This window comes from Streptomyces sp. NPDC057424 (assembly GCF_042803315.1).
GTDB lineage: Bacteria > Actinomycetota > Actinomycetes > Streptomycetales > Streptomycetaceae > Streptomyces.
On sequence record NZ_JBHVCP010000006.1, the window covers coordinates 1 to 109,176 of the forward strand.

A 109,176-nucleotide genomic window follows, 5' to 3' on the forward strand; every position below is an offset into this window, starting at 1 on the left:
ACACCGAGCCAAGAAGACACGCACCACCACAACCGACCTGACCAAGCACTACTAGTGGGCGGGGGCTGCCCTCCCCGGCCGGGTGGCGAGCCTTAAACCGACCTCCACGAGGGTCCAGCCGACGAGCGTACGGAGGTCTCGTCGGCGCCCGGTGGCGGGATGGGCGTCGACCTCGGCACGGAGTTCGGCGGCGCGGGCGTGGTGCAGGGCGAGGTGGATGTCGGGGTGCATCTCAGTCCGTCCTGATCGGGAAGGCGTGGGTGTGGAGGCGGACCTGCTCGGCGCCGGGGGTGTCCTCGGCCGCCGCGCGGTCGCGGTAGGTCTCGATCAGCGCGTGCATCTTCTCGACGAGCTCCTGCGTCAGTTCGGGCGTCAGTCGCAGGGTCGCGCTGCTCATGTCTCCGACGTGGCGCCACTCCTCGGTCCATGAGCCGCGGTTGCCCAGCCACGTCGACAGATCCCGGGTCTGTGTGGTGGCGACCTCGTGGAGGTACATGTCCGCAGCGCCGCGTACCGCCGGGTCCGAGTTGTCGAGCAGGTCGGTGTCGAAACGCAGGCCGCGGTAGGCCGCCTTCCACCACCGCTCGCGCCCCTTGCCCCGCTCGGGAGCGTCCTCGACGAAGCCGTACTCCGCGAGTTGGCGCAGGTGGTAGCTCGTGGCCCCGCTGGACTCGCTCAGCTTCGCGGCCAATTGCGAGGCGGTGGCCGGGCCGCCGAAGCGCAGGGCGTCCAGCAACTGCATCCGCAGGGGGTGCGCGAGTCCGCGCAGGGATCGGGCATCGAGCTGCCGTACTTGTGGGTTCTGGGGTTCGGTCACGGTGCAAAGCTCTCCTTGCAAAGAAACCCTTGCAAGGGATTCTTTGTAACTTGGCCGTGGCTACCCCTCCCTGACGAACCCCTCCTCCACCAGCCAGTCCAGCGCCACCTGGTGCGGATCCTCCCCCTCCACATCCACCTTCGCGTTCAGCGTCTGCGCCACGGAGTTGTTCAGCTTCGCCGTCACCGGGTTCAGGACCTCCGCGATCTCCGGCCACTCCTTCAACGTCTTCGCGTTGATCATCGGCGCGGCGTTGTAGTTGGGGAAGAACTTCCTGTCGTCTTCCATCACCGCCAGGTTCATGGACTTGATGCGCCCGTCGGTGGTGAACACCTCCCCGTACGTGCAGTTGCCCTGCGCGGTCTGCGTGTAGATGATCCCGGTGTCCATCTGCGTGATGTTCCGCGCCGGGACGTTCATGCCGTAGGCCTTCTGCATGCCCGGCAACCCGTCCGCCCGGTTCGCGAACTCGACCTCCACGCACAGCTTCACGGCCCCCGGGTCGGTCTTCGCCAGCTTCGCCACGTCCGACATGGTCTTCGTGCCGTACTTCTTCGCGTTCTCCTGGTTCATCGCCAGCGCGTACGTGTTGTCGAGTGCCGACGGCGGCAGCCAGGCCAGCCCGTTCTTCGCGTCCTCCTTCTTCACCGCCTCCCACTGCTGCTGCGGATCGGTGATCGGCTCGCTGTGCCCGAGGTACGTGATCCAGGCCGTGCCCGTGTACTCGTACCCGGCGTCCGCGTCGCCCTTGCGGACCGCCTCCCGGCTGCCGATGGAACCCTGGATGCCGGTGCGGTCGATCACGTCCGCGCCGGCCGCCTCGAACGCGATGCCCATGATCGCGCCGAGGATCAGCTGCTCGGTGAACGACTTCGACGTCACCGTCAGATGCGCGCCCTTCAGCGGCTCACCCCGGCCGATCGAGCCCGGCTTCACGTCATCGGTCAGGGGGGAGCCGCTGGTCAGGCCGCAGCCGGCCGCCGCCAACAGCAGGCCCGCCGCCGGCAGGCACGTACGCCGCCTCATGGCTGCAACCCCCGCGGCCGCAGCATCAGTTCGGCGATCGACGCCAGCCAGTCGACCAGCAGCGCCAGCACCACCGTGAGGATCGACCCCAGCACCAGCACCGGCATCCGCTGGTTGGTGATGCCGGTCGTGATCAGCACGCCGAGACCGCCGCCCCCGCCGAAGACCGCCAGGGTCGCCGTACCGACGTTCAGGACGAGGGCCGTGCGCACGCCCGCCAGGATCAGCGGGACCGCGAGGGGGAGTTCCACCCGGGTCAGCACCCCCATCGGGGACATGCCGATGCCGCGGGCCGCCTCCAGCAGGGTCGGGTCGTTCGCCTTCAGGCCGGCGATCGTGTTGGCGAGCACGGGCAGGATGGCGTAGATGATGATGCCGATCAGGGCGGCCCTGCGGCCGATGCCCAGCCAGATCACCAGGAGGGCCAGCAGTCCGATCGCCGGGGTCGCCTGGCCCATGTTGGCGAACGCCATGGCCACCGGGGCGGCCCTGCTCATCACCCCGCGGGTCAGCAGGATGCCCAGCGGGATCGCGATGATCAGCACGAAGAACGTGGAGATCACGGTCAGCTGGATGTGCTGCCACAGCGCCTTGGTCACCTGGCCGCCCGACAGGGCGTTGCGGGTGAGCGCGTCCAGGTCGGCCTGCTGGAACCAGAGCCAGGTGGCGAGCAGTACGGCGATCAGGGTGACCGGCAGGAGCGTCAGCTTCTGCCAGGTCAGACGGGCGGGCGGGCGCTCCGGTGGGGGCGCCTCGTCTAGAGGCTCGGAGGTCTCCTCGACCTCCGTGGCCGTCACCGTTCCCCTCCCGGGCCGCTCACGCCCGCCGGGCCTGTGGCCCCCTCCTGCTCCGCGTGCGTCTGCGCGGCCCGCAGCGACTCCAGCTCGTGCTGGTGCTCCATCGCGTCGAGCCGGTCGGCCTCCAGCATCTCGTGCACGGAGTTCATGAGCGTCTCCATGTCGACGACGCCCGTGTACTCCCCGCGCCGCCCGGTCACCGCCACCCGCCCGGCGTTGTCGGTGAGCACCGCCTCCAGCGCGTCCCGCAGGGTGGCGTCCCGGGTGACCGTGTCGTGCACCAGGGTTCCGGCCCGGGCCAGTGAGCCCCGGGCCCGCATCAGGTCGCCGCGCCGCAGCCACTTGTAGGGGCGGCCGCGCCGGTCGAGCAGCAGGATCTCGCTGGTGCCGCTCGCCCGCAGCCGGTTGAAGATCTGCTGCAGGGGGTCGTCGACCATGACCGTCGGATAGTCGGTGATCTCCACGTCCCGTACGCGGGTCAGGTTCAGCCGCTTCAGCGCCGCACCGGCGCCCACGAAGCCGGACACGAAGTCGTCGGCCGGGTTGGTCAGGATCGCCTCGGGGCTGTCGAACTGCGCGATGTGCGACCGCTCGCGCAGCACCGCGATCCGGTCGCCGATCTTGATCGCCTCGTCGAAGTCGTGGGTGACGAAGACGATCGTCTTGTGCAGCTCGTGCTGCAGCCGGATCAGCTCGTCCTGGAGGTGGTCCCGGGTGATCGGGTCCACCGCCCCGAACGGCTCGTCCATCAGCAGCACCGGGGGATCGGCGGCCAGCGCCCGGGCCACGCCCACGCGCTGCTGCTGCCCGCCGGAGAGCTGGCGCGGGTAGCGGCCGAGGAACTCCGCGGGGTCGAGGCCGACGAGGTCGAGCAGTTCCTCCGTCCGCTCCTTGATCCGGGTCTTCGGCCAGCCGATCATCTTCGGGACGATCCCGATGTTCTGCGCGACCGTCATGTGCGGGAAGAGCCCGGCGGACTGGATGGCGTAGCCGACCTTGCGGCGCAGCTTGACCGGGTCCATGTCGGTGACGTCCTCGCCGCCGATGCGGATGCGGCCGCCGGTCGGCTCGATCAGCCGGTTGATCATCTTGAGCGTGGTCGACTTCCCGCAGCCCGACGGGCCGACGAAGACGACGACCTCGCCCGCCTTGATCTCCATGCTCACGTTGTCCACGGCCGGCTGCGCACTGCCGGGGTAGCGCTTGGTCAGGCTCTCCAGCTCGATGGAGGCGCCGTGGTCGCCGGTCTCAGGCACGAATCCCCCTGGGAATGGTCAGCCGTCCGATCAGGACGTACGCGGCGTCGAACAGCAGCGCCAGGACGATGATGCCGAGCGTGCCCGCGAGGACCTGGTTGAGCGCGTTGGCGCTGCCCAGGGAGGCGAGGCCGCGGAAGATGACGTTGCCGAGACCGGGGCCGGAGGCGTACGCGGCGATGGCCGCGATGCCCATCAGCATCTGGGTGGAGACGCGGATCCCGGTCAGGATCGGCGGCCAGGCCAGCGGCAGCTCGACCCGCAGCAGCCGGGCCGGCCGGGACATCCCGATGCCCGTGGCCGCGTCCACCAGCGTCGGGTCGACCCCGCGCAGTCCGACGATCGCGTTGCGCACGACCGGCAGCAGCCCGTACAGCGTCAGCGCGATCACGGTGGGCGGCACGCCGAGGCCCACGATGGGGATGAGCAGACCGATCAGGGCGAGCGCCGGCACGGTCAGGATGGTGGCGGTGGTCGTGGTCGCGAGGTTCCCGGCCCACTCGCTGCGGTAGGTGGCGACGCCGATCAGCACCCCGAGCAGGGTCGCCACAACCATGCACTGGAAGACGGCGCTCGCGTGCTGGTAGGCGTCCGCGAGCAGCTGCTGGTGCCGGCTGACCAGGTACTCCCAGAAGTTCACACGCGCTCACCCCAGACGTCAGGTCTCCTCCGCGGCCTGCTCCACGAGCGGGATGATCCGCAGCGGAACGGGGTTCTCCATGACGATCGCCGTGGAGGCCCGGACGATGCCATCAAAACCGACGACCCGGTCGATCACACGCTGGAGATCGGCGTTGGAGCGGGCCACGAGACGGCACAGCATGTCCCCGGTGCCGGTGGTCGTGTGCAGCTCCAGCACCTCCGGCACGGTCGCCAAGTGGGCCCGTACGTCGGCGCCTTGACCCTGCCGGATCTGCAGCGTGGCGAACGCCGTGACGGGGTAGCCGAGCGCGGCCGGATCCACCTCCGGACCAAATCCGCGGATGACTCCGTTCGACTGAAGCCGGTCCAGCCGCGCCTGCGCGGTGCCTCGGGCCACCCCCAGCCGCCGGGACATCTCCAGCACCCCGATCCGCGGCTCCCGCGCCAGCAGCAGGATGATCCGGCCGTCCAGATGATCGATCGCCACAGCAGCCTCCCGGCATGGTCATCCTGTACAGAAGGGCCGTCGCATCGGCCGTATTACTGAACAGATTGCCCAGCCGAAACGCAAACTATTGCGCACCTTGCCGAGTGGGGAGACCCTGCGGCTATGACGCAGACCACACACCACACTCCCGACACCGCCCGGCAGGCCGACCCCTTCCCGGTCAAGGGAATGGACGCGGTCGTCTTCGCCGTGGGCAACGCCAAGCAGGCGGCGCACTACTACTCCACCGCCTTCGGAATGAAGCTGGTCGCGTACTCCGGACCGGAGAACGGCAACCGCGAGACCGCTGCGTACGTCCTGGAGAACGGCTCGGCCCGCTTCGTCCTCACCTCGGTCATCAAGCCCACCACCGACTGGGGCCACTTCCTCGCGCAGCACGTGGCCGAGCACGGCGACGGTGTCGTCGACCTCGCCATCGAGGTCCCGGACGCGCGCGCCGCCTATGCCTACGCCCTGGAGCACGGCGCCCGCTCGGTCGCCGAGCCGTACGAGCGCAAGGACGAGCACGGCACGGTCGTCCTGGCCGCCATCGCCACCTACGGCGAGACCCGCCACACCCTGGTCGAGCGCTCCGGCTACGACGGCCCCTACCTGCCCGGCTTCGTCGCGGCCCGGCCGATGGTCGAGCCGCCCGCCCAGCGCACCTTCCAGGCGATCGACCACTGCGTCGGCAACGTCGAGCTCGGCCGCATGAACGAGTGGGTCGCCTTCTACAACAAGGTGATGGGCTTCACGAACATGAAGGAGTTCGTGGGCGACGACATCGCCACCGAGTACAGCGCGCTGATGTCGAAGGTCGTCGCCGACGGCACGCTCAAGGTCAAGTTCCCGATCAACGAGCCGGCCATCGCCAAGAAGAAGTCCCAGATCGACGAGTACCTGGAGTTCTACGGCGGCGCGGGCGTGCAGCACATCGCGCTCAACACCAACGACATCGTGCAGACGGTCCGTACGATGCGGGCGGCCGGCGTCGAGTTCCTCAACACGCCGGACTCCTACTACGACACGCTGGGGGAGTGGGTCGGCGAGACCCGCGTCCCCATCGACACCCTGCGCGAACTGAAGATCCTCGCCGACCGCGACGAGGACGGCTACCTGCTGCAGATCTTCACCAAGCCGGTCCAGGACCGTCCGACCGTCTTCTTCGAGATCATCGAGCGCCACGGCTCGATGGGCTTCGGCAAGGGCAACTTCAAGGCCCTGTTCGAGGCGATCGAGCGCGAGCAGGCCCGCCGCGGCAACCTGTGACCCGATCGCCCCACCGAGCCCGTGCGGGTGCCACGGGGCACCCGCACGAGCTCAGTGCCCGTCCATCTCCGGAACCTCCACGTCCGGTGGCTCTCCCAGGGCCTGCGACGCCTCCCGGGCCGCCTGCGCGTGCAGAGGAGAGAAGTGCGGGTTGATCCGCAGTGCCTCCGCGAGGTGCCGGCGGGCGGCGCCGTAGCGCTCCAGCTCCCGTTCGATCGCGCCCAGGTGGTACATGGACAGCGCGTCACGCACCCCGCCCCCGCGTTCGGGGTGCGTCGCCCGCAGCGCGAACCGCAAGGCCTCCCCGGGCTCCCCGGCCCGGTACAGCGCCCACCCCAGCGCGTCGGCGACATCCGTCCCGGGCTGGCGCTTCCACTGCGCCCGTAGCCGCCGTACCGCCGCCGTCGGATCGCCGTGGTCGGCCTCGAACCGCCCCAGCACCAGCTCTTCGTCGGCCCCGCCCGCGGCGGCGCGCCGCACCCGTTCCCGCAGCAGGCCGTACTGCACCCGGGCCGCCTCCGGCATGCCCAGCGACTCGTACAACTCGCCCAGCTCCAGGGCGTACCGCGGGCAGGGCTGTTTCGCGAGGGCAGCCCGGTAGGCGTGCAGGGCCTCCGTCGTCCGCCCGAGGGCCGCCAGGACCCGGCCCTGCCCGGCCTGCGCGGCACGCTGGTCGGGGTCGAGGCGGACCGCCTCCCGGAAGTGCCGCAGCGCGACATCGAAGTCCCCGCGTTCCCAAGCCAGTTGCCCGGCCCGCTCCAGGTAGGCGGCCCGCTCGGCCGGCGCCCGCGCGCCCGCCGCCGCGTCCGCCAGCGCGGCCGCGGCGTCCTCCCGCCAGCCCCGGTCCCGGTACACGGCCGCGGCCCGCGCGAGCACGGCCGGGCCGGAGCGCAGTTCCGTCAGCCGGTCCAGCGTCCGCTTGGCCGCCTTGTGCTCGCCGAGCCCGGTGTAGGCGTCGATGAGCAGCGGATACGTCGTCCACCGCCGCGGCTCCAGCTTCAGCGCGGCCTCGCCCCACCGGCGCGCGGCGCGGAAGTCCCGGCGGGCGTTCGACAGCGCGGCAAGCCCCGCCAGGGCCCGGGTGTTGCGCTGCGGCCGCACCTTCAGCGACATCCGCAGCGCCTTCTCCGCCCGCGGGTAGTACGCCGGGTCGGCGAGGCGCCGCCCCCGCTCCGTATAGGCCGCCCCGAGCACCGCCCAGGACGTCGCGTCCCCGGGCCGCGTCCGTACGGCCTTCTCCCGCTCGTCGACCAGCTCCGCCAGGCCGGGCAGCGAGGCCGGCACCCCGCTGCCGACCGCCGCCAGGGCCAGCGCCCCCGGCGACGGCGGAACGGGCGCGGCGGGCGGCTCCCTCGGCAGCAGCACCAGCACCCCGCCCAGCACGGCACACCCCGCGACGGACGCGAGCAGCACCGGTCGGCTGCGCACGCGGCGCTTCGAACCGCTCTCCCGCCGTACCGGACCCTCCTGCTGGTTCTCCATGGCGCTCACTGTGCGTCAGCACGACGACCACACCCGGGCAGGTGAAGGGTGCAGCCGACGGGGTTCACACCGATGGCCCCGGGTGCGAACCTGTGATCATGAGCCGTATCGAAGCGCCCCGCTCCGAGGACACCGCAGCGACCGGCAACCTCGTGGACCTGCTGCTCAACGGCCTCCCCGCCGAAGCGGTCCTCACCGATCCCGACGTCACGGCGTCCTACGCCAACGACATGGCGAGCTTCTGCCCGGCCGGCACCCCGGCCGTGGTCGTGCTGCCCCGCACGACCGAACAGGTCCAGCACGTGATGCGCACCGCCACCGCCCTGCGCGTCCCCGTCGTCCCGCAGGGCGCCCGCACCGGCCTGTCCGGCGCCGCCAACGCCTCCGACGGCTGCATCGTGCTGTCCCTGACGAAGATGGACCGGATCCTGGAGATCAACCCGGTCGACCGCATCGCCGTCGCCGAACCGGGCGTCATCAACGCCGCCCTGTCCCGGGCCGTCGGCGAACACGGCCTGTACTACCCGCCGGACCCCTCCAGCTGGGAGATGTGCACCATCGGCGGCAACATCGGCACCGCCTCCGGCGGCCTGTGCTGCGTGAAGTACGGGGTGACCGCCGAGTACGTCCTCGGTCTCGACGTCGTCCTCGCCGACGGCCGCCTGATGTCCACCGGCCGCCGCACCGCCAAGGGCGTCGCCGGCTACGACCTCACCCGGCTGTTCGTCGGCTCCGAGGGCTCGCTCGGCATCGTCGTACGGGCCGTCCTCGGGCTGCGCCCCAAGCCGCCCGAGCAGCTGGTGCTGGCCGCCGAGTTCGCCTCGGCCGCCGAGGCCTGCGACGCCGTGTGCCGGATCATGGAGGGCGGCCACGTCCCGTCACTCCTCGAACTCATGGACCGTACGACGGTCAAGGCCGTCAACGACATGGCGCAGATGGGACTCCCCGAGAGCACCGAGGCCCTGCTCCTGGCCGCGTTCGACACCCCCGCCCCGGCCGCCGACCTCACCGCCGTCGGCGCCCTGTGCGAGGCGGCCGGCGCCACCCGGGTCGTCCCCGCCGACGACCTGGCCGAGTCCGAACTGCTGCTCCAGGCGCGGCGGTTGTCGCTCACCGCGCTGGAGGCGGTCAAGGGCGTGACGATGATCGACGACGTGTGCGTGCCGCGCTCCCGGCTCGCCGAGATGCTCGACGGGGTCGACCGGATCGCTGAGAAGTACCAGCTCACCATCGGTGTCGTCGCCCACGCGGGTGACGGCAACACCCACCCGACGGTCTGCTTCGACCCGGCGGACCCCGACGAGTCCCGGCGCGCCCGCGAGTCCTTCGACGAGATCATGGCCCTCGGCCTGGAGCTCGGCGGCACCATCACCGGCGAACACGGCGTCGGAGTCCTGAAGAAGGAGTGGCTGGCCCGCGAGATCGGCCCCGTGGGCATGGAGATGCAGCGGGCCGTCAAACAGGCCTTCGACCCGCTGAACATCCTGAACCCGGGCAAGCTCTTCTGACGGACGCCGCCCGCCGGCTGCACCGGTCTCACTGGGCGAGCAACTGGGCCAGCTCGTCGTCCAGCCCCAGCTGTTCACCCTCCGTCCCCGGCGGGACCACCCGCAACGTGCGCTCCAGCCAGGCCGACACCGCCGCCGCCGGGGCCTCCAACAGGGCCTCCCCGTCGGGTGAACTCAGCGCCATCAGCACGACGCTGCGCCCCTCGGTCTTCGTCGGCCACACCCGCACGTCCCCCTGCCCGCACGGCCGGAACACGCCCTCCACCAGCAGTTCCCGGGCGAACGTCCAGTACACGGGATGCCCGGTGTCGATGTGGAAGGTGACGTGGACGGCGTAGGGGTCGTCGGTCAGATACCCGAGCCGGGCCGGCACCGGGATCCTGCGCTCCGGCGACAGGACGAGATTCAGCTCCAGTTCCCGCTCCACCACGGTGTGCATGGCGGTGTTCCCTTCTCCTGACGGCTGCCCGCGAGGGCCGGTCAGGAGGAGAGAGCGGGCAGGGGCCGCGGCATTACGCGCCTTGCCGGAAGTTTTTTCGCACGGGGAGCCGCCGGAGCGGCGCGGTGCGTAGCACATCGGTGCTCGAAAGGGGCGGGTCCCGTGGGAGCGGCGGTGGGGCTTGCGCACGTCTGATAGATGTGGAGCCCCATTTGGCCCCCGAGCAGATACGGGACGACGGACATGAGCGCCCCAACCCCGGCCCCCGGTGACGACAGGCCCCGCGAAGGGTATTACCCGGACCCGTCCATTCCTGGATATGTCCGGTACTGGAACGGTGCCTCCTGGGTGCCCGGCACCAGCCGTCCGGCGCCCAAGGAGGGCGAGTCGCTCGCGCCGCCGCCCGGAGCGGGGGCGGCGCAGCCCGCCTCGGTCGAGGAGACCGGCCCGCACTTCTTCGACGAGGACCCGGTCGGGGAGCCGTCCCCCGCCGACGCCCAGCACGGCAGCCGTCCCGAACCGGCCTCCGCCTGGGGTGCCGACCGCTCCCGGCAGTCCGGCTTCGGCGGCGACCAGGACCGCCGCGTCTCGTGGGGCGCGCCGCAGGGAGCGCAGGGCGCGACCCCGCAGGGCGCGCCGAGCGGCGACCCGAGGGTGGCGCACGCCGGCCGGCGTTCCGACGGGGACCCCGCCCGCACCGACGGCACGGCGAACACCCCTCCGGCCGACCAGGAGGTGAACGCCGCGGCGGGGGGAGGCACGTTCGTGTTCCGCCGTCCCACGGGGCAGCCCGGGGGAGGAGCCTCCACCGACGCCCCCGACGACGGCACGATGACGTTCCGCGCGGTGGCCCCGCGCACGGGCCAGGCCGGCGGCGGCTCGAAACCCGCCGGGGGACAGGGCGGTCCGGACCGTGGTCCGGCGGGGGCCGGATCCGCTGCGCAGGGCGGGGCGGCGGGCTCCGGCTTCGGGCCGGCCGGCTCGGGCAGTGGTGCGGCGGCGTCCGGTTTCGGCGGGAGCCCGTCCGGACCCGCGTTCGGGGCGCAGGCCGGGCCGGCCGACTCCGGGAGCGGCTCCGCAGGGCCCGGCTTCGGCGCCGGCAAGGCGGCCGCCGCCCGGGCCTCCGCCGCCCACGCAGGGGCCGGGGGCGTCGCCGCGCAGGCCGCCGGGGCCGCACCGACGGCGCTGTCCGGGCCCCAGGCGGCCCCCACCGTCCCTCCGCAGTCCGGCGGGCCCGGCAGCGCCCAGCCCGGCGCCGCCGCCTCCTCCGGCACTCCCCTCGGCGCGGGCCCCGGCGGCGGTCAGACCTCCTGGGCGCAGCAGGTGCACCGGCTCGCCGGAGCCGGCGGCGGTGACGAGCAGCCCGTCGCGCCCTGGAAGCCGCCGGTCGATGACGTGTTCCAGGCGGCCGCCCGGCGCCAGGCGGAGGCCCGCCCGGCCGGGCTCGGCAAACGGCTGGCCGCCCGGCTGCTGGACACCGTCGTCCTGGCCGCGCTCACCGCCGGGGCCGCCGTACCGCTCGGCACCAAGGCGGTCGACCACGTCAACGAGAAGATCGACGCGGCCAGGCTCTCCGGCGAGACCGTCACGGTCTGGCTGCTCGACGGCACCACCTCGATCTACCTCGGCATCATCCTGGCCGTCCTGCTGCTCGCCGGCGTGCTCTGCGAGGTGCTGCCCACCGCCAAGTGGGGCCGCACCCTCGGCAAGAAGCTGATGGGCCTCGACGTCCGGGACATCGAGGGCCACGACACCCCCGAGTTCGGCGCGGCCCTGCGCCGCTGGCTGGTCTACAGCGTGCCGGGGCTCCTCGTCGTCGGGGTCGTCGGCGTCGCCTGGTGCCTCTTCGACCGGCCCTGGCGCCAGTGCTGGCACGACAAGGCCGCGCACACGTTCGTGGCGGGCTGAGCTCCCTCGGACGGCCGTCTGCCGGATGCGGAGCCCGGGAGTTCGCGGTCGACTCGGGCCATGAGCAGTGAACCGCCCCCCGGCTCCGGTCAGCAGCCCCCGGACGACGACCCGTTCAGGAAGCGCCCCCCGAGCGAGCCGCCCGGCGAGGGCACGGGCTCGCCCTACGGCAGCGAACCCCCGCCGTACGAGGGTGGCGGCCCGGGCGGTCCCGGTGGCGGCTCACCCGGCGCCGGGGGCCCCTACGGCGGTGATCCGTACGGCGGCGGCTCCTACCCGACCGACCCCCTCGCCGGCATGCCCCCGCTCGCCGACAGCGGCAAGCGCACGCTCGCCCGCATCATCGACATGATCCTGGTGGGTGTCGTCGTCTGGCTGCTCACGTGGGGCTTCAACGTCAACGAGTACGACGTGGACAGCGACCGCATCGAGATCAGCAAGTCGTTCTGGCAGTCGGCGGTCGCCGCCGTCCTCTACATCGCCTACGACACCGTCCTGACCGCGAGGACCGGCCAGACCCTCGGCAAGAAGCTGCTGCACATGCGAGTCGCCAACCTGGACAACGGCGCGACGCCCTCCGTGCAGAACGCGCTGATGCGGGCCGCGGTGCTGTGGATCCCGTTCGCCTTCTGCTGCGCCTGCGTCTGGACCGCGATCTCGGGCGGCTGGAGCTTCTTCGACCGGCCCTACAAGCAGGGCCTGCACGACAAGGCAGCGAAAACGGTCGTGGTCAGCACTGATTGAGGCAGGTGGGGAACGCCGAGCGGTACAAGAACAGGCAACGGACGGTCAGGAGGCCGCCCGTTCGCGCACCGGCTCCGGGGCCGGCGCCGGGACCGAGGCCCGTACCGGTTCCCTGGGTGCGGGCTGTTCCACCGCTGCCGTGCGCTTCCCGGGCAGCGGCACCGTCATGGCGACCAGCAGTCCGAGGGCGAGCGCCGCGACGGAGATGACCGCGATCCCCGCGCCCGAACTCGTCCGAGACAGCAGCAGCATGGCGAGGGTCGAGAAGATCACGGTGCACGAACCGTAGGCGAGCTGTGCGGCAGTCGGACGGGGCATGGCCATCATGTCCTCGAAAGTGGGGGTCCACGGGGGTGTCGGCCTGGCATTGCGCCGGCTTCCGGGCGTTGCGCCGTCCGACATTCTCACCGGCAGGGTGCCCGACCGGAACCGGCGGTAAGCGTGACCTAATCAACAAGGGCGGTGCACAGGGGGCGCACGGAGTCATGACGTCCACGTAGTGGACATATGCACGCGCCCGCACGGCCGGTGGGGAGGGCCGTGGGGCAACCGTCTGGTTGTCCGTAAAACGAACGTCGCCTCCGCATAGTGCACTTGACCTGTCCAAGTCAAGGTCTGTCTTTTCTTCTAAACCTCTAGTCAAATGTCGTCACTTGACTACACGCGTTGATCACGCGCGCGCGGATTTCCATGACCGGGACCCTGCCTGCCGCGCGCCCGAACGCGGGGGAGGATCTCAAGTGACCAGTAGAACCTGGACGTTCAGAGCGGCCGCCATAAGCGTGGCGCTCGCGGCGGCCACCGCCACCGCCTCGACGTACGCGGTGGCGGACGACGCCTCGGCTCCCCGGTCCACCACCGTGGACCGGCACGACCCGGCGGATCGTCACCACGACGAGCACGACCTCGAAGGCCCGCTGAGCAAGACGCGGGACGCGCAGCGCCAGGAGGCCCTGAATCAGGTCCTGTCGGGCAAGAGCAAGGTCAAGAACCGCGAGGGCTCGAAGGTCGTCCAGCTCAAGAGCAAGAAGGGCGACGCCAAGTACGTCGAGCTCGGCCGCGAGAAGACCGACAAGATCTTCACGATCCTGGTCGAGTTCGGCGACCAGATCGACAGCCGCTACGGCGGCACCCCGGGCCCGCTGCACAACCGGATAGCCAAGCCCGACCGCAAGAAGGACAACTCCACGGCCTGGCGCGCCGACTACGACCGGGACTACTTCCAGGACCTGTACTTCGGTTCCGGCAAGGGCGTCCACTCGGTCAAGACCTACTACGAGAAGCAGTCCTCGGGCCGCTACTCGGTCGACGGCGAGGTCTCCGACTGGGTCAAGGTCCCCTACAACGAGGCCCGTTACGGCAACAACGCCTGCGGTGACACCAACTGCCCGAGTGTGTGGAACGTCGTCAGCGACGGTCTGAACGCCTGGGTCTCCCAGCAGAAGGCAGCGGGGAGGACCGACGCGCAGATCAAGGCCGACGTCGCGCGCTTCGACGAGTGGGACCGCTACGACTTCGACGGCGACGGCGACTTCAACGAGCCCGACGGTTACATCGACCACTTCCAGATCGTGCACGCCGGCGAGGACGAGTCCGCGGGCGGCGGCGCCCAGGGCACCGACGCGATCTGGGCCCACCGCTGGTACGCCTTCGGCACCGACGCCGGCGCCACCGGCCCCGAGAACAACAGGCTCGGCGGCGCGAAGATCGGCGACACCGGCATCTGGGTCGGTGACTACACCGTCCAGCCGGAGAACGGCGGACTCGGCGTCTACGCCCACGAGTACGGCCACGACCTCGGTCTGCCGGACCACTACGACACCGCGGGCGGCGAGAACTCCACCGGCTTCTGGACGCTGATGTCGTCCGGCTCCTGGCTGGGCACCGGCAAGAAGGAGATCGGTGACCTGCCCGGCGACATGACCGCCTGGGACAAGCTGCAGCTGGGCTGGCTGAACTACGACACGGCCAAGGCCGGCGTCAACTCCTGGCACAAGCTGGGCGTCGCCGAGTACAACACCAAGCACAAGCAGGCGCTGGTCGTCGACCTCCCCAAGAAGGCGGTCACCACCGAGGTCGTCACCCCCGCCGAGGGCAAGACTCAGTGGTGGAGCGGCAGCGGCGACAACCTCAAGAACACGCTGACGCGTTCGGTCGACCTCACGGGCACGTCGAAGGCCGGGCTGGCCCTCGACGGCTGGTACGACATCGAGGCCAACTACGACTACCTCTACACCGAGGTCTCGACCGACGGCGGCGCCAACTGGACCGCTCTCGACGGCACGGTGGACGGCCAGCCGATCCCGCGCGACGGCAGCGACAAGCCGGCCCTGCACGGCACGGTCGACGGCTACAAGAAGCTGGCGTACTCCCTGGACGCCTACGCGGGCAAGAAGATCGACCTGCGCTTCCGCTACCAGACCGACGGCGGCGTGGCCCAGAAGGGCTTCGCGGCCGACGCGATCACGGTGACGGCCGACGGCGCGCCCGTCTTCTCCGACAACGCCGAGAGCGCGGACGAGGCGTGGAAGGCGACCGGCTTCTCCCGCATCGGCGCATCCTTCACCAAGGACTACGCGCAGTACTACATCGCCGAGAACCGGCAGTACGTGTCGTACGACAAGACGCTGAAGAACGGCCCGTACAACTTCGGCTTCACGGCGCGCCCGGACTGGGTGGAGCACTACGCGTACCAGAACGGCCTGCTGATCTGGAAGTGGGACACCTCTCAGGCGGACAACAACACCAGCCAGCACCAGGGCACCGGTCTGGTCCTGCCGATCGACTCGCACCCGGACGCGCTGAAGTGGGCCGACGGCACGCTGATGCGCAACCGCATCCAGTCCTACGACTCGCCCTTCAGCCGCTACCGCACCGACGGCATGACGCTGCACAAGGCGGACGTGGCGAAGTACATCCCGGGGTCGAAGGGCGTCTCGGTCTTCAACGACCGGAAGAACGACTACTACGACGAGTCGAACCCCACCGCGGGTGTCAAGATCACTGACACCAACACGAAGATCAAGATCCTCAAGGAGGCCAGGAACGGCTCGACGATCGAGCTGGAGGTCGGCCCCGCGGGTAGGTAATCCGCATCCTTGCAGGTCAGAGCATGATCGGCGGTGACCCACTGGCGGGTCACCGCCGATCCGTGTTTAGGTGCGTCCTGTGACTCTCTTATTGACACCGACCGACACGGGGGGATGAGCGCATGGCCGCAGGAGGCTTCTGCAAGCTGCCGAACGGCACGGTGGTGGTGGCACTGAACCTGCCCAGCCCCGCCGCCGACGGCCCCGGCGCCGTCCGCGTCCTCGTCCACTCCGTGAACCGCGCGCGGGCCCTGACCAGGCTCCGTAACCTCGGTATGCGGTCGGTCTACCTGCGCGGCAACGCCGCCCCTCCGACCCCCGACGAGATCACCGCGGTCCTCCACCACCCCGACGGCCTCATATGGCGCACGGCCCCCGACAACGGTGTCGTCGGCAGCCCGGACCTGGTCCAGGAGCTGTGGCGCCCGATCAGAGCTCTCCTCAGGCGCCCGACGGCCCAGACCTGACCCGCGGGGGTCCGCCGGAGCCGCCGGAGGACGGGGTCACTGCACGACGGGCTTGCCCGACAGCTCCACGCCGGCCCGGCGCAGCTCCTCCAGGGCCCGCTCGGTGCTCTCCTGGGCGACACCGGCCGTCAGGTCCAGCAGGACCCGCGTACGGAAGCCCTCACGGGCGGCGTCCAGGGCCGTGGCCCGTACGCAGTGGTCCGTGGCGATGCCGACCACGTCGACCTCGGTGACCTCGCGGGTGCGGAGCCAGTCGGCCAGCGGGGTGCCGTTCTCGTCGGTGCCCTCGAAGCCGCTGTAGGCCGCCGAGTACGCCCCCTTGTCGAACACGGCGTCGATCGACCCGGAGGCGACCGCGGGGGCGAAGTTGGGGTGGAAGCCGACGCCCTCCGTGCCGGCGACGCAGTGCGCGGGCCAGGAGCGGGCGTAGTCCGGGTTCGCGGAGAAGTGGCCGCCGGGGGCGATGTGGTGGTCGCGGGTGGCCACGACGTGCTGGTAGCCGGACCCGGCCGCCTGCCCGATCAGCTCCGTGACGGCGGCGGCCACATCGGCACCGCCGGACACCGCGAGGCTGCCCCCCTCGCAGAAGTCGTTCTGCACATCGACGACGATCAAGGCGCGGCGCATGGTCGGTGTCCTTCGGCTATGAGGTCGGCAAGCCCGGCCGGTGGACCACCGAGCCTATGCACTGAGGGGAGCGGACGGGAGGGGTCACGGGTCGGCGCGTCACGGCACATCCCCTAGCTACCCGAGGTCTCGTGCAGGTACTCCGTCGGAAGGACGGGCTCCCCGCGCGAGAGCTGGGTCGCCGACATCGGAAGCCCCGCCCGCGCCGCCGCGTGCCGGTCCCGCGCCGCGTCCAGCGGCTCGCGCGCCGCCACCTCGCCCCCCTTGACCAGCTCCACCAGCAGCTGCCGGTCCGCGAGCCCGGCCGGCACCGGCCCGGTGCCGATCACCTCGGCCTCGGCGACCCCGTGGGAGTCCAGCCGCCGCGCGGCCCACTTGCGTCCGCCGACCGACGTCTTGCCGCCGCTGGACTTCTTCGCCACCGGCACCAGCGGTGCGTTCGGGTCGGCGGACTCGGCCCGCGCGACCAGCTTGTAGACCATCGAGGAGGTCGGGTGGCCGGAGCCGGTGACTAGCTGCGTGCCGACGCCGTAGGCGTCCACCGGCGCCGCGGCCAGCGAGGCGATGGCGTACTCGTCCAGGTCGGAGGTCACGACGATCTTCGTGCCGGTCGCGCCCAGCTCGTCCAGCTGCCGGCGCACCCGGTGCGCGACCAGGAGCAGGTCGCCGGAGTCGATCCGCACCGCGCCCAGCTCGGTCCCGGCGACCTCGACGGCCGTGCGGACCGCCTCGGCGACGTCGTAGGTGTCCACCAGCAGCGTGGTGCCCCGGCCCAGCGTGTTCACCTGGGCCTGGAAGGCGTCCCGCTCGCTGTCGTGCAGCAGGGTGAAGGCGTGCGCGGAGGTGCCGACGGTGGGGATGCCGTAGCGGAAGCCGGCCGCCAGGTCGGAGGTGGTCGCGAAGCCCCCGACGTACGCGGCCCGGGAGGCCGCCACCGCCGCCAGCTCGTGGGTGCGCCGGGCGCCCATCTCGATCAGCGGCCGGTCGCCCGCGGCGGCCGACATGCGTGAGGCGGCCGCCGCGATCGCCGAGTCGTGGTTGAGGATCGAAAGGATCACGGTCTCCAGCAGCACGCACTCGGCGAAGGTGCCCTCGATCCGCATGATCGGCGAGCCCGGGAAGTACACCTCGCCCTCGGGGTAGCCCCAGATGTCCCCGCTGAACCGGTAGCCGGCCAGCCAGTCCAGGGTCTCCTCGCCGACGATCTCCCGCTCGCGCAGGAAGTTCAGCACGGCCGAGTCGAAGCGGAAGTTCTCCACCGCGTCCAGCACCCGGCCGGTGCCGCCCACGACGCCGTAGCGGCGTCCGTCCGGCAGCCGCCGGGTGAAGACCTCGAACACGCTCCGCCGCTCGGCCGTGCCCGACGCGAGGGCGGCCCGCAGCATCGTCAGCTCGTACTGGTCCGTGAAGAGCGCCGTCGAGGGAACGCCCACCCGGCGCCCGCCACCGTCCTTCCGCGGCAGCGCTTCGCGCCCTTCTTCTTCCGGCAGCCCAAGGTCCGCTGTGTTCATGAAGAGGAGCGTACCCCCATTTCGTCAATCTGACGATTGCTGTCCCGCGGGACGCGATCGCCTTGCGGCCAGGCCCGTTTGTGCGACTACCCCCCTCGGGTGGCAGCATGGGCAGTGTGACGTCACCCGCGCCCCTGGAGATCGAACGCACCGAGTCGGCGGAGGAGGTCTTCGCCGTACCCGAGCCGGACGTCCCGTGGGTCACCATCGTCCACAACGACCCGGTCAACCTCATGAGCTATGTGACGTACGTCTTCCAGTCGTACTTCGGCTACTCCAAGGAGAAGGCCACCAAGCTCATGCTCGACGTCCACCACAAGGGCCGGGCGGTCGTCTCCAGCGGCAGCCGCGAGGAGATGGAACGCGACGTGCAGGCCATGCACGGCTACGGCCTGTGGGCCACCCTCCAGCAGGACCGCAAGTAGCCAACTCCCCGCCCAGCAGCGAAAAGGCTTTCATGCCCGGAACCTTCGAACCGCTCCCCGGCGGCGGCGCGGCCGTCGCCCTCGACGACGTCGAGATCTCCATCATCCGGTCGCTGGCCGTCCAGCTCCTGGAGCTCATCGGCCCCGGCCCCGCCGAGGACGCCACCGGCGACCCGCTCGCCGAGCTGTTCGCCGAGGGCCCGAGCGAGCCGCCCTCCGACCCGGTGCTGAGGCGGCTCTTCCCCGACGCCTACAGCGATCCCGAGCAGCCCGCCTCGGCCCGGGACGCCGAGGAGCAGCGGGCGTACTCCGCGGAGTTCCGCCGCTACACCGAGAACGACCTGCGGGCCGGCAAGCGCGACAGCGCCCTCGCGGTGATCCGCTCCCTCGACGCGCTCTCCTCGGCCTCGGCCGGCGAGGGCGGTGCCGTGCTGAAGCTGTCGCCGGCGGAGTCCCAGCAGTGGCTGGGAGCCCTGAACGACCTGCGGCTCGCGATCGGCTCCCGGCTGGAGATCACCGACGACGAGGACACCGACCTCCTCTACCGCCTCCCGGACGAGGACCCGCGCAAGCCGATGGTGATGGCCTACCTGTGGCTGGGCGGACTCCAGGAGACGCTGGTCGGAACCCTTATGCCCTGATCTGTGCAGGTTCTGTGGCCACCGGATGACCACGTCGTGTTCGCTCAAAGGACACTCAAATCCGGATAACGATCACGTCACCGCACCCGCCTTCTATGGCCGATTCGGGTGCCCTTTGCCCGCTTTTCCCTGTGTGGTGCGCCACATCACGCCCCCGCGTTCCGTGTCCCGGCCGTGATAAATCTTCACGACCGCCCGGCAGAACACCACCCGAATGTTCGGCCGGGTGCGCCACCGAGCCGGCAACCGCCGACCAGGCACGAGCGGGATTCCGGGCCCGCTCAGCTCCATCATTCCGGGGGGATCGAAACCCGATCCGAGGCCGAGGCGAGGCCCGGGTCGGCATGGAGAAAGGCGCACCACACATGACCTCTGCGCAGGTCGACACGGAAGACGTGCCCGAAGAGGGGTATGAGCGCGGCCTCGGCAGCCGTCAGGTCCAGATGATCGCGATCGGCGGCGCCATCGGCGTCGGCCTGTTCATGGGTGCCGGAGCGAACATCGCGAAGGCCGGCCCCAGCATCATCCTCATGTACGCCCTCGCGGGCGTCGTGATCTTCTTCATCATGCGGGCCCTGGGCGAACTGCTCCTCTACCGGCCCGTCTCCGGCTCCTTCGCCGAGTACGCCCGCGAGTTCCTCGGCCCGTTCTTCGGGTTCGTCACGGGCTGGACGTACTGGCTCATGTGGGTGGTGACCGGCATGGCCGAACTCACCGCCGCCGCGATCTACATCCACTTCTGGTTCCCGGAGATCCCGCAGTGGGTCAGCGCCCTGGTGTTCCTCGTGGTGCTCTTCGGCGTCAACCTGATCTCCGTCAAGATCTTCGGCGAGGTCGAGTTCTGGTTCTCGATGATCAAGGTCACGGCCATCATCGGCATGATCGTCATCGGCCTCGGCGTGCTCACCCTCGGCTTCTCCGACGCCGGTGACACCGCCGCCGTCTCCAACCTCTGGTCGCACGGCGGCTTCTTCCCGAACGGCATCGGCTCCAGCCTGATGACGCTCCAGGGCGTCATGTTCGCCTACCTCGCCGTCGAGCTCGTCGGCGTCACCGCGGGCGAGTCCGAGAACCCCGAGAAGACCCTGCCCAAGGCCATCAACACCCTGCCCTGGCGCATCATCGTCTTCTACGTCGGCGCGCTGCTGGTGATCCTCTCCGTCGTCAAGTGGACCGAGTTCTCCGCCGGCGAGAGCCCGTTCGTGCACGCCTTCGGCGAGATCGGCATCCCGCTCGCCGCGGGCATCGTCAACTTCGTGGTGCTCACCGCCGCCCTGTCGTCCTGCAACTCGGGCATGTACTCGACCGGCCGGATGCTGCGCGACCTGGCCGCCAACAGCGAGGCACCGCAGGCGTTCGGCAAGCTCAACGCCCGCAAGACGCCCGCCGCCGGCGTCACCGTCTCCGTCGCGCTCATGGGTATCGGCGTCCTCCTGAACTACGTCGTCCCGGAGAAGGCGTTCCTCTACGTCACCTCCGTCGCCACCGCGGCCGGCATCTGGACCTGGATGATGATCCTCGTCAGCCACATCCGCTACCGTGCCGCGGTCGACGCGGGCCGGCTGCGCGCCTCGTCCTTCCCCGCTCCCGGCGGGGCGCTCCTCAGCTGGGTCGCGCTCCTCTTCCTCATCTGCGTGACCTGCATGATCGCGTACGACAAGGACGCACGGGTCTGCCTGTACGTCGCGGCTGTCTGGGCCGTGGCCCTGGGCGTCGGCTGGGCGGTCCTCAAGAGCCGCAACCCGCAGATCACCGAGCGCCGCGAGGCGGAGTTCGAGAAGGTCGGCTGACCACCCCACGGGACGCCCGGCCGCAGGGAGTACTCGTGGCACTCCCCGCGGCTGCCGCTCAGGGCGTCCGGCATATGGGCCGTTCCGTACCAGCCCCCGGTACGGAACGGCCCCTCTGCTTATCCTGGCCAGCATGCTGACCATCACCCAGGCCCTCGTCGACCAGATCGTCGCCCACGCGCGCAAGGACCACCCCGACGAGGCGTGCGGCGTCGTCGCCGGCCCGGCGGGCTCGGACCGCCCCGAGCGGTTCATCCCCATGCTGAACGCGGCCATGTCGCCCACGTTCTACGAGTTCGACTCCGGCGACCTGCTCAAGCTCTACCGCGAGATGGACGACCGCGACGAGGAGCCGGTGGTCATCTACCACTCCCACACCGCGACCGAGGCCTACCCCTCGCGCACCGACATCTCCTACGCCAACGAGCCCGGCGCGCACTACGTCCTCGTCTCCACCGCCGACACCGACGGGGCCGGCGAGTTCCAGTTCCGCTCCTTCCGGATCGTCGAGGGCGCGGTCACGGAGGAGGAGGTCCAGGTCGTCGAGGCCTACTGAACACGCCTGAACAGCACGGTCTCACTCACCGGCCCGAAAGCGTCCGCCATGTGGGATCACATTCCAGGACCCGAACCGGGAATCGATACGATGAGCCCATGGTTTTCCACGACGTGAGCGACAAGACGCCGGGCACACTGCTCGTGGCGCGGCTGCACGTCGATCTGTGCAGGCTCGCCAGCGCCATCTGTTGACGCCGGTCCCTGCCGCCGTACGGCCGTGAGCCGCGGCGCTGCACACACGCACCACCCCGCTGTTCCTGCGCTGCCGCGCGCCCCGACTGACTACTCCCGACAGGAGCCCTGAAGCCATGGCCATCGAGGTCCGCATCCCGACCATCCTCCGCACCTACACCGACGGTCAGAAGGCGGTGGAGGGTAAGGGAGACACCCTCGCCGAGCTCTTCAACGACCTCGAGACCCGGCACCCGGGCATCCAGGCCCGCATCGTGGACGGCGACCAGCTGCGCCGCTTCGTCAACGTCTACCTGAACGACGAGGACGTCCGCTTCCTCGACGGCATCAACACCAAGCTGACGGACGGCGACAACGTCACGATCCTGCCGGCCGTGGCCGGCGGCATGGTCTGATCACCGATGCGCTACGACTCCCCCCTGGCCGCGGTCGGCAACACCCCCCTGGTGCGCCTGCCGCGGCTGTCGCCGTCCGCCGACGTCCGCATCTGGGCGAAGCTGGAGGACCGCAACCCGACGGGGTCGGTCAAGGACCGTCCCGCCCTGCACATGATCGAGCAGGCGGAGAAGGACGGCCGGCTGACCCCGGGCTGCACCATCCTGGAGCCGACGTCGGGCAACACCGGCATCTCCCTGGCGATGGCGGCGAAACTCAAGGGCTACCGCATCGTGTGCGTGATGCCGGAGAACACCTCGCAGGAACGCCGGGACCTGCTGGGCATGTGGGGCGCGGAGATCATCTCCTCCCCGGCGGCGGGCGGCTCCAACACCGCCGTGCGCGTCGCCAAGGAGCTCTCGGCCGAGCACCCGGACTGGGTGATGCTCTACCAGTACGGCAACCCCGACAACGCCGGTGCCCACTACGCCACGACGGGCCCGGAGATCCTCGCCGACCTGCCGTCCGTCACCCACTTCGTGGCCGGCCTCGGCACCACGGGCACGCTCATGGGAGTGGGCCGCTACCTGCGCGAACACAAGCCGGACATCCAGATCGTCGCGGCCGAACCGCGCTACGACGACCTGGTCTACGGACTGCGCAACCTCGACGAGGGCTTCGTCCCCGAGCTGTACGACGAGTCCGTCCTCACCAGCCGCTTCTCGGTCGGCTCGGCGGACGCGGTCACCCGCACCCGCGAGCTGCTCCAGCAGGAGGGCATCTTCGCCGGCGTCTCCACGGGCGCCGCGCTGCACGCCGCGATCGGCGTCGGCAAGAAGGCCGTCAAGGCAGGGCAACCGGCCGACATCGCGTTCGTCGTCGCCGACGGCGGCTGGAAGTACCTCTCCACGGGCGTCTACACGGCGGCCACGACGGAGGAGGCCATCGACACGCTCCAGGGCCAGCTCTGGGCGTAGCCGTCGGAGAGACCGGCGCGACCGGCACAGAAAGGGGCTGGAGTCCAGGACTCCAGCCCTTCGTGCCGCTCAGCCCGCCAGGTACCGCACCTGGTCCCACAGCGCCGGATCCACCACGCCGACCCGCCGCCGGAAACCCCACACCGGGACCTCGCGCAACTCGTCCGTCTCCAGGAAACTCGCCCGGCCCTGGGTATCGCCGACCGACCCCGGGGGCAGCGGGATCACGCCCGTACGTCCGCCACGCAACCGCGTGGTGATCTTCGCGACCGTCGCCCGCTCCCCGCGCACCGCCAGCACCAGACAAGGCCGGTCCTTCGCCCGCCCGTCGCCCACCGCCGCCCTGCCTGACGCGCTTCGCGCGGCCCCCTCTGATTCCGCCTCGTCCTCGTAGGGCACGTCCGCCCACCAGATCTCCGCCGGCTGCGGCCGGCTCTCCGGCGCGGCGGCCGGTGCCGCCGCCCGGACCCGCCGGGCCGTCGGCCGCCGCCCCCGGCCCCAGCCGTCGACGAGCGTGGCGATGAGCGCGAGCAGTACCACCGCGGCGAGCACGAGCCACCAGGACGTGTCCATACTGAGACGTTACCGGCGCCGCACCTGCCACGCGCCCCCCTCACCAGGATCACCCCCCGGCCCTGCCAGCCGAACCGGTGACACCACAGGTGAGTTCGCCCACAACAGGCCTTGGCGGAGGAGCTACCGGAGGTTTTGCGCCTTACGCTCGACGGACCGCACGACCCCCGACGCCCCTCTCCGACATTCCCGCCAGCGGAGGTTTCTGCTTCATGAAGCTCACCGTCGTCGGCTGCTCGGGGTCGTTCCCGTCCGTGGATTCGGCCTGCTCGAGCTACCTCGTCGAGGCCGACGGCTTCCGGCTGCTTCTCGACATGGGCAACGGTGCCCTGGGCGAGCTGCAGCGCCACTGCGGTCTCTACGACCTCGACGCGATCTTCCTCAGCCACCTGCACGCCGACCACTGCATCGACATGTGCGCGTACTTCGTCGCGCGCTACTACCGCCACGACGGCGGCCGCTGCGATCCACTCCCCGTCTTCGGCCCCGAAGGCACGGAACACCGGCTGACCACCGCCTACGCGGACACCCCCTCCGCCTCCTCCATGAGCGAGGTCTTCGACTTCCACACGGTCAAGCCGTCCACCTTCGAGATCGGCCCCTTCACGGTGCACACCGAACGGGTGGCCCACCCCGTGGAGGCGTACGGCATCCGGATCGAGCACGACGGCAAGGTCCTGACGTACTCCGGTGACACCGGCGTGAGCCCCGCGCTGGACGAACTCGCCCGGGACACCGACCTGTTCCTGTGCGAGGCCGCGTTCACGCACGGCAAGGAGGACATCCCCGACCTGCACCTCAACGGCCGCGAGGCGGGTGAGACGGCGGCCCGGGCGGGTGCCCGCCGCCTGGTCCTCACCCACATCCCGCCGTGGACGGACCCGCAGGTCAACGTCGCCGACGCCCGGGAGGTGTACGACGGTCCGGTGGACCTCGCCGCACCCCGGCAGACGTACGAGATCTGAGCCCCGGCACACGAAGGCCCCGGAACCCGAGGGCGGGTTCCGGGGCCTTCGCCGTCGTGCGGACTACTTGGCCTCCGCCTTCTGCAGCTCGGCGAGTTCCTCGTCGGACTCCCGGCCCGGCGTCGGCAGGTTGAACCTGACGATCGCGAAGCGGAACACCGCGTAGTACACCGCCGCGAAGCACAGGCCCACCAGGGCCAGACCCCACGGGTTGGTCGCGATGCCCAGGTTCAGGAAGAAGTCGACCGCTCCGGCCGAGAAGCCGAAGCCGTCCTTCATGCCCAGGGCCCAGGTCAGCGCCATCGAGACACCTGTGAGCACCGCGTGGATCGCGTACAGCACCGGCGCGATGAACATGAACGTGAACTCGATGGGCTCGGTGACGCCGGTGACGAACGAGGTCAGCGCGAGGGAGAACATCATGCCGCCGACGACCTTGCGGCGCTCGGGACGGGCGCAGTGCACGATCGCCAGGCAGGCGGCCGGCAGGGCGAACATCATGATCGGGAAGAAGCCGGTCATGAACTGCCCGGCGCTCGGGTCACCCGCCAGGAACCGGGCGATGTCGCCGCTCTTGCCCTCGTAGGTGCCGGCCTGGAACCAGGGGAAGGAGTTCAGCAGGTGGTGCATGCCGATCGGGATCAGCGCGCGGTTGGCGACACCGAAGATGCCCGCGCCGACGGCCCCGGAGCCGACCAGCCACTCACCGAAGTTGTGCAGGGCCGTGCCGAGGACCGGCCAGATGTAGCCGAAGACGATGCCGATCACCAGGCCCGCGAAGGCGGACAGGATCGGGACCAGGCGTCGGCCGCCGAAGAAGCCGGCCCAGTCCGGCAGCTTGGTGCGGTAGAACCGCTGGTAGAGCAGGGCCACCACGAGACCCATGACGACACCGCCGAGCACCTTGGCGTCGACCGGTGCGTCCGTCATGACGATCTTGCCGTCGACGACCTTCGCCACCTGCGGCAGGTTCTCGTCGGTGAAGGTGGCGAGCACGTTCTTGAAGACGAGGTATCCGACCACGGCCGCCAGGGCGGTGGAGCCGTCCGACTTCTTGGCGAAGCCGATCGCGATGCCCACGGCGAACAGCAGCGCCATGTTGTCGAGGATCGCGTTGCCACCGGCCGCCATGAAACTCGCGATCTTGGTGATGAACGCGGGGAACGACTCGCGCCCGAGCATGTCGGTGTTGCCGAGGCGGACCAGCAGGGCCGCGGCGGGGAGCACCGCGACGGGCAGCATCAGGCTGCGGCCGATCCGCTGCATGACGGCCATCACGGCCGTCCCCTTCTTCGGGCTCGCGGGCGCGGCTGTGTCAGTGGACATGAACTTCCTCCAGGGGGCACGGCGCCGCCCAGGAAGAATGCGATGGGGGACGGCGGCGTCTCAAAGAAAGGGGAACGCGGTCATCACCGCGCGACCTCCACCAGTGAGTGGTGTAGACCAGTTGTAGCACGGTAGGCCGAACGAGTGGAACCCGCCAATTCCGCCCGATGTGACGATCACGCCTCGGCGCTGTCCGCCACATCCTCCCCCGGCTCACGCCCCGGAAGCCCCGGGTCGAACTCCGTGATGCGAACCGGAAGATCACGTAATGCGCCGACGGTGACCCGTCCCCTTTGTCGAGAGGTGGGCTCGTGGTGTAGACCAGTCGTTCGACGGTCGCACGAACGAGACGCCATCATTCGGCACACACGACAGGGCCGCTCGCGAGGAGGGGCCAACTGTGGGTTACTGCGACAAAGCGGTTCGGATCAGGGAGAACGAACATGGCCACCAAGGCTGAGAAGATCGTTGCCGGGCTCGGCGGCATCGACAACATCGAAGAAGTCGAAGGCTGCATCACCCGCCTCCGCACCGAGGTCGTAGACCCCGCCAAGGTCGACGAGACCGCCCTGAAAGCCGCCGGCGCACACGGCGTCGTCAAGATGGGCACCGCGATCCAGGTCGTCATCGGCACCGACGCCGACCCCATCGCAGCGGACATCGAAGACATGATGTGAAGAGCGGGGATCGTCCCGGGCTTCGCCCCCTGACATCCCGGCTCACACCGAGGCCCCTCCCACCGCGGGAGGGGCCCCCTCCGCACGTACGGATAGGCTCAGCCGCATGTCTCGAATCGACGGCCGCACCCCCCAGCAGCTCCGCCCCATCACCATCGAGCGCGGCTGGAGCAAGCACGCCGAAGGCTCCGTCCTCGTCTCCTTCGGCGACACCAAGGTCTTCTGCACCGCCTCCGTCACCGAAGGCGTCCCCCGCTGGCGCAAAGGCAGCGGCGAAGGCTGGGTCACCGCCGAATACTCCATGCTGCCCCGCTCCACCAACACCCGCGGCGACCGCGAGTCCGTCAGGGGCCGCATCGGCGGCCGCACCCACGAGATCAGCCGCCTCATCGGCCGCTCCCTGCGCGCCGTCATCGACTACAAGGCCCTCGGCGAGAACACCATCGTCCTCGACTGCGACGTCCTCCAGGCCGACGGCGGCACCCGCACCGCCGCCATCACCGGCGCCTACGTCGCCCTGGCCGACGCCGTCGCCTGGGCCCAGCGCAAAAAGCTGATCAAGGCGGGCCGCCATCCCCTGACCGGCACGGTCTCCGCCGTCTCCGTCGGCATCGTCGGCGGCGTCCCCCTCCTCGACCTCTGCTACGAGGAAGACGTCAAGGCCGACACCGACATGAACGTCGTCTGCACCGGCGACGGCCGCTTCGTCGAGGTCCAGGGCACCGCCGAAGCCGAACCCTTCGCCCGCGACGAACTCAACGCCCTCCTCGACCTCGCCGTCGCCGGCTGCGACGAACTCGCCGCCCACCAGCGCACCGCGCTCGACACCGCCCTCGAAAAGTAAAGCGCACACCAAGACAGGTACCAGGCACGGGCAACCGCGCCCAGCACACTCGCGTCTCAAGGAGTACGGGCGCACGGCTCACCCCTGTGCGCCCGGCCAGCCGCGCGGGCCCGACCGGCCCGACCGAACGAGAGGGACCGCTCCATGGCCGCGAGCCGCCGACGCCGCATCCCAGCCGTCGCCGCCACCCTGGCGGCCGTCGCGTTGACCGCCGGACTCACCACCGGCTGCGCCGCCGTCGACAAGGCGCTGGACTGCGTCCAGACCGCCGACGCCATCGCCGACAGCGTCACGGAACTCCAGCAGGCGGTCGACAGCGCGGCGAACGACCCGACACAGCTCGACGAGTCCCTCGACTCCATCGACAGGAACCTCGGCGAGATCGGCGACAAGACCGACAACGCGGATGTCAGCAAGGCCGTCGACGACCTCGACAAGGCCGTCGACAACGTCCGCACGTCCATCAAGAACGGCGACGAGACGCCCGACATCAGCCCGGTCACGGACGCGGCCGGCGAACTGACCAAGGTCTGCACGCCGTAGCGCCGCGCTCGCTGGGCCGACCCGGCTTCTCGTCTGCCGGGTCCTGTAGGCGGCCGACCGCGCGTCCGTCGTGGTCGCTCGCGCAGTTTCCCGCGCCCCTGACGGGGCGCGGCTCCCGGCTCCCGCAATACTGGGGGCCATGAGTCGCCTGATCCTCGCCACCCGTAACACCGGAAAGATCACCGAACTCCGGACGATCCTCGCCGAAGCCGGGCTGCCCCACGACCTCGTCGGCGCCGACGCCTACCCGGACATCCCCGACGTCAAGGAAACCGGCGTCACCTTCGCGGAGAACGCCCTCCTGAAGGCCCACACCCTCGCCCGGGCCACCGGCCTCCCCGCCGTCGCCGACGACTCCGGCCTCTGCGTCGACGTCCTCAACGGCGCCCCCGGCATCTTCTCCGCCCGCTGGTCCGGCCGCCACGGCGACGACAAGGCCAACCTGGACCTCCTCCTCGCCCAGCTCTCGGACATCGCCGAGGAACACCGGGGCGCCCACTTCGCCTGCGCGGCGGCACTGGCCCTGCCGGACGGCAGGGAGCGGGTGGTCGAGGGACAGTTGAGGGGTGTCCTGCGTCACAAGCCGGCGGGTTCGGGCGGCTTCGGCTACGACCCGATCCTCCAGCCGGAGGGCGAGCGACGGACCTGTGCGGAACTGACCCCCCAGGAGAAGAACGCGATCAGCCACCGGGGGAAGGCGTTCCGGGCGCTGGTGCCGGTGGTGCGGGAGCTGCTGGGCTGAGATGCGGGAGGGGGCCGCCCAGCCCGGGCGGCCCCTCTGCGCGCGTGCGGCCGGTGGGATTCGAACCCACACGGGCTCTCGCCCAAGGGCTCCTAAGGCCCTCGCGTATGCCATTTCGCCACGGCCGCGTGTGGCCGCCATGCTACCGGTCGAAGGCCACCTGCCTGCGTCGCCCTCCTCGGCACCAGGTGTCTGTTGTTGCGTGGCAGTTGGGGCACAGCAGCCGCAGGTTCTCCAGCCGATCGTCGCTCCAGTCCCCGTTGATGTGATCCACTTCCAGCGTCATGGGCCTTCCGAACCACTCTGGGCCGATCTCGCAGTCGGCGCACTCCTCGGGTACGCCCATCTCTTGGAGCGCCCGGCGAAGTACAACGGTTCGGGTCCGGCGCCTGCCCTCCTGCTTGACCAGGATGTCCTCCGGGCGCCTGGCCGAGGTCAGGCGGCGCTTCCCCCGCTGGTGGGCCTGGCCCAGAAAGTGCTCCGTAGTGAGCTGGTCCTCGGCGATCCACCGACGCAGGTGCGCGCGCTGCGTGCCGGTGTCCGGGCGTCCCAGGCGGCGCAGCACCTCGGAGAAAGAGATGGACTCGGAAACCCCGGCGCGTAGTTCCTCAGGGGAGGGCCGCGCCCGCCGGCGCCTCACGAAGCGCGCCTCTTGCCGCGCCCTCGGTAACTGTCTGTTGCCGAATGGCAGTTGGGGCAGAGGAACCGAAGGTTCCCGATCCGGTTGTCCCTCCAGTTGCCATCGACGTGATCGACCTCCAGAGGGAGCGGGCGGCCCCGCCACACCGCCTCCGTGCCGCACAGGGCACACTGCTCGGCCACTCCCGAGGACGTCATCGCCCACTTGAGGCGGTCACTCGGAAGCGTCGGGCGCGATCGGCCGGTTGCTCGACGAGGAAGGCCGCCGGTGTTCGCGGACGCCAGGGTTTCCCACGCCGGGCCGGTACCTGGAAATGCGACGTGTCGATTCCGTACGCCTTGATGCGGCGGCTGATGTGAGTGTGATGCCCGCCCACCACTTCGAGCCCGAGATTCCGCAACACCTCGCACATGTTCGTCGACACCGCGACCGCCCGCTCCAGGACGTTCCTGGTCCACTTCAGCCCCTCCCGCTCGCAGTGGGACGTGTCCACCCCCAGCTTCTTCATCCGCTCCCGGATGTAATCCCGCGTAGAACTCCCGAAATGCCGAGCGGCTCGTACCGGACCTCACCGGTACGAGCCGCTCGCGGAAGGGACAGCGGGGTCTCAGACCCCCAGGTCCTTGATGATCTTGGCGACGTGGCCCGTCGCCTTGACGTTGTACAGGGCGCGCTCGACGTTGCCCTCCTCGTCCACGACGATCGTGGAGCGGATGACGCCGACGACCGTCTTGCCGTAGAGCTTCTTCTCGCCGAAGGCGCCGTAGGACTCCAGGACCTGCTTGTCCGGGTCGGCGAGCAGGGTGACCTCGAGGGACTCCTTGTCGCGGAACTTGGCCAGCTTCTCCGGCTTGTCGGGAGAGATGCCGATGACGTCGTAGCCCGCGCCCGTCAGCAGCTCCAGGTTGTCCGTGAAGTCGCAGGCCTGCTTCGTGCAGCCGGGCGTGAGGGCGGCCGGGTAGAAGTACACGATGACCTTGCGGCCCTTGTGGTCCGACAGGGACACCTCGGTGCCGTCGGCGTCGGGCAGGGTGAAGGCGGGGGCCACGTCCCCCGGCTGGAGTCGCTCGCTCATCTGGCCAGCGTAACCGGGGGTGCTGACAGTGTGATGAGCCGTGGAGCTGACAGACTGTCCCACACAGGCTTCACACCGACTTCGGAGGCGACACGGTGGCGGACACGGCGGACCCCAGGACCCCGGCGCAGATCGAGGCGGACATCAGGCGCCGCCGCGCGACCCTGGCCGAGACCCTCGACGAGATCGGGATGCGGGTGCACCCGAAGACGATCGTCGGGGATGCCAAGGCCAAGGTCGCTTCCCATGTCGACCACACTCTCGGGCGGGCCTACGTGGAGGTCAACCGGGCCGTCACGGACGTGCGGGCCCGGTTCGTGGACGAGGACGGCGCGCCGCGGCTGGAGCGGGTCGTGCCGGTCGCGCTCGTCGTGGTGGGAGTGGTCGGGCTGCTCGCGGTCGGCACGCGGCGGCGCAAGGGCTGACCCGACTGCGTACGTTCGCGGGGAAGACAGGTAGGTTTCAGGGCGTGAGCGCCAACAGAAGCGAGCAGAGTACCCATCCGGACAAGCTGCCCATCCGGATGCTGCACGACCGCGTACTCGTGCGGCAGGACACCAGTGAGGGCGAGCGGCGTTCCGGCGGCGGCATCCTGATCCCCGCCACGGCGGCGGTCGGCCGGCGGCTGGCCTGGGCCGAGGTCGTCGCGGTGGGGCAGAACGTGCGGACCGTGGAGGCGGGTGACCGGGTGCTGTTCGACCCGGAGGACCGTGCCGAGGTCGAGGTGCGGGGGATCGCGTACGTGCTCATGCGCGAGCGTGATCTGCACGCCGTGGCCGCGGACCGGTTCGAGGGGGCCGAGGACTCGACGGGCCTGTACCTGTAGGACCGGCGGCAGCAGTGCGGAGAGGGGCCGGTGACCCTGGTCACCGGCCCCTTCGCCATGTCGTCCGGCTTTGCTACGTTGGGGGACCCCCGACGAGACGCGCCGTACCGGGTTCAAGGCGAAGACGACGCACCGACACCGTCAGCCCGTCTCCCGGAGGTGCCCGTCATGGCCTGGGTTCTGCTCGTCGTCGCCGGTCTGCTCGAGGTGGGGTGGTCCGTCGGCATGAAGTACACCGACGGCTTCACGCGTCCGCTGCCCAGTGTGCTCACGGGTGCCGGCATCGTCGCCAGCATGCTGTTGCTGTCGCAGGCCGCCAGGACCCTTCCCATCGGTACCGCCTACGGCGTGTGGGTGGGGATCGGTGCGGCCGGGGCGGCGGTGTTCGGCATGGCGGTGCTGGGTGAGCCGGCGACCGCCGCCCGGATCTTCTTCGTGTGCCTGCTGCTGGTCGCCGTCGTGGGGCTGAAGGCGACCAGCGGTCATTGATCTACTCGCGGCGCGCGCCCTGCGGGACCACGCCCCAGCCGGGGCCGGTCGGGCCGCCTGTCGCGCCGCCGTCGCTCGTGTCGCCGCCGCCGCCTCCGCCCTCCGTCGTGCCGCCGTCGGTCGTGCCGCCGTCGGTGGAGGTGCCGCCGTCGGTGGTGCCGCCGTCCGCGGTGCCGCCGCCGGTGGGGGACTGGCCGCCGGTGCCGCCGTCGGTGGTGCCGCCGTCGGTCTGGCCCTCGGTCTGCCCCTCGGGGGCGCTGGGGGTCTGGCCGGGCGTCTCGGTGCCGGTCTCCTCGCCGCCGGTGGTCGTGCCGCCGTCGGTGGTGGCGCCGGTGGTCGGGTCGGCCGTGGCGTCGCTGCTGGGTGCCTGGGAGACGTCGGAACCGGGCTGGAGCCTGAGGTCGAACTCCTTGGCGGGCTTGCCCTTGAGGGCGTCCTGGGTGAACTGCGTCCAGATCTCGGCGGGTGGGCCGCCGCCGTTGACGCGCTGCAGGCCCATGGCGCCGTACAGCGACTTGTGGGCGGCGGTGACCGGGTCCTGGCCCATGACGGCGACGACGGTGGCGAGGTCGGGGGTGTAGCCCGCGAACCAGGCCGCCGTGTCCTCCTCGGCGGTGCCGGTCTTGCCGGCGACGGGGCGGCCCGCGGCCTGCGCGGCGGAGGCCGTGCCGTTCTGGACGACGCTCTGCAGCATGGAGGTGGTGGTGTCGGCGGCCTCGCGGCTCACGGCCTGCCGGGTGCGCCGTTCGGGCAGCTCGATGGGCGTGCCCTCCTTGGTGACCTTCTCGACCATCGTGTAGGTGCCGTGCCGGCCGTGGTTGGCGAGGGTGGCGTAGGCCTCCGCCATGTCGAGGACGCTGGCGGTGGCGGTGCCGAGCGCGATGGCGGGGCCGTCGGCGAGGTCGGGGGTGGTCTCGGGGACGCCCAGGTCGATCGCGGTCTGCTTGACCTTCGCGGGGCCGACGTCGGCGGCCATCTGTGCGTACACCGAGTTCACGGAGCTGTCGGTGGCCTCGGTGACGGTGATGTCGCCGTAGGAGCGCTGGTCCTCGTTCTCGGGGGCGTACGGGTCACCGGTCCAGCCCTGTACGGGACGCTTGTTGGTGCCGTCGTAGATGGTGTTCGGGGTGATGACGCGGCCGTCCTGGGTCTCGGAGTGGTTCTCGACGGCCGAGGTGAACACGAAGGGCTTGAAGGTGGAGCCGACCTGGAAGTCCCTGCGGGTGGCGTTCGGGGTGTACTGCTTGACGTAGTCGATGCCGTTGTACATCGCCACGACCTTGCCGGTCTTGGGGTCGACGGAGGCGCCGCCCGCGCGGACGTAGGTGTCGACCTTGTTGTTCTTCTTGTCGAGCTTGGACATCAGCTTGTCGTTGACGGCCTTCACGAACGCGTCCTGCTTGCCCTTCTGCAGGGTGGTCGTGATGCGGTAGCCGCCCGCGTCGAGCTTGCTCTCCTCGATGATCTTGTTCTGGGTGAGGTAGTCCTTGACGATCCGGACGATGTAGCCGCGCTGCCCGGACATGCCGGTGGAGAGGGTGGACTCCTTCGGCATGGGGAACTTCATGCCGGTGCGCTCGGACTCGTTGAGCCAGCCCTTCTTGACCATGCCGTCCAGGACGTAGTTCCAGCGGGACTCGGCGGCCTTGCGGTTCTCGGGGTGGGCGACGACGTCGTACTGGCTGGGCGCGTTGACGAGTGCGGCGAGGTAGGCGGCGCGGGCGGGGTCGAGGTCCTTGGCGTCCATGCCGTAGTAGGCCTGGGCGGCGGCCTGGATGCCGTAGGCGTTGCGGCCGAAGTAGCTGGTGTTGAGGTAGCCCTCGAGGATGTGGTCCTTGCTGACCTCGCGGTCCAGCTTGATCGCGATGAAGAACTCCTTGGCCTTGCGCGTGACGGTCTGTTCCTGGCGCAGGTAGTAGTTCTTCACGTACTGCTGGGTGATCGTGGAGCCGGACTGCTTGCCCTTGCCGAGGGCGGTGTTCCAGGCGGCGCGGACCATGGCCTTGGGGTCGACGGCGGACTCGGTGTAGAAGTCGCGGTCCTCGGCGGCCAGGATGGCGTGCTGGGCGTCCTTGGAGATCTGCGGGAGTGTGACGTTCTCCCGGTTGACCTCGCCGTCGCGGGCGATCACGGAGCCGTCGGCGTAGAGGTAGACGTTGGCCTGCTTGGTGGCGAGGGCGTTGGCCGGGGGGATCTTCACGAGGGAGTAGCCCAGGAAGAAGCCACCCGCCAGGAGCAGGACGACGATGACGAGGCCGCCGAGCGTCATGCGCCAGGTCGGGATCATCCGGCGCCAGCCGGTCCGCTTCGGTTTCCCGGCCGCGGTGGCCTCGGGCGTGCCCGGGTCGCCGTCGGCGTGCGCCTGCGGCGTGCTCGGTGCCCAGCCCGGATTCGGCTGCTGCGGCTGAGGCTCGTCACTCATGTCGTGCACGGACTCCTGTTTCGCGTCGTACGTCGTTCCCGTACGTCTCTGCTCGCTCTTGCGCCCCTGTGATGAAGACTGTCCCATCCGGTGATCAGTTCCCTGATCGAGGGCCGTGTCGTGAGCCGTGTGGTCGGGCGTGCCGCGTGCGGGCGGGCACGGGGCGGGTCGTGCTGTTGCGCACGCCTGCCCGAATCGTGATCTCGCCCGCGCGACATTCGCCCCGAAGGGGGACACGGCCGTGGATCGCGACGGCTCGTACGCTCCGCCAGGCCGGCACCGCCGCCACGCTGCTCGCCCTGGCCACGGGCACCTCGGCCCACGCGGACGCAACGGATCGTACCGTCTGGGCCGGTGCGTACTCGCCGCGCGGCGCCCTCACCGCCCCCGAAATTGCGTGGCAGGCCCGTTCGCCGGAGCACTAGGCTCCTGCGCTTCGGTGCCGGGCGGCGAGGAGGGCTGTGGATGTGGGCTCGGGACGGTTGTACGCGGCCGTCGCGGCAGGGAGTTTCCGGCGGTACGCGACGTATCGGGCTGCCACGGTGGCCGGGGTGTTCACCAACACGGTCTTCGGCGTCATCCTCGTCTACACGTATCTGGCGCTGTGGGAGGAGAGGCCGCATCTCGGGGGGTACGACCAGGCCCAGGCCGTGACGTATGTGTGGCTGGGGCAGTGCCTCTTCGCGACGCTGGCGATCCAGGGCGGGGGCGCCGAGAAGGACCTGATGGAGCGCATCCGCACCGGTGAGATCGCCGTCGACCTGTACCGGCCGGCCGATCTGCAGTTGTGGTGGCTGGCGGGGGATGTGGGGCGGGCGCTGTTCCAGATGCTGGGTCGGGGGGTGGTGCCGTTCGTGTTCGGCGCGGTCTTCTTCCCGATGGCGCTGCCCACGGATGTCTTCGCGTGGGCGGCCTTCGTGGTCGCGCTGCTGCTGGCGACGGTGGTGAGCTTCGCGATCCGCTATCTGGCGGCTCTGAGTGTGTTCTGGCTGATGGACGGCATGGGTGTCAGCCAGGTGCTGATGGTCACGGGGGTCTTCTTCTCGGGCATGGTGCTGCCGTTGAACGCGTTCCCGGGTGCGCTCGGCGAGGTGGTGCGGGTGCTGCCGTGGGCGGCGCAGATCCAGATGCCGGCGGATGTGCTGATGGGGGAGACGGCCCCGCTCGGGGCGTTCGCCTTCCAGACGGCGTGGGCGGTGGTGCTGCTGGCGGCGGGCCGGCTGCTGCAGTCGGCGGCGACGCGGCGGGTGGTGGTGCAGGGTGGGTGAGCGCGGTGCCCTGGCCGAGGGGCTGCGGGCCTACCGGCTGATCGCCGGGATATGGGTGCGGTCCAGCGTGACGTACCGCACCTCGTTCGTGGTCACGGTGTTCGGGAACCTGACGGTGACCGGGCTGGACTTCGTCGGGATCCTGCTGATGTTCTCGCAGGTCGACTCGCTGGGCGGCTGGTCGCTGCCCGAGGTCGCCTTCCTGTACGGGTTGTCCGTGACGTCGTTCGGGATCGCCGATCTGGCGCTCGGCTCGATGGACGTCCTGGGGGCCCGGATGCGCGACGGCTCGTTCGACACGCTGCTGGTGCGTCCGGCGCCGGTGCTCGCCCAGGTCGGGGCCGACCGGTTCGCGCTGCGCCGGCTGGGCCGGGTCGTCCAGGGCGCGGTGGTGCTGGGCTGGGCGCTGGTGTCGGTGGACGTCGACTGGAGTGCGCCGAAGGTGCTGCTGGTGCCGGTGATGGTGGTCAGCGGCGCGGCGATCTTCTCGGCGGTGTTCGTGGCGGGGGCGGCCTTCCAGATCTACGCGCAGGACGCCGCCGAGGTGCAGAACGCCTTCACCTACGGTGGGACGACGCTGCTGCAGTATCCGCCGACGGTGTTCGGCAAGGACCTGGTGCGGGGCGTGACCTTCATGCTGCCGCTGGCCTTCGTCAACTGGGTGCCCGCCGCCCATGTGCTGGGCAGGCCGTACCCGATCGGGTTGCCCGGGTGGGCGGCGTTCGCCTCGCCGCTGGTGGCGGTGGCCTGCTGCGTGCTGGCCGGGGCGGCGTGGCGGACGGGGCTTCGTTCGTACCGGAGTACAGGGAGTTGAGTTGACCGGTTCGGAAAGCGGGTTCATCGAACTCGACGGTGTGGAGAAGGTCTTCGAGGTGCGCAAGAAGACCGGCTTCATGAAGCGGGAGCGGCGGCAGGTGCGGGCCGTCGACTCGATCTCCTTCCGTGTGGAGCGCGGTGAGATGGTGGGCTACATCGGCCCGAACGGCGCCGGCAAGTCGACCACGATCAAGATGCTGACCGGCATCCTCACACCGAGCGCGGGCCGGCTGCGGGTGGCCGGCATCGACCCTTCCCGGGAGCGGACGCGGCTCGTGCACCGCATCGGCGTGGTGTTCGGTCAGCGTACGACGCTGTGGTGGGACCTGCCGCTGGTCGACTCCTACCGGCTGATGCACCGCATGTACCGGATCCCGGACGCCCGTTACCGGGAGAACCTCGACCGTCTGGTCGAACTCCTCGGCCTGGACGATCTGCTGGACGTACCGGTGCGGCAGCTGTCCCTCGGCCAGCGGATGCGCGGCGACATCGCGGCGGCGCTGCTGCACGACCCGGAGGTGCTGTACCTCGACGAGCCGACCATCGGGCTGGACGTCGTCTCCAAGTCCAAGGTGCGGGAGTTCCTGCGGGAGTTGAACACCGAGCGCGGCACCACGGTGCTGCTGACCACGCACGACCTGCAGGACATCGAGCAGTTGTGCGGGCGGGTGATGGTCATCGACCACGGGCGTCTGATGTACGACGGTCCGCTCGCCGGGCTGCACGAGGCGGGGGAGAGCGAGCGGATCCTGGTCGTGGACCTGGAGCGGGAACTGCCGCCGATCGAGGCGCCGGCGCCCGCCCGGGTGGTCCGTGTGGACGGTCCGCGGCAGTGGCTGGCGTTCCCGGCGGGGGAGTCGGCGGCGCCGCTCGTGGCGCGGATCGCGGCCGAGTACCCGCTGGTGGACCTGTCGGTGCGGGAGCCGGACATCGAGGCGGTGATCGCGAAGATGTACGCGGATCAGGCCGAGCGGGCGATCTCGTAGCCCCCGGCGGGGTGAGCTCGTAATCTGCTGTGTATGACCGACGACGCTGTCCCGGACCTGCGCGCCTCCGACTCCGACCGTGAACGGGTCGCCGGCGTCCTGCGGGACGCCCTCGCGGAGGGGCGCCTCGACATGGAGGAGTTCGAGGAGCGGCTGGACGCGACGTACAGGGCGCGGACGTACGGGGAGCTGGCGCCGATCACCCGGGACCTGCCGGCCGAGGGCGTCACGGTGCCGTCGGTGTCCCTGACGAAGGATCCCGCCGCCGGCCCGGACTGGTCCGGGCGGATCGTCGGCGGTGAGGGGTCCTCCACGTGGGCCGTCGCCGTGATGTCCGGGTTCCAGCGCAAGGGGCACTGGACGATGCCCCGGCGGTTCACCTGCTTCGCCTTCTGGGGCGGTGGGGAGATCGATCTGCGCGAGGCGCGCTTCGCGGACCGCGAGGTCGAGATCAACGCGATCGCGATCATGGGCGGGGTGGACGTGATCGTGCCGCCCGGGGTGGAGGTCGTCGTCCGCGGCATCGGCGTCATGGGCGGTTTCGATCACCGTGAGGAGGGGGTGCCGGGGGAGCCGGGCGCCCCGCGTGTCGTCGTCACGGGCTTCGCGTTCTGGGGCGGCGTGGGGGTCCAGCGGAAGCTGACCCGGGCGGAGAAGCTGCGGATCCGCGAGGAGCGCCGTCAGGAGAAGCTGGAGCGGAAGGCGGGGCGGCGGGAGCTGGACGGGGAGCGCTGAGCGCCCACAGACGTGTGCCCGTCGCCTGCGGGCAGGCGACGGGCACGGGAAGCGGACGGGACGGGACGGGACTACAGTTCCGCCGGCGCCGACCCCTTCAGTGTCTCGAGGTCGAAGGACTCCGCCATCCGCGCGTACCCTCTGTCGCTGGGGTGCAGGTGGTCCCCCGAGTCGTAGTCGGACCGCAGCCGCCGCGGGTCGTACGGGTCACGCAGCGCCTGGTCGAAGTCGGCCACGGCGTCAAACACCCGCCCGGCGCGGATCTCCGCGTTGATCGTCTGGCGTACCGCCTCCCGCGCCTCCGTGTAGCCGCGGTGCCCGTAGAACGGCATCAGGGTCGCCCCCACGACCTTCACCCCGCGCGCATGGGCCTGTCCCACCATCGTGCGCAGTCCGCTCAGGATCGCGTCCGGGTCGGCGAGGCGCGGGTTGCGCAGGATGTCGTTGACGCCGAGGTCGATGACGACGACCTTGACGTTCGTGCGCTCCATCACGTCCCGCCCGAAGCGGTTCAGCCCGCTGGGGTTGTCCGCGGGGCGGCCCAGCCCGTCGGCGAGGACCTGGTTTCCGCTGATGCCCTGGTTGACGATGCTGTAGCGGGGCAGGTCCCGCCCGGCCGCGATCTCGGCGCGCAGCCGGTCGGAGAGCACGTCGGTCCACCGGCTGTTGGTGCCCGGCGTGGAGGTGATGCCGTCCGTCAGCGAGTCGCCGAGGGCGACGACCGTGCCGTCGGACTCGTTGCTCAGCACGTCCAGCGCGGTCAGGTACCGCCAGGATCCGGTCTGCTCGGTGTACGGCGTGCCGGTCGTGTCCTGCGTCTGGTCGCCCTGGGCGGCGTAGGAGATCTGCCGGGCGTGCCGGTGGTAGGTCACCGGGCCGGAGCCGGCCGGCGTGTAGGTGGTGACCAGGACGTCGGAGTCGTGCGGGACGACGACCCGTACGGCGTCGCTCATCACCTGCCGGCCGGGCGGGATGACGACCGCGGGTCCGCCGCTGAAGGTCAGTTGCCGCAGGGTGTCCGCGAGTGCCGCCGCCGTGCCGCTGCCCGCGGAGACGGCGATCGTCGCCCGCGTGATGCTCAGCGGCGACTGGCCGTAGAGATTGGACAGCGTCACGCGGGCACTCGTACCGCCGACGCTGGTGTGGATGACGTTGCGTACCGAACGGTCCGCCATGCCGGTTGTCTCGGTGCCGGGCTCCGCGGCGGAGGGAGACGCGGACCAGGTGCCGACCCAGGTGCCGGTGGAGGCGGGGGCCGCGGAGTTGTGCGGGGCGCGGCCGTCGCCGAGGGCGGCCCGGTCGCGTATGCCGTCGTCGGACCCCACGCCGACGTATATGGCGGTGGAAAGGGCCACGATCGCTGCGACGACCAGGGCCAGGAGGGCGCGGTATTTGGTGGGGGCTTCCCCCACATCCCCGGCACGTCCTCGGGTCATGCTGTGTTGTTCTCCTCGGGCGATGGGAGCCCAAGGCTCCGATCTGATGTGCCCATGATGCGTCATGGGCCGGGGGGAAGTTCACAGGACCCCGTGGCAATACCCCCTCCCGACAGACGCCGGGAACTCCTGTTCCGTTCCAGGAGTCGGTCAGGAAGGGACAATGTGTGCGGGATCACCAAGCGGGTGGAGCGGATGGAACGGACGAAAGCAGCGGAAAAGGGCGACGGCGTCGGAGGGCAGCATGCCCGGCCTCCCGGCGCGGTGAACCGTGCGATGACGACCTTCAGCCCGGCGGACGAGGAAAAACAGCGCGGTGTGCGGCAGATGAAGCTCACCGCCACCGGGCTCCTGCTGTTCGTGGCCCTGGTCTACGTCCTCGCCAAGTGGGCGCAGAACTCCGGAGCCGGCCCCTGGGCGGGCTATGTCGCCGCCGCCGCGGAGGCGGGCATGGTCGGCGCGCTCGCCGACTGGTTCGCCGTCACCGCCCTCTTCCGGCATCCCCTCGGCATCCCCATCCCGCACACCGCGATCATCCCCACCAAGAAGGACCAGCTCGGCGTCTCCCTGGGCGAGTTCGTCGGCGAGAACTTCCTCTCCGAGGACGTCGTACGGCAACGGCTGCGCGCCGTCGGCATCGGCAGCCGCCTCGGCGCCTGGCTCGCCGTCCCCGAACACGCCGACCGGGTCACCGCCGAGCTGTCCACCGCCCTGCGCGGCGCCCTGACGGTCCTGCGCGACTCCGACGTCCAGGCCGTGGTCGGCGAAGCCATCACCCGCCGGGCCAACGCCCAGGAGATCGGGCCGGGCATCGGCAAGATGCTGGAGAGGATCGTCGCCGACGGCGGCCACAAACGCGTGGTCGACCTCGTCGTCACCCGCGCCCACGACTGGCTCGTGCTGCACAGCGACTCCGTGATGGACGCCGTCCAGGGCGGCGCCCCCGGCTGGACCCCGAAGTTCGTCGACAAGAAGGTCGGCGAGCGCGTCTACAAGGAACTGCTGCGCTTCGTCACCGAGATGCGCGACATGCCCGCCCACCCCGCGCGCGGCGCCCTCGACCGCTTCCTCACCGACTTCGCCTCCGACCTCCAGTCCGACACCGACACCCGGGCCCGCATCGAGCGGCTCAAGGGCGAGGTGCTGGGCCGCGGCGAGGTCCAGGACCTCATCGCCAGCGCCTGGACGGCCGTACGGTCCATGATCGTCGCGGCGGCCGAGGACGAGCGCAGCGAACTGCGGCTGCGCGTGCGGGCGTCCCTGCTGTCGCTGGGCTCGCGCATGGCGGCCGAGCGCAAGGTGCAGGACAAGGTCGACAAGTGGGTGGAGGGCGCGGCCGTCTACGTCGTCACCACCTACCGCCAGGAGATCACCTCCCTGATCACCGACACGGTGGCGAGCTGGGACGCCGAGCACACCACGAAGAAGATCGAGGCCAACATCGGCCGCGACCTGCAGTTCATCCGCATCAACGGCACGGTGGTCGGCTCACTGGCCGGTCTGCTGATCTACACGGTGTCGCACGCGCTGGGGGCGTGAGGCAAGTAACCCAGGGCGTAGGAGAAATCGCTCAGGGCACTCGACCCGGGTTCGCTCGATGTGGAGGGAGCCCATGACAACCGCGCAGGCCGGGACCGGCCGAACCATCACCACCGACATCCCCGCCCGCCTCGACCGCCTCCCCTGGTCGCGCTGGCACTGGACGATCGTCATCGGCCTCGGCACCGTGTGGATCCTCGACGGGCTCGAAGTCACCGTCGTCGGCAACATCGCCGGCCGTCTGTCGGAACCCGGCAGCGGCCTGCCCATCACCTCCGGCGAGGTCACCGGCATGGCGGCCGCCCTGTACGTGGCGGGCGCCTGCCTGGGCGCCCTCTTCTGGGGCCGCCTGACCGACGCATGGGGGCGCAAAAAACTCTTCATGATCACGCTGGCGGTGTACCTGGCGGCCACCGCCCTCACCGCGATCGCCTTCGACACCTGGTGGTTCTTCCTCTTCCGCTTCCTCACCGGCTTCGGCATCGGCGGCGAGTACGCGGCGATCAACTCCGCTGTCGACGAACTGATCCCCAAGGAGTACCGCGGCCGCACCGATCTGATGATCAACGGCAGCTTCTGGCTGGGCGCCGTCTTCGGCTCGCTGCTGTCGATCGTCGCGCTGGACACGGACATCTTCGCGGCGAACGTCGGCTGGCGCCTCACCTTCGCGCTCGGCGCGGTCCTCGCCCTGGTCATCCTCCTCGTCCGCCGGCACGTCCCCGAAAGCCCACGCTGGCTGCTGATCCACGGCCGCGACGACGAAGCGGAACGCATCGTCTCCTCCATCGAAGGCAAGATCGAGGAGGAGAGGGGTGAGCCGTTGCCGCGCCCGGAGGGTGAGATCACCATCCACCAGCGCCGCAGCGTCTCCTTCCTGGAGATCGGCCGCACGGTCTTCTCCGACTACCGCAAGCGCGCCGTCCTCGGCTTCTCCCTCTTCATCGGGCAGGCGTTCCTCTACAACGCGATCACCTTCGGCTTCGGCGCGATCCTGACGACGTTCTTCGACGTGCCGAGCGGCGGCACCGGCTACTACTTCGCGGTCATCGCGCTCGGCAACTTCTTCGGCCCGCTGCTCCTCGGCAAGCTCTTCGACACGGTCGGACGCCGCATCATGATCTCCGGCACCTACCTGCTGTCGGGCCTGCTCCTCTTCGGCACGGCATGGCTCTTCGGCCAGGGCTCCCTGAGCGCCGGCACACTGACGGCGTGCTGGTGCGCGGTCCTGTTCTTCGCCTCGGCCGGCGCGTCCAGCGCCTACCTGACGGTCTCCGAGGTCTTCCCCATGGAGACCCGCGCCATGTCGATCGCGTTCTTCTACGCCATCGGCACGGCCGCCGGCGGCATCAGCGGCCCGCTCCTGTTCGCCAAGCTCACGGAATCCGGTGTCGTCGGCGACACGGTCCTCGCCTTCTCGATCGGCGCGGCCCTGATGTGCCTCGCAGGCCTGGCAGCGGCCCTCCTCGCGGTGAAGGCGGAGCGCCGCTCCCTGGAGGACATCGCCCAGCCGCTGACGGCGGCGGAGAAGACGGCCGAGCCGACGCCCGGCGGCGGGGGAGACGACGGCACGGGCCCCCAGGGGCCCAGGGCTGCGACGGCGTAGCGGGCGCTGTCGCGCGGCCTGCGCTCGGCTGCGGGCAGCGCAGCAGCCCCTCCCTGGCGGCGGGTGGGCGTGCCGCCCCTGGCCGCGGGCGGGCCTGCTGTGCTGCTCCGGCTGTGGTCAGCCCGGAATCCGGGGGCTGCCGTGCCGACCGGCCGGGCGTGCCCGACTCGCCTGTTCTCCGGGAGCATTGAAGGTGGTGTCGAGACCGGTCGGATCCCCGCCCTCGGCGGCACCGGCGCCTGCTGCCGGGGGACCATCGTCGCGGACGGCGATCGAACAGCCGGCGAGGGGCGAAGCCGGCTGCCGCGTGGGACGATCGGCCCCATGAGCGGTGGCTCGACACGGGAGACGACCGCACTGCGCGTCGTGGTCGTCGGTGATCTTTTCATCCCCGCCGGGTACTACGTCGACGCCCTGGCGGAGCTGGGCGGTCCCCGCGTCGGGCCGGTCCGCAGCGTCCACTGGCAGGGAACCAAGGTCGAGCAGCACGCGGCGCAGCAGACCATGGAGTGGCACGGGCCCGAGGCCGTGCCGGTGCCCGGCGAGATCGTGGACGCGGTGGGCGAGGCCGAGGTGCTGGCCGTGCACTTCGCACCGGTGTCCCGGGAGGTGCTCCGGGCCGCTCCCCGGCTGCGGGCCGTCTGTGTCGCCCGCGCGGGACTGGAGAACGTCGACGTCGCCGCCGCGACCGCCCGCGGTGTGGCCGTCGTACCGGTGCTGGGCCGCAACGCCACGGCCGTCGCCGAACTGGCCATCGGACTGATGCTCGCCGAAACGAGAGACATCACCCGCGCGGACGCCTCCGTCAAGGGCGGCGGATGGCGCAAGGACTTCGCCGGCCCGGGCCGGGAGATCGGCGGCAGCACGGTCGGCCTGATCGGACTGGGGCAGGTGGGACGGGCCTTCGCCGAGCGGATGCGGGGCTTCGGCGCCCGTCTGCTCGCGTACGACCCGTACGTGTCCGACGACGTCCCGGCACGCCACGGCGTCGTGCGGGCGGACGAGCTGGACACCGTCTTCCGCGAGTCCGACGTCGTGCAGCTCTTCGCCCGGCTGACACCCGAGACCGAGCGGTTCGTCGGCGCACGGCACTTCGCGCTGATGAAGCCGACCGCGTACTTCGTGAACACCGCGCGCAGCCGCCTGGTCGACACCGAGGCCCTGTACAAGGCACTGGTGAACCGTCATATCGCGGGAGCGGGGCTCGACGTGCACGACCAGGAGCCCCTTGCGGCGGACAGCCCCTGGCGCTCGCTCGAGAACGTCACGATCACCACGCACTACGCCGGTGACACGACGACCACGACGCTGCGTTCGGCGCGGCTCGTCGCCGAAGCCGTCACCGAACTCGCCGCGACCGGTCGATGCGCGGCGGCGGTCAACGCCCGTGCACTGGGGTGGGTGTGAACGGTGGCACGTGAACTGGTGCTCGGACTCGACGCGGGACACACCGTGACCAAGGCCGTGCTGTTCGACGCCACCGGCCGGCCGGTGGCGCGGGGCGTCGGCACGGCGCCGCTCAACACCCCGCGGCCCCGCTGGGTCGAGCGGGACATGGACCGGGTGTGGCGGACGGCGCGCGAGGCCGTCGCCGCCTGTCTCGCCGACGCGGGCCCGGATGCGGCACGGGCCGTCGCCGCGGTGGGGCTGACCGGGCACGGTGACGGCCTGTACGCCGTCGACGAGCGGGGCCGACCGGTACGGGCCGCGATCGTGGCGATGGACACGCGAGCCGAACCGGTCCTGAAGGAGTGGCGGGACACCGCGATGTGGGCCCGTGCCCTGGAGTTGTCGGGCACGGTTCCCTTCGCGGGTTCCCCGGCCGCCCTGCTGACCTGGCTCGCCCGCCACGAGCCGGACGTGCTGCAGCACGCCCGATGGCTGTTGTCCTGCAAGGACTGGCTGCGCCTGAGCCTGACGGGCGCGGTCGCCACCGACCCCACGGACGCCAGCGCCTCGTTCACCGACATGCGGCGGGCCGGTTACTCGCCGGAGCTGCTCGACCTGTACGGCCTCGGCACTCTCGCCGGCAAGCTGCCGCCCGTCCTGGCCTGCGACGCGGTGAGCGGAACCGTCACCCCCGAGGCCGCGGCGCTCACCGGGCTCACCGCCGGCACCCCCGTCGTCACGGGAGCCCATGACGTCGACGCCGCCGCGCTCGGGATCGGCGACACGACGCCGGGCGAACTCTGCCTGATCGCCGGATCGTTCAGCATCAATCAGGTGATCAGTGAGCGCCCCGTCGTCGATCCGCGCTGGCAGGTCCGTCGTTTCGTCCGCCCGGGGCAGTGGATGATCATGTCCACCTCGCCGGCGTCGGTGGCGAACCTGGAGTGGTTCTTGCAGGTCACGGGCGCACCGGCCGTGCACCGGGAAGGCGTTCACGAGGCGATCGGCCGGGAGGTCGAGACGCACCTGGACGGTCCGTCGGAGATCCTGTTCCACCCGTTCCTCTACGGTTCCCCGCACCCGGGGCCCACGTCCGGGACGTTCCTCGGTCTGCGCGGCTGGCACGGCCGCGGCCATCTGCTGCGGGCCCTGATGGAAGGCGTCGTTCTCAACCACCGCTGGCATGTCGACGCGCTCTGCTCGAAGCTGCCCGTCACCGGGGCGGCGGCCCGGCTGACCGGCGGCGCGGCGCACAGCGAGGTGTGGAGCCAGATGTTCGCCGACGCTCTGCGGCGGCCGGTGGTGGTGACCGACGTGGAGGAGAGCGCCGCCCGGGGGGCTGCCCTGCTCGCGGCCACCGCCGTCGGGCTGCTGGACGACGTGACGGCCCCGCGCGCCGCTGCCTCCGTGCTCAGACGCCACGAGCCCCACGCCGACCGGGCCGCCGTGCTCGACGAGGCGTACGAGACGTACCAGGAGGCGCTGGAGGCGCTCGGGCCGGTCTGGGCCCGGCTCGCGGCGCCCGGGGGCACGGAGTGAGCACGGGGCGTCTCCGGCACGCGACGACCCATCAGAGATCTCTTAACGTATTTTCTGAGGATTATGGGCAGAAGGTATTGCATAACGTGCGGTGTGAGCGTAGACAAAGCGTACGAACAACTCTCGCGGCTCTTCCGAGTCCGCGGCCCGGTTTCCCCGTCACTCGACGAAGCATCGCGCACCCCTCGGCCCGAAAGCTCCGGTCATGTCCTCCCATACGGCGCCCCTGGTCCTTCCCCGACCCAAAGTGCTGGGTGCACCGCACTGCTCCCAGCAGGCCCGGTTCACTCTGCCGGCACAGAAGGCTCTTGTCGGCTGCCTGCGTGCCGCCGCCACTGATCTGCTCACGCGCTGGCGCCTCTCCGACGACGAGCGGGACGCGGCCGTCCTGGTCGTGGGAGAGCTCGCCGCGAACGCGGCCACGCACGGCCGCGGCGAGATGTCGCTGTGCCTGATCCTCGCCCCGGGCAGGCTGTGCATCGCCCTCAGTGATCGCGGGGAGCCCGCCCGGTCGCGTGAACCGTCCGCGGGTGACGACCCGGACGAGCACGGCCGCGGCCTCGGCATCGTCCACGCCCTCGCCGAGCGCGTCGACCTGCGGCACGACAACCACGGGGCGTCGGTCGTGGCCTGGCTGGCCGTCCGGGCCGTCCTGCCCCGAGCTGCCTGACCCCGGCGGCACCGGCACGGGCGGCACCGGCACGGGCGGCACCGGCACGGGCCGGGCGCACACGGAGGAAGGGCGGGGTCCGCACGCCCTCGTGCCGGCGCGTGCATGCGTACGTCGATGCCGGCGACTCAGACGTACCCCCGCGACTCCGCGACTCCGCGACTCCGCGACTCCGCGACCCCGGGACCCCGGGACTCCGCGATTCCGCGACTCCGCGACCCCGCGACTCCGCGACCCCGGGACCCCGGGACCCCGGGACTCCGCGATTCCGCGATTCCGCGATTCCGCGGTTCCGCGACTCCGGGACTCCGCGATTCCGGGACTACGGGCCCCGGAGTCCCGGCACCCAGGAACCCCGCGACCCCGGCGTGACGCTCGCGCCGGAGGTGAGTCGGCGGTCGATCGCCGCCTCGTGCGGCTCATCCGGGAAGCCGGGTCAGGTCCGCACCGCTCACCTCGACCACGCCGGCGAACGCCATCCGCGCGGCGAGCCGCCGGAGGCGGGCGACGCGGTCGGTGACCGGACGGCCGGACGTCGGCGGCGCATGGAAGGGCCGGGTGCCGGAGGCTGCACGACGCGCGGCAGCCTCCCGGGCGCGGCTGAAAGGCTGCGGCACCTCGGCCGTGCGGGTGGGGGTGAGGTCCATCAGCGCGTGGCGGGCGGACGACGACGTCAGGCTGGTGTGCGGTTTCCGGTCTGGCGGGCACTCATGCGGTTCCCCGGGGACGCCAGGGGCCGTCAGGAGCAGGGCCTGTTCGGTGGTACGTCCGTGACCTGGTCGTTCACCGCCTCGGTGGCGCCCGGAAGGGGAGGGGGTGCGGCATCCTCCAAGTCCTCGCGGGACGCCTTAGTGGTAGATCCGTGAAAATTTTCTCGCAAGATGTGTTAACAACAGCGTCGTATCCTGCTAATAATTCGGCCATCGATAGAGCACCCGACACCCCAGGGTCGCTTGGTACACCCCCTCCCTCCCGGCCGAGCCTCAGTCGAGACGCCGACGCCAAACAACTGTTCGGGCGAGGAGCGGCGCCGCCATGGGAGCCCCCTATGCCGCATCCCGATCCACCCGCACGAGAGGTCCCCCGTCATGCGATCAACCAGATACGCCCTCATCGCCGGCGCCGCCGTCACGGCCCTGCTCGCCACCGCCTGTACCGGAGCCGGGGCCGGCGGATCCTCGGGCGGCGGCCAGAGCATCAACGTGCTGATGGTCGGCAACCCGCAGATGGAGGACATCGCGAAGCTCACCGAGGACACCTTCACCAAGGACACCGGCATCAAGGTCAACTTCACGGTGCTCCCCGAGAACGAGCTGCGTGACAAGGTCACCCAGGACATCGCCACCCAGGCCGGCCAGTACGACGTCGCCACCATCGGCGCCTACGAGGTGCCCATCTGGGAGAAGAACGGCTGGCTGCACGAACTCGGCTCCTACGCCGACAAGGACGCGAACTTCGACAAGGGCGACCTGCTCGAGCCGATGGTGCAGTCGATGTCCGGCTCGGACGGCAAGCTGTACGCCCTGCCGTTCTACGGCGAGTCGTCGTTCCTCATGTACCGCAAGGACGTCTTCGCCGCGAAGGGCCTGAAGATGCCCGAGCACCCGACCTGGCAGCAGGTCGCGGACCTCGCCGCCAAGGCCGACGGCGCCGAGCCCGGCATGAAGGGCATCTGCCTGCGTGGTCTGCCCGGCTGGGGCGAACTCGGCGCGCCGCTGACGAGCGTGGTCAACACCTTCGGCGGCACCTGGTTCACCAAGGACTGGAAGGCGCAGGTCAACAGCGGCGGCTTCAAGCAGGCCACCGAGTTCTACGTCGACCTGGTCCGCGAGCACGGTGAGGCGGGCGCACCGCAGGCCGGGTTCACCGAGTGCCTGAACGCGATGAGCCAGGGCAAGGTCGCCATGTGGTACGACGCGACCAGCGCGGCCGGGGCACTGGAGGACCCGAAGACCAGCAAGGCCGCCGGCAAGATCGGCTACGCGTACGCGCCCGTGGAGAAGACCGACAGCAGCGGCTGGCTGTGGGCCTGGTCGTGGGCGATGCCCAAGACCACCAAGAAGGCCGACGCCGCTTCGAAGTTCATGCTCTGGGCGTCCAGCAAGGAGTACGAGAAGCTCGTCGGCGAGGAGCTGGGCTGGTCGCGGGTGCCCGCCGGCAAGCGGGCCAGCACCTATGAGATCCCGGAGTACAAGAAGGCGGCCGCCGCCTTCGGCGACATCACCCTGAAGTCCATCCAGCAGGCCGACCCGTCCGACCCCGGCACCCAGCCGCGGCCGACCGTGGGCATCCAGTTCGTCGCCATCCCCGAGTTCCAGGATCTCGGTACCAAGGTGACGCAGGAGATCTCCGCCGCCATCGCCGGCAACACCAGCGTGGACAAGGCGCTCAACGACGGCCAGAAGCTCGCCGAAAAGGTCGCCGAGAACTACAAGTAAGCCGCGTTGCTCCGGCCGGCCCCCGGCCGGCCGGGCGCCGACGGCGGAAGAAAGTCCATGACCACGCTCATCGATCCCCCTGAGAAGACCATGCGGCCACCTGCCCACCGCCCGTCCAGACCCGCCGGCAGCCGCACATGGCGGCGCCGCTTCCCCCTGCTGCCCGCACTGATCTTCACGATCATCGTCACGCAGCTGCCGTTCGTGGCCACGCTCGTGATCTCCACCTATCAGTGGAACATCCTGCGGCCGGGCGACCGCCACTTCACCGGCCTGTCCAACTACACGTTCGTCTTCACCGACGAACGACTGCGCCACGCGGTGCTCAACACCGCCGTGCTCACCGCCTCCGTGGTCGTCCTCAGCGTGCTCCTCGGACTGGGCCTGGCCCTGCTGCTCGACCGCCGCTTCCTCGGCCGGGGCCTGGCCCGCACCCTGCTCATCGCCCCGTTCCTGGTGATGCCGGTCGCCGCAGCGCTGCTGTGGAAGCACGCCCTCTACAACCCCGACTACGGGCTCCTCAACGGCACCCTGAACGCCGTGTACCAGCTCTTCGGCGCCGAGCACGGCCCCACGATCGACTGGGTGTCGAACTTCCCCATGCCGGCCCTGGTGATCGCGCTGGTGTGGCAGTGGACGCCGTTCATGATGCTCATCCTGCTGGCCGGTCTGCAGGCCCAGCCCGGTGACGTCCTGGAGGCCGCCAAGGTCGACGGGGCCTCCGCCCTGCAGACGTTCCGGCACCTCACGCTGCCGCACCTGCGGCAGTACATCGAGCTGGGCGTCGTGCTCGGCTCCATCTTCGTGGTGCAGACCTTCGACGCGGTCTTCACCATCACCCAGGGCGGGCCCGGCTCCCGGACCACCAACCTGCCCTACGAGATCTACCTGACCATGTTCCGCAAGTTCGAGTACGGCCAGGCCGCGGCCGCCGGTGTCGTCGTGGTGATCGGCTCGATCGTCATCGCGACGTTCGCCTTGCGGGTCGTCGCCTCCCTGTTCCGTGAGGAGGCGTCCCGATGAGCGCCCAGGCAACCCCCCTCGTCGCACGGATGCGTCGCCGCCGGCCCCGGGCCGAGGATCCGGAGCAGACCCCGCGGCTGTCGCCGCTGTGGACCTTCGTCGCGTGGCTGGCCACACTGGCCTTCTTCGCCCCGGTGGCCTGGATGGTGCTCACCGCCTTCCACCAGGAGGCCGACGCGGCGACCAACCCGCCCAGCCTGCTGGCGCCGCTCACCCTGGACCAGTTCTCGCTCCTGCTGGAGCGTGACATCACCCCGTTCCTGCTCAACTCGGCCATGGCCAGCGTTCTTTCCACCCTGCTGGTCCTCGTCCTGGCGGTGCCGGCGGCCTACGCACTGTCCATCAAGCCGGTCGAGAAGTGGACCGACGTGATGTTCTTCTTCCTGTCGACGAAGTTCCTGCCGCTCATCGCGGCGCTGCTGCCGATCTACATGATCGTCAAGGACATCGGCATGCTGGACAACATCTGGACGCTCGTCCTCCTCTACACCTCGATGAACCTGCCGATCGCGGTGTGGATGATGCGCTCGTTCCTCGCCGAGGTGCCCAAGGAGATCCTGGAGGCCGCCGAGGTCGACGGCGCCGGACTGCCCACCGTGCTGCTGCGGATCGTCGCCCCGGTCGCCATGCCGGGACTCGCCGCCACCTCACTGATCTGCTTCATCTTCAGCTGGAACGAGTTCATGTTCGCCGTGAACCTCACGGCGACGCAGGCGTCCACCGCGCCGGTGTTCCTGGTGGGCTTCATCACCAACGAGGGCCTGTTCCTCGCCCGGCTGTGCGCGGCGGCCACCCTCGTGTCGCTGCCGGTGCTCATCGCCGGCTGGGCCGCCCAGGACAAGCTGGTCCGCGGCCTGTCCCTGGGAGCCGTCAAGTGACAGCCGCCGTCATCGTCGCTCAGGGCCGCGTGAAGCCGCAGGCGGTCGACGACCCGGCCCCGGCCTTCGGCGACGGCCTCCCGCCGGCGGCTTCCCCGGACGCGATCGCCTGCTTCCCGGCCTGCACCGACCGCACGATCCACCTCCAGCCCGCCCTCGCCCCCGCGTGAACGCCCGAACCGAACGGAACTCCGCCACCATGACCCAGCAGATCCGCCGCGTACTCGTCCGCTCCCTCGACGACATCACCATCGAGCACGTGCACGCCCCCATACCCGCGGACCACGAACTCCTGGTGCGCACCACGGTCGTCGGCGTGTGCGGCTCCGACACCCACGCGGCGGCCGGCCACCATCCCTTCATCGAACTGCCCTACCGCCCCGGCCACGAGGCGGTAGGCGTCGTCGCCGCGACCGGGAGGGGAGCCGGGGAATTCGCCCCCGGCGACCGGGTGCTCATCGAACCCAACCTGTACTGCCGCCGGTGCCCCCAGTGCCGCTCGGGGCGCTACAACATCTGTCAGGAACTGCAGGTCTTCGGCTGCCAGACCCCCGGCGCCATGGCGGACCTGTTCACCATCCCGGCCGACCGGGTCCACCGCGTCCCGGCCGCCATGACCGACCTCCAGGCCGTCCTGGTCGAGCCGCTCGCCACCCCGGTGCACGCCGTGGCCAAGACCGGCGATCTCACCGGCCGCACCGTCGCCGTCCTGGGCGCCGGGCCCATCGGACTGCTCACCGTCGTCGCCGCCCGGCACGCGGGCGCCGCCCGGATCGCCGTCACCGACCTGCTGGAGGGCAAGAGGGACCGGGCACTGCGCCTCGGCGCCGACGCGGCGCTGTCGGCCGGCTCCCCGGACCTGGCCGAACGCACCCACGCGGCGCTCGGCGGACCGGCCGACGTGGTCTTCGACTGCGCGGCCCGCGGGGAGTCCATGACCCAGGCCGTCGACGTCGTGGCCAAGGGCGGCCACATCGTGGTGGTCGGCGTGGGCGCCGCCGGCAACACCCCGGTCCGCCTCGACCTGGTCCAGGACCGCGAGATCCGCATCGAGGGCACCCTCATGTACACGGCCGAGGACTACCGCACCGCCATGTCCCTCATCGCCGCGGGCGCCGTCGACACCGCCGAGATCATCACCGCCACCTACCCGCTGGAGGAGGCCGCGCAGGCCTTCTCCGCCTCCCTGGATCTGGAGCAGGTCAAGGTACTGGTCACCATGGACGGCCGGTAGCCGTGCGCGCGTCCGCCCGTTTCCCGCCGGCGCGCCTGCCAGGCGGAACGCGGGCGCCGGAAGGGCCCCGGCCGCCACCGGCCCGTGTGCGAGACTGCGAGACCGGAGCGATCGAGAAGGAGGGGCGCTGTGACCGCCCGTACGCGCCTGTCGGCCGCCGCCGTCGAGGAGCGACGGCAGGCCGTGCTGCGGTACGTCGCCGACCACGGCGAGACCCGCATCGACGACCTCGCCCGGCACTTCGACGTCAGCCTCATGACCATGCACCGGGACCTGGACGACCTGGCCGGGCGCCATCTGCTGCGCAAGGAGCGCGGACGGGCCGTCGCCTTCCCCGCCCTCACCATGGAGACGGCCACCCGCTTCCGTGAGAACAGCGCCCTCGCCGCCAAGAACGCCTTGTGCGCGGCCGTCGCCGACCGGATCAGGCCGGGCGGCACGGTGCTCATGGACGACTCGACGACCCTGTTCCCCCTGGTCCCCAGGCTGGCCGAGCTCGACCAGGTGCACGTCGTCACCAACTCCGTCGGCCTCGCGCAACGTCTCGGGTCCGCACCCGGCGTGAGCGTGACCCTGCTGGGCGGCCACTACCGCGGCGACTTCAACTCCTGCACCGGTCCCACCGTCACCCGCGCCCTGTCCCAGATCCGTGCCGACCTCGCGCTGATGTCCGCCACCGCCGTTCTGGAAGGCCAGCTCTTCCACCCCCTGAACGACTACGTGGAGGTGAAGCTGGCCATGGCCGCCTCCGCCGAACAGACACTGCTCCTGGCGGACCACTCGAAGTTCGGCAAGACCGCCACATACGCCTACGGCACCGTGGCCGACTACGACGCAGTCATCACCGACACCGGCACCCCCGACGCGGAACTCGCAGCCATACGCGACCTCGGCGTCCCCGTCGAGAGCGTCGAACCCGAAGAGCCCTCCCCGTGATCCACACCCTGTTCGAAACACCCAGCGCCTACCACCCCAGCGACATCGAGACGGCCGCGCCCGTCCCCCCGGTACAGGCCGTACTGTTCGATTTCAGCAACACCATCTTCCAGATGATCGGCCTGGAGACGTGGCTGCGCCGGGTCGGCACTGCCTGCGGCCGCCTCGCCGCGCTGGACGAGCCCGGCGCGGTGGCCGAGATCTCCGAGCAACTGCGTGCTGCCTTCCGGCTGCCCGCCGTCGTCGCCCTCCAGGACGGCCGGGACCTCTCCCCGGAGCGGCACCGCCGGGCCATGCTCGGATGGTGGGAGCGGGTGGACTTCCTGCGCGGCGCGGAGGAGGCGGCCTACCGGGAACTCACCGCCCCGGACGCCTGGGCCCCCTACCCCGACACCGAACCGGTCCTGCGTGCCCTGCGCGAACGCGGACTGCCCATCGCCGTCGTCAGCGACTTCGCCTGGGACCTGCGCACCCACCTCACCCACCACGGGCTTGACGCCCTGGTCGACGCCTGTGTCATCTCCTACGAGCACGGCCGTGAGAAGCCCGACCCGCAGCTGTTCCTCAAGGCCTGCGCCGACCTCGGCAGCGACCCCCGCGCCACCCTCATGGTCGGCGACAACCCGACCCGCGACGGCGGCGCGACCGCCTGCGGCCTGCGCACCTACATCCTGCCGGCGGAACCCCGCACCGGTGAGCGCGGCCTGGCGGACGTGCTGCGGCTCGTGAGCCGAGACCACACGTCGCGTCTTCGTTGAGCGGCACGTCGCGTCTTCGCCAAGCAAGGAAACGGCGTGCCCGAGCGAGACGGCCACCGGCCCGCTCGGGAAGGGCCTGCCCCCTTGACGACCGGGCGCTACCGACCCGCTCCGGCGGCTGATCTGTCGTGTCACGTCGTCGTACCTCAGCGCCGTAAGTCGCGTACCTGCGGGGGACGGTGAGGAGACGGCCGGGCGGTGAGGCGACAACAGAAACTGCGCTATAGTTGATCTGCGTCCAGTCGCCGGAACTCCGGTCGGCGGACAGTGCGTTGGTGGTCCAAGGAAAGACGCCCCACTTCCTGTGGGGAGATGCAGGTGCAAGGCCTGCCCGGCGCTCCGACGAGAACCCGGCCCTGGGATTCAGGGCCGGGTTCTTTGCTGTGTCCGCTTGCTGTGTCGCCGGGATGAGCCGGTCGGCCACGCCGGCTCACCGAGATCAGCCGCTCAGCCGCGCCGGTCCGCGACCGCCCACGACGCCAGCCCCACGGCCCCCGCCACCCCGAACACGGCAGGCCAGGCACCCACCTTCTTCGCCAGCGGATGAGACCCGGCGAAGGCGGCGACATAGGCGGCCGACAACGCCCCCGCGGCCACCCCACCGGCCTGCTGCCGCCACTGCCGCGCGGCCGCCACCCCGGCCACGGCGAGCACGGCCCCGCCGAGCGGCCGCTGCCTGGTCCAGCGGGCCACGCCGTACCCGCCCACGAGCCCGCTCGCGGCGACCACCGCACTGGGAACCTTCGCCATGTCTTCCTCCTGCGTCCTGCGCCCTGTTCGGGATCTTGAGGCTAGCCCTCGGGCTTCGGAAACCCGAACCTGAGCCCAGGCTTGTCAAGTTTCCTCTTCCGAGCTATATAAGAAGACGTAGACCGTAGGGCATCGCACCCACTGCACCTGAAGAGAGGAGTGACCAGTGATGCTCATGCGCACGGACCCCTTCCGTGAGCTCGACCGACTCACCCAGCAGGTCTTCGGCCCCGCCACCACCCGCCCGTCGGCGATGGCGATGGACGCCTACCGCTCCGGTGACGACTTCTTCGTCCACTTCGATCTCCCCGGCATCGACCCCGAGACGATCGAGCTGGACGTCGAGCGCAACGTCCTGAACGTACGAGCCGAGCGCAGGTCCCCCGCCCCCGAGGGCGCGGAACCCCTCGTCGCCGAGCGCCCCACCGGCACCTTCACGCGTCAGCTCTTCCTCGGCGACACCCTGGACACGGAGCGCATCGACGCCTCCTACGAGTCCGGCGTCCTTACCCTGCGCATCCCGGTGGCCGAGCAGGCCAAGCCCCGCCGCATCCAGATCACGGGCGGCGACACGCGCAGGCAGATCGGCAGCTGACCTCACCGCACGCCCAGCGATTGGTCGCGCCGCCGGCTCGATCCCCGGCGGCGCGACACCCTCACCCACGCCCCCGCGCACACCCGGAGGAAAACCCCACACATGAGCACGACGACGGTGCCCCGTGTGACGACGAGACGCGACCCTCACGCCAGCGACGACGACGGCTGGCCCCGGCTGGTCGACGCGGTCCGCGAGTCGGGCCTGTACCCCACCCGGGCGAAGGCGGAACAGGTCACCCGTACCGTCCTGGCCGCCCTCGGCACCCACGTCACCGGTGACGAACGGGTCGACCTGGCCCGCGCCCTGCCCGCGGAGGCCGCCCGGCTGATCGCCTCCCAGATCCCGGCCACGCACCGCCTCACGGCAGCACGATTCGTGGACGAGGTCGCGTCACGCACCCCCGGAGCGACGCCCGCCACGGCCCGCTGGGACGTCAGCTCGGTCCTGAGCGCACTGCCGCCCCTCATCGGCGACGACCTGGTCACCCGCATCCTGGCCCAACTCCCCGCCGGCTACGCCCTCCTGTTCGGCAGAGCGGACCTGACCCCGGCACCGTAGGCTCCACGAGCGCGAACGACGGCCACCCCTCGACAGACCGGGGTGGCCCAACCAGCGACGGCCAAGTCCACGACAAAGGGGGGCTCCTTGACTCATACGACGTCCGGAACCCTCACCACCCCCGACGGCACGCGCCTCGCCCACGCGGACCACCGCCCCGCCGGGGACCCCAAGGTCACGTTCCTCCTCCTGCACGGCCTGGCGGGCCACCAGGGCGAGTGGGACACCCTCGCCGCGCAGCTGTCGGCCGACGGGCACCGCGTGGTGACGTACGACGCCCGAGGCCACGGCGCCGGCACCCGCACACCGGCGACCACGACCCGCGAGGCCCACGTCCAGGACGCCGTGACCCTGATCGAGGAACTGGAACTGACCCCCGTAACCCTCCTGGGCCAGTCCCTCGGCGGCCACACGGCGATGCTGCTGGCCGCGTCCCACCCCCACCTGGTGAAGTCCCTGATCCTGATCGAAGCGGGTCCGGCGGGCCCGGCCCCCGATCTCCCCGCACAGATCGCGACCTGGCTGGACAGCTGGCCGGCCCCGTTCAAGTCCCTGAAGGAGGCGGAAGCCTTCCTGGGCCACGAGGCATGGACGAGGACCTTGGAGAAGCGGCCGGACGGCTGGCACCCGGGCTGGGACCGCACCACGATCATCGACACGGTCGCCGAACTGGCCACCACCGCCTACTGGGAGGAGTGGTCCCGCATCACCTGCCCGACGCTCCTCATCCAGGGCGAACACGGCACGATGCGCCCCGACGAACCGGCGACGATGCTCGCCCACCGCCCGGACATCAGGACGGTGTGCATCCCCGACGCGGCCCACGACGTCCACCTGGACCAGCCGGGCCGCCTCCACGAGGAGATCAGGGCCTTCCTCGGTCCCACGTCGGCCGCCTGAGCGCACGGATCGAGAACCTCGGGCGACGCGCGTCAGGCTGGAGCCTGCCCGATGACGGAAAACAGTTCGACAGACCCCGTCTCTCAAGAACCCTGCGGTAAGCAGAGAGCCGCTGAACACCCTTATGGGAGAGGACCGTTGAACCCGACCATCCGCCACATCACCTTCGACTGCACGGGCGAGCCCTACGAACTGGCCCGATTCTGGTCTGAGTTCCTGGGCCACCCCATCTCCGACATCGACAAGCCCGGGGATGACGAGGTCCTGGTCGAACTTCCGGACGGCGCGCCCGGCCTGCTCTTCGTCAGAGTCGAGGAGGCCAAGGCGACGAAGAACCGCATCCACTTCGACATGGGCCCCACAGGTCGCACTCGCTCCGAGGAGGTCGAACGCGCCGTATCCCTGGGCGCCCACGTCCTCACGGACCGTACCCTCCCGAACGGCCGAGGCTGGGTCGTCATGGCGGACCCGGAGGGCAACGAGTTCTGCGTCGAACGGGGAGAGCCGGATCGGGTGGAGGACTGACCCTTCCCCCGGGGCCGGGCACGTGTCACCGGTCGAAGACCAACCACGGGTGTACGAGATCAGGATCCACGGATGCCCGAGCTCGGAGGAGGCCCTCGCACTCCAGGACCCGATCGAACGCCTCCTCTGCCCGGACCCCGACCATGCTCCGCCGTGCGAGGTCCCCTGGAGCTTCACCCTCGCCGGCGAGGACGCCGACGACTCCACCGCTCTCGTCCTGGGCGTGTATACGTCCAGCGGCCAGGCCACGCAGGTGGCAGACCAGGTGTGCGCCCTCGTGGGCGGGACGCTTCCCATCGCCGTGAGTGAGGGCTCTGCCGAGGAGTGGGAGGAGCTGGTCGAGCAGTACCGGTTCGAGAAGGGGCTGCGCCAGGTCTCGTCCTAGAGCGTTGTAGCGCGGATACGCCCTCGTGTACTGCTCACCGCTCTTATGAAGCACCGCCATGCATCGCCCCCGACGAGGACGATGGGTCCCGTTGAGATCTTCGAGTCGCGTATAAGCGCGCTGTCGGCGCCGTACGAGCACTCCACGCACTCGGTGGCGTTGCCGCCGCTATAGGACGACTTGAACCATCTGGGCTCGGAGGTGATCTGGGGACCGGCGGACATTCAAAGCTCCTTGCGGGCGCGATGGATCAGGGCGGAGGAAGCCTCCATGTCCAACGCTTGTGCGCGGAGGTACTCGAACGCAAGTCTGTATCGCTCCAGTTCCGCTTCCTTCTCAAGGAAGAGCGAGCCAGTGTGGATGTCGACGTACACCACGTCGAGCGCCGGTTCAGGGCCGCCGATCATGACAAAGCTCCCGAGAGCCGCGGCGTGCGCGCCCTTGGAGAACGGGAGTACCTGGAGCGTGATGTGAGGAGACTCGTTGGCTTCGAGGAGCCGATCGAGCTGTTCCTTCATCACCGTCGGCGACCCGACGACGCGGCGGACCACCGATTCATCGAGGATCGCCCACAGATACAACGGCTTCGGGCGGGACAGGAGCCCCTGCCGCTTCATGCGGATGTCGACCAGCCGCTCGATCTCAGCCGGTTCCAAGGGCACTTCATTGGCCCTCTGGAGTGCTGTGCTGTAAGCGCGTGTCTGTAGAAGCCCAGGGACGTAGACACAACAGAAGTGGTTTTCACGAACGGCTTCGTCTTCAAGCGTGAGCAGCAGGTTCATGCTCTCCGGGATGGAGTCGGCGAAGGAGTTCCACCAGCCCTGTTCCTTGGCGTTCTTGGCGAGGTTGACGACTGCTCGTCGCTCAGCGTCTGTTGCTCCGTACTCACGACAGAGTGCATCGATGACGAGCCACTTGACCGGCCCGGCAGTGGTCTCGTACCTGCTGACGGTCGCCTTCGAGACGCCGACGAGGTGCCCGGCCTCCTCAAGCGTCAGGCCCTTGCGGGAGCGCAACTTGCGCATAGTAGCGCCCAGTTGGCGGCGTCGTGTCGTGCTCCGTTCGGGCATGCGGCTCCTTCGCCATGTGCCGGGCCTCAGCCCGTGGGACGCCCAACAGGCTAGGTAGCCGTGAACCGGGCCCACCACCGGATTCACTCGATAGATTCCCATGAGAAGTTACACAGTGAGATTTCCCTGTGCCATGCTCTTCTTCGGCCGCTACGCAGTGCAGTCATACGGATACGGCCGGACTCGCGTGTTGCGTGGCAAGGGAGGGAGGAGTGGTCATGCCTGGCCACGAAGTCACGGAGCCTGGACTCCGCTGTGTTCTGCCCTTCGAAGCGGTGCCGACGGAGGTGCGTCTGCTGAGAAGGGCAACCGTTCAGCAGCTCGTTCGATGGGGTGCAACCGTCGCTTCTGGCGAAGCCGAGCTGCTGGTCACAGAGTTGGCCACCAACGTCCTCAAGCATGTTGGCGAAGGTGCTTTAGCGACTCTGATCCTTGAGTGGACGGGGGAGCGGCTTCGCCTTGAGGTTCACGACAAGAGCCCGGTTGTGCCCAAGATCAGGGCAGCGGCATGCGGTGATGAATGCGGCCGTGGCTTGCACCTGCTCGCGGCGATGACGGAGGACTGGGGCACGGTCCTAACGGCTGGGGGCAAAGCGGTCTGGTGCGAGATTCCGCTTAACGGCGAGCGCGGCTGCCGCAGGGATGAGCGAGCAGCCGAGGCACTCGAGAACTACGAGAGGGGCGAGCGCCGGCCAGGCCACCAAGGGCGAGGCCGCGATGTGCGCCTAGTCGAGTCTGCGGTGGAGTTGATCGCTGATCTGCTTCACTGGACCACTGCTCGTGGCCATGACCCGGACGACATTCTCGACCGCGCTCAGATGCACTACGAAGCTGAATCAGAGGCCGCTTGACGGCTCTCAGTCCGCTGATGCGCTACGTGCAGTGGCCTCGAGCACAGCAATGATGCGTGCTGCGGCCTTGTCTGGGACCTCGTGTTCCCAGACGCGGACAACCGTCCAGCCTGCTGCTGCCAGGGCCTCATCTGCGGCCCGGTCTCGAGCGACATTGCGTTCAAGCTTCGGTCCCCAGTAGCCGCCATTGACGCCAGGCTGGCGGCCGTGCTCGGGGCAGCAGTGCCAGAAACAGCCATCGACGAAGACGGCTACTCGCGCACGCGTAAAGACTATGTCCGGCCGTGGACGCGCTCCCTCCAGCTGGAGACGGAGATCAACGCGGTAGCGCTTGCCCGCAGCATGGAGCAGCGACCGGATCGTCCGCTCGGGCTTGGTGTCCCGCCGCTTGATCGCGGCCATGTTTCGCGACCGACCCGGAGTAGGCGGTGTCGGCGTTGCGGGGTCAGTGCTGGGGGTCATCGCCTACACCGTAGCCCTAGTGTCAGACCCACAGTGTTTGATGGGTCAGGATGGTAGACCTGTGCAAGACAGACGTGGAGGTATGAGCGTGGCTGATCTGTCCGCCGTGGAGATCTGCGCGGGCGCTGGGGGCCAGTCGCTCGGCCTTGAGCTGGCAGGTTTCGATCACGCCGTAGCCGTTGAGCTCGACGAGAACGCCGTCAACACCCTTCGCAAGAACCGCGATTGGAAGGTGGTGCACGGTGACGTTGCCGATGAGGATCTCTGGAAGCCTGGCGAGTACGTCGGTATCGATCTCCTCGCTGGCGGCGTGCCATGCCCTCCGTTCTCGATCGCCGGGAAGCAGCTCGGCGCAACCGACGAGCGTGACCTTTTCGCCTGGGCCGTCGAACTGGCCGGCAAGATGAACCCTCGGGCGCTCCTTCTTGAGAACGTTCGCGGTCTATCAATGCCCCGCTTTTCTGCCTATCGGCAGCATGTAAAAGATCGCCTTAGGGACCTGGGGTACTGGTCCGACTGGAAGCTCTTGCATGCAAACAATTACGGCGTTCCTCAGTTGCGGCCACGTTTCGTTCTCGTTGCCATGCGTCATGAGGATGCCCAATGGTTCGAGTGGCCTGAAGAAAAGCCCACCTCGGAGACCGTTGGGTCTGCATTGCAGGACATGATGGCTGAGAAGGGCTGGCTGGGTGTCGAAGCCTGGGTGAAGAAAGCCAATGATATCGCCCCTACCATTGTTGGTGGATCAAAGAAGCATGGTGGCGCGGATCTCGGGCCAACGCGTGCGAAAGCAGCCTGGCGCAACCTTGGTGTAGACGCAATGGGGGTTGCTGACGGGCCGCCGGATGCTTCGACCCCCGTGGATTTTCTGCCGAAGCTCACTACGGAGATGGTGGCTCGTATCCAGGGCTGGGGCGAGGAGCCTGACTATGCGTGGGAGTTCACTGGGCGGAAGACGACCAGGTATCGGCAAATCGGCAATGCATTTCCGCCGCCTGTGGCACGCGCGATTGGCACCTCGATTGCCAACGCCTTGAATCGTAAGGGTGAGCAAAAGAAGCTGGCTGACGTCGAGAACGAAGTTATGCACGACGCGCTCTACTTGGCCTTGAAGGACGCGTCAACTGCGCTGACGGAAAAAGAATTGGTGCAGCTCGCCGGTGAAAAAATGGACTCGCTGGCCTTTGAGCGCCGTATGGCCATTCTTGCGCGAGACTTCGTGATTGACGAGGATGACCAGCTCGGAGGTCGTGCGTACCGGCTCGCGGGCTTCAAGGGGTTCACAGGCCAGGAAGACCACGACCGGCACGCACGATTCGCTGAGTTGCGATCCCGAATCAGCTAGCCGCGTTACGCCGCCGAACGGGGCCTGCTGCTAGATCGCCAGATCGAGTGGCAGGTCGCTGATGTCGCGGAGCCGTTTGCCACTAACGAGGGTGTTCAGCATGCTGACCGCCTCGTCGTTACCTGTCGCCCTGACCGCCTGGATTAGTTCTGGCAGGGCGAAGTGATACACGGTGTCGATATCTCCTGTGCCGAGGGCTAGAGATGCCAGTCGAGATGGCGATGGTTCTCCAGTGACGACCGCGATGTGGGGAGTCCGTCCCTTTCGATTACGGATAACGTTGAGAGCCTCCGAGCGTGCATTCTGTGCACGGTCACTGCGAAGTGTCCACTTGCATGAAACTATGGCGTGGACAATGGGATGCTCTTGGTTGGCTGCTCTGATGATGGCATGTCGACCCGATTTCGAGTCCACTAGATCGGAATCGCGATTGATGGCCTCGTCCGGCTCGGGATTTCGAAGTACAAGAATGTCGGGACTGATCTCGTACGAATTTCCCAGCACCGAGGCGAGGTTCCGGTCGTTCTGGATGGCGTTGGCGAGGTCGGCTAGATGGGTGTAGGGCTCGTACCTAGAAATTTGATACTCGGCTCGGGAGCCGCCGACGTTTTCGATATTCCAATCACCTGGGCGAAGTGATTGAAATAGGGGGAAGGTGTCTGATAGAAACCCTTCGACGGCTTCTTCGAACTGCTTTCCAACTCGCTGTCCGGTGAGCTTCTTGGGAATGATTCCTGCGGCGAGATCCTTTGCAATGCTCAGTGCAATGCTTACGCTCGTCCTTTGGCTGCTGTCGGCGTTTGAGGCAACTCCATCAGGAGACAGTGAAAGAGTGTACTTCTCGATAAGGGCATTGTGGAAATCTTTCCTGGCCACCGTAAGTGCTGCTGTCACGTGAGGGGAACCCCTAACTCGAGTTGCCGGAGCTGGTCCGCAAGTAGGCGATGAGGTCCTCCTGCTCCTTGTGAGTGAGGACTCGGGCTTGATCGTAGACACGATCAAGCTGTGAACGCGTACGTTCTGCTCGCTTTAACCAGCTGAGTAGCGTTTGCTTGTTTCCTCGGCTTAGGCGCCGGACCTGTGCTAGTACCTCGTCGTACTGCCAGGGATCGGGGACCTCGTCTCGAACGGGCTCGTTGCACCGTGCACACTCGGTACGCCAGTTCTCGATGTCGTCGGCAGTTCCGCGCGTCCTCAAACGCTCCTGGGGCACTCGGTGCCCGATGGTGAGACGAGCCTTGCTGTCGGGCTCACCCGGGTAGGACTCCCCGGCCGCCGTTCCGCAGACAACGCAGCGTCCGCCGTCCCGGTATATGACGTCGCGCCGCATGCGAGCTGATGGCGCAAATCGCTTGTGAGCTTGGCGGTCCTCGTCAAGCCAGTATCGAGCTCCCTTTGCCTGGAGCCGGTACTCGTCCGTGCCCAGCGAGCCGTCATCTTTGTATGACGGAATCACCCATCCCACTGAGCGCAGCGTGCGGAGACGGCGATTGAGGTGCTCAGACTTGCCGACGATGTCAGGGCCCAGCGCACCGCGGAGCTCGTTCATCGTGAATATGTCGCCTATTTCCTTGTTGAACCAGAGCCAGGCTGCTAGTCGTCGTTCTTGACCAAACGGCTTGTGGGTACCCGGCTGGACCGTGATCTCCCACCATGGTGTTCCGTCAGGGGCTATCGGCCCGTCGTTTCCGCTGGCGTCCATGCTCTTGATTATGGTCGACATGGTGGATCATCAGCCCAGGACGACAGCGGCGTTTTGCCGTGTAGGACCGCCCGCTTCCTGGCCAGTGTCGCGCTTCCGCGCCCCGCCTCAAGGGCGCTTCACTCCGCTGCGCTGCGTTCCGCGTCGGCTGGCGCCGATGGCCCTGCGGGCCACCCTTGACCCGGGCCGCTCCAGCACGGGGAGAGAAGCGAGCGGGCGGCCCGGGGAAGCGGGGTCCAGAGGTTCGTAGCGCAGGGGTGGCTGTCGAGGTGCTCGGCGGTGGCGGGCGCGTCAGCGGTTCTGCGCACGCCGGGTTGGCTTAGCGGCGTGCGGGCGGGGGCGGCTAGCCTAGCCCTGTGGGGCCAGCGCATCGGGGCGGTCGTGCGCGCTACTTTGGGCTTGCGGTGGCGAGGGTTGTCGCGATGTGGGCCATGGCTTCCTCACGTGGTTCCGCGCGGCCGGTGACCCACGCTGACACGGTGGCGCGAGGCACTCCGGCCCGGTCGGCCAAGTCCGCCTGCGTCATACCTGCTTGACGCAGCTGACGTCCTAGCCATGGGCCGAAGGCCTCGCCCTGTTCCGTGGAGTGCGGGGGCTCGTGCACGTGTCGGCTACGCGGCCGAGCCGTGACACTCGCCATACGCCTCGCCCGACCCGCACCAGCAAGCCGCCCCCCGCTGTGGAGGCCACGCCACTGCCCGGCCACGCGCCGCCAGTGTCGTCGCGTACTGGGGGAGGAGCGTCGCGTCGCCCGGGGACGAGCCCTCCGACGCCGCGAAGGCCTCGTAGGACGGGACCGTGCCGGTGACGATGCCCAGGTTCGGGGTGCCGGAGGCGGCGAGTTCGCGCAGGGACTGCTCTATCGAGGCCAGGTGCTCGGCGTGGGACGGGTACTCCGTCGACAGTGACGGGTACGCCTCCAGGAGTTCCGTGAGCTCGCCCGCCGGCCAGTGCAGGATCGCCACCGGGAAGGGGCGGGAGAGGGCTTCCCGGTACGCGCCCAGTTCCGCTCGGAGGCGGAGGATCTCCGCCTCCAGTTCCGCGGGGTTCTCCGAGCCCAGGGACCACACGCGCTTGGGGTCGTGGAGTTCGTCCAGGGTGATCGGGAGGGAGTGGACCGAGTCCGCCAGGGCGTCCCACTCGTCGTGGGACTTGCCCAGCATGCGCCGTACGCGGTGGCGGCCGAAGAGGAGGGGGTGGGTGGCGTAGGGGGGCTCCGGGACGTCGGCCAGGAGGCGGTGCACGGCCTCCGTGAACGTCTCGTGGGCCGCTTCCAGTTCGTCGTGGGATTCCAGGGACTCCGCGACGATCACCCAGGGGGCCGGGTCCTTGGGGGACGCCACCCGGACGCCCTCGATGATCGCGCGGGCCTCGGCCTCGTGGCCGTACTCCCAGAGGTTCGAGGCCTTGAGCGCCCGTACCAGGTGGGGGTTCTCCAGGCCGTCGGAGGAGGAGAGCAGGCGGTCGTAGAGCGTGGTCGCGGTGGGGCGGTCGCCGGAGAGCTCCAGATGGGCCGCTGCCCGCAGCAGCAGGGCCTCGGCGTCCTCGGGATACAGGCCGGCGGTCCGCTCCAGGCGTGCCGCCTCGGCGGTGTGGTCGACGTTTTCGGCAGGCGTGTCGGGGCGCATGGGGGACACCGTACTGCCGGGAGGTGACGAGCGTGAGAGATGTGCAGGCCAGACCCGATATCGGGCTCTCACGCTCGTCGTCCCGGGGACGGCGGTTCGCCCCGAACCGCCGACCGTCGTCGGACTTACAGCGTCACGCCGTCGATGTGGAGGGTCTGGACCGACTTCGCCGCGAAGGGGACGCTTACCGACTTGCCGGACAGGCGGATGTCCGAGCGGGCCGTGTAGAGGTCGCCGCCGCCCGTCGTGACCGTGTTCCAGCGGGGGACGAGGCCTCCGGAGCCGCCCGTCACCGTCGAGAAGCGGGAGAGGTCGAAGGTGAGGGTCTGGGCCGAGGTCGCGGTGTTGACCGCCACGATCACCAGGCGGCGGGCCGTCGCGTCGTACGCCGCCACCGCGTAGCTCACGCCCGTGTCCAGGATCGTCATGCCGGGGCGGATATGGCGGCTGAACTGGGCCAGCACGTAGTGCTTGGTCTGGACGGTCGTCGGCTGGAGCGTGTTCTTGTCGTAGGCGATCAGCGCCCAGCCCGTCGTCGGGTCCATGACCTGCCAGTAGCACCAGGCCGTGGGGTGCAGCCAGCGGAAGTCGTAGCAGAGGTTCGACGCCATGGTCAGGCCCGTGCCGTCGCTGTCGCCCGTCTCGGAGTTCCACAGCTTCTTGCGGGAGGTGGTCACCACGTCCGTGTAGAGGAGGTCGCGGCGGCCGCCCGAGCCCTGGTAGCCGTGCACGTTGACCTGGGAGACCAGGGCCTTGGTGGAGGAGTTGAAGGACGCCCACGTCGAGCGGGCCGTGTCGTAGTTCGTCTCGTCCGAGGCCGCTATGCGGAGGTTCGTGAGGCCGCGTTTGTCCAGCTCGCTGCGCATGTAGGGGAGTACGGCCGCCTGGACCGCCGGGTCCATGTGGCAGCCCTCCTGGGTGCCGGTCGCGGTCCACCAGGTGGAGGCCGGCTCGTTGAAGGGGTCGACCGTCGCGAAGTTCACGCCCCAGTTGTTGCGTGCGTACAGGGCTGTGGCCGCCAGGTGGGAGGCGTGCTGGCGGTAGTTCCAGGTCTGGAGGTTGTTGCCGCCGCCCGCCGCGCCCGAGGGGTTGTGGTTGCTGCACATCCACCACATCGGGGAGTTGGCGAACAGCTCGGTGATCGCGCCCCGCTGCGTCGCCTTCACCAGCATCGCGCGCTGGTTGGCGTCCGCCGTCCACTTCCACGCCGAGGAGGTGGGGTCCTCGTTGTTCCAGTCCTGCCAGAAGCCCTCGATCTGCTTGAAGCCGGGGATGTTGGGCGACTTCACCATCGTCTCGCCGCCGACGCTGTTCCAGCTGCACGCGCCCAGGTTGTAGCGGGCGATGTTCATGCCCAGGCCGGGGAGTGATCTGCCGTTGTACGTCACGGACTTGGTGGTGAAGAACAGATCGGCGAAGTCGTCCCGGGCGCCGAAGACGTTGGCCCACCAGGCGAGGGAGGTGCCCCAGCCCTCCCAGGTGCCGTACGTCGTCGACGGGTTGACGGCGATCGTGGCGTCCGCGTGCGCGGTGCCCGTCGCCAGGGCGCTGCCGAGGAACGTACCGCCTGCTGCGGCCAGCAGACTTCTGCGTCGGATCACGGCTCCTCCGTAAGGGAGTTGGGGGGCAGACACCGGTCCCCGGCCCGGGGCCGCAGGGGTGTCCCCGTGGCTGGTGACGAGAAGCATCGGGTGTGGCGGGTGGGTTGTCGATAGTTCCGGCGAACCTTTCTCAAACCCGTGTACGAAGTCGCGGACCCGCTCGGGAGGGTGATCCTGTATAACGAACAACAGGGCATACACACATATCCGAGGGGGGCAGCCGATGAGCCGGAGCTGGGCGACTCTGCGTCCCGCCCTCGTGCTGCTCTTCCTGCTCGTCGAGGTGTCGCTGCTCGACACCGGCAGCCTCTCCGCCACCGTCGCCCTCGCCGCGACCACCGCGGCCTCGGCCGCCCTCGCGCTCTGCGCCCTCGTCACCTCGCGCTGCGCGCCCACCGTGCCGCGTACGCGGGTGCGTACGGCCATCCGCGACCGGGACCGGCGTACGGCCTTCCTGCCCCAGCGCGACCCCGACGCCCGGGGGCGCACCCGGCCCCGGGCACCCGGTCACGCCCTCCGGGCGACCGTCGCGTAGGGGTGCATTCACTCAGAGGTGACCCCGCGCGGGTCGTCATGCCGCCATGACCTGTTCCGGCACGACGAGACCCCCCGGAGGGCTCACCCATGTTCGTCTTCGCCCACCTGGTCGAGCACCTCGCCGACCTGCTCCAGCCGTTGTTCGGCGCCTCTGCGGCCGCCGCGGCGATCGTCCTGTTCACCGCGCTCGTACGACTCCTCGTCCACCCCCTGTCCCGGGCCGCCGCGCGTGGCCAGAAGGCCCGGACCGCGCTCCAGCCGAAGATCGCCGAGCTGCGCAAGAAGCACGGGAAGAACCCCGAGAACCTCCAGAAGGCCGTGCTGGAGCTGCACGCCGAGGAGAAGGTGTCGCCGCTGGCCGGCTGCCTGCCCGGGATGCTGCAGATTCCCGCGTTCTTCCTGCTCTACCACCTGTTCTCCAGCGACACGATCGGCGGCGAGGCCAACGGGCTGCTGGGTCACCAGCTGTTCGCCGCACCGCTGGGGGAGCGGTGGACGGACGCGCTCGACGGCGGTCTCCTCAGCGGCGCGGGGCTCGTGTACGCCGCGCTGTTCGTCGTCGTGGCCTGCGTCGCCGCGTTCAGCTACCGGAGCGGCAAGCGCATGCTGGCCGCGAACCCGGCCGCCCAGGCCGGTGCCGGGGAGCAGACGCCCGGGCTGGGGGCGGTGACCAGGGTGATGCCGTTCATGTCGTTCTTCACGCTCGTCACCGTGGCCGTCGTGCCGCTGGCCGCCGCGCTGTACGTCGTGACCAGTACGACGTGGAGTGCCGTCGAGCGGGCCGTGCTGTACCGGTGACCCGGCGGGCGGGGTCCAGTACGTGAACGGGGTATTGCGGAGTGCACGTCCAGCTTGGAGGATCGACCAGTCCTCCGATGGCTGCCCCGCCGCATCCGGGTCCCGCTCATCGGGCGGGCGCCCGCGATCGAGGGAGACTGATCATGAAGCTGCTGCGAGTCGGTACGGCAGGGGCGGAGCGGCCCGCGCTGCTCGACGCCGACGGGACCCTGCGGGACCTGTCGGGCGTCGTCGCGGACATCGACGGCCTTCTGCTCGCCGACGACGAGCTGCTCGCCCGGGTCCGGGCCGCCGCCGACGCCGGCGAGCTGCCCGTCCTGGACGCCACCGGGCTGCGGGTCGGACCGCCGCTGGCGCGGATCGGCAAGATCGTCTGCATCGGCCTGAACTACCACGACCATGCGCGCGAAACCGGAGCCGAGCCGCCCGCCGAGCCGGTCGTCTTCATGAAGGCGCCGGACACGGTGGTCGGGCCGAACGACACGGTCCTCGTGCCGCGGCGGTCCCTCAAGACCGACTGGGAGGTCGAGCTGGCCGTCGTCATCGGACGCAGGGCCAGGTATCTGGGGTCCGCGGAGGAGGGGCTCGCGCATGTCGCCGGGTACGCCGTGGCGCACGACGTGTCCGAGCGGGAGTTCCAGATCGAGCGTGGCGGGACCTGGGACAAGGGGAAGAACTGCGAGACGTTCAACCCGCTGGGGCCGTGGCTCGTGACGGCGGACGAGGTGCGCGATCCGCAGGACCTGTCCCTGAAGCTCTGGGTCAACGGGGAGCTGAAGCAGGACGGGACGACGGCCGAGCAGATCTTCCCGGTGGGGGAGGTCGTGCGGTACCTCAGCCAGTTCATGACGCTGTACCCCGGTGACGTCGTCAACACGGGGACGCCGGCGGGGGTCGCCCTGGGGGCGCCCGAGCCCAAGCCGTTCCTGCGGGCCGGGGACGTCGTGGAGCTCGAGATCGAGGGGCTCGGGCGGCAGCGGCAGGAGTTCAAGGACGCGTAGCGCTCCGCTGGGAGGGGCGGGGGACTGCGGTTGGTTTCCGGCTGCGGGCAGTTCGTGGCCGGTCGCGCAGTTCCCCGCGCCCCTTCGGGCGCTCCCCTCACGCCAGTGCGGAAGCCAGGTCGCGCCACGCCTTCCTCGGGAGGGCGTCGCGGGGCTCGCCGGTCAGGACCTGGAGGGCGACGTGGTCCGCGCCCGCCTCGAAGAAGGCGTCGATCTTGGTGCGGATCGCCGTGTCGTCGCCCCAGGCGAACAGGGCGTCGACGAGGCGGTCGCTGCCGCCGTCCAACAGGTCGTCCTCGGTGAAGCCGTGCCGGAGGAAGTTGTTGGTGTAGTTCGGCAGGGGGAGGTAGATCTCCAGGAACTCGCGGGCCAGGGCGCGGGCGCGGGCCGGGTCCGTCTCCGGGACGACGCCCAGCTCCGGGGCCAGCAGAGGGGCCTCGCCGAGGATCTCGCGGGCGTGCGCGGTGTGTTCCGGGGTGACCAGGTACGGGATCGAGCCCGCCGCCCGGTCGCGGGCCAGCCGGAGCGACTTCGGGCCCAGGGCGGCCAGGAGGCGCCGGTCCGACGGCACTCCGGCGGCGTCCAGGCCGTCGAGATGCTCGACCAGGGCCGAGTAGGGGCGGGCGTACTGCTCCACCCGCTTGGCGTGACTCACCCCGAGGCCCAGCTGGAACCGACCGGGGTGGGTCGCCTCCAGGTCCGCGAAGGCCGTGGCGGCGGCGTCCGGCTCGTGCTGCCAGATGCTCTGGATGCTGGTGCCGACCGTGAGCTTCGAGGTCGCCCCGATCAGCGGGGCGGCGTTGGCGGCGGAGCTGTTGCCGCCCAGCCAGACGGCACCGTAGCCGAGTTCCTCCAGTTCGGCGGCGGCCTCGGCGAGTTCGCCGCGCCGGTCCGGGTCCTCCGAGCGCAGGCCTACGCTCCAGATGCCGTACCGGCCGACGGTCTCCTTCAGGGGGGTGGTCATGGGTGGGGGTCCCTCCGGTTGGGGCGCCGTGCTTGATCACTCCTACGCAGGTGCCAACCGGAGAGGGTCCCCGGTCATTCCGGCCGACGGTCCCTCCAGCGGTCCAGGAACCGCTCCAGTGCCTCCACCACGAGCCGGTGGTCCTGGAGCTGCGGCAGCCCGGACACCGTCACCGCGCCGATCACACCCACGCCCTCGACGGTGATCGGGAAGGAGCCGCCGTGGGCCGCGTAGGTGCCGGGATCGAGGCGCGAGGACTCCTCGAACGTGCTGCCCTTGGCACGGAAGCGGGCGCCGACCAGGTAGGAAGCGGAGCCGTAGCGCTCCACCACACGGCGCTTGCGGGCGATCCAGGCGTCGTTGTCCGGGGTGGAGCCGGGCAGCGCCGCGTGGAAGAGCTGCTGGCCGGCGCGGTGGATGTCGATGGCGACCGGGGCCTGCCGCTCCCGGGCCATCTCCACGAGGAGGGAGCCGAGCGCCCAGGCGTCGTCGTACGTGAACTGGCGGAACACCAGGTGGCGTTCCTGCTTCTCCAGCTCCTCCAGGCTCGGGGTGAGCTCCGGGTGGAACTTCGGGGTGAGCCCCTGGCTGTGGGAGGGGTTGCTCTTGTGGGTCACAGCGTCACCGTCACCTTCTCGCGGGCCGAACGACGGGCGGCCTCCAGTACGTCCAGGGCGGCGGCCGCCTCCCGTGCGGTCACCGGGTTCGGGGCGCCCTCCAGCAGGGCCTTCGCCACGGCCGCATAGTAAGCGGGGTAGTCGCCCGGGAGGGTGGGTTCGGCGCGTCCGCCGCCGGTCACCGGGGACTCGCCGGAGCCGACGCGGCCCCACAGCGACTCGGGCTCCGCACCCCAGCCGGGGCCGGGGCGCAGGCCGTCCCGGAGCGCCGCCTCCTGCGGGTCGAGGCCGTACTTGACGTAGCCGGCGGTGGAGCCCAGGACGCGGAAGCGGGGGCCGAGCTGGGCGGTCGTCGCGGAGACGTAGAGGTGGGAGCGGACGCCGCTGGTGTGCGTGAGCGCGATGAACGTGTCGTCGTCCGTCTCGGCGCCCGGGCGGCGGATGTCCGTCTCCGCGTAGACGGAGGCCGCCGGGCCGAACAGGACCAGGGCCTGGTCCACGACATGGCTGCCGAGGTCGTAGAGCAGACCTCCGATCTCTGCGGGGTCGCCGGACTCCCGCCAGCCGCCCTTCGGCTTCGGGCGCCAGCGCTCGAAGCGGGACTCGAACCGCCGGACGTCGCCCAGCTCGCCCTCGTTCAGCAGCTTGCGCAGGGTGAGGAAGTCGTTGTCCCAGCGGCGGTTCTGGAAGACGGACAGGAGCAGCTCGCGCTCCTCGGCGAGGGCTGCCAGCTCGCGGGCCTCGGCCGCCGTGCCCGCGACGGGCTTGTCGACGACGACCGGCAGGCCGGCCTCGAGCGCGGTGGCCGCGAGCGGCACGTGCGTCCTGTTCGGCGACGCCACGACGATCAGGTCCAGCTCGGCGGCCCGGTCGAACAGCTCGTCCGGTGTGGCGGCGAGGCGTACGTCCGGGAACTCGGCACGGGCCTGCTGCTGCCGTTCCGGGTTCGAGGTGACCACCGTGTCGAGGGCGAGGCCCTCCGTGGCGGTGATCAGCGGGGCGTGGAAGACGGAGCCGGCGAGGCCGTAGCCGACGAGGCCGACGCGGAGGGGCGAGCCGGGGGCTGTGCCGAGGGGTGTGCCAGTCATGTCACCCACTTTCGCAACGGTGTTGCCAAAGTGCAAGCGCCGGGGACAATGGGGGCGTGAACAGGGTGGACGACCATACGGGCGGAGTGGGCGGCATGCGCGGGGCGGGCGGGACGGGTGCTGCCGGGGCACGGGGCGGCGGGGTGAACCTGCTCGCCCTGCGCAGCCACAACGCCGCGCTCGTGCTCGACCTGCTGCGGACGGCCGGGGACGAGGGCATCAGCCGGCTCGAACTCGCCGAGCGCACCGGGCTCACCCCGCAGGCCGTCAGCAAGATCACGGCCCGGCTGCGGGAGGACGGGCTCGCGGCGGAGGCGGGACGCCGGGCGTCGACCGGCGGCAAGCCGCGCACGGTGCTGCGGCTGGTGCCCGAGGCGGGGCACGCGGTCGGGGTCCATCTGGACCGGGACGAGGTGCGGGCCGTGCTCGTGGACCTGAGGGGGGCCGTGGTGGGGGAGGGGCGGGCCGCGCTGGACCTGGGGGCGGGGGCGGAGGCCGTGCTGGGAGCGGTGCGGGAGACGGTGACCGGGGTGCTGCCGGCCGGGCTCGGTGGAGCCTCCTGGCAGCAGCCGGCCGGGCTGGGTGGGGCCTCGCGGCAGGGGCCGGCCGGGGGGCAGGGATCGGCGGGGCTGGGTGGGGCCTCGGGGCAGCAATCGGCCGGGGGGCAGCAGCCGGCCGGGCTCGGTGGGGCCTCGCGGCAGGAGCCGGCCGGGGGGCAGGGATCGGCGGGGCTGGGTGGGGCCTCGCGGCAGGGGCCGGCCGGGCTCGACCGGGTCCTGCTGGGGGTGGGGGTCGCGCTGCCCGGGCCGCTCGATCATGCCCGGGGGGTGCTGCACCGGGTGACCGGATTCCCCGAGTGGGACGGCTTCCCGCTGCGGGAGGCGCTGGCGGAGCGGCTCGGGGTGCCGGTCGTGGTCGACAAGGACACCAACGCGGCGGCGCTGGGCCTCGCCGCCGGGGGCGAGGGCGGCTCCTTCGCGTACCTGCACCTCGGCACGGGCCTGGGAGCCGGGCTGGTCATCGGCGGCAGCGTGCACCGGGGGGCCAGGACCGGCGCCGGGGAGTTCGGCCACCAGGTGATCCAGCTCGACGGCCCGCCGTGCACCTGCGGGAACCGGGGCTGCGTCGAGGCCCTGTGCCTCGCTGCGGTGGCGCGCGGTGATCCGGCGGAGGCGGCGCGGGTGCTGGGGGCCGGGGCGGCGAACCTGGTGGGGCTGCTCGACATCGACGTCATCCTGCTGGGCGGCCGCACGGTGGCGGCGGCACCGGAGGCCTTCACGGACGGGGTCGGTGCGGTGCTGGAAGCCCGGGCCCGGCGAACGGGCCAGGCCGCCGTACCGGTGCGCGTCACGTCCGGGGGCGGCGGGGTCGTGGCGGTGGGAGCGGCTCAGCTGGTGCTGGGGCCGGTGTTCGGGCGTGGGGGCGGCTGAGGATCCACCGGCGGAGCGGCTCGGGTGGGGCGGCGCCAGGGGGTGTCCGCGAAGTCCCGCCTGCCCCGCGACGCCCGGCACGCTCCCTCAAGCTCTTCGAGCAGGGGGACTCCATTCGCCGCACCGGGCGCACACCCGGGTACGGACCGGTACGCGGGCGTCCGCCCGGCACGCCGTGAGCACGCACCGGACGCCGCAGGGCCCGTCCCGCGGACGGACGACGCGACGTTGCCGACACCCCCGGGGACTGTCCGCCGACCGGGCGGATCCGCGCCGCCGTTCGGGGGCGGTTCGCGTCGGCGGCGTCTCGCGGCCCCCGCCGCTCGGAATGTCACATCATCATGCGACTCTGCACGCCCGCTCATCTCTGCCTGACGGCGGCAGCGGCGGCCGCCGCCCTGCTTCCCGGCGCCCATCCGGCGCACGCGGACGCCCCGGCGCCCGCCTGTGCCGCGCCCGACGACCACACCTTCCCGCTCACCACCCGCATCCACGGCGGGCCGGACTCCTACACGGCCGGGGGCGGGTTCGGGACCTGGTACGTCGACCTGACCAACACCACCGACCGGACCTGCACCGGCATCCACCCCGTCGTCGTGCTCGTCGACGACAAGCGGGCCCTGGAACCGTCCCAGCCGCGCCTCGAGTTCTTCGAGGGGGCGCGGGCCCATCCCGTGCGGTTCGAGAAGACCGGCGAGGACGAACTCGTCGGGGCGTTCACCGACGAGGACGACCGGTTCGCCGGGTTCACCGTCGGGCCGGGCAGAACCGTCACCGTGAAGGTGCGGCTCACGCTCACCTCGGACGCCGTGCCCAACGACGTCACGGCCAACGCCGCGGTGGTGCAGCGGCACGACGACGACGGCGACTGGGTCGGGCAGTCGAACGACTACCGGTTCGGGATCGACGACGGTGAGGCGGGGACCGGCACCGACACGGGCACCGAGTCCCGTCCCGACTCCGACGCCTCCGTGCCGCCCCGCGAGGACCGGTTCCCCTTCGCGGAGGAACTGGCCCGCACCGGCACCGGCACCCAGGTCGCCGCGGCCGCCGCGGCCCTGCTGCTCGTCGGCGGCGGGGCGCTGCTCGTCGCACGCCGCCGCCGCTGAACAGGCCGTCCCGCCAGTCGGGACGCCGCACGCCGGCCATTCCGCAAGATCCCGCCACTGTTTAGGCTGGGTCGCACGCTGGACCGCGTACGGCAGGAGATCCCGCACATGGCAGACCGCAAGCCCGTCGAATCGTGGCTCACCGACATGGACGGTGTGCTCATCCACGAGGGCGTACCGATCCCCGGTGCCGACGCCTTCCTGAAGAAGCTCCGCGAGTCCGGGAAGCCCTTCCTGGTCCTCACCAACAACTCGATGTACACCCCGCGCGACCTGCACGCCCGGCTGCGCCGCATGGGCCTGGAGGTGCCGATCGAGAGCATCTGGACCTCGGCCCTGGCCACCGCCCAGTTCCTGGACGACCAGCGGCCGGGCGGCTCGGCGTACGTCATCGGCGAGGCCGGGCTGACCACCGCGCTGCACGACATCGGCTACATCCTGACCGACCACGAGCCGGACTACGTCGTCCTCGGCGAGACCCGCACGTACTCCTTCGAGGCCATGACCAAGGCGGTCCGGCTCATCCTCGGCGGCGCCCGGTTCATCTGCACCAACCCCGACGAGACGGGCCCCTCCACCGAGGGCCCGCTGCCCGCGACCGGCGCGGTGGCCGCGCTGATCACCCAGGCGACCGGCAAGAAGCCGTACTTCGCGGGCAAGCCCAACCCGCTGATGATGCGGACCGGGCTGAACGCCATCGGGGCGCACTCCGAGACCAGCGCGATGATCGGCGACCGCATGGACACCGACGTGCTGGCCGGCATGGAGGCCGGGATGCAGACGTTCCTGGTGCTCACCGGTCTGACCCGGCCCGAACAGGTCGAGGACTTCCCGTACCGGCCGTCGCAGGTCGTGGACTCGATCGCGGATCTGGTCGACCGGGTCTGAACCCGGGCGGCGACTCGCAGAGGGCTCAAACCCGTCGTCACCCGCACGGAGCAGCCGCCGCGTCCCTGAGGATGCGGCGGCCCACCGCGCGGGGGAGGCTCCAGACGTCTGGAGGTTCACGATGGGTTCCCTGAGAGTCACTGTCTGTACGAGCATCCTGGCCGCCGTCGCCCTCGCACCGGCGGCGTACGCGGCGGACGCGGGGAGCGTCGCGGTGACCCCGGCGGCCCCCGCCCCCGGCAGTGACGTCACACTCCGCGTGACCGGCTGCGCGCAGCGGACGGCCGTGGCGGCCTCGGCGGCGTTCGTCGCGGACGCGCGGCTGACCGTCACCGGCGCACGCGAGCTCACCGGCGAGAGCCGCGTCCGCTCCACGCTCCGGGCGGGTTCGTACGCCGTCCAGGTCACCTGCGGCGACACGCGACGGACCGGCACGCTCACCGTCCAGGACGGCGAGGCGGGGCGGTCCCGGGCCGCGCCCCCTCCCGTGCCCGGGGCCGGGGGTCAGCCGCCCGCGCCCGGAAAGGGCGGACAGCCGTCCGCTCCCGGCGTCGACGGGGAAGCGCACCGGCCCAGTACGCCGGCCTCACCCGTCGCCCCCGTCCGGGCTGGTGGTGGCGGTGCCGCCGCTCTCGTCGCCGCCGAGGAGCGCGGTACCGGTCCCGGTACGGCGCAAGGGGTGACCGGGCTGGTGCTCGCCGGTGCGGCCGCGGTGGCCGTCGCGCTGCGTGGTGTCCGCCGGGGCCGTGGAACGGACTGACCATGCGGGATCACGATCAGGTTCAGGGACGCTTCTCGGGCACCGGCCGCCTGCTGACCGGTATGGCCTGGGTCGTGCTGCTGCTCGGGCTGTGGCTGTGGGGCCGCGAGGTCACCGAGACGCGGCACGGCCTAGCCGCCCCCGCCACGGGTGACATGGCGGCGGCCGGACGGCCCCCGGACATCAAGCTGCCGCCCGAGCACCGCCCCCTGGGCGACGCGCTGCCGCAGCGGGTCGACATCCCCGGGCTCGGCGTCCAGGCCCCCGTGGTGGCGCGCGGCCTCGACGCACGCGGCGCGCTCGATCCGCCGCCGTACGACCAGCCGGGCGTGGTCGGCTGGTACGCCGGCGGGGTCGCGCCCGGGGCGCCCGGCACCGCGCTGATGGTCGGTCACGTCGACACCGACACCAGGCCCGCCGTCTTCTACAAGGTCAGTGCCATGCGACCGGGCCAGACGATCCGGGTGATCCGGGCCGACGCCAAGGTCGCCGAGTTCACCGTGGAGTCCGTCCAGGTCCTCACCCGCGACCACTTCGACGCCCACCAGGCCTACGGGCCCCGCGAGTCGGGGCGGGCCGAACTGCGGCTGGTCACCTGCGGCGGCAGCTTCGACCGTACGACCCGCAGCTACACGGCGAACGTGATCGTCTCGGCGTACCTGACGGGGACGGGACTCTGAAGCCCCGACGCGTCCCGCCCACCCGCCCCGGTCGACGACCCGCTCCCCCTGAAGCCGTCGACCGGGCCGGTCCTCGATCGCGGCGTGCGCGGGATGCGGAGTGACCCGGCGGGGTGCGCGGGAGGCCTTGGATGTCACGGTGAGTGAATCTCTGGCCGGAGATCAGGCGCTTGCCTGACAAGGCTCTGGGGTCGCAGGGCTGCCGGGGCCTGGAGCCTTGAGCCTGGATGACGCCAAGTCCCGATACGGTGGCGCTGCGTCATCCGCGCAGGTGGGGTTCGACCTCGTGGGTGCCGCGGGACGTATGTCAGGATTGAGACTTGGAACGGTGCATCAAGGGGGAGTTGGATGTACGGCAGCAGGGGGGCCGGGGGATTCGCCGGGAGGCGGATGTCCGCAGTGGTGCTGGGGGCGGCACTGCTGATCACGGGGTGTTCTTCCTCCGACGGAGGAGACGGATCGGACGAAGGCGCCGAAGCGGGCGCCGGGATCACCCAACAGCCCAAGGAAAAGGCCCCGTTCTGGGTCAATCCGGATGGAACCGCGGCCCGGGAGGTCGCCGACCTGGAGAAGTCCGGCAAGAAGCAGGACGCCGAGCAGATCCGCAAGATCGCCGAACAGCCGGTCGCCGAGTGGGTCGGCCCGGACGATCCGCAGGAGCAGACCCGGGGCTTCACCGAGGCCGCCGACAAGGCCGGCCGCACGGCCCTGCTGGTCCTCTACAACATCCCGCACCGCGACTGCGGCCAGTACTCGCAGGGCGGTGCCGCCGACGGCAACGCCTACCGTGACTGGATCGACGGCGTGGCCGCGGGCATCGGCGACCGGCCCGCCACGGTCATCCTGGAACCGGACGCGCTGCTCCACCTCGTCGACGGCTGCACGCCCGAGCAGTTCCACGAGGAGCGCTACGACCTCCTCAAGGGCGCCGTCGCCCAGCTGAAGTCCCTGAAGAACACGAAGGTGTACCTCGACGCGGGCAACGCCGGCTGGCAGAACCCCGACCAGATCTTCGAGCCGCTGAACCGCGCGGGCATCGCGCAGGCCGACGGCTTCTCGGTCAACGTCTCCAACTTCTACTCCACCGAGGACTCCATCACCTACGGCAAGCAGCTGTCCGCCAAGGTCGGCGGAAAGCACTTCGTCATCGACACCAGCCGCAACGGCAAGGGCCCCTACACCGCCGGCAACCCCGACGAGCGCTGGTGCAACCCGCCGGGCCGCTCCCTGGGCGAGACCCCGACGACGAAGACGGCCGACCCGCTGGTCGACGCGTACCTGTGGGTGAAGCGGCCGGGGGAGTCGGACGGCGAGTGCAAGGGCGGACCCAAGGCGGGCCAGTGGTGGGCGGACTACGCCCTGAAGCTGGCGAAGGCCACCGGCTGACGTACCGGCCATACGCAAGGGGCGCCCTCCCCGCGGGAGAGCGCCCCTTCCCGGTTGCCCGTCAGGGCACCTTGACCCACTGAGCCTTGCTCGGGGTCCCGTCGGCGTCCGTCACGAACACCATGTACCAGCCCGCCTGGACCAGGTTCCGGTTCTCCGGCACGGTCACCGTCAGCTGGTCGCCGGACGCCTTGAAGTCCAGTGCGATCGACCGCTGGTCGATGTCCGTGACGTGTGTGGCGGCGCTCGGCCGGATCAGCCGGACCTTCTTGACCTTGGCCGCGTCCGACGAGGTGAACGTCCCCGTGCCGCCGCGCTTGATGGTCTGCGGGCCGCCCGACAGCGAGGGCCGGTCCCCGTCGCCGTAGAGGTAGGGCGGCGTGTAGATCTCGATGCGCTGCTCGAACTTGCCCGGCTTGGTGTTGGCCTTGTCGGCGTAGAGCGAGTCGGAGCCGAAGAACATCACGCGTCCGTCGGGCAGCAGGATCGACCCGGAGTGGTAGTTGCGGCCAACGAGCGGGTCGGCGACCCGCTTGAGCTCGTTCTTCTCCGCGTCGTAGAGCCGCGCCTCGAAGATGTTGGAGTCGCTGCGGCCGCGGTAGTCCTCCGAACCGCCGGAGATCAGCACGCTGTCGTCGGGCAGGATCGAGGCGTTCGGGTAGCGCGTGCCCTTGTCCAGGGACGGGCCGTCCACGAAGCGCGGGTTCGCCTTCTTGAGGTCGACGATCCGGGTCTTCTCGCTGGACACCTCGGACTCGCCGACGCCACCGCCGCCGACCACCATGTACTTCTCGTCCTGCGCCGGCGGCAGCAGCACCGTGCCGGACGTCTCCATCAGCGTGGGGTCGCTCAGGCCCGGTATCTTCGTGAACTTGTTGGTGTCCACGTCCCACACGCCCGGCTCACGGCCCACGTCGTCCGGCCCGTAGCCCGCGTTGGACCCCGAGTAGAAGACCTTGCCGTTCTGCATGAGGAACAGCGCCGGGTAGGTCGGGAACTGCCGGACCTTGCCGGTGTAGGCCCACTTCTTGGTCTTCGGGTCGAAGATCTCGTTCTTGCCCGGGACCAGCTGGCCGATGTCGTCGAGGCCCGAGACGCTGAGGATCTTCCCGTCGCTCAGGGTGGTGAGCGTCGGGTACCAGCGGGCCTCCTTCATCGGGTCGACCTTGATGTACTTCTCGGCCACGGGGTCGAACTCGAAGGCGTCCCGGATGCCCTGGAAGTCCTTCTTGTCCAGGGCGAGCTTCTGCGCGATGCCGTAGGTGTTCTTGGCGTCGGCGCCCTTCAGGCCGTGCACACGGTAGTTGTCCTGCGTGCCCGTCTCGTGCTTCTTGCCCCGCTTCTGCGCCTCGACGTAGATCCGGCCGAGACCGGGGTCGTTGCGCAGGAACCTGCCGGTCGCCTTGTCGAAGACCTTCTTCGCGCGCGGCACGAGCACCGGGTCCTTGGAGACGAAGGTCTTGCCGTTCTCCTTGCCCGTGAACTTCGTGCCGGCGGGCAGTGTGATCGGCTTGTCCGGGTTCTCGTTGTGGACGATCATCAGGCCGCCGGCCTTGGTGACGTCACCCTTGAGCTTCTCGTAGCGCTTGGTGCCGCCCGCGATCAGCAGGTTGCCGTTGGCGAGCTGCGTGTGGCCGGTGCAGAACAGGTCGGCCGGCGTGGGGACCTTCTTGATGGTGCCCTTGACCGGGTCCCATATCCGGGTGTCGAACTTCTTCGCGTCGAAGTTGTCCTGGTTGTTGCCGGACCCCGCGACGAGCAGCACCTTGCCGGTGCGCAGCAGCGCCGCGTGGATGGTGTTCTGCCGGTACTCCTCGGGGAAATCGACGATCTCCCACTTGCCGTTCGCGGCCTTGTACTCCGGTTTGTTGATTGTGTACTGGTGGTATTTCTCGGTGCTGAAGCGGTAGAGCCACGGCCCGTTCATCCCGGCCAGCGCGAGTACCACCGCCGTGCCGATCGCGAGTCGACGGGCCCGGCGGCGGCCTGCACGGTCGTTCATTCCTTACGTCCCCCAAGTCCACCAAGGGCGATCTGCATGGTCTGGTCGGTCCCTCCGACCTCCCCGTGTGCGCCCGGGGTGGCGGCCCACGTGGGCTTCTGCTGCGGGGCGTGCGCCGACGGCTGCTGCGGGATCGCCGGCGGCTGCGTCGACTGCGGCCTCGCAGGGTCCTGTAGCTGTCCCGCGGCATGGGCGGCGGGCTTCTTCGCGTCCTGCCGCAGCTGCCAGCGCCAGGCGAACACCGGCGAGGCGGTGATCAGCAGGGCGAACGTCGCCCAGATGATCATCGCGGGGTGGGAGTGGCCGAAGACGAAGCCGGCGGCGATCGAACCACCGAAGATCGCGACGAAGTACCAGTGGTAGCGGAACGTGCCGAACCAGCGGTCCGGGCTCGCCGAGTCGCCCTTGGGCGTGACCACGAACTTGCTCTTGCGGCGCAGCACGGAGTCGATCAGCGCCTTCGCGTACAGCGGTGCCGACAGCGCGGACATCACCATGCCGGCCACACCACCGGAGCCCTCCGGCTCGTGCGGCGAGACGTTGTGCCGGCGGTTCCAGACGTACAGGCCGATCTGCAGGGCGGAGGCGTTGCCGTAGAGCATCAGCCAGACCGCCGGGTCGATGTTCACACCCGAGGCGCCCAGGCCCAGGAACAGGCAGCAGCTCAGCGCCGCCAGGATCCAGTTCAGGGCCGACATCGGGTAGAAGATGATCATCATCGTGTAGTTGAAGAGCTTGCTCGGCGGCAGCGAGTACCAGCCCTTCCAGTACTGCCCGATGATCGTCTCGTACGTCCCTCGCGACCAGCGCATCTGCTGGGTGAAGAAGTCCGTCCAGGCGCTGGGGCCCTCCCCGACGGCGAGCACGTCCGGCGTGTACACCGAGCGCCACTTCTTCCCCGTCGCCGGGTTCTTGTGGCGGTGCATCTCGAAGCCGGTCGCCATGTCCTCGGTGATCGAGTCGTACAGACCGCCGATCTGCTTCAGCGCCTTGATGCGCACGGCGTTGGAGGTGCCGACGAACATCGGGGAGCCGTAGCGGTTGCCGGCGCGCTGGATCAGCGCGTGGAAGAGGAACTGCTGCGACTCGGCGGCCTTGGTGATGGCGTTGTCGTAGTTGCCGTAGACCTGCGGGCCGATGACGAACCCGACGTCCGGGTCGCGGAAGAAGCCGAGCATCCGCTCCAGGTAGTTGGGCAGCGGCACGTGGTCGGTGTCGACCGACGCGAAGAAGTCGTAGTTGTCGCCGTGCGCCTCGAGCCAGGCGTTGTAGTTGCCGTGCTTGGTCTTGGCGCGGTGCGGGCCCTTGGCCTGGTTCCACTTCGCGACGCCCTTGCGGGAGAAGTGGTGCACACCGAGGCGCTCGCAGACCGCCTTCACCTCGGGGTCGTCGCCCTCGTCGAGCAGCCACACGTGCATCAGACCCCGGTGGCGGATCCGCACGGCCGCCTCCAGGGTCTTCGTCACCATCTCCAGCGGCTCCTTGCCGGGCACGAAGGAGGTGAGGAAGGCCACTCTGGTGCCGGTCTCGGGCACCACCGGGATCGGGTCGCGGGCCACCAGCGTGGCGTGCGCGTTCGACAGCACGTTCATGCAGCGGAAGAACTCGATCAGGCCGATCGAGACGAGCATCACCATGTCGAGCGTGGGCAGCCAGTCGAAGGCCGGGTAGTCGCGCTCGGTCCAGTGCTCGGGCTGGAGCAGCCAGAACAGCAGCACCAGGGACAGCACCGGGGCCGCGGCCAGCATCAGGGCGACGCGGATGCGGTGCGGTTCCTGCGAGATGAGCGAGCGGTACTGCACCTTGTACGGCTTGCCCGGATCCGGCTGGGTGAGGGGACCCGCGAGCCGGCTGTAGTGCTCGTAGTCGTACCTCGGCAGGGCCTTTTTGATCCGCCGGAACGTCCCCGTGGTGCTCATCCGGTGCGACGGCACCCTGAGCTGAGTGGTCTGGGACGGGTCGTGGTCCTGCCGGGCACCCGTGGGCCTCGACGTCATGAGTCATCCCCCCACACGCGGACAGCCGCGTGTTTCGTAGCTTCCTACCGTCTGCTGCAGGTCCCCCTCGACCTTCACAGACGTATCAGTGGTGGATCGCAGTCACCACGTCATCCACACCCTATAGACACGGCAACGCGACCTTCCGGTTGCATGATGCCCCCCTCGGCATCCGTTCATGAACGAGGCCCCTACCCCCGCTCAGCCCGCAACCGGCCCTCGATCCCCCCAACTGCCGCGAACCCGCAGCATCTTGTAAAACCAGAAAACCCAGATTCTACGGCGCTCATCATGATCGCAAGATGCGAAACACGGTGGTTACCGGTCAAACGCGTTCATTGTGACGGGTGTGGGGGCCCTGTGGAGGCGTTGTGGACAGGCGGGCGCGGATGTTACCGAAGTGCTCCCTCAATGGCCTCCTCCCCCGCAGCGAGTCGTCGGACCGCACCGCACCGCGTCGAGGATCTCGCGGTGCTGCCGGCAGGTCGCCTTCGGGTCCTGCGGCTCGCCCCCGAGGTCCGTGCGGACCCGGTGGAAGGCGTCCCAGAACACCTCCGGGACCTCGCACGGCAGCACGTCGTCCAGCCCCCGGCAGAGGGTGGCGTGGCAGGCCCGGCCGGTCTCGGCGAGGTCGCCCCCCCCCGCGCGGCCTGCTCTTCCATACGCGCGACGAGCGCGTCCAGTTCAACGAGGTCCGCTTCCGGTATACGGCCGGAGAGCCGGGACACGAGCCCCGTCTCCACGGCCTCCCTCGGCTCCAGCAGCTGGAGCAGGGAGTCCTCGCCCGGTAGTGCCCGGCGACCGTGCCGAAGGCGAGGCCCTCGATCATCGGGGCCAGGGGCATCGAGCCGGCGTGGGTGCCGAAGCCGTGCCGGATCTCCACGATGCCCCTCGCCTGGAGCGCCTTCAGCGCCTCACGCACCGAGTTCACGGCTCGCGCCGAGGTACTCCATCAGCTCGGGCTCGGTCGGCAGCGGGCCCCCCGGAGGCCGGCCGGCGGGCGATGATGAGCTTCTTGATCCGCTCCTGCAGGTCACGCGCTGCCACGGCCAGAGGGTATCCGGCCAAGCCCGCACGGGGACCTCGGAAGGACGGACAAAGACAGCAAACGGACATACGACGGCAAACGGAAGGCCCCTCGCTTCCACGAGGGGCCTTCCGGTCGGTGCGCCGCCAGGGACTCGAACCCCGGACCCGCTGATTAAGAGTCAGCTGCTCTAACCAACTGAGCTAGCGGCGCCGGCTGACGTCGCAACTCTACAGGACGTCCGCAGGTGCTCCGGACCACAGGCTCCCGTCCGGGACGGCCCGCGCAAGGGGGGCGGTGTACATCATTCGGACCGTCAGCATGCGCGTGCGGACGACAGTTGCGAAACTGACGACGCGCGCCCTCAGGTGCACGGGCGCCGCATTTTCCGCCGGAAGTGTGAGGGGAATCGCATGGAGTCTCCGGTATTCGAGGATATCGACCCCGCGAGCGACTGCGACTGCCCCGGCTGCGTCCACTGGCGCCGCGCCCTGCCGTATTCCTGGGCCGGCCGCACCAGCGGCCACCCGGCCGCGCACCGTGCTCTCGCCCTGGCCGCCGCGGCCTCCGCCGCCCTCGGCGCGGGCCACGCCGTACCGGCCGCCGCCGCCCCGCACGCCCCCCACCGACCAGGCGTCTCCGCAGGTGACGAGCCCGACACCCCCCAGGGGGGCACGGCCCCGCTGCATGGTCCCGGCGGCCGTCCGGCGAGGCCCTCCGCCGCCCCCAAGCCCACCACCATCACCCGCACGGAGATCATCAACAGGGCCAAGACCTGGGTGGCCGCGAAGGTGCCGTACAGCATGAGCGCCTACTGGTCCGACGGTTACCGGCAGGACTGCTCCGGCTATGTGTCGATGGCCTGGAGGCTGCCCGGAAACGAATGGACGGGCAGCCTCGCACAGTACGCGGAGAGGATTTCCAAGGAAGAACTCCAGCCGGGCGACATTCTGCTGTTCCACAATCAGTCCGATCCCGAGAAAGGCTCGCACGTCACCCTTTTCGGCGGCTGGACGGACGACGCGCACACGTCCTACACCGCCTATGAGCAGACTCGCCCGCACGCCCGCCGGAAGTCCACCCCGTACGCCTACTGGAACGACTCCGACCGGTACGTGCCCTACCGCTACAAAGGCGTCGCCCCGGAGGATCCGGTCCCCGAACCGGACAGCGGCAAGCCGGGCGCCCCGGCCGCCGCGCCCTACCCGGGAGCGGCGTATTTCGGCCCCGGCGCGAACAACAAGTACGTCACGCTGCTCGGCCGCATGCTCGTCGCACGGGGGGCCGGTGCCTCGTACGCCTCGGGTCCCGGGCCGCGCTGGACCGGCGCCGACCGCCGGGCGACCCGGGCGTTCCAGCAGGCGCAGGGCTGGACGGGCGCGGACGCCGACGGTCTGCCCGGCCCCCGCACCTGGGAGCTGCTGGTCACCGGCGAGGGCAGGGACGTGAAGGACGGCGCGGTCGGCCCGCCGCCCGCCTCCCACGGCGTCTCCGGCTACCCGGGGCGGGCGGTGTTCCGCCCCGGAGCGAACAACATCTACGTGACCCGGCTCGGCAGGCAGCTCGTGCGGAAGGGGTTCGGCAGGTTCTACCGGGTCGGGCCGGGGCCGCGCTGGAGCGAGGCGGACCGGCGCGCCGTCGAGGCCTTCCAGCGCACCCAGGGCTGGCGGGGCGGCGCGGCGGACGGCTACCCGGGGCCGGAGACCTGGCGGCGCCTCTTCTCGTAGGGCCGCTCGGCCCCCCCCTCGGGCGGGCCCTGAACCCGGTCGGGCCCCTCAGGCGGCCCCACCCGGGACCACTGTTGTGACGATCCGGCGCGGAGGCTGGAGGCACGCATGAGTACGACCACTTCCCACACGTCCGAGCCCGACGGACCGGCCGGCGGACCGGCCCGGCCCGCCCGGCTCATCCAGAACGAGGCCACCACCGAGATCCCCGTCCACCTGCTGTTCCGCGACGACCCCGCCCCGGCACCGGTACCGCTGAAACCGGCGGTCGTCGGCCGCCGGCAGGGCACGGGGGAGCAGCCGCGCCTCAGACGCCCGGCGGTCGCCCCGAAGCGCCCGGTGCCGCAGGTCGACCCCGGCCTGGTGGAGCGGCCCGCGCGGGTGCTGCCCGGTGCGGCGGGCGTACTGGCCGGGGCCTGCGGTGCGGCCGGGTGCGTGGCCACCTCCTGGTGGGCCGGGGTGCTGCCGCCGCTCGCGGTGGAGGCGCTGCGGCTGCCCGCCTACGCCGGGACCGGGCTCGGCCTCGCGCAGTGGGCTGCGTACGCGGCAGCCGGGGCGCTCGGGCTGTTCGGGCTCGGCGGGCTGGCCCGGGGCCGCACCGGGCGGGCCTGGGTGCTGGACCTGTTCGGCCGCTACCGGGGGACCGTCCGGCGCTCCGGTCTGCTGTGGGTCAACCCGCTGCTGCTGCGTCGCCGGGTGGACGTACGGCTGCGGCACTGGCGCAGCGAGCCCGTGCCCGCGGCCGACGGGGGCGGGGTCGCGCTGCGGGTGGTCGTCCTGGTGGTGTGGCGGGTGCGGGACACCGCCCGGGCCACGCTGGGGGTCGAGGACCACGAGACGTATCTGCGCGAGTGCGTCGAGGCGGCTCTGGCCCGGGTGCCGGTGGAGGTGCCGGGCGGGCCGAGGGGAGCCGGGGAGGCGACTGCCGAGGCGCTGACCCGGCTGGTGGCGGCGGACGCGGCCCCCGTCGGCCTGGAGGTGTTCTCCGTGCAGCCGGTCCGCGTGGAGTACGCCCCCGAGGTGGCCGCCGCGATGCACCGCCGCCGGATCGCCGCGCTGGACGCCCAGCACCGGGCGAGCGTGCTCACGTCGGTCGTGGACTCGGTGGAGGACACGGTGACCCGGCTGACCATGCGGGGGCTGGTCGAACTCGACGACTACGAGCGGAAGGTGCTGGTGAAGGACCTGACGGTGGCGTTCTGCGCCGGCCGGGGAGAAACGGCTCCGTGATTGGTATGGACATGTTCAACTAACGCCCATAATCTCGAACTTGGTCTAGACCTACATGCACGGCTCACTGAACCTCCCCCACGTTCTCCAGGAGCGGCAGCATGCGCACAAGGACCAAGTTGTCCGCAGCCGCGGTGGGACTGGCCACGACCGGAGCCCTCGTGCTCTCCTCGGGCGGCGCCAGCGGCCACGGCTACACCGACCTCCCCATCAGCCGGCAGAAGCTCTGCCAGAACGGCACCGTGACCAACTGCGGCTCGATCCAGTGGGAGCCGCAGAGCGTCGAGGGGCCGAAGGGTTTCCCGGCCTCCGGCCCGGCCGACGGGCAGATATGCAACGCCGGCCTCGGCCACTTCGGCCGGCTCAGCGCGCCGCGGACACCGTCCGGCGGCGCCTGGCCCGCCACCAAGGTGACGGGCGGACAGAACTACACGTTCCGCTGGCAGTTCACGGCCATGCACGCCACGACCGACTTCACGTACTACGTCACCAAGCCGGGCTGGAACCAGAACCACAACCTGGCCCGGTCCGACCTCAACCTCACCCCGTTCTTCACCGTGCCGTACGACGGCCGGCGGCCCCCGCCCACGCTCTCCCACAGCGGCAGGCTGCCGTCCGGGCTGAGCGGCCGTCACGTCATCGTGGCCGTGTGGACGATCGCCGACACGGCCAACGCGTTCTACGCCTGCTCGGACGTGACCTTCTGAACCTCTGAGGTTCCCTTGAGTCACCGGTGCGGCCGGCGCGGGTAGGTTCCTCCCACGCCGGCCGCTCGGGACCGGCGCATCGACCTCGGGGGATGCGCGATGGACGTGATCTTCTACGTCGTGCCCGGCCTGATCATGGCCCTGGCCCTCTTCATGGCCTACCGGGTCGTGCGGCGCTGGCTGCAGATCCGGGGCGCCTGGAACAGCGGCCTGACGGCCGAGGGCCGCTGCCTGCGGACCTTCACCACGGTCGGCGGCGGCCACGGCGACACCTCGGTCCGCACCACCCTCCACCACGTGTACGAGTTCATCGCACACGACGGCCGGGTCATCCGCTTCGAGGAGGACGGCGGCCCCGCGACGACCCTCGAGGGCGACTACGTCACGGTCTACTACACCGACGGCCGCCAGGTCGTGGCCACGGCCCAGGCGCCCAGCAGGGCGAAGCAGGCGGTGAGCGGCATCGGCATCCTGGCGTTCCTCGGCGTGGTCGTCGTGTTCTGCGCCGGTTTCGCCGCCGCGTACAGCCAGACCTCCGGGCCGTACACCGACTTCGTCTTCAGCGTTGACGGCCAGGCGTCCGTGACGCCGTGACCCGTATCCGGAACGCGCTGAGGGGCCCCTCGCTCCCACGAGAGGCCCCTCACCCGTGCGCCGCCAGGGACTCGAACCCCGGACCCGCTGATTAAGAGTCAGCTGCTCTAACCAACTGAGCTAGCGGCGCATGACTCCCGCCTGCCGCCGGAATCATGTTCCGCGGCGGGCGACGGAGAAAATACTACCCAATGCCGAGGGGTGCTCCGGACCACCCGGGCGGGGGCGCTAGATCGCCATGGAGAGCAGCACCGGGGCCGCGTTGCGGTTGAGGGCGTCCGCGGCCTGGCGCAGGCGGTGGGCGTGCTCGACCGGGAGGGACAGGGCCAGGCAGCCGACGGAGGAGCCGGCCGTGATCGGGACGGCCGCGCAGACCGTGCCGACCGCGTACTCCTGCAGGTCCAGGACGGGCACGGTGGGTGGCTGGGCCTCCAGGCGGGAGAGCAGGAGCCGGTCGCTGGTGATGGTGCGCGAGGTCAGGCGGGCCATCTTGTGCCGGGCGAGGTGGTCGCGGCGGCCGGCGTGGTCGAGCTGGGTGAGCAGGCTCTTGCCGATGGCGGTGGCGTGGGCCGAGGAGCGGAAGTCGACCCATTCGTTGACCTTGGGCGCGGCCGGGCTGTCGGCGTACTGGGTGATGCTGATCTCGCCGTCGACGTACCGGCTCATGTAGACGGCGGCGCCGACCGAGTCGCGCAGCCGGTCGAGGGTGCGCTGGAGCTTGTCGCGCAGGGCCTGCTCGCGGTGGTGGGCGGAGCCGAGGCGGGCCAGGGTCTCGCCCGTGACGTACGCGCCGTCGGTGATCTGCTCGACGTAGCCCTCGCGGCGCAGCATGCGCAGGAGCGCGGTCAGCCGCTCCGGTGTGATGCCGGTGTGCCGGGCCATCTCGGTGTCGGTGACACCGCTGGAACCGCGCGCCACCGTCTCCAGGACGCGCAGGGCTTCCTGGGCCGAATGGTACGGGGCGGTCGGCTCGTGCTTCAGCGCCACGGTGGTCTCCCCCTGCGCTTGCTGTAGGGCCGTAATCCGGTCAGTGAACCTTGTCCAGGTTAACCGGCAATGGGCCTGCGAGGAGCGGGGGTTGACAAGATTCCCGGGGCCCCGGACTGGGGCAATGGCACTCTGGCATATGCCAGAAGCATGCCCCAGTCCCACCTCGTCCGAGGGGGCGGTCATTCCGCCTGGTCACAGCACGTAGTCACAACACTGCGCTGAGGAACTCCCGTGTCCGGTCCAGCTCCGGGTCGCTGAAGATCTTCTCCGGCGTGCCCGACTCGATGATCCGGCCCGAGTCGAACATCAGTACCTGATCGGAGATGTCCCGGGCGAAGTTCATCTCGTGGGTCACACAGAGCATCGTGATGTCGGTGGAGCGGGCGATGTCCCTGAGGACGTCGAGGACGCCCGCGACCAGCTCGGGGTCGAGCGCGGACGTCACCTCGTCCAGGAGCAGCACCTGCGGGCGCATCGCCAGGGCCCGGGCGATCGCCACCCGCTGCTGCTGGCCGCCGGAGAGCTGGGCCGGGTGCGCGTCGCACTTGTCGGCCAGGCCCACCATGTCGAGCAGCCCCTTGGCCCGCTCCACCGCCTCGTCCTTCGACATGCCGAGGACGGTGACCGGCGCCTCGGTGATGTTCCGCAGCACCGTCATGTTCGGGAACAGGTTGAACTGCTGGAACACCATCCCGATCTTCTTGCGGACCTCGCGGACCTGCTTGTCGGAGGCCGGGAACAGCTGCTGCCCGTCGACCGTGATCGTGCCCTCGTCGGGCTTGAGCAGGGTCATCAGCAGCCGCAGGATCGTGGTCTTGCCGGATCCGGACGGTCCGATCAGGGTGACGTGCTTGCCGGCGTCGACCGAGAAGTCCAGGTGGTCCAGCACGGTGTTGTCCCCGAACCGCTTGGTGACCTGCTCCAGCCGGATCAGCTCGCCGGTGCTCCTGGCGTCGGGGTTCTTCTCGGGGTTGGGGAGGGTGTCAGTGGACAAGGCGTCGCTCCAGGGCTCGCAGGACAAGGGAGGCCAGATAGGAAATGACGATGAAGGCCACTCCGATCACCGTCAGCGGCTCGGTGAACTGGAAGTGCTCCTGCGAGAACAGGCGGGCGTGGCCGAGCATCTCCAGGACGGTGATCGCCATCAGCATCGGCGTGTCCTTGAGCATGGCGATGACGTAGTTGCCGAGCGCGGGGACGACCCGGCGCACCGCCTGCGGCAGGATCACCGCGCTCCACGTCCGGCTCAGCGGCAGGTTCAGCGCCGTCGCCGCCTCCCACTGGCCGACCGGCACGGCCTCGATACCGGCGCGGTAGACCTGCATGGTGTACGTCGAGTAGTGCAGCCCGATCGCGAACACACCCGTGGTCAGCGCCGAGAAGGTCAGGCCCCACTCGGGCAGCACGTAGAACAGGAAGAACAGCTGCACCAGCAGCGGGGTGTTGCGGACGAACTCCGTGACCGCTCCGACGGGCCAGGTCACCCAGCGCGTCGGCAGCCGCATCAGCAGCGCCCACACCAGGCCCAGCACGAACGAGATCAGCGAGCCGAGCACCAGGATCTGCAGGGTGACCAGCAGGCCGTCCCAGAAGTCCGGCATGAAGTCGGAGACCGCGCTCCAGTCCCACTTCATCAGACGGCACCCCCCACGTTGGTCGTCTCAGGGCGCTTCAGCTCGAGGTCGGGCTTGCGCTCCGGCGTCTTTCCGACTCCCGCCTTGAGCTTCTTCTCCAGCCCGCGCATCACCCGGGTGAGCAGGAAGGCGATCACGAAGTAGATGAGCAGGATGTACGTGTAGATCTCCGCGCTCTCCTGCAGCGCCAGGCGCACCAGGTTGCCGCTGAACGCCAGGTCGCCCATGCCCATGACCGACACCAGGGCGGTGCCCTTGAGCAGCTCGATCAGCAGGTTGGAGAACGGCGGGATCATCTCCGGCACCGCCTGCGGCAGCAGGATCAGCCGCATCCGCTGCCAGGGCGTGAAGCTCAGCGCGATCCCGCCCTCCTTCTGCGCCGGGTCGACCGCGCCCAGCGCACCGCGCACGATCTCCGAGCCGTACGCCCCGTAGGTCAGGCCGAGCGCCAGCGTGCCCGCCCACAGCGGCACCAGCTGCCAGCCGAAGGCCGGGGGCAGCACGAAGAACACCCAGAAGATCATCACCAGCGCCGAGGTCCCGCGGAACACCTCGGTGTAGAAGCCCGCCAGGAAGCGGACGATCCACAGCCGGTGGGTGCGCGCGACGCCGACGACGAAGGACACCGCCGCGGCCAGCAGCGCGCTGCACACGAGCAGCTGGATCGTGACCCAGACGCCCTTGAGTACCAGTTCCCAGAGTCCCGAGGTCATCCGCCGCAGAGCTCCTTCGCGGTCAGATCCGTCATCTCGTTCTCCGTGAACCCGAAGGGCTTGAGAATCCGGAGCAGTTCGCCGCTGTCCTTGAGCTTGTGCAGCTCACGGTTGAAGGCGTCCCGCAGTTTCGTCTCGTTGGGCCGGAAGGCGAAGCCGCCGCCGTCGATGTGTGGCTTGCCGTCGACGATCGGCTTGAAGGGGTCGGTCACCTCGGCCTTGGCGGACTTCTTCACCACCTCACGCGTGGTCAGCGCCGTCCCGGCGAAGACGTCGACGCGCCCGGCCTCGACGGCGTTCAGCCCCGCCACCTGGTCGGGCACGATGAGAATGTCGCTCTCCTTGTAGCCCGCCTCCACGGCGTAGCCGATCTCGGCGTAGCCGGTACCGGTCGCGAACTTGGCCTTCTTCTCGACGACGTCCTTGTAGTCGCGCAGGCCCAGGGGGTTTCCCTTGCGCACGATGAAGGAGTCGAGCATCTGGTAGTCGGGGTCGGAGAAGATGACCTGTTCGCAGCGTTCCGGGTTGATGTACATGCCGGCGGCCACGATGTCGAACTGCTGTGAGTTCAGGCCGGGGATGAGGGAGCCGAACTCGGTGGGGACGGGCTGCACCCGGTCCACTCCGAGCCGCTTGAAGATGACCTTCGCCAGCTCCGGCGCCTCGCCGGTCAGCTCGCCGTTCTTGTCGATGTAGCCGAAGGGGATCTCCCCGGCGATGCCGAGCCGCGCCACGCCCTGGGCGCGGAGCCGCTCCAGGAGCTCACCCCCCTCCGTTCCGGAGGCGGTGGCCACGCGCGAGCATCCGGACGCACCCAGCGCGCCGAGCGCCGCGACCCCCGCGAGCAGCGACCGGCGGGTGGGTCCTGATGGGCGGTCACGCCTGACTATGGGCGGAATTCTGTCTGGTGGTGAGGCCATGGGCGCGCGGCTACCCGAAGCCTTTCGAGTTATGCCGATCTTTTTGGGACCGATACGCGCCGATGCGCCCTTGACCGCGGCGGCCGTGGGCACTGCCATGGTAGGTATGGCTGATCGCTTCATCGAAGTCTCGCTGGTCAAACGCGACACCCGCTGCACGGCGCGGTTGCTGGACGACCGCGCCCCGCTCACCTGCGCGGCCGTATGGGACGCACTGCCGCTCGCCGGCGACGTCTACCACGCGAAGTACGCACGCAATGAGATTTACGCGCTTTTTCCACCTTTCGCCCCGAACGAGCCGCCTCTGGAAAACCCGACGGTAACTCCCATTCCGGGCGATCTGTGCTATTTCGCCTTCGCGGGGACGGAGTTGGGGACGAAGTCCTACGGCTACGACCGCGAGGTCCGCGCCGGGACCACGCTCGTCGACCTGGCCCTGTTCTACGAGCGCAACAACCTGCTGCTGAACGGCGATGTCGGCTGGGTCCCCGGCATCGTCTGGGGCCAGGTCGTCGACGGCCTGGAGGACATGGCCGAGGCGTGCAACGACCTGTGGAGGTCCGGAGCGGCGGGGGAGACGCTCAGCTTCCGGAGGGCCTAGGCCGGTCGCCGGACGCCACCCCGGCCTCGTACAGCGCGTGGGCCGCCCGCAGCACCAGATCGTCCCGGTGCCGGGCGGCCACGAGCTGCAGACCGATCGGCAGACCGTCCGCGTCGGCACCGACCGGCACGCTCGCGGCGGGCTGCTGCGTCATGTTGAACGGGTAGGTGAACGGGGTCCAGCCCGTCCACCGCCGATGGCCGGATCCCTTCGGTACCTCGGCGCCCGCCTCGAACGCCGTGAGCGGCAGGGTCGGCGTGACGAGCAGGTCGTACGTGTCGTGGAAGCGGCCCATCCGGCGGCCCAGGTCCATCCGGACGTCCACCGCCGCCAGATACTCCAGCGCCGAGTGGCGCGCGCCCCGCGCGCAGATCTCCCGCAGGCCCGGGTCCAGCAACTCGCGCTGGTGCGGGCCCAGATGCTGGGTCACCCGGGCCGCCCCGCTGAACCACAGGGTGTGGAAGGCCTCCACCGGGTCGGTGAGGTCCGGGTCGGTCTCCGTGACGTACGCGCCGAGCTCCGCCAGCCGCGCCACCGCCCGCCGTACCGCCCTCGCGACCGCCGGCTGCACCGCCACCTGCCCGCCCAGCGACGGCGAGTACGCCACCCGCAGACCGCGCACACCGCCCGCCAGACCGTCCGTGTACGGACCGGCCGGGGCCGTGAGCGCCGACCAGTCGCGCGAGTCCGGGTGGCCGATGACGTCCATCAGCAGGGCCGCGTCCGCCGCGTCCCGGGTCATCGGCCCGACGTGGGCCAGCGTGCCGAACGCGCTCGCCGGGTAGAGCGGCACCCGCCCGTACGTCGGCTTCAGCGCGAAGATCCCGCAGAACGACGCCGGGATGCGGACGCTGCCGCCGCCGTCCGTGCCCAGCGACAGCGGTCCCGCGCCGAGTGCCACGGCCGCCGCGCTGCCGCCGCTCGACCCGCCCGCGGTGCGCGACGGGTCGTGCGGGTTGCGCGTCACGCCGCTGAGCGGCGAGTCCGTCACGCCCTTCCAGCCGTACTCGGGGGTCGTCGTCTTGCCGATGAAGACCGCTCCGTGCTCCCGCAGCCGGGCCACGGACGGCGCGTCCTCGTCCCAGCGCCCCGCCGGATCCACGGCCCTCGACCCGCGCAGGGTCGGCGCCCCGCGCTGCAGCAGGATGTCCTTGACGGTGACCGGCACCCCGTCGAGCAGTCCGCGTGGCTCACCGCGCCGCCATCGCTCCTGCGACTCCCGGGCCCGGTCCAGCGCGTCCTCGGCGGTCAGCCGGACGAACGCGTTCACCTCCGGCTGGATCGCCTCGGCCCGCTCCAGAGCCGCGCGGGTCGCCTCCACGGGACTCCACTCGCCCTTGCGGTACCCGTCGAGGAGCCGCACGGCGGTCAGCTCGGTGAGCTCGGTCATCCACCCTCCAAGGAACGTCAGTGACCCGGTACGTACCCACGCTGCTTGTCGACCACGTTCTTCAGCGGCTTCCCGCTCACCCAGGTTTCGTAGAGCTCCACGAACTGAGCCCCGAGATCGTCGCGCCAGCCGATGGTGTCGCCGCTCATGTGCGGGGAGACGATCAGGCCCGGAGCGCGCCACAACGGGCTTTCGGCGGGCAGGGGTTCGGCCTCGAAGACATCCAGCGCGGCGCCGGCGATCCAGCGCTTGGCCAGGGCCTCGGCCAGCGCGTCCTCGACGACCAGCTGCCCGCGGCCGATGTTGACGAACCGGGCGGACGGCTGCATCAGGCCGAAGCGGCGGGCGTCGAACATCCCGTGTGTCTCGTCGGTGAGCGGCGCTGCCGCGATCACCCAGTCGGCGCGGGCCAGCAGCCGGTCCAGATCCTCCGGGCCGTGCACGCCGGAGCGCGCGGTACGGCCCACGAGCGCGGTCGTGATGTCCAGCGCCCCCAGCGTGCGCGCGATCGCCCGGCCGATCGGCCCCGAACCGACCACGACGGCGCGGCTCCCGGCGATCCTGTGCGACTCGCGGTGCCGCCAGGTCCGCTCCCGCTGCAGCTCCAGCGTGCGCGGCAGATCCTTGGCCATCGCCAGCACGAGCGCGGCGACGTACTCGGCGATCGGCTGGTCGAAGATGCCGCGCGCGTTCGTCACCACCGTTTCCGAGGAGGCGAGTTCCGGACACATCAGATGGTCCACACCGGCGCTCGCCGTATGCACCCAGCGTGGCCGGGGGCCCTCGCCCGGCCAGGCGTCCCGCACGGCGCGCGAGGTGAAGTCCCACACCAGGAGTACATCCGCGCGCGGGAGGCGCTCGGCCAGGCCCTCCGCGTCCGTGTGTTCGACACGGGCGCGACCGGTGAGGCGGCCGAGGCGGGGGAGGGGTTCGGCGTCCAGGACGAGCAGGGTGGGGGTGGGCATGAGCAGCCGATTCTCCAGCCGTTCGGCGGGGCCGGCCGGTCTTGACGCGCCGGCCGGTGACGACGAGTTAACCCGGTGTTGACCAAGGAGTGATCCGGGCGGATTGACCACGCTCGCACCCGAACCTACCGTCGTCAACACGGGCGTTCCCACGATCCGTTGCACACTCGTTGCCCAGTGTGAGGCCGGTGCCCTGCCATGGACGTCTCATTTCTCGGCGGGCCCAGCCCGCAGCGCGGGGTCGGCGTCGTCGCCCCCTTCGACTTCGCACTCGATCGCGAGCTGTGGCGCTGGGTGCCGGACGAGGTCTCCCTCCATGTGACCCGCACACCGTTCGTGCCGGTCGAGGTGAGTCTGGACCTGGCCCGCCTGGTCAGCGAGCACGAGACGCTGGGCGAGGCGGTCCGCACGCTCAACGCGATCGCCCCCGAGGTGGTGGCCTACGCCTGCACGTCGGGCAGCTTCGTCGGCGGCACGATGGGCGAGCGGGCGATGTGCGAGGCGATGAGCCGGGCCGGTGCCGTACCGGCGATCACCACCTCCGGCGCGCTGCTGGAGGCCCTCGTGGAGCTGGACGTACGCCGGGTGGCGCTGGTGACGCCGTACACGGTCTCGGTGACGCAGTCGCTGGAGGCCTACGTCGCCCAGGCGGGCGTCTCGATCTCCGGCTGCGCCTTCATGGGGCTGACCCGGCACATCTGGAAGGTCCCCTACCGGGAAGTGGTGGACATGGCTCGGCAGGCCGTCCGCGACGATGCCGACGCGCTGTTCATCAGCTGCACCAACCTGCCCACGTACGACGTGATCCCTCAGCTCGAGGCCGAGCTGCGCATCCCGGTGATCTCGGCCAACCAAGTGACGATGTGGGCGGCACTGCGCCGACTGGGTACCCGTGCGGTGGGGCCGTACCAAGCGCTGATCAATCCGGCGGCGCGGTCCGGTCCCGTACTGCCGGGGGTGGACCCCGGTCCCGTACTGCCGGAAGAAGAGCAGCAGCAGGAAGGCTGGACATGACAGCACTGGGATTTCTCTACCCGGGCCACTCCGCCGAGGACGACTATCCGCGCATCGAGCAGTTGCTGGGCAGCGACATCCGGGTGGACCTGGTGCACACCGACATCGGTGAGGACGCGCACCGGGTGGACGCGCTGCTCGAGATGGGCTCCGCCGGCCGGCTCGCGGCGGGCGTCCAGGAGCTGCGGCACGCCGGTGCGGACGCCGTGGTGTGGGCCTGCACGAGCGGCAGCTTCGTCTACGGCTGGGACGGCGCGCAGGAGCAGGTCCGCGCCCTGGCCCAGACGGCCGGCATGCCGGCGTCGTCCACGTCCTTCGCGTTCGCGCACGCGGTGCGGGAGGTGGGGGCGCGCAGGGTCGCGATCGGTGCCACGTACCCGGAGGACGTGGCACAGCTGTTCGCGGAGTTCCTCCGTGCGGCCGGTGTGGAGGTCGTGTCGGTCAACAGCTCCGGCATCATCACGGCCGCCGAGGTCGGCACGTGGGGCGAGAGCGAACTCCTCGCCCTGGCCCGCGACTCCGACCACCCCGACGCCGAGGCGCTCCTCCTCCCGGACACGGCCCTCCACACGGCGGCCCACATCCCGGCCCTGGAGAAGGAACTCGGCAAGCCGGTCCTCACCGCCAACCAGGTCACCGTCTGGGAGGGCCTGCGCCTTGCGGACCGACGGGTGAACGCGCCGGAGTTGGGCGCCCTGTTCGCCCGGGAGCCGATCGTCCAGGCGTGAGGCCGGAGGCCTGATCCCCGCCGCCCACGGCAGCTGCCCGGGGGCGGCGGGGCGAACTGCGACCGGTCAGGCCGGATGCAGACCCCACGTGACAGCCCGGCCGTGCCCTCGAGGACGTCGTCCATGCGGGCCGGAATCAGTCCCACCTCTTATTCGGGGCGTACCGGGGCATCGGTGCTCCAACTCCCCATCCGAAGCTGAGGAATGCTCAACTCCGCCACATCAGGCGGCCTTCGGGTTGACCGAAAGCGCGTTCCCCTCCAGTGGTCCCTTCCGTGCACACTGGCCACGTCCGCAGCCAGTCGTGCCGTGAAGGACTTTCCGATGGCCGAACCGGGCCCGCTCAGATCCTCTGCAAGCGCTGTCCAGATGTCCGGGCGTCTGCTGTGCCGGTGCCTGGCCGCAGCCATGGCCTCCGCCGCCGTGGACGCCTTCCTCGATCCCCAGGTCCGCTGGTGGGGCACCGTGTGGCCGCTGCCCTGGTGGCTCACCTGTGCGGCCGCCCTCGCGTGGACCGTCCTCCGGGCCCGTGAGAAGGCCGGCCGCCGGCCCTCGCAGGGCAGCGCGCGGAGCGACTGGGAGCAGGCCGCCTGACGGCCCCGGCGCCGTCGCCGGGAATAACCGGAGACAGTCCCCTGTTAAAGCCGGAACGACAGCACACGGCCCACAGCAGGAGGCACCCCACCGTGGCGGCAGACGAGATACGCGGCGCAGCACAGGGCGGCGCCCCCGTCCCCCTCTCCGTACTGGACCTGGTCACCGTAGGGGCCGGCCGCACCGCCTCCGACGCCCTGCGCACCAGCGTCGACCTGGCCCGCCTGGCGGAGAACCGCGGCTTCCACCGCTACTGGGTCGCCGAGCACCACTCCATGCCGGGCGTGGCCTCCTCGTCCCCGGCCGTGATCCTGGCCCACCTCGCCGCCCACACCGACCGGATCCGGCTCGGCTCGGGCGGTGTGATGCTGCCCAACCACGCCCCGCTCGTGATCGCCGAGCAGTTCGGGACGCTGGAGGCCATGGCCCCGGGCCGGGTCGACCTCGGTCTCGGCCGCGCCCCCGGCACGGACGGCGCCACGGCGGCCGCCCTGCGCCGTACGGAGCGCCTCAACGAGGGCGCCGACGATTTCCCGCAGCAGCTCGCCGAGCTGATCCGCTTCCTCGACGACGACTTCCCGGACGGTCATCCGTACCGCCGCGTCCACGCGGTCCCCGGCCCGGTGCAGGCCACGTCCCCCGGCGGCGTCCAGTCCCCGCACCGCCCGCCGGTCTGGCTGCTCGGCTCCTCCGGTTTCAGCGCCCGTCTCACCGGTGCCCTGGGGCTGCCCTTCGCCTTCGCGCACCACTTCTCGGCGCAGAACACCGTCCCGGCCCTGGACCTGTACCGGGAGTCCTTCCAGCCGTCCGCCGTGCTCGACGAGCCGTACGCCCTCATCGGCGTCTCCGCGCTCGCCGCCGACGAGGAGCGTCAAGCCCGCCGGCAGGTGCTGGCCGCCGCCCTCGGCATGGTCCGGCTGCGCACCGGGCGCCCCGGCCTCGTGCCCAGCCCGGAGGAGGCGGAGGCCCACGAGTTCAGCCCCATGGAGCGAGACTTCGTCGACTCCTGGAACGCCAACGTCGTCCACGGCACCCCCGACGAGGTCCGCTCCGGCCTGGACGACCTCGCCAAGCGCACCGGCGCCGACGAGCTGATGATCACGGCCAACGCGCACGGCGGAGACGTCCGCGTGCGGTCCTACGAACTCATCGCCGACGCCTACGGCTTGCCGACGCCCGCCTCCGCCTGAACGTCCGGCGTGCCCAGCAGCTCGGAGATGCGATCCGGCGGCACCGGACGGGAGTAGAGCCAGCCCTGTCCGGTGTCGCAGCCGATGCTGCGCAGCCGGGTCGCCTGGGCCGAGGTCTCCACGCACTCGGCCGTGACGGTCAGCCCGAGCCGGTGCGCGAGCTGGATCATCGCCTCGACGACGACCTCGTCGGCCGGGGTGGCACGGGCGGCCGCCTCCCGGTCGTCGTACTGGAAGCCGCGCACGAAGGACCCGTCCAGCTTCAGCACCGACACCGGCAGCCGGCTGAGGTAGGCGAGGTTCGAGTAGCCGGTGCCGAAGTCGTCGATGGCGATGCGGACGCCCATGTCGCTGAGGGCCTTCAGGGTCTGCAGCGGGCGGCCCGCCGAGCCCATCACGGCCGACTCGGTCAGCTCCAGCTGGAGCAGGTGCGGAGCCAGGCCCGTCTCGGTCAGCGTTTCCGCGACGTCCGCCACCAGGTCGGAGTCCCAGACCTGGCGCACCGCCACGTTCACGCTGACGAAGATCGGCGGCTCGTCCGGGTGGTCCAGCTGCCAGCGGCGGGCCTGCCGGCAGGCCGTGCGCAGCACCCAGCGGCCCAGCGGGACGATCGAGCCGTCCTCCTCCGCGAGTCCGATGAACCGATTCGGCGTCAGTACGCCGAACTGAGGATGGTTCCAGCGGATGAGCGCCTCGACCCCGTGCAGCCGGTCGTCCTCCATGCCCACCAGCGGCTGGTACTCCAGCCGGAACTCGCCCCGGTCGATGGCCGGCCGGAGCGTGGAGGCGAGGGCCTGGCGGGTCATGCGGTGCGCGTTGCGTTCCGGGTCGAACAGGGTCCAGCGGGCCTTGCCGTCGGCCTTCGCCCAGTACAGCGTCGTGTCCGCCGCCTGCATCAGCGCGGTGGGGGTGGTGCCGGCCGCGTGCCGTTCCACGACGCCGATCGACGCCGAGACCGACAGTCGCTGGCCGGAGATGTCGAACGGTTCCTGGACCGCCCGCAGCGCCGACTCGGCCAGCTCGGCCAGCTGTTCGGTGCCCGTGGAGTCCTCGACGAGCAGGGCGAACTCGTCCCCGCCGAGCCGGGCCACCAGCGGGATGCTGGTCCGTGAGTGTCCGGCCTCGTCCGCGCAGCGCGTGAGGCGCTCGGCGACGGCGGCCAGCAACCGGTCGCCGACACGGTGGCCGAGAGTGTCGTTGATGGCCTTGAAGCCGTCCAGGTCCAGGTAGCACAGCCCGATCCGGCCCGTGCCGCTCTGCTCGTACGACTCCGCCTCCAGCGCGGCCGACAGCCGTTCGAAGAACAGCGTGCGGTTGGGCAGCCGGGTCACCGGGTCGTGCATCTGCAAGTGCCGCAGCCGGGCCTGCAGTTCCCGGCGCGCGCTGATGTCGGCGACGGACAGCAGTACCCCGTTGTCCTCGGCGGGCAGTGGGGCGACCGTCACCTGCACCCACAGCGAGTGCCCGTCGGGGTGCTTGAGCCGGCGGGTGCAGCGCAGCCGGGACTGCCGTCCGCGCAGTACCTCGCGGTAGGCGTGCCAGGTGCGGGTGTCGGAGGTGAGGTCGACCAGGTCGGCGGCGGCCGACCCGGCGAGCCCGTCCGGGCTGCCGCCGAGCAGCGCGGCGAGCGAGTCGTTGGCGCTGACGACCGCGCCCTCGCGGTCCACGACGGCCATGGCGAGCGGGGCTGCCGTGAAGGCGGAGCGGTAGGGCGGCCGGGACGGGGGATCGGTACGGGGAGACGTGTCGATCTCACTCTCTGTGACGACCGGCCGGTCCAGGTCTGCCGCGGGCGCCGGCCCTTCGGAGGTTCCGCTCACCGCTCGCTCCCGCATGTATTCGATCTCTGTCCGTGCAGGAAAGGTCAGGAAAGTGTGCCGATCATAGAGGCTGGCCCCGGGGCCTTCCAGCCGGTGTCCAGTCGCCCCGGCCAACCGGCCCTTCTGCCAGATCGTTTCTGCACGCACCTGGACGGCTTCTTCAGGCCCTCGACCAGTTGTGACGTTCCGTGAGTGCTTCGGGGGTGTCGGCTTCCGCGATTTTTCGGCCCCTTCACCCGACCGGTGCAGGCAAACAGGACGCAGTACGACAAATCATCACAGTCTGGGTGCGGTGTCCCGCGAACCGTACCCGGAGGTACCCGTGCCGCGTCCGTTTCCGCGCGCCCGACTGCGCAGCACCGCGGCCGTGTTCACCACCATGTCCGCGCTCGCCGCCACCTCCCTGGGTATCGGGCCCTCGGCCGCAGGGCCCGACTCGGCCACGCCCTGTGCCCTGGAGCGCACCGACGCCCACCACTCGGAGGGCCTGGACACCTGGAACGCCGCCTATCCGCGCCCCGCCCGGTCCCTGGACGCGGTCATGGTCTTCCTGTCCTTCCCGGACTCCCACCCGCTGACCACGCCGCAGGAGCTGACCGCCGACCACTTCCCGGCCACCACCCGCTTCTTCGAACGCGCTTCCTACGGTCGTTTCACCCTGCGCCCGCACCCGCTGCGGCACTGGATCCAGATGCCGCAGCCGTCCACCGCGTACGACATACAGCGTGACTGGAGTCCCGAGCATCGGGCCGCCTATCTGCGCGACGCCCTCTCCGTGGCCGACCCCCGGGTCGACTTCTCGCGCTACGACGTCGTGTACTTCGTCGCCGACCCGGACGCGCCCGGCGTGGACTCCGACGCGACCAAGGTGGTGAACCTGACGAGCCCGCTGCGGGCCGACGGCACCGACCTGCGCCGGATCGTCACGGTGTTCGAGCAGCATCCGCCGGACCGGCTCGTCCTCGCCCACGAGACCGGGCACGTGTTCGACCTGCCCGACTTGTACCACCGGCCCGCGGACGGTAAGGGCGACTGGGACACGCACGTCGGCGACTGGGACCTGATGGGCAGCCAGTTCGGACTCGCGCCCGACCTCTTCGCCTGGCACAAGTGGAAGCTGGGCTGGCTGGATCCGCGGCAGGTGCGGTGCGTGCAGGACGCCGGGCCCACCCGGCTGACCCTGGAGCCGCTGGCGGCCGGGCCGGGGGTGCCGACGACGGGCGCCGCGGGGGCGCCGGCCTTCGGCCTCGGGCAGGGGGTCAAGCTCGCGGTGGTGCGGACGGGGCCCGACAGTGTGCTCGCCTTCGAGGTGCGGGGACCGGTGGGCAACGACGTGGCCGCCTGCCGGCAGGGAGTGCTCGTGTACCGGGTGCGGGGCGGAGCGCAGTCCGGGGGCGGGCCCATCGAGGTGATCGACGCCCATCCGCGCACCGACGCGTGCTGGGAGGACTCCGTCTACCCGCCCCTCGCGGACGCGCCGATCGGCATCGGGGAGAGCTTCACGGTGCCGGGGGAGGGGGTGCGGGTGAAGGTGGAGGGGCGCACGGCCTCGGGGGCGTGGACGGTGAAGATCGCGGTGGGGCGATGACGGGTTCTGGGGCATGCGAAAGGCCCCCCGCTCCCGCGGGGGGCCTTTCGCCGTCTGTGCGCCGCCAGGGACTCGAACCCCGGACCCGCTGATTAAGAGTCAGCTGCTCTAACCAACTGAGCTAGCGGCGCCTGCTGACGTCGTAGACCTTAGCATCCTGGTCGGCGGGAGGAAAAATCGAAATCCGCACCGCGGAGCGGGCCGCCCGGACGGCGGCCCAGAGCAGTACCTCGGGGCCGGGAAGCCAGGGCTGACGGGTGTCGGGGGCGACGAGCCAGCGGGAGGCGGCGCGGGTGGGGGAGGTGCTCTCCGACGGTGCCGGGACGGTCACCGCGTCACCGGTGCCGTGGCACAGCAGTGGCGGTACGGCGTCCGTGCGGGTGGTCTCCCGGCTGCCTCGCGCGCCCCACTCCTCCCACTCCAGCAGCGCGGGGAGCCGCTGAGCCGTCCCCGGGGCGGTGAACAGCAGGATCCGGCCCCGGAACTCCGCGACCGGTCCCGAGCCGGGGCCGTCCTCCCACAGCCGGTCGAGCATCCGCCGGCCGAACATCGCGGGCGCGCTGACCACGTCGAAGACCGAGCCGCAGGGCAGCACGACCGGCGCGTCCGGCCGCTCCTCCCAGAGGGCGAGCGTGCTTCGCGGATACGTTCCTGCCGAGGCGAGCCAGGCGGCCCCGTCCGGGGTGACATCGGAGGCGTTCCATGTGCTGCTCATGGCATCCAGATCTACCCGCCGTGAGCGCCCGGTTCCCGAGGGTTGCGGGAATTCGGGACAGGAGGGGGTGGGAGGGAGTATCTTGCCCGCCTGGCATATGCCAGACGATCGGGATGAGGTCGGTGGGCAGGGACCGTCTCACGCCGGGCCGGCGGGCCCCCGGCCCTCGGCGTCCCCCCGCATCAGATCCCGCCCGAACTCGACCATCTTCTTGGCGTAGTCCTCGGTCCACTCGGCCCGCTCGGCGATGTCCGCCGTCGTCAGCCGGTCGAACCTCCGCGGATCGGCCAGTTGCGCCGCCGCCATCGCCTGGAACTCCACCGCCCGGTCCGCCGCGGCCCGGAACGCCAGCGTCAGCTCCGTCGCCCGGGCCAGCAGGGCCCGGGGGTCGTCGATCGACTCGAGGTCGAAGAAGTGCTCAGGGTCGGAGGCCGCCTCCGCAGGCTCGAAGAGCAGGGGCGCGGGGCGTAGCCGCGGTTCGTTCCGACGCGGCGTGGGCTCCGCCATGTCTTCTCCTCCTCGTACATCGCGCTGACCCTCCCGGTGGAGTGGGCCACCGTCCATTGTCTCGCGGGCGCGCAAGTGGGCATCGCGGTAGTGGATACGGCTGCCCCACCACCCGGCGTTCGTCACGGCTTCCCGGAGCACCGGGTTCCGGCCAGTTCCTCCGGCCGGTTCCTCCGGCCGGTTCCTCCGGCCGGTGGAGCGGGCGGGTGTGCCCGAGGGCGCCGGTCATGGTTGCCACGTCACCCGGTGGTGCGCCAGGTGTGCCAGGACCGCGTGATTCGCCTCCCACCCGTCCGGGAACTTCACCACCGTCCCCAGTTGCACCGGCTCCGTCGAGGGATAGTCGTCCAGCAGGTCGGTCACCCCCGCCCGGCAGACCACGATGCAGGCGTGGCGGTGGCGGGAGGCCAGGACGCAGAGGCGGCCCGTCTCCAGGTGGAAGGCCGTGGCGTCGGGGCGGCCGGAGAGAGGGTGGAGGACCACCGTGACGTCGTACTCGCGGCCCTGCAGCCGGTTTGCCGTGTCCACGACCACGTCCGTGACGCCGAGAACGGCCAGGGCCGCGCGGACCGCGGCCGCCTGGTCCCGGTGGGCCGTGCCGACGGCGATCCGGTCGGCGGTCAGCGCGGAGGGGACCCGGGAGCGCTCCGAGGTCGCCGCGCCCGCCCGGTCCAGCAGGCGCCGTACCACCGTCGCCACCGCCCGGACCGCCTCCGGGTCCGTGCGGGGGGTGTGCCGGGCGGGCAGCTCCAGCAGGCCCCAGCCCGACTCGGCCGCCTCGTCGATCACCCGGTCGGGGCCCGAGCCGTCCGACGGCACGGCGAAGCCCAGGGTCCGGTCGCCGGGGCCGGTGCCGCTGTGGAACGGCGTGAACGGGTAGAACGCGTCCGAGACCAGGGGCGCCGCGGAGGCCGGGAGCCGCCAGGAGACCGGCAGGCGGTGCTGGGGCAGGTCCGGGTTGTGCGCCAGCAGGGTCGTCACCGCCGAGGCCGACGGGTCGTACGCCAGGCCGGCCCACTGCTCGCTGCCCACGATCGCGAACGGGTCGAGCTGCCCCGGGTCGCCCACGAACAGCGCCCGCTCGAACAGCCCGGCCACGGCGAGCAGCGCGTCCGAGCGCATCTGGTACGCCTCGTCGACGATCGCGTGCCGCCACGGTTCGTCGACCTTGACGTGCGCCCACTTCGCCGCCGTCGAGAGCACCACGGCCAGTCCGGCGAGGTCGGCCGCCTTGGCCGACGTGCGTACGCTCGGCAGCTCGTCGAGCGCCCTGTCGTACGGGTCGGAGTCGCTGCTGTGCAGCCGGCCCACCGGCAGACCGGGGTTCTTCTCGGCGAGCCGCAGGACCAGGTCGTCGACCTGGGCGTTGGTCTGCGCCACCACCATCAACGAGCGGCCCGCCTCGGCCAGTTCCAGCGCGGCGCGGACCACCAGTGTGGACTTGCCCGCGCCCGGCGGGGAGTCCACGACGACACCGCGCGCGGTGCCGTGCAGTGTGTCGTGCAGGATCGCGTCGGTGGCCTGTGTCGCGGCGGCAGCGGGATCGAAGACCGTCGTCACAGCACATCCTCCTCGGTCACCGGGTCGGCCGCCTCCAGAGTCAGCTCACCGGGCGGCCCGCCGTGCGTCCACGGCGTCTCCTCCGGGTCGGGCAGCTTCGCACCGCCCCGCTGCTCGTGCTCGAAGAGCGTGAAGCAGACCCGGTCGCCCTTCTCCGGCACCGAACCCGGCTCGGGCTCCTTGCCACGGCCCATCTTGTCGAGGACCCGCAGCACGACATGGGCGCCGTCCTCCTCGTCCGCGACGAACTCGGCCGACTGCGGCTTCCCGCCCAGCGAGCGGTACACCTTCGTCCGCCCGCCGAGATGCGGCCGGTCGTCCGTGCGCACCGTGACCAGGGGGCGCGGGCTGGGCCGCTTGCCGTCGCTGTACGCCATCACGACGTCGGTGACCTCACCCGCGAAGGCCTCCCCGGACAGCCGCCGCCCCGCCATCACCAGCGGGTCGTCGAGGGCCTCCTGCGCCTCCAGCCGGGCCTGTTCGCGCTCGCGCGTGGCGAGTTTGCCGGCCGCGGTGACCGCGTCGTCGCGTCGCGGCTGCGGAGGCTCACCGGCCAGCACCCGGTCCCGGTGGCCGGTGAACGACCAGCGGTCACGGGTCCACCGCTCCTCGACCCGCGCCCCCTCGGGCAGCGCCCGCAGCAGGTCCAGGCCCCGCCAGACCGCGTCCCAGGTGGGCCGGGTGCGGCTGAGCACCAGGTCGCGGATCTCCCGCTCGGCGGCGGTCAGCGCACCGAGCCGGTCGTCGGCCTCCAGGCCGTCCTCGGCGGCGGCGAGAGCGGTGCGGGCACGGTCGTAGCGCTCGATGGCCGGGGCGAGCAGCTTGTTGTCGAACGCCGGGTCGGTGGCCGGACCGGCCGGCGGGCACGTCAACTGACCCCGCGCGTCCCGCTCCAGCTCGGCCCGCAGCGCCGCCTCGGCGCCGGTGAGGCCCTCCGGCGGGTCGATCCAGGCGAGCAGCGCCCCCAGGTGCTGGTCCTCCAGGGTGGACTGACCGGTCACCCAGTGCCGGCCCAGGACGTCGGTCATCGCCAGCAGCAGGGAGGAGCCGGGCACCCGGGCCCGCTCCCCGAAGTGCGTCAGCCACCGCCCGAGCAGCGGTACCCGCGGCGGCGCCGGAGAGGGGGCCTCCGGATCCTGCTCCGCCGTACGCCGGAACCGCGTCGAGCGCCCGAGCAGCCGCACCAGGTCGATGCCCGCACGGCTCGGCACGATCAACTGCGGCGCGTCCGTGCACAGGTCGACCTCGACCTTGACGCGCTTGCCGGTCTCCGGGTCGGTCTCGGTGCGCTCGGCGGCTTCCACGGCCTCGGCGAACGAGTCGACGTACGGCAGCACGACGCCGGCCAGTTCGGCCAGGAAAGCGAACCTGAGGTCGCGGTCGCGGGGCTGCGGTACGGCCAGCAGACGCGGCGCGTCCCGGTCGGTGCCGACCAGCGCACCAAGCGGGGCGCCGGCCTCACCGGCGGTGGTCAGCGGCACGAACACCAGCGGGCGGTCGCCGAGACGCCGGTGCCGGACGGTGGCGGCGGGCTGGGCACGGCCCGTGCTGACCGCTTCGAGGCGGGCCAGGGTGGAGATCAGCGACACGCCGCCTCCAGTGCCTCGGCGCGCAGGGCGGCCGCCCGCCGCAGGGCCGCCACGGCCGGGTCGCCGGGATCGCCCGCCTCGCCGCGCGCGGCCGCGAGGACCTCCTCCACGGTCGTCAGACCGCCCAGCTCCGCCCGGACCGGACGCCCGAGCGAGGTCACCGCGCCCGCCTGGCGGGACCGGGTACGGCAGTGGAAGGCCAGCTCGCACGCGGACAGGCACTCGGGCGCGTACGTCGCCGGGACCGACTCCACGGCCGCCGTCAGCTCCTCGGCGGGCAGCTCGGGCGAGAAGCACGTGCCCTCGGGGAGCGCGTCGGCGATGTCCTCGATGCGGGTCAGCCGGGCCAGCTGGCGGGCCGTCACCGCCCGCTGCTTGCGGATGTCGACGGCGGACGCGGCCGGCAGGTTGGAGAAGTCCCTGGGGCAGACGAGCAGCACCCGGTGCCGCACACGCGGGGCGGCAGCCGTGTCCTGGCCACTCCGAGTGCGGGGCGCTTCAGCCGGTGCCGGAGGGACGGCCGCGCTCGGCCCTTCGGTACCGGCGGCCTCCTCCGGCTCCGCGCCGAGCCGTGCCGCGACCTCCTCCAGCGCCAGCACGTACACCGCCGCCTGCCGGGCCGCCGCGCCGACCTTCGCCGGGTCCGCAGAACCGTCCAGCAGGGGGAAGGACTTGATCTCCACGACCGTCCAGCTGCCGTCCGGATGCACCACCACCGCGTCCGGCTCCAGGAACGCGGGGGAGCCCGCGACGTCCAGCGCGAGCATCGGATGGTCGAGCAGCGTCCACGCGCCCGGGTGCGCGGCGGCCCCCCGCAGCTCCAGCTCCGTACGGGCCGTGCGCCCCTGGGGGCCGGTCGCCGTCAGGTCGGGCACGCGCGCGTCGGCGGGCGGCTCGGCGGACCGGTCGAGCTTCTCGTGCACCAGCCGCAGCAGCTCCGCGCCGCCGTCGGCCTTGACCTTCGCCTCGAAGGCGTTGCCTCTGGTGAGCGCGAACTGCGACTGCCCGAAAGCCGACGGCGAACCCAGCGCGCTGGCCAGCGCCGCCTTGTTCACCCCGGCGCCGTCGAGGATCGCGCGCCGCGCACAACCGGGGTTGGCGGCCAGCGCCGCCAGAGCGCGCGCGTCCAGTGCCTTCGCGGGTACGTCGGGGCCGCGCAGCTCAGCGAGCCGGTGCCGGAGCGCCGTCCCCCGCGTCCTTGGGAGAGGCACCCGGCTCGGCTCCCGCTCCGAACCGCGACTCGCGCTGCCGTGGAATTCGCTCACCCGCGGAAGTCTGGCATCCGGCACTGACAATCGAGGAACCTGTGGCGGAAGAGTCCGCCGCGACCGGTGCGACCGACGGCACGAACCGTGCCTTGACCCGGTCCGCGGTGCGCATCACGGCGGGAGCCAGCAGCAGGCCGACACCCATGACGGCCGCGCCCGCGGCCGCGTCGAGGAAGTAGTGGTTGGCGGTACCCATGACCACGATCGTCGTGATCAGGGGATAGGCGACACCCGCCGTCTTCGCCGCGCGCGTACCGCCGAAGCGCCACAGCATCACTCCGCACCACAGAGCCCAGCCCACGTGCAGACTCGGCATGGCGGCGTACTGGTTCGTCATGTCCCCCATGCCGCGCGGTGCGCTCGCCGCGCCGCCCCACCACCCGTACGAGCTGTACTGCGCCATCGTGTCCACGAAGCCGTGGCTCGCGTCCAGGAGCCGGGGCGGGCAGGTCGGCAGCAGTGTGAAGCCGATCAGGCCGATGAGGGTTGACGTCATCAGCCAGGTGCGCGCGGCGCGGTAGCGCACGGCCCGGGAGCGGAAGAGCCACACCAGGACGGCCGGTGTGACCAGGTAGTGCAGCGACGCGTACCAGAAGTCGGCGGGTATGCCTATCCAGGCCTCGCGCGTGAAGAGGCGGTTGAGCGGGTGCTCGAGGTTGAGATACAGCGCCTTCTCGAAACGCAGGATCGTCAGGCCGTGGTCGACGGCGCCGGAGACGTCGCCGCGGGCGAGGAGCCGGCCGGCCGAGTAGCACGCGTACACCAGCAGTATCAGCGGCAGCTCGGTCCACCAGCGCAGCCTGCGCGCGGGGGCCGCCTCGGTGGCCGGTGTCTCGGTGTGCGGCATCCGATCGTCCTCCCCCTTCGTCTTCACGCGTAGCCCGGTCGGCCGTGCCACTTTACGGCGTGGGCGCGCGCCCTTGGGGAGCGCCTCCGGCCCTCGAAGACGCAGAGATCGCCCCCCGGGTTGCCCGCGGCGGGCGTGCGCGATGATGGAGGTGTTCCCCTTGCGTTGTTCTTCCGGAAAGGTGCCCCATGGCCGCGCGTATCCTGCTGGCCCGCCACGGACAGACCGAGTGGTCCCTGTCCGGCAAGCACACGGGCAGGACGGACGTGCCGCTCCTGGAGGAGGGCCGGCGCGGCGCCAAGCAGCTCGGCGAGCGCCTGCACCGGGCGCCGTACGAGGGCCTGGCCGGCGTCGAGGTGCGCACCAGCCCGCTGGTACGCGCGCGTGAGACCTGCGAACTGGCCGGGTTCGGCGACCGCGCGCGTACCTGGGACGCGTTGCTGGAGTGGGACTACGGAACGTACGAGGGCATGACCCCCGCGGACATCCAGGCCGTCCGGCCCGGCTGGCTGATCTGGCGCGACGGTGTCCCGGGCGGGGAGTCGCTCGCCGAGGTCACGGCCCGGGCCGACGAGGTGGTCTCCTGGGCCCGCTCCGAGGACCGTGACGTCCTGGTCTTCGCCCACGGGCACATCCTGCGCTCCATCGGGGCGCGCTGGCTGGGCCTCCCGATCGACTTCGCGGCCCGGATCAGGCTGAACCCGACGTCGCTGTCGGTGCTGGGCTGGGCCTACGGGGAGCCGGCGATCGAGAGCTGGAACGACCTCGGGCACCTGGCCTAGGCCGTCCGGGGCGCGGAGGCGTGCCGTTCCAGGAACGCCGAGATCCCCGAAGCCCGGCGATGCGGCAGCAGCACCCGCGCCGTCGCCGCCAGCATGGTCTGGACGCGCGACGACTGGACCTCCTCCAGCAGATCCAGCACCCGCATCCCCGCCACCGCCGCCTCGTCCGGCCTGCCGCCGCGCGCGAGGTCGTCCGCCAGCTCCGCCGTGTACAGGGCGATGTTCCGCGTGAAGTGCGGATCCTGCAGCCCGGCGGCCCGCCGTGCGTGCCGGGCCGCCCGGGGCCAGTCGCCGAGCGTGGACCAGCACTGCGCCTCCAGGCCCTCCAGTTCGGCCTCCCCGTAGAAGCTCATCCACTCGGGGTCGGCGTCCGAGCGGCCCCGTTCGAAGAAGGCCTGCGCCCGGGCCAGTGCCTGCTCGCAGCCGACGCGGTCGGCGAGCCCCGCCCAGCCGCCGGCCTCGCGCAGCGCGAGCAGCGACATCAGCCGGGCCGAGCCCACGGGCCGGGCGACGCGCTGCGCGGCCTGGGCCGCCCGGACCGCCTCGCGCGGCCGGCCCGCGTCCCGCGCGAGGAACGCCGTGTTGCAGAAGGCGTGCGCCTCCAGACCCGGGTCGCCGGTCATCCGGGCGGTCGCCAGGGCCTCCGCGTAATGGGAGCGGGCATCGTCGAACCGCCCCGAGTCGTGGGCCAGCCAGCCCACGGAGATGGCCAGTTCACCGGCGCCCGAGTAGAGCCGGTCCGCCGTCGTCTGCCGGGTCGTTCCGGCGTCCAGCAGGGCGTAGGCGGCGCGCAGCGGGGCGGCGGCGCGGCGGTAGAGGCCGTCGGCCCCGTGCCGGTCGTCGAGCAGCCGGATCCGGCGGACGGCTTCTTCCAGGGCACCCGCGTCGCTCGCCCCGGCGCGGTGCACGGGGCGCTGTGCCGCCGCGGCGTCGAGGGCGAGGCCGACAGGCCCCAGTGAGGCGGCCGCCACCGTGGCGCCTCCGGTCATGAACGCGCGACGTAGCACGTCGCTCTCCTCGTCGGTGTCGTGCGGGTGGTGCGGGTCGTACGGGTTCTGCGTTTCATACGGCTCGCGTGCCCCGCTGGTCTCACGCGTGGCGTTCGCCGGGTTCGCGGTGCGCGTCAGGGGCGCGTCCTCGATGTCGCGCGCCCGGCGTCCGCGTACCGACGAGCGGGGCGCGAACCCCAGGTCGGTGAGCGTGCGGCCTGGGAACATGTGCAGGAACACCCGTTCGTACGCGTAGTTGGGGCAGCGGATCTCGCCCGCCTCGACCCGGCCGATGTACCGCGCGTCACAGCTGACCTGCTCGCCGATCTCGAGCCCGGCCCGGCGGATCGCCGCGGCGAACTCGGCCGGCGAGCGCTGTCCGCGCAGTCGCCGGAAGGCGAGGTTCGGCCGTGGCGGCCGGTTGGGTTGAGACGAGGTCAGCGTTGACGACGCCATGG

General features: G+C 70.7%; 112 protein-coding genes, 4 tRNA genes, 2 pseudogenes and 1 riboswitch. Of the genes and pseudogenes, 64 read left to right on the top strand and 54 right to left on the bottom strand.

All coding sequences use genetic code 11. From position 1 onward, the window contains the following. Window positions 1-51: 51 nt before the first annotated feature. The 7 genes from ACFU3E_RS07585 to ACFU3E_RS07615 are packed head-to-tail and all read right to left on the bottom strand — an operon-like array spanning window position 52 to window position 5,025. Complete coding sequence (locus tag ACFU3E_RS07585; RefSeq protein WP_384153556.1) at window positions 52-231, bottom strand: hypothetical protein; 180 nt, start codon at window positions 229-231, stop codon at window positions 52-54. 1 nt (window position 232) lies between these two features. Further along, the gene (locus ACFU3E_RS07590; RefSeq protein ID WP_384153559.1) at window positions 233-817 is read right to left on the bottom strand and encodes an ArsR/SmtB family transcription factor; all 585 of its coding nucleotides are present in this window, start codon (window positions 815-817) and stop codon (window positions 233-235) included. Between the two features lie 60 nt (window positions 818-877). Beyond that, entirely contained in the window at window positions 878-1,843 is a 966-nt protein-coding gene (locus ACFU3E_RS07595; RefSeq protein ID WP_384153562.1) for a glycine betaine ABC transporter substrate-binding protein, read from the bottom strand. Then, entirely contained in the window at window positions 1,840-2,640 is an 801-nt protein-coding gene (locus tag ACFU3E_RS07600; protein WP_384153565.1) for an ABC transporter permease, read from the bottom strand. The genes ACFU3E_RS07595 and ACFU3E_RS07600 overlap by 4 nt, the downstream gene beginning before the upstream one ends. Continuing rightward, window positions 2,637-3,896, bottom strand: coding sequence for a betaine/proline/choline family ABC transporter ATP-binding protein (locus ACFU3E_RS07605; protein WP_384153568.1), 1,260 nt, complete (start codon window positions 3,894-3,896; stop codon window positions 2,637-2,639). The genes ACFU3E_RS07600 and ACFU3E_RS07605 overlap by 4 nt, the downstream gene beginning before the upstream one ends. Continuing rightward, window positions 3,889-4,536 (bottom strand): ABC transporter permease, encoded by a 648-nt coding sequence (locus ACFU3E_RS07610; RefSeq protein WP_384153571.1) that lies wholly within the window; start codon window positions 4,534-4,536, stop codon window positions 3,889-3,891. The genes ACFU3E_RS07605 and ACFU3E_RS07610 overlap by 8 nt, the downstream gene beginning before the upstream one ends. An 18-nt stretch (window positions 4,537-4,554) precedes the next feature. Further along, a complete protein-coding gene (locus tag ACFU3E_RS07615) occupies window positions 4,555-5,025 on the bottom strand; it encodes an Lrp/AsnC family transcriptional regulator (RefSeq protein WP_248507875.1) in 471 nt (156 codons plus the stop codon). 123 nt (window positions 5,026-5,148) lie between these two features. Here ACFU3E_RS07615 and hppD point away from each other — a divergent pair, with 123 nt between their 5' ends. Next, window positions 5,149-6,294, top strand: a complete 1,146-nt coding sequence (gene hppD / locus ACFU3E_RS07620; RefSeq protein ID WP_384153575.1) for a 4-hydroxyphenylpyruvate dioxygenase — start codon at window positions 5,149-5,151, stop codon at window positions 6,292-6,294. 51 nt (window positions 6,295-6,345) lie between these two features. Here hppD and ACFU3E_RS07625 read toward each other — a convergent pair whose 3' ends face one another. After that, window positions 6,346-7,776 (bottom strand): tetratricopeptide repeat protein, encoded by a 1,431-nt coding sequence (locus ACFU3E_RS07625; RefSeq protein WP_384153578.1) that lies wholly within the window; start codon window positions 7,774-7,776, stop codon window positions 6,346-6,348. A 92-nt stretch (window positions 7,777-7,868) separates the two neighbouring features. Here ACFU3E_RS07625 and ACFU3E_RS07630 point away from each other — a divergent pair, with 92 nt between their 5' ends. Next, window positions 7,869-9,284 (top strand): FAD-binding oxidoreductase, encoded by a 1,416-nt coding sequence (locus ACFU3E_RS07630; protein WP_384153581.1) that lies wholly within the window; start codon window positions 7,869-7,871, stop codon window positions 9,282-9,284. 28 nt (window positions 9,285-9,312) lie between these two features. Here the strand turns inward: ACFU3E_RS07630 and ACFU3E_RS07635 are convergent, their stop codons facing one another. Beyond that, the gene (locus ACFU3E_RS07635; protein WP_384153584.1) at window positions 9,313-9,723 is read right to left on the bottom strand and encodes an SsgA family sporulation/cell division regulator; all 411 of its coding nucleotides are present in this window, start codon (window positions 9,721-9,723) and stop codon (window positions 9,313-9,315) included. A 243-nt stretch (window positions 9,724-9,966) separates the two neighbouring features. On the opposite strand from ACFU3E_RS07635, the gene ACFU3E_RS07640 reads away from it, so the two are divergent. Together ACFU3E_RS07640 and ACFU3E_RS07645 are read left to right on the top strand one after the other, a co-directional pair. Beyond that, window positions 9,967-11,631 (top strand): RDD family protein, encoded by a 1,665-nt coding sequence (locus tag ACFU3E_RS07640; protein WP_384153587.1) that lies wholly within the window; start codon window positions 9,967-9,969, stop codon window positions 11,629-11,631. A gap of 60 nt (window positions 11,632-11,691) precedes the next feature. Then, a complete protein-coding gene (locus ACFU3E_RS07645; protein ID WP_384153590.1) occupies window positions 11,692-12,375 on the top strand; it encodes an RDD family protein in 684 nt (227 codons plus the stop codon). 45 nt (window positions 12,376-12,420) lie between these two features. Here the strand turns inward: ACFU3E_RS07645 and ACFU3E_RS07650 are convergent, their stop codons facing one another. Next, window positions 12,421-12,699, bottom strand: a complete 279-nt coding sequence (locus tag ACFU3E_RS07650; RefSeq protein WP_384154015.1) for a hypothetical protein — start codon at window positions 12,697-12,699, stop codon at window positions 12,421-12,423. Window positions 12,700-13,115: 416 nt separating this feature from the next. On the opposite strand from ACFU3E_RS07650, the gene ACFU3E_RS07655 reads away from it, so the two are divergent. Further along, window positions 13,116-15,464, top strand: coding sequence for an immune inhibitor A domain-containing protein (locus ACFU3E_RS07655; protein ID WP_384153594.1), 2,349 nt, complete (start codon window positions 13,116-13,118; stop codon window positions 15,462-15,464). Window positions 15,465-15,586: 122 nt separating this feature from the next. Further along, a complete protein-coding gene (locus ACFU3E_RS07660) occupies window positions 15,587-15,931 on the top strand; it encodes a hypothetical protein (RefSeq protein WP_384153597.1) in 345 nt (114 codons plus the stop codon). A gap of 36 nt (window positions 15,932-15,967) precedes the next feature. On the opposite strand, the gene ACFU3E_RS07665 is transcribed toward ACFU3E_RS07660, so the two are convergent. Beyond that, entirely contained in the window at window positions 15,968-16,558 is a 591-nt protein-coding gene (locus ACFU3E_RS07665) for a nicotinamidase (protein ID WP_384153600.1), read from the bottom strand. A gap of 113 nt (window positions 16,559-16,671) precedes the next feature. Further along, a complete protein-coding gene (locus ACFU3E_RS07670) occupies window positions 16,672-18,069 on the bottom strand; it encodes a nicotinate phosphoribosyltransferase (RefSeq protein ID WP_384153603.1) in 1,398 nt (465 codons plus the stop codon). A 107-nt stretch (window positions 18,070-18,176) separates the two neighbouring features. Between ACFU3E_RS07670 and clpS the strand changes: the two genes are divergently transcribed. From clpS to ACFU3E_RS07705, 7 genes are all read left to right on the top strand, one after another. After that, window positions 18,177-18,494, top strand: a complete 318-nt coding sequence (gene clpS, locus ACFU3E_RS07675; RefSeq protein ID WP_384153606.1) for an ATP-dependent Clp protease adapter ClpS — start codon at window positions 18,177-18,179, stop codon at window positions 18,492-18,494. Window positions 18,495-18,526: 32 nt separating this feature from the next. After that, window positions 18,527-19,135, top strand: a complete 609-nt coding sequence (locus tag ACFU3E_RS07680) for a DUF2017 domain-containing protein (RefSeq protein WP_384153609.1) — start codon at window positions 18,527-18,529, stop codon at window positions 19,133-19,135. A 365-nt stretch (window positions 19,136-19,500) separates the two neighbouring features. After that, the gene (locus tag ACFU3E_RS07685; protein WP_384153612.1) at window positions 19,501-20,925 is read left to right on the top strand and encodes an amino acid permease; all 1,425 of its coding nucleotides are present in this window, start codon (window positions 19,501-19,503) and stop codon (window positions 20,923-20,925) included. Window positions 20,926-21,058: 133 nt separating this feature from the next. Beyond that, window positions 21,059-21,481, top strand: a complete 423-nt coding sequence (locus ACFU3E_RS07690) for a Mov34/MPN/PAD-1 family protein (protein ID WP_003990554.1) — start codon at window positions 21,059-21,061, stop codon at window positions 21,479-21,481. Window positions 21,482-21,579: 98 nt separating this feature from the next. Then, window positions 21,580-21,675, top strand: a complete 96-nt coding sequence (locus ACFU3E_RS07695) for a putative leader peptide (protein WP_317926516.1) — start codon at window positions 21,580-21,582, stop codon at window positions 21,673-21,675. A 116-nt stretch (window positions 21,676-21,791) separates the two neighbouring features. Further along, window positions 21,792-22,070, top strand: a complete 279-nt coding sequence (locus ACFU3E_RS07700; RefSeq protein ID WP_384153617.1) for a MoaD/ThiS family protein — start codon at window positions 21,792-21,794, stop codon at window positions 22,068-22,070. Window positions 22,071-22,076: 6 nt separating this feature from the next. Next, on the top strand, window positions 22,077-23,027 hold the full coding sequence (locus ACFU3E_RS07705) for a PLP-dependent cysteine synthase family protein (protein WP_384153620.1): 951 nt from the start codon (window positions 22,077-22,079) through the stop codon (window positions 23,025-23,027). A gap of 69 nt (window positions 23,028-23,096) precedes the next feature. On the opposite strand, the gene ACFU3E_RS07710 is transcribed toward ACFU3E_RS07705, so the two are convergent. After that, complete coding sequence (locus ACFU3E_RS07710) at window positions 23,097-23,600, bottom strand: type II toxin-antitoxin system PemK/MazF family toxin (RefSeq protein WP_384153623.1); 504 nt, start codon at window positions 23,598-23,600, stop codon at window positions 23,097-23,099. Between the two features lie 212 nt (window positions 23,601-23,812). Here ACFU3E_RS07710 and ACFU3E_RS07715 point away from each other — a divergent pair, with 212 nt between their 5' ends. Further along, window positions 23,813-24,565 carry an MBL fold metallo-hydrolase gene (locus tag ACFU3E_RS07715; protein ID WP_384153626.1) on the top strand — a complete coding sequence of 251 codons (753 nt, stop codon included), beginning with the start codon at window positions 23,813-23,815 and terminating at the stop codon, window positions 24,563-24,565. 63 nt (window positions 24,566-24,628) lie between these two features. On the opposite strand, the gene ACFU3E_RS07720 is transcribed toward ACFU3E_RS07715, so the two are convergent. Then, complete coding sequence (locus tag ACFU3E_RS07720) at window positions 24,629-25,891, bottom strand: PTS transporter subunit EIIC (protein ID WP_384153629.1); 1,263 nt, start codon at window positions 25,889-25,891, stop codon at window positions 24,629-24,631. A 443-nt stretch (window positions 25,892-26,334) separates the two neighbouring features. Here ACFU3E_RS07720 and ACFU3E_RS07725 point away from each other — a divergent pair, with 443 nt between their 5' ends. The 4 genes from ACFU3E_RS07725 to rdgB all read left to right on the top strand — a co-directional run bounded on the left by ACFU3E_RS07725 (window position 26,335) and on the right by rdgB (window position 28,697). After that, on the top strand, window positions 26,335-26,568 hold the full coding sequence (locus ACFU3E_RS07725; RefSeq protein WP_384153632.1) for a glucose PTS transporter subunit EIIB: 234 nt from the start codon (window positions 26,335-26,337) through the stop codon (window positions 26,566-26,568). Between the two features lie 106 nt (window positions 26,569-26,674). Then, on the top strand, window positions 26,675-27,412 hold the full coding sequence (gene rph, locus ACFU3E_RS07730) for a ribonuclease PH (protein WP_384153634.1): 738 nt from the start codon (window positions 26,675-26,677) through the stop codon (window positions 27,410-27,412). 144 nt (window positions 27,413-27,556) lie between these two features. Further along, window positions 27,557-27,955 (top strand): hypothetical protein, encoded by a 399-nt coding sequence (locus ACFU3E_RS07735; protein ID WP_384153637.1) that lies wholly within the window; start codon window positions 27,557-27,559, stop codon window positions 27,953-27,955. 139 nt (window positions 27,956-28,094) lie between these two features. Further along, the gene (gene rdgB, locus ACFU3E_RS07740) at window positions 28,095-28,697 is read left to right on the top strand and encodes an RdgB/HAM1 family non-canonical purine NTP pyrophosphatase (protein WP_384153640.1); all 603 of its coding nucleotides are present in this window, start codon (window positions 28,095-28,097) and stop codon (window positions 28,695-28,697) included. 45 nt (window positions 28,698-28,742) lie between these two features. On the opposite strand, the gene ACFU3E_RS07745 is transcribed toward rdgB, so the two are convergent. From ACFU3E_RS07745 to bcp, 4 genes and pseudogenes are all read right to left on the bottom strand, one after another. Then, window positions 28,743-28,825: transfer RNA gene (locus tag ACFU3E_RS07745), tRNA-Leu, on the bottom strand. A 14-nt stretch (window positions 28,826-28,839) separates the two neighbouring features. After that, on the bottom strand, window positions 28,840-29,262 hold the full coding sequence (locus ACFU3E_RS07750) for an HNH endonuclease (RefSeq protein WP_384153643.1): 423 nt from the start codon (window positions 29,260-29,262) through the stop codon (window positions 28,840-28,842). A 71-nt stretch (window positions 29,263-29,333) separates the two neighbouring features. Continuing rightward, window positions 29,334-29,875, bottom strand: a pseudogene (locus ACFU3E_RS07755) (HNH endonuclease signature motif containing protein); the annotation flags it as partial. Between the two features lie 69 nt (window positions 29,876-29,944). Continuing rightward, window positions 29,945-30,412: a thioredoxin-dependent thiol peroxidase gene (bcp, locus tag ACFU3E_RS07760; RefSeq protein ID WP_384153646.1), complete on the bottom strand. Its 468-nt coding sequence runs from the start codon at window positions 30,410-30,412 to the stop codon at window positions 29,945-29,947. Between the two features lie 95 nt (window positions 30,413-30,507). Here bcp and ACFU3E_RS07765 point away from each other — a divergent pair, with 95 nt between their 5' ends. The 3 genes from ACFU3E_RS07765 (at window position 30,508) to ACFU3E_RS07775 (ending at window position 31,727) form a co-directional block, all read left to right on the top strand. Next, window positions 30,508-30,837 carry a DUF3618 domain-containing protein gene (locus ACFU3E_RS07765; RefSeq protein ID WP_384153650.1) on the top strand — a complete coding sequence of 110 codons (330 nt, stop codon included), beginning with the start codon at window positions 30,508-30,510 and terminating at the stop codon, window positions 30,835-30,837. 98 nt (window positions 30,838-30,935) lie between these two features. Further along, complete coding sequence (locus ACFU3E_RS07770; protein ID WP_202510315.1) at window positions 30,936-31,238, top strand: co-chaperone GroES; 303 nt, start codon at window positions 30,936-30,938, stop codon at window positions 31,236-31,238. A gap of 67 nt (window positions 31,239-31,305) precedes the next feature. Beyond that, a riboswitch (guanidine-III (ykkC-III) riboswitch) is annotated at window positions 31,306-31,372 on the top strand. A gap of 34 nt (window positions 31,373-31,406) precedes the next feature. Continuing rightward, on the top strand, window positions 31,407-31,727 hold the full coding sequence (locus ACFU3E_RS07775) for a multidrug efflux SMR transporter (protein WP_053669887.1): 321 nt from the start codon (window positions 31,407-31,409) through the stop codon (window positions 31,725-31,727). A 1-nt stretch (window position 31,728) separates the two neighbouring features. On the opposite strand, the gene ACFU3E_RS07780 is transcribed toward ACFU3E_RS07775, so the two are convergent. Next, window positions 31,729-34,149: a transglycosylase domain-containing protein gene (locus tag ACFU3E_RS07780; RefSeq protein ID WP_384153652.1), complete on the bottom strand. Its 2,421-nt coding sequence runs from the start codon at window positions 34,147-34,149 to the stop codon at window positions 31,729-31,731. A gap of 467 nt (window positions 34,150-34,616) precedes the next feature. Between ACFU3E_RS07780 and ACFU3E_RS07785 the strand changes: the two genes are divergently transcribed. Genes ACFU3E_RS07785 through ACFU3E_RS07800 form a run of 4 tightly spaced genes read left to right on the top strand, consistent with a single transcriptional unit; the run spans window position 34,617 to window position 37,954 of the window. After that, entirely contained in the window at window positions 34,617-35,417 is an 801-nt protein-coding gene (locus tag ACFU3E_RS07785; RefSeq protein WP_384154017.1) for an ABC transporter permease, read from the top strand. Then, window positions 35,410-36,231 carry an ABC transporter permease gene (locus ACFU3E_RS07790; RefSeq protein ID WP_384153655.1) on the top strand — a complete coding sequence of 274 codons (822 nt, stop codon included), beginning with the start codon at window positions 35,410-35,412 and terminating at the stop codon, window positions 36,229-36,231. Before ACFU3E_RS07785 ends, ACFU3E_RS07790 begins: the two co-directional genes overlap by 8 nt. A 1-nt stretch (window position 36,232) precedes the next feature. Beyond that, the gene (locus ACFU3E_RS07795) at window positions 36,233-37,219 is read left to right on the top strand and encodes an ATP-binding cassette domain-containing protein (protein ID WP_384153658.1); all 987 of its coding nucleotides are present in this window, start codon (window positions 36,233-36,235) and stop codon (window positions 37,217-37,219) included. A gap of 33 nt (window positions 37,220-37,252) precedes the next feature. Next, the gene (locus tag ACFU3E_RS07800) at window positions 37,253-37,954 is read left to right on the top strand and encodes a DUF1707 domain-containing protein (protein WP_384153661.1); all 702 of its coding nucleotides are present in this window, start codon (window positions 37,253-37,255) and stop codon (window positions 37,952-37,954) included. 71 nt (window positions 37,955-38,025) lie between these two features. Here the strand turns inward: ACFU3E_RS07800 and ACFU3E_RS07805 are convergent, their stop codons facing one another. Next, window positions 38,026-39,390 carry an SGNH/GDSL hydrolase family protein gene (locus tag ACFU3E_RS07805; RefSeq protein ID WP_384153664.1) on the bottom strand — a complete coding sequence of 455 codons (1,365 nt, stop codon included), beginning with the start codon at window positions 39,388-39,390 and terminating at the stop codon, window positions 38,026-38,028. A gap of 195 nt (window positions 39,391-39,585) precedes the next feature. Between ACFU3E_RS07805 and ACFU3E_RS07810 the strand changes: the two genes are divergently transcribed. The 5 genes from ACFU3E_RS07810 to ACFU3E_RS07830 all read left to right on the top strand — a co-directional run bounded on the left by ACFU3E_RS07810 (window position 39,586) and on the right by ACFU3E_RS07830 (window position 46,130). Then, a complete protein-coding gene (locus tag ACFU3E_RS07810) occupies window positions 39,586-40,929 on the top strand; it encodes a DUF445 domain-containing protein (protein WP_384153667.1) in 1,344 nt (447 codons plus the stop codon). Between the two features lie 73 nt (window positions 40,930-41,002). Continuing rightward, window positions 41,003-42,532 carry an MFS transporter gene (locus ACFU3E_RS07815; RefSeq protein WP_384153670.1) on the top strand — a complete coding sequence of 510 codons (1,530 nt, stop codon included), beginning with the start codon at window positions 41,003-41,005 and terminating at the stop codon, window positions 42,530-42,532. 324 nt (window positions 42,533-42,856) lie between these two features. Next, window positions 42,857-43,939 carry a 2-hydroxyacid dehydrogenase gene (locus ACFU3E_RS07820; RefSeq protein ID WP_384153673.1) on the top strand — a complete coding sequence of 361 codons (1,083 nt, stop codon included), beginning with the start codon at window positions 42,857-42,859 and terminating at the stop codon, window positions 43,937-43,939. Window positions 43,940-43,942: 3 nt separating this feature from the next. Beyond that, window positions 43,943-45,460, top strand: coding sequence for an FGGY-family carbohydrate kinase (locus ACFU3E_RS07825; protein ID WP_384153676.1), 1,518 nt, complete (start codon window positions 43,943-43,945; stop codon window positions 45,458-45,460). A gap of 205 nt (window positions 45,461-45,665) precedes the next feature. Continuing rightward, complete coding sequence (locus ACFU3E_RS07830) at window positions 45,666-46,130, top strand: ATP-binding protein (protein ID WP_384153679.1); 465 nt, start codon at window positions 45,666-45,668, stop codon at window positions 46,128-46,130. A 419-nt stretch (window positions 46,131-46,549) separates the two neighbouring features. Here the strand turns inward: ACFU3E_RS07830 and ACFU3E_RS07835 are convergent, their stop codons facing one another. Then, window positions 46,550-46,777, bottom strand: coding sequence for a hypothetical protein (locus tag ACFU3E_RS07835; protein WP_384153682.1), 228 nt, complete (start codon window positions 46,775-46,777; stop codon window positions 46,550-46,552). Window positions 46,778-47,218: 441 nt separating this feature from the next. Between ACFU3E_RS07835 and ACFU3E_RS07840 the strand changes: the two genes are divergently transcribed. The 7 genes from ACFU3E_RS07840 (at window position 47,219) to ACFU3E_RS07870 (ending at window position 53,397) form a co-directional block, all read left to right on the top strand. Continuing rightward, on the top strand, window positions 47,219-48,568 hold the full coding sequence (locus ACFU3E_RS07840) for an ABC transporter substrate-binding protein (RefSeq protein WP_384153685.1): 1,350 nt from the start codon (window positions 47,219-47,221) through the stop codon (window positions 48,566-48,568). A gap of 57 nt (window positions 48,569-48,625) precedes the next feature. Beyond that, a complete protein-coding gene (locus tag ACFU3E_RS07845; RefSeq protein ID WP_384153688.1) occupies window positions 48,626-49,591 on the top strand; it encodes a carbohydrate ABC transporter permease in 966 nt (321 codons plus the stop codon). After that, window positions 49,588-50,469, top strand: a complete 882-nt coding sequence (locus tag ACFU3E_RS07850) for a carbohydrate ABC transporter permease (RefSeq protein ID WP_384153691.1) — start codon at window positions 49,588-49,590, stop codon at window positions 50,467-50,469. Before ACFU3E_RS07845 ends, ACFU3E_RS07850 begins: the two co-directional genes overlap by 4 nt. After that, the gene (locus ACFU3E_RS07855) at window positions 50,466-50,639 is read left to right on the top strand and encodes a hypothetical protein (protein WP_384153694.1); all 174 of its coding nucleotides are present in this window, start codon (window positions 50,466-50,468) and stop codon (window positions 50,637-50,639) included. Before ACFU3E_RS07850 ends, ACFU3E_RS07855 begins: the two co-directional genes overlap by 4 nt. A gap of 29 nt (window positions 50,640-50,668) precedes the next feature. Continuing rightward, complete coding sequence (locus ACFU3E_RS07860) at window positions 50,669-51,703, top strand: zinc-binding dehydrogenase (RefSeq protein ID WP_384153697.1); 1,035 nt, start codon at window positions 50,669-50,671, stop codon at window positions 51,701-51,703. 129 nt (window positions 51,704-51,832) lie between these two features. Beyond that, entirely contained in the window at window positions 51,833-52,639 is an 807-nt protein-coding gene (locus ACFU3E_RS07865) for a DeoR/GlpR family DNA-binding transcription regulator (protein ID WP_384153700.1), read from the top strand. Then, window positions 52,636-53,397, top strand: coding sequence for an HAD family hydrolase (locus ACFU3E_RS07870; protein ID WP_384153703.1), 762 nt, complete (start codon window positions 52,636-52,638; stop codon window positions 53,395-53,397). The genes ACFU3E_RS07865 and ACFU3E_RS07870 overlap by 4 nt, the downstream gene beginning before the upstream one ends. A 447-nt stretch (window positions 53,398-53,844) precedes the next feature. Here the strand turns inward: ACFU3E_RS07870 and ACFU3E_RS07875 are convergent, their stop codons facing one another. Continuing rightward, on the bottom strand, window positions 53,845-54,147 hold the full coding sequence (locus ACFU3E_RS07875; protein WP_384153706.1) for a hypothetical protein: 303 nt from the start codon (window positions 54,145-54,147) through the stop codon (window positions 53,845-53,847). Window positions 54,148-54,316: 169 nt separating this feature from the next. Here ACFU3E_RS07875 and ACFU3E_RS07880 point away from each other — a divergent pair, with 169 nt between their 5' ends. The 5 genes from ACFU3E_RS07880 (at window position 54,317) to ACFU3E_RS07900 (ending at window position 57,113) form a co-directional block, all read left to right on the top strand. Further along, the gene (locus tag ACFU3E_RS07880) at window positions 54,317-54,742 is read left to right on the top strand and encodes an Hsp20/alpha crystallin family protein (RefSeq protein WP_248507810.1); all 426 of its coding nucleotides are present in this window, start codon (window positions 54,317-54,319) and stop codon (window positions 54,740-54,742) included. A 102-nt stretch (window positions 54,743-54,844) separates the two neighbouring features. Next, window positions 54,845-55,303 carry a DUF2267 domain-containing protein gene (locus ACFU3E_RS07885; RefSeq protein WP_384153709.1) on the top strand — a complete coding sequence of 153 codons (459 nt, stop codon included), beginning with the start codon at window positions 54,845-54,847 and terminating at the stop codon, window positions 55,301-55,303. Window positions 55,304-55,390: 87 nt separating this feature from the next. Then, window positions 55,391-56,203: an alpha/beta fold hydrolase gene (locus tag ACFU3E_RS07890; RefSeq protein ID WP_384153712.1), complete on the top strand. Its 813-nt coding sequence runs from the start codon at window positions 55,391-55,393 to the stop codon at window positions 56,201-56,203. 138 nt (window positions 56,204-56,341) lie between these two features. Then, window positions 56,342-56,728 (top strand): VOC family protein, encoded by a 387-nt coding sequence (locus ACFU3E_RS07895; protein WP_384153715.1) that lies wholly within the window; start codon window positions 56,342-56,344, stop codon window positions 56,726-56,728. Window positions 56,729-56,777: 49 nt separating this feature from the next. Continuing rightward, complete coding sequence (locus tag ACFU3E_RS07900) at window positions 56,778-57,113, top strand: hypothetical protein (RefSeq protein ID WP_384153718.1); 336 nt, start codon at window positions 56,778-56,780, stop codon at window positions 57,111-57,113. Here ACFU3E_RS07900 and ACFU3E_RS07905 read toward each other — a convergent pair. Beyond that, window positions 57,110-57,337 carry a DUF397 domain-containing protein gene (locus tag ACFU3E_RS07905; protein ID WP_384153721.1) on the bottom strand — a complete coding sequence of 76 codons (228 nt, stop codon included), beginning with the start codon at window positions 57,335-57,337 and terminating at the stop codon, window positions 57,110-57,112. The two genes, ACFU3E_RS07900 and ACFU3E_RS07905, sit on opposite strands and share 4 nt — an antisense overlap. Beyond that, window positions 57,338-58,183, bottom strand: a complete 846-nt coding sequence (locus ACFU3E_RS07910; RefSeq protein WP_384153724.1) for a helix-turn-helix domain-containing protein — start codon at window positions 58,181-58,183, stop codon at window positions 57,338-57,340. A 218-nt stretch (window positions 58,184-58,401) separates the two neighbouring features. Here ACFU3E_RS07910 and ACFU3E_RS07915 point away from each other — a divergent pair, with 218 nt between their 5' ends. Next, window positions 58,402-59,034 (top strand): ATP-binding protein, encoded by a 633-nt coding sequence (locus ACFU3E_RS07915; protein ID WP_384153727.1) that lies wholly within the window; start codon window positions 58,402-58,404, stop codon window positions 59,032-59,034. A gap of 6 nt (window positions 59,035-59,040) precedes the next feature. Here ACFU3E_RS07915 and ACFU3E_RS07920 read toward each other — a convergent pair whose 3' ends face one another. Next, the gene (locus ACFU3E_RS07920; RefSeq protein WP_384153730.1) at window positions 59,041-59,496 is read right to left on the bottom strand and encodes a very short patch repair endonuclease; all 456 of its coding nucleotides are present in this window, start codon (window positions 59,494-59,496) and stop codon (window positions 59,041-59,043) included. An 82-nt stretch (window positions 59,497-59,578) separates the two neighbouring features. Between ACFU3E_RS07920 and ACFU3E_RS07925 the strand changes: the two genes are divergently transcribed. After that, window positions 59,579-60,841 carry a DNA cytosine methyltransferase gene (locus ACFU3E_RS07925; RefSeq protein WP_384153733.1) on the top strand — a complete coding sequence of 421 codons (1,263 nt, stop codon included), beginning with the start codon at window positions 59,579-59,581 and terminating at the stop codon, window positions 60,839-60,841. 30 nt (window positions 60,842-60,871) lie between these two features. On the opposite strand, the gene ACFU3E_RS07930 is transcribed toward ACFU3E_RS07925, so the two are convergent. From ACFU3E_RS07930 to ACFU3E_RS07950, 5 genes are all read right to left on the bottom strand, one after another. After that, the gene (locus tag ACFU3E_RS07930) at window positions 60,872-61,735 is read right to left on the bottom strand and encodes an NgoMIV family type II restriction endonuclease (protein WP_384153736.1); all 864 of its coding nucleotides are present in this window, start codon (window positions 61,733-61,735) and stop codon (window positions 60,872-60,874) included. A 13-nt stretch (window positions 61,736-61,748) separates the two neighbouring features. Then, complete coding sequence (locus ACFU3E_RS07935) at window positions 61,749-62,564, bottom strand: HNH endonuclease (RefSeq protein WP_384153739.1); 816 nt, start codon at window positions 62,562-62,564, stop codon at window positions 61,749-61,751. A gap of 367 nt (window positions 62,565-62,931) precedes the next feature. Beyond that, complete coding sequence (locus ACFU3E_RS07940) at window positions 62,932-63,183, bottom strand: helix-turn-helix transcriptional regulator (RefSeq protein ID WP_384153742.1); 252 nt, start codon at window positions 63,181-63,183, stop codon at window positions 62,932-62,934. Then, window positions 63,155-64,171, bottom strand: a complete 1,017-nt coding sequence (locus tag ACFU3E_RS07945; RefSeq protein WP_384153745.1) for an SEC-C domain-containing protein — start codon at window positions 64,169-64,171, stop codon at window positions 63,155-63,157. Before ACFU3E_RS07945 ends, ACFU3E_RS07940 begins: the two co-directional genes overlap by 29 nt. A gap of 125 nt (window positions 64,172-64,296) precedes the next feature. Continuing rightward, window positions 64,297-65,772: a beta-1,6-galactanase gene (locus tag ACFU3E_RS07950; RefSeq protein ID WP_384153748.1), complete on the bottom strand. Its 1,476-nt coding sequence runs from the start codon at window positions 65,770-65,772 to the stop codon at window positions 64,297-64,299. Window positions 65,773-65,995: 223 nt separating this feature from the next. Between ACFU3E_RS07950 and ACFU3E_RS07955 the strand changes: the two genes are divergently transcribed. The 3 genes from ACFU3E_RS07955 (at window position 65,996) to ACFU3E_RS07965 (ending at window position 68,108) form a co-directional block, all read left to right on the top strand. Then, complete coding sequence (locus tag ACFU3E_RS07955; protein ID WP_384153751.1) at window positions 65,996-66,307, top strand: DUF6412 domain-containing protein; 312 nt, start codon at window positions 65,996-65,998, stop codon at window positions 66,305-66,307. A gap of 89 nt (window positions 66,308-66,396) precedes the next feature. Continuing rightward, window positions 66,397-67,107, top strand: a complete 711-nt coding sequence (locus ACFU3E_RS07960) for a YidC/Oxa1 family membrane protein insertase (RefSeq protein ID WP_384153754.1) — start codon at window positions 66,397-66,399, stop codon at window positions 67,105-67,107. A 143-nt stretch (window positions 67,108-67,250) separates the two neighbouring features. Beyond that, the gene (locus tag ACFU3E_RS07965; RefSeq protein WP_384153757.1) at window positions 67,251-68,108 is read left to right on the top strand and encodes a fumarylacetoacetate hydrolase family protein; all 858 of its coding nucleotides are present in this window, start codon (window positions 67,251-67,253) and stop codon (window positions 68,106-68,108) included. Window positions 68,109-68,205: 97 nt separating this feature from the next. Here the strand turns inward: ACFU3E_RS07965 and ACFU3E_RS07970 are convergent, their stop codons facing one another. The 3 genes from ACFU3E_RS07970 to ACFU3E_RS07980 form a co-directional block, all read right to left on the bottom strand. Continuing rightward, complete coding sequence (locus tag ACFU3E_RS07970; RefSeq protein WP_384153760.1) at window positions 68,206-69,072, bottom strand: LLM class F420-dependent oxidoreductase; 867 nt, start codon at window positions 69,070-69,072, stop codon at window positions 68,206-68,208. Window positions 69,073-69,146: 74 nt separating this feature from the next. Beyond that, entirely contained in the window at window positions 69,147-69,689 is a 543-nt protein-coding gene (locus ACFU3E_RS07975; protein ID WP_384153763.1) for a heme-degrading domain-containing protein, read from the bottom strand. Then, window positions 69,686-70,777: a Gfo/Idh/MocA family oxidoreductase gene (locus ACFU3E_RS07980; RefSeq protein WP_384153766.1), complete on the bottom strand. Its 1,092-nt coding sequence runs from the start codon at window positions 70,775-70,777 to the stop codon at window positions 69,686-69,688. Before ACFU3E_RS07980 ends, ACFU3E_RS07975 begins: the two co-directional genes overlap by 4 nt. Before the next feature lie 95 nt (window positions 70,778-70,872). Here ACFU3E_RS07980 and ACFU3E_RS07985 point away from each other — a divergent pair, with 95 nt between their 5' ends. From ACFU3E_RS07985 to ACFU3E_RS08010, 6 genes are all read left to right on the top strand, one after another. Beyond that, the gene (locus ACFU3E_RS07985) at window positions 70,873-72,207 is read left to right on the top strand and encodes an ROK family protein (protein WP_384154019.1); all 1,335 of its coding nucleotides are present in this window, start codon (window positions 70,873-70,875) and stop codon (window positions 72,205-72,207) included. Between the two features lie 341 nt (window positions 72,208-72,548). After that, a complete protein-coding gene (locus ACFU3E_RS07990; protein ID WP_384153769.1) occupies window positions 72,549-73,316 on the top strand; it encodes an LPXTG cell wall anchor domain-containing protein in 768 nt (255 codons plus the stop codon). Between the two features lie 108 nt (window positions 73,317-73,424). Beyond that, the gene (locus ACFU3E_RS07995) at window positions 73,425-74,204 is read left to right on the top strand and encodes an HAD-IIA family hydrolase (protein ID WP_384153772.1); all 780 of its coding nucleotides are present in this window, start codon (window positions 73,425-73,427) and stop codon (window positions 74,202-74,204) included. A gap of 121 nt (window positions 74,205-74,325) precedes the next feature. Continuing rightward, window positions 74,326-74,964: a hypothetical protein gene (locus tag ACFU3E_RS08000; protein WP_384153775.1), complete on the top strand. Its 639-nt coding sequence runs from the start codon at window positions 74,326-74,328 to the stop codon at window positions 74,962-74,964. A 2-nt stretch (window positions 74,965-74,966) separates the two neighbouring features. Continuing rightward, window positions 74,967-75,644 (top strand): class F sortase, encoded by a 678-nt coding sequence (locus tag ACFU3E_RS08005; protein ID WP_384153778.1) that lies wholly within the window; start codon window positions 74,967-74,969, stop codon window positions 75,642-75,644. A 348-nt stretch (window positions 75,645-75,992) separates the two neighbouring features. Next, the gene (locus tag ACFU3E_RS08010) at window positions 75,993-77,030 is read left to right on the top strand and encodes a glycoside hydrolase family 6 protein (protein ID WP_384153781.1); all 1,038 of its coding nucleotides are present in this window, start codon (window positions 75,993-75,995) and stop codon (window positions 77,028-77,030) included. Between the two features lie 61 nt (window positions 77,031-77,091). Here the strand turns inward: ACFU3E_RS08010 and ACFU3E_RS08015 are convergent, their stop codons facing one another. The 4 genes and pseudogenes from ACFU3E_RS08015 to ACFU3E_RS08030 all read right to left on the bottom strand — a co-directional run bounded on the left by ACFU3E_RS08015 (window position 77,092) and on the right by ACFU3E_RS08030 (window position 82,269). Then, window positions 77,092-79,032, bottom strand: a complete 1,941-nt coding sequence (locus ACFU3E_RS08015; protein WP_384153784.1) for a kelch motif-containing protein — start codon at window positions 79,030-79,032, stop codon at window positions 77,092-77,094. Beyond that, window positions 79,029-81,029 carry a glycosyltransferase family 2 protein gene (locus ACFU3E_RS08020; RefSeq protein WP_384153788.1) on the bottom strand — a complete coding sequence of 667 codons (2,001 nt, stop codon included), beginning with the start codon at window positions 81,027-81,029 and terminating at the stop codon, window positions 79,029-79,031. The genes ACFU3E_RS08015 and ACFU3E_RS08020 overlap by 4 nt, the downstream gene beginning before the upstream one ends. A gap of 325 nt (window positions 81,030-81,354) precedes the next feature. Beyond that, window positions 81,355-82,076, bottom strand: a pseudogene (locus ACFU3E_RS08025) (FadR/GntR family transcriptional regulator). A gap of 119 nt (window positions 82,077-82,195) precedes the next feature. Beyond that, a tRNA-Lys gene (locus ACFU3E_RS08030) sits at window positions 82,196-82,269 on the bottom strand. A 200-nt stretch (window positions 82,270-82,469) separates the two neighbouring features. Here ACFU3E_RS08030 and ACFU3E_RS08035 point away from each other — a divergent pair. The 4 genes from ACFU3E_RS08035 to ACFU3E_RS08050 all read left to right on the top strand — a co-directional run bounded on the left by ACFU3E_RS08035 (window position 82,470) and on the right by ACFU3E_RS08050 (window position 86,314). Beyond that, the gene (locus ACFU3E_RS08035) at window positions 82,470-83,783 is read left to right on the top strand and encodes a peptidoglycan-binding protein (RefSeq protein ID WP_384153790.1); all 1,314 of its coding nucleotides are present in this window, start codon (window positions 82,470-82,472) and stop codon (window positions 83,781-83,783) included. Window positions 83,784-83,891: 108 nt separating this feature from the next. Beyond that, window positions 83,892-85,013, top strand: a complete 1,122-nt coding sequence (locus ACFU3E_RS08040) for an SPFH domain-containing protein (protein ID WP_384153793.1) — start codon at window positions 83,892-83,894, stop codon at window positions 85,011-85,013. A gap of 101 nt (window positions 85,014-85,114) precedes the next feature. Then, window positions 85,115-85,720, top strand: a complete 606-nt coding sequence (locus ACFU3E_RS08045; protein ID WP_384153796.1) for a lytic polysaccharide monooxygenase — start codon at window positions 85,115-85,117, stop codon at window positions 85,718-85,720. A 99-nt stretch (window positions 85,721-85,819) separates the two neighbouring features. After that, window positions 85,820-86,314 carry a hypothetical protein gene (locus tag ACFU3E_RS08050; RefSeq protein WP_384153799.1) on the top strand — a complete coding sequence of 165 codons (495 nt, stop codon included), beginning with the start codon at window positions 85,820-85,822 and terminating at the stop codon, window positions 86,312-86,314. A 56-nt stretch (window positions 86,315-86,370) separates the two neighbouring features. Here ACFU3E_RS08050 and ACFU3E_RS08055 read toward each other — a convergent pair. The 6 genes from ACFU3E_RS08055 to ehuB all read right to left on the bottom strand — a co-directional run bounded on the left by ACFU3E_RS08055 (window position 86,371) and on the right by ehuB (window position 90,571). Continuing rightward, window positions 86,371-86,444, bottom strand: a tRNA-Lys gene (locus tag ACFU3E_RS08055). A 98-nt stretch (window positions 86,445-86,542) separates the two neighbouring features. Next, window positions 86,543-87,301, bottom strand: a complete 759-nt coding sequence (locus tag ACFU3E_RS08060) for an IclR family transcriptional regulator (protein ID WP_384153802.1) — start codon at window positions 87,299-87,301, stop codon at window positions 86,543-86,545. Window positions 87,302-87,509: 208 nt separating this feature from the next. After that, window positions 87,510-88,298, bottom strand: coding sequence for an ectoine/hydroxyectoine ABC transporter ATP-binding protein EhuA (gene ehuA, locus ACFU3E_RS08065; protein WP_384153805.1), 789 nt, complete (start codon window positions 88,296-88,298; stop codon window positions 87,510-87,512). Next, the gene (gene ehuD, locus ACFU3E_RS08070; protein WP_384153808.1) at window positions 88,288-88,938 is read right to left on the bottom strand and encodes an ectoine/hydroxyectoine ABC transporter permease subunit EhuD; all 651 of its coding nucleotides are present in this window, start codon (window positions 88,936-88,938) and stop codon (window positions 88,288-88,290) included. The genes ehuA and ehuD overlap by 11 nt, the downstream gene beginning before the upstream one ends. Next, the gene (gene ehuC / locus ACFU3E_RS08075; protein ID WP_384153811.1) at window positions 88,938-89,651 is read right to left on the bottom strand and encodes an ectoine/hydroxyectoine ABC transporter permease subunit EhuC; all 714 of its coding nucleotides are present in this window, start codon (window positions 89,649-89,651) and stop codon (window positions 88,938-88,940) included. The genes ehuD and ehuC overlap by 1 nt, the downstream gene beginning before the upstream one ends. Beyond that, window positions 89,648-90,571 (bottom strand): ectoine/hydroxyectoine ABC transporter substrate-binding protein EhuB, encoded by a 924-nt coding sequence (gene ehuB / locus ACFU3E_RS08080; RefSeq protein WP_384154021.1) that lies wholly within the window; start codon window positions 90,569-90,571, stop codon window positions 89,648-89,650. Before ehuB ends, ehuC begins: the two co-directional genes overlap by 4 nt. Window positions 90,572-90,677: 106 nt before the next feature. On the opposite strand from ehuB, the gene ACFU3E_RS08085 reads away from it, so the two are divergent. Next, on the top strand, window positions 90,678-91,172 hold the full coding sequence (locus ACFU3E_RS08085; protein WP_384153814.1) for a DUF3830 family protein: 495 nt from the start codon (window positions 90,678-90,680) through the stop codon (window positions 91,170-91,172). Here the strand turns inward: ACFU3E_RS08085 and ACFU3E_RS08090 are convergent. Beyond that, window positions 91,153-92,562 (bottom strand): amidase, encoded by a 1,410-nt coding sequence (locus ACFU3E_RS08090; protein WP_384153817.1) that lies wholly within the window; start codon window positions 92,560-92,562, stop codon window positions 91,153-91,155. The two genes, ACFU3E_RS08085 and ACFU3E_RS08090, sit on opposite strands and share 20 nt — an antisense overlap. Before the next feature lie 17 nt (window positions 92,563-92,579). Further along, window positions 92,580-93,527, bottom strand: a complete 948-nt coding sequence (locus ACFU3E_RS08095) for a D-2-hydroxyacid dehydrogenase (RefSeq protein WP_384153819.1) — start codon at window positions 93,525-93,527, stop codon at window positions 92,580-92,582. 198 nt (window positions 93,528-93,725) lie between these two features. Between ACFU3E_RS08095 and ACFU3E_RS08100 the strand changes: the two genes are divergently transcribed. The 4 genes from ACFU3E_RS08100 (at window position 93,726) to ACFU3E_RS08115 (ending at window position 97,053) form a co-directional block, all read left to right on the top strand. Beyond that, window positions 93,726-94,541 carry an aspartate/glutamate racemase family protein gene (locus ACFU3E_RS08100; protein WP_384153821.1) on the top strand — a complete coding sequence of 272 codons (816 nt, stop codon included), beginning with the start codon at window positions 93,726-93,728 and terminating at the stop codon, window positions 94,539-94,541. Beyond that, window positions 94,538-95,269: an aspartate/glutamate racemase family protein gene (locus ACFU3E_RS08105; RefSeq protein WP_384153823.1), complete on the top strand. Its 732-nt coding sequence runs from the start codon at window positions 94,538-94,540 to the stop codon at window positions 95,267-95,269. The genes ACFU3E_RS08100 and ACFU3E_RS08105 overlap by 4 nt, the downstream gene beginning before the upstream one ends. Window positions 95,270-95,638: 369 nt before the next feature. Further along, window positions 95,639-95,863: a hypothetical protein gene (locus ACFU3E_RS08110; RefSeq protein WP_384153825.1), complete on the top strand. Its 225-nt coding sequence runs from the start codon at window positions 95,639-95,641 to the stop codon at window positions 95,861-95,863. A gap of 92 nt (window positions 95,864-95,955) precedes the next feature. Next, window positions 95,956-97,053, top strand: coding sequence for an LLM class flavin-dependent oxidoreductase (locus ACFU3E_RS08115; RefSeq protein ID WP_384153827.1), 1,098 nt, complete (start codon window positions 95,956-95,958; stop codon window positions 97,051-97,053). Here the strand turns inward: ACFU3E_RS08115 and ACFU3E_RS08120 are convergent. Beyond that, complete coding sequence (locus ACFU3E_RS08120) at window positions 97,023-98,888, bottom strand: putative bifunctional diguanylate cyclase/phosphodiesterase (RefSeq protein WP_384153829.1); 1,866 nt, start codon at window positions 98,886-98,888, stop codon at window positions 97,023-97,025. The two genes, ACFU3E_RS08115 and ACFU3E_RS08120, sit on opposite strands and share 31 nt — an antisense overlap. A 307-nt stretch (window positions 98,889-99,195) precedes the next feature. Here ACFU3E_RS08120 and ACFU3E_RS08125 point away from each other — a divergent pair, with 307 nt between their 5' ends. Beyond that, window positions 99,196-100,461, top strand: a complete 1,266-nt coding sequence (locus tag ACFU3E_RS08125) for a M6 family metalloprotease domain-containing protein (RefSeq protein ID WP_384153831.1) — start codon at window positions 99,196-99,198, stop codon at window positions 100,459-100,461. Between the two features lie 57 nt (window positions 100,462-100,518). On the opposite strand, the gene ACFU3E_RS08130 is transcribed toward ACFU3E_RS08125, so the two are convergent. The 7 genes from ACFU3E_RS08130 to ACFU3E_RS08160 all read right to left on the bottom strand — a co-directional run bounded on the left by ACFU3E_RS08130 (window position 100,519) and on the right by ACFU3E_RS08160 (window position 106,947). Further along, a tRNA-Lys gene (locus ACFU3E_RS08130) sits at window positions 100,519-100,592 on the bottom strand. Continuing rightward, window positions 100,583-101,176 carry a bifunctional DNA primase/polymerase gene (locus tag ACFU3E_RS08135; RefSeq protein ID WP_384153833.1) on the bottom strand — a complete coding sequence of 198 codons (594 nt, stop codon included), beginning with the start codon at window positions 101,174-101,176 and terminating at the stop codon, window positions 100,583-100,585. Before ACFU3E_RS08135 ends, ACFU3E_RS08130 begins: the two co-directional genes overlap by 10 nt. A gap of 138 nt (window positions 101,177-101,314) precedes the next feature. Beyond that, complete coding sequence (locus ACFU3E_RS08140) at window positions 101,315-101,683, bottom strand: hypothetical protein (RefSeq protein WP_384153834.1); 369 nt, start codon at window positions 101,681-101,683, stop codon at window positions 101,315-101,317. 225 nt (window positions 101,684-101,908) lie between these two features. Beyond that, window positions 101,909-103,243 carry an AAA family ATPase gene (locus ACFU3E_RS08145; protein ID WP_384153836.1) on the bottom strand — a complete coding sequence of 445 codons (1,335 nt, stop codon included), beginning with the start codon at window positions 103,241-103,243 and terminating at the stop codon, window positions 101,909-101,911. Beyond that, a complete protein-coding gene (locus tag ACFU3E_RS08150) occupies window positions 103,240-104,832 on the bottom strand; it encodes a hypothetical protein (protein WP_384153838.1) in 1,593 nt (530 codons plus the stop codon). The genes ACFU3E_RS08145 and ACFU3E_RS08150 overlap by 4 nt, the downstream gene beginning before the upstream one ends. After that, window positions 104,823-106,043: a hypothetical protein gene (locus tag ACFU3E_RS08155; RefSeq protein ID WP_384153840.1), complete on the bottom strand. Its 1,221-nt coding sequence runs from the start codon at window positions 106,041-106,043 to the stop codon at window positions 104,823-104,825. The genes ACFU3E_RS08150 and ACFU3E_RS08155 overlap by 10 nt, the downstream gene beginning before the upstream one ends. Next, window positions 105,994-106,947 carry a phosphatase PAP2 family protein gene (locus ACFU3E_RS08160; protein WP_384153842.1) on the bottom strand — a complete coding sequence of 318 codons (954 nt, stop codon included), beginning with the start codon at window positions 106,945-106,947 and terminating at the stop codon, window positions 105,994-105,996. The genes ACFU3E_RS08155 and ACFU3E_RS08160 overlap by 50 nt, the downstream gene beginning before the upstream one ends. A gap of 188 nt (window positions 106,948-107,135) precedes the next feature. Between ACFU3E_RS08160 and ACFU3E_RS08165 the strand changes: the two genes are divergently transcribed. Further along, a complete protein-coding gene (locus tag ACFU3E_RS08165; protein WP_384153844.1) occupies window positions 107,136-107,729 on the top strand; it encodes a histidine phosphatase family protein in 594 nt (197 codons plus the stop codon). Here ACFU3E_RS08165 and ACFU3E_RS08170 read toward each other — a convergent pair. After that, on the bottom strand, window positions 107,726-109,174 hold the full coding sequence (locus tag ACFU3E_RS08170) for a hypothetical protein (RefSeq protein ID WP_384153846.1): 1,449 nt from the start codon (window positions 109,172-109,174) through the stop codon (window positions 107,726-107,728). The genes ACFU3E_RS08165 and ACFU3E_RS08170 overlap by 4 nt on opposite strands. Between the last annotated feature and the right edge of the window lie 2 nt (window positions 109,175-109,176).

Bases quoted from the DNA above. Each gene is read 5' to 3' on its own strand.
- ACFU3E_RS07880 (WP_248507810.1), top strand. From the start codon at position 54,317: ATGCTCATGCGCACGGACCCCTTCCGTGAGCTCGACCGACTCACCCAG.
- ACFU3E_RS08010 (WP_384153781.1), top strand. From the start codon at position 75,993: ATGTACGGCAGCAGGGGGGCCGGGGGATTCGCCGGGAGGCGGATGTCC.
- ACFU3E_RS07715 (WP_384153626.1), top strand. From the start codon at position 23,813: ATGAAGCTCACCGTCGTCGGCTGCTCGGGGTCGTTCCCGTCCGTGGAT.
- ACFU3E_RS07860 (WP_384153697.1), top strand. From the start codon at position 50,669: ATGACCCAGCAGATCCGCCGCGTACTCGTCCGCTCCCTCGACGACATC.
- ACFU3E_RS08020 (WP_384153788.1), bottom strand. From the start codon at position 81,029: ATGACGTCGAGGCCCACGGGTGCCCGGCAGGACCACGACCCGTCCCAG.
- ACFU3E_RS07835 (WP_384153682.1), bottom strand. From the start codon at position 46,777: ATGGACCTCACCCCCACCCGCACGGCCGAGGTGCCGCAGCCTTTCAGC.
- ACFU3E_RS07935 (WP_384153739.1), bottom strand. From the start codon at position 62,564: ATGTCGACCATAATCAAGAGCATGGACGCCAGCGGAAACGACGGGCCG.
- ACFU3E_RS08090 (WP_384153817.1), bottom strand. From the start codon at position 92,562: ATGACCGAGCTCACCGAGCTGACCGCCGTGCGGCTCCTCGACGGGTAC.
- ACFU3E_RS07820 (WP_384153673.1), top strand. From the start codon at position 42,857: ATGAGCGGTGGCTCGACACGGGAGACGACCGCACTGCGCGTCGTGGTC.
- ACFU3E_RS07710 (WP_384153623.1), bottom strand. From the start codon at position 23,600: ATGGACACGTCCTGGTGGCTCGTGCTCGCCGCGGTGGTACTGCTCGCG.
- ACFU3E_RS08050 (WP_384153799.1), top strand. From the start codon at position 85,820: ATGGACGTGATCTTCTACGTCGTGCCCGGCCTGATCATGGCCCTGGCC.
- ACFU3E_RS07955 (WP_384153751.1), top strand. From the start codon at position 65,996: ATGAGCCGGAGCTGGGCGACTCTGCGTCCCGCCCTCGTGCTGCTCTTC.
- ACFU3E_RS07690 (WP_003990554.1), top strand. From the start codon at position 21,059: ATGCTGACCATCACCCAGGCCCTCGTCGACCAGATCGTCGCCCACGCG.
- ACFU3E_RS08015 (WP_384153784.1), bottom strand. From the start codon at position 79,032: ATGAACGACCGTGCAGGCCGCCGCCGGGCCCGTCGACTCGCGATCGGC.
- ACFU3E_RS08095 (WP_384153819.1), bottom strand. From the start codon at position 93,527: ATGCCCACCCCCACCCTGCTCGTCCTGGACGCCGAACCCCTCCCCCGC.
- ehuC (WP_384153811.1), bottom strand. From the start codon at position 89,651: ATGACCTCGGGACTCTGGGAACTGGTACTCAAGGGCGTCTGGGTCACG.
- ehuD (WP_384153808.1), bottom strand. From the start codon at position 88,938: ATGAAGTGGGACTGGAGCGCGGTCTCCGACTTCATGCCGGACTTCTGG.
- ACFU3E_RS08105 (WP_384153823.1), top strand. From the start codon at position 94,538: ATGACAGCACTGGGATTTCTCTACCCGGGCCACTCCGCCGAGGACGAC.
- ACFU3E_RS07960 (WP_384153754.1), top strand. From the start codon at position 66,397: ATGTTCGTCTTCGCCCACCTGGTCGAGCACCTCGCCGACCTGCTCCAG.
- ACFU3E_RS07970 (WP_384153760.1), bottom strand. From the start codon at position 69,072: ATGACCACCCCCCTGAAGGAGACCGTCGGCCGGTACGGCATCTGGAGC.
- ACFU3E_RS07945 (WP_384153745.1), bottom strand. From the start codon at position 64,171: ATGCGCCCCGACACGCCTGCCGAAAACGTCGACCACACCGCCGAGGCG.
- ACFU3E_RS08085 (WP_384153814.1), top strand. From the start codon at position 90,678: ATGGCTGATCGCTTCATCGAAGTCTCGCTGGTCAAACGCGACACCCGC.
- ACFU3E_RS08165 (WP_384153844.1), top strand. From the start codon at position 107,136: ATGGCCGCGCGTATCCTGCTGGCCCGCCACGGACAGACCGAGTGGTCC.
- ACFU3E_RS07965 (WP_384153757.1), top strand. From the start codon at position 67,251: ATGAAGCTGCTGCGAGTCGGTACGGCAGGGGCGGAGCGGCCCGCGCTG.
- ACFU3E_RS07800 (WP_384153661.1), top strand. From the start codon at position 37,253: ATGACCGACGACGCTGTCCCGGACCTGCGCGCCTCCGACTCCGACCGT.
- clpS (WP_384153606.1), top strand. From the start codon at position 18,177: ATGGGCAGTGTGACGTCACCCGCGCCCCTGGAGATCGAACGCACCGAG.
- ACFU3E_RS07990 (WP_384153769.1), top strand. From the start codon at position 72,549: ATGCGACTCTGCACGCCCGCTCATCTCTGCCTGACGGCGGCAGCGGCG.
- ACFU3E_RS07660 (WP_384153597.1), top strand. From the start codon at position 15,587: ATGGCCGCAGGAGGCTTCTGCAAGCTGCCGAACGGCACGGTGGTGGTG.
- ACFU3E_RS07670 (WP_384153603.1), bottom strand. From the start codon at position 18,069: ATGAACACAGCGGACCTTGGGCTGCCGGAAGAAGAAGGGCGCGAAGCG.
- ACFU3E_RS07595 (WP_384153562.1), bottom strand. From the start codon at position 1,843: ATGAGGCGGCGTACGTGCCTGCCGGCGGCGGGCCTGCTGTTGGCGGCG.
- ACFU3E_RS07875 (WP_384153706.1), bottom strand. From the start codon at position 54,147: ATGGCGAAGGTTCCCAGTGCGGTGGTCGCCGCGAGCGGGCTCGTGGGC.
- ACFU3E_RS07980 (WP_384153766.1), bottom strand. From the start codon at position 70,777: ATGACTGGCACACCCCTCGGCACAGCCCCCGGCTCGCCCCTCCGCGTC.
- ACFU3E_RS07905 (WP_384153721.1), bottom strand. From the start codon at position 57,337: ATGTCCGCCGGTCCCCAGATCACCTCCGAGCCCAGATGGTTCAAGTCG.
- rph (WP_384153634.1), top strand. From the start codon at position 26,675: ATGTCTCGAATCGACGGCCGCACCCCCCAGCAGCTCCGCCCCATCACC.
- ACFU3E_RS07845 (WP_384153688.1), top strand. From the start codon at position 48,626: ATGACCACGCTCATCGATCCCCCTGAGAAGACCATGCGGCCACCTGCC.
- ACFU3E_RS08040 (WP_384153793.1), top strand. From the start codon at position 83,892: ATGAGTACGACCACTTCCCACACGTCCGAGCCCGACGGACCGGCCGGC.
- ACFU3E_RS07720 (WP_384153629.1), bottom strand. From the start codon at position 25,891: ATGTCCACTGACACAGCCGCGCCCGCGAGCCCGAAGAAGGGGACGGCC.
- ACFU3E_RS07805 (WP_384153664.1), bottom strand. From the start codon at position 39,390: ATGACCCGAGGACGTGCCGGGGATGTGGGGGAAGCCCCCACCAAATAC.
- ACFU3E_RS07775 (WP_053669887.1), top strand. From the start codon at position 31,407: ATGGCCTGGGTTCTGCTCGTCGTCGCCGGTCTGCTCGAGGTGGGGTGG.
- ACFU3E_RS08170 (WP_384153846.1), bottom strand. From the start codon at position 109,174: ATGGCGTCGTCAACGCTGACCTCGTCTCAACCCAACCGGCCGCCACGG.
- ACFU3E_RS07985 (WP_384154019.1), top strand. From the start codon at position 70,873: ATGCGCGGGGCGGGCGGGACGGGTGCTGCCGGGGCACGGGGCGGCGGG.
- ACFU3E_RS08045 (WP_384153796.1), top strand. From the start codon at position 85,115: ATGCGCACAAGGACCAAGTTGTCCGCAGCCGCGGTGGGACTGGCCACG.
- hppD (WP_384153575.1), top strand. From the start codon at position 5,149: ATGACGCAGACCACACACCACACTCCCGACACCGCCCGGCAGGCCGAC.
- ACFU3E_RS07680 (WP_384153609.1), top strand. From the start codon at position 18,527: ATGCCCGGAACCTTCGAACCGCTCCCCGGCGGCGGCGCGGCCGTCGCC.
- ACFU3E_RS07910 (WP_384153724.1), bottom strand. From the start codon at position 58,183: ATGCCCGAACGGAGCACGACACGACGCCGCCAACTGGGCGCTACTATG.
- ACFU3E_RS07840 (WP_384153685.1), top strand. From the start codon at position 47,219: ATGCGATCAACCAGATACGCCCTCATCGCCGGCGCCGCCGTCACGGCC.
- ACFU3E_RS07705 (WP_384153620.1), top strand. From the start codon at position 22,077: ATGCGCTACGACTCCCCCCTGGCCGCGGTCGGCAACACCCCCCTGGTG.
- ACFU3E_RS07685 (WP_384153612.1), top strand. From the start codon at position 19,501: ATGACCTCTGCGCAGGTCGACACGGAAGACGTGCCCGAAGAGGGGTAT.
- ACFU3E_RS07700 (WP_384153617.1), top strand. From the start codon at position 21,792: ATGGCCATCGAGGTCCGCATCCCGACCATCCTCCGCACCTACACCGAC.
- ACFU3E_RS08120 (WP_384153829.1), bottom strand. From the start codon at position 98,888: ATGCGGGAGCGAGCGGTGAGCGGAACCTCCGAAGGGCCGGCGCCCGCG.
- ACFU3E_RS07645 (WP_384153590.1), top strand. From the start codon at position 11,692: ATGAGCAGTGAACCGCCCCCCGGCTCCGGTCAGCAGCCCCCGGACGAC.
- ACFU3E_RS07585 (WP_384153556.1), bottom strand. From the start codon at position 231: ATGCACCCCGACATCCACCTCGCCCTGCACCACGCCCGCGCCGCCGAA.
- ACFU3E_RS08160 (WP_384153842.1), bottom strand. From the start codon at position 106,947: ATGCCGCACACCGAGACACCGGCCACCGAGGCGGCCCCCGCGCGCAGG.
- ACFU3E_RS07725 (WP_384153632.1), top strand. From the start codon at position 26,335: ATGGCCACCAAGGCTGAGAAGATCGTTGCCGGGCTCGGCGGCATCGAC.
- ACFU3E_RS07635 (WP_384153584.1), bottom strand. From the start codon at position 9,723: ATGCACACCGTGGTGGAGCGGGAACTGGAGCTGAATCTCGTCCTGTCG.
- ACFU3E_RS07995 (WP_384153772.1), top strand. From the start codon at position 73,425: ATGGCAGACCGCAAGCCCGTCGAATCGTGGCTCACCGACATGGACGGT.
- bcp (WP_384153646.1), bottom strand. From the start codon at position 30,412: ATGAGCGAGCGACTCCAGCCGGGGGACGTGGCCCCCGCCTTCACCCTG.
- ACFU3E_RS07815 (WP_384153670.1), top strand. From the start codon at position 41,003: ATGACAACCGCGCAGGCCGGGACCGGCCGAACCATCACCACCGACATC.
- ACFU3E_RS08005 (WP_384153778.1), top strand. From the start codon at position 74,967: ATGCGGGATCACGATCAGGTTCAGGGACGCTTCTCGGGCACCGGCCGC.
- ACFU3E_RS07640 (WP_384153587.1), top strand. From the start codon at position 9,967: ATGAGCGCCCCAACCCCGGCCCCCGGTGACGACAGGCCCCGCGAAGGG.
- ACFU3E_RS07625 (WP_384153578.1), bottom strand. From the start codon at position 7,776: ATGGAGAACCAGCAGGAGGGTCCGGTACGGCGGGAGAGCGGTTCGAAG.
- ACFU3E_RS07650 (WP_384154015.1), bottom strand. From the start codon at position 12,699: ATGGCCATGCCCCGTCCGACTGCCGCACAGCTCGCCTACGGTTCGTGC.
- ACFU3E_RS07850 (WP_384153691.1), top strand. From the start codon at position 49,588: ATGAGCGCCCAGGCAACCCCCCTCGTCGCACGGATGCGTCGCCGCCGG.
- ACFU3E_RS07780 (WP_384153652.1), bottom strand. From the start codon at position 34,149: ATGAGTGACGAGCCTCAGCCGCAGCAGCCGAATCCGGGCTGGGCACCG.
- rdgB (WP_384153640.1), top strand. From the start codon at position 28,095: ATGAGTCGCCTGATCCTCGCCACCCGTAACACCGGAAAGATCACCGAA.
- ACFU3E_RS08000 (WP_384153775.1), top strand. From the start codon at position 74,326: ATGGGTTCCCTGAGAGTCACTGTCTGTACGAGCATCCTGGCCGCCGTC.
- ACFU3E_RS08110 (WP_384153825.1), top strand. From the start codon at position 95,639: ATGTCCGGGCGTCTGCTGTGCCGGTGCCTGGCCGCAGCCATGGCCTCC.
- ACFU3E_RS07770 (WP_202510315.1), top strand. From the start codon at position 30,936: ATGCTGCACGACCGCGTACTCGTGCGGCAGGACACCAGTGAGGGCGAG.
- ACFU3E_RS08135 (WP_384153833.1), bottom strand. From the start codon at position 101,176: ATGAGCAGCACATGGAACGCCTCCGATGTCACCCCGGACGGGGCCGCC.
- ACFU3E_RS07665 (WP_384153600.1), bottom strand. From the start codon at position 16,558: ATGCGCCGCGCCTTGATCGTCGTCGATGTGCAGAACGACTTCTGCGAG.
- ACFU3E_RS07885 (WP_384153709.1), top strand. From the start codon at position 54,845: ATGAGCACGACGACGGTGCCCCGTGTGACGACGAGACGCGACCCTCAC.
- ACFU3E_RS07810 (WP_384153667.1), top strand. From the start codon at position 39,586: ATGGAACGGACGAAAGCAGCGGAAAAGGGCGACGGCGTCGGAGGGCAG.
- ACFU3E_RS07920 (WP_384153730.1), bottom strand. From the start codon at position 59,496: ATGACCCCCAGCACTGACCCCGCAACGCCGACACCGCCTACTCCGGGT.
- ACFU3E_RS07940 (WP_384153742.1), bottom strand. From the start codon at position 63,183: ATGGCGAGTGTCACGGCTCGGCCGCGTAGCCGACACGTGCACGAGCCC.
- ACFU3E_RS08100 (WP_384153821.1), top strand. From the start codon at position 93,726: ATGGACGTCTCATTTCTCGGCGGGCCCAGCCCGCAGCGCGGGGTCGGC.
- ACFU3E_RS08140 (WP_384153834.1), bottom strand. From the start codon at position 101,683: ATGGCGGAGCCCACGCCGCGTCGGAACGAACCGCGGCTACGCCCCGCG.
- ACFU3E_RS07735 (WP_384153637.1), top strand. From the start codon at position 27,557: ATGGCCGCGAGCCGCCGACGCCGCATCCCAGCCGTCGCCGCCACCCTG.
- ACFU3E_RS07695 (WP_317926516.1), top strand. From the start codon at position 21,580: ATGGTTTTCCACGACGTGAGCGACAAGACGCCGGGCACACTGCTCGTG.
- ACFU3E_RS08035 (WP_384153790.1), top strand. From the start codon at position 82,470: ATGGAGTCTCCGGTATTCGAGGATATCGACCCCGCGAGCGACTGCGAC.
- ACFU3E_RS07925 (WP_384153733.1), top strand. From the start codon at position 59,579: ATGAGCGTGGCTGATCTGTCCGCCGTGGAGATCTGCGCGGGCGCTGGG.
- ACFU3E_RS07830 (WP_384153679.1), top strand. From the start codon at position 45,666: ATGTCCTCCCATACGGCGCCCCTGGTCCTTCCCCGACCCAAAGTGCTG.
- ACFU3E_RS07915 (WP_384153727.1), top strand. From the start codon at position 58,402: ATGCCTGGCCACGAAGTCACGGAGCCTGGACTCCGCTGTGTTCTGCCC.
- ehuB (WP_384154021.1), bottom strand. From the start codon at position 90,571: ATGGCCTCACCACCAGACAGAATTCCGCCCATAGTCAGGCGTGACCGC.